At 50.8% G+C, this 115,343-nt stretch carries 102 protein-coding genes (2 of these 102 cut by a window edge); 64 read left to right on the top strand and 38 right to left on the bottom strand.

Going from position 1 to position 115,343, the window contains the following annotated elements; translation table 11 throughout:
• Window positions 1-1,428, bottom strand: the 5' portion of a protein-coding gene (hutH, locus tag MUG06_RS08310) for a histidine ammonia-lyase (protein ID WP_243078278.1). Its footprint begins 132 nt before the window's first position; the window shows 1,428 of its 1,560 coding nt (coding positions 1-1,428); it begins with the start codon at window positions 1,426-1,428; its stop codon lies beyond the left edge, outside the window.
• Between the two features lie 315 nt (window positions 1,429-1,743).
• On the opposite strand from hutH, the gene hutC reads away from it, so the two are divergent.
• Window positions 1,744-2,499 (top strand): histidine utilization repressor, encoded by a 756-nt coding sequence (gene hutC / locus MUG06_RS08305; protein WP_215847254.1) that lies wholly within the window; start codon window positions 1,744-1,746, stop codon window positions 2,497-2,499.
• Here the strand turns inward: hutC and MUG06_RS08300 are convergent.
• Together MUG06_RS08300 and MUG06_RS08295 are read right to left on the bottom strand one after the other, a co-directional pair.
• A complete protein-coding gene (locus MUG06_RS08300) occupies window positions 2,483-3,022 on the bottom strand; it encodes a HutD family protein (RefSeq protein WP_243078277.1) in 540 nt (179 codons plus the stop codon). The two genes, hutC and MUG06_RS08300, sit on opposite strands and share 17 nt — an antisense overlap.
• On the bottom strand, window positions 3,019-4,374 hold the full coding sequence (locus MUG06_RS08295; protein WP_243078276.1) for a formimidoylglutamate deiminase: 1,356 nt from the start codon (window positions 4,372-4,374) through the stop codon (window positions 3,019-3,021). Before MUG06_RS08295 ends, MUG06_RS08300 begins: the two co-directional genes overlap by 4 nt.
• Window positions 4,375-4,510: 136 nt before the next feature.
• Here MUG06_RS08295 and hutI point away from each other — a divergent pair, with 136 nt between their 5' ends.
• The gene (hutI, locus tag MUG06_RS08290) at window positions 4,511-5,674 is read left to right on the top strand and encodes an imidazolonepropionase (RefSeq protein ID WP_243078521.1); all 1,164 of its coding nucleotides are present in this window, start codon (window positions 4,511-4,513) and stop codon (window positions 5,672-5,674) included.
• On the top strand, window positions 5,671-6,495 hold the full coding sequence (gene hutG, locus MUG06_RS08285; protein WP_243078275.1) for an N-formylglutamate deformylase: 825 nt from the start codon (window positions 5,671-5,673) through the stop codon (window positions 6,493-6,495). Before hutI ends, hutG begins: the two co-directional genes overlap by 4 nt.
• Before the next feature lie 32 nt (window positions 6,496-6,527).
• On the opposite strand, the gene MUG06_RS08280 is transcribed toward hutG, so the two are convergent.
• Window positions 6,528-7,160: a flavin reductase family protein gene (locus tag MUG06_RS08280; protein ID WP_243078274.1), complete on the bottom strand. Its 633-nt coding sequence runs from the start codon at window positions 7,158-7,160 to the stop codon at window positions 6,528-6,530.
• A 185-nt stretch (window positions 7,161-7,345) separates the two neighbouring features.
• Between MUG06_RS08280 and rlmF the strand changes: the two genes are divergently transcribed.
• On the top strand, window positions 7,346-8,263 hold the full coding sequence (rlmF, locus tag MUG06_RS08275) for a 23S rRNA (adenine(1618)-N(6))-methyltransferase RlmF (RefSeq protein WP_215847249.1): 918 nt from the start codon (window positions 7,346-7,348) through the stop codon (window positions 8,261-8,263).
• Between the two features lie 81 nt (window positions 8,264-8,344).
• Here rlmF and ybiO read toward each other — a convergent pair whose 3' ends face one another.
• The 6 genes from ybiO to rhtA all read right to left on the bottom strand — a co-directional run bounded on the left by ybiO (window position 8,345) and on the right by rhtA (window position 15,015).
• Window positions 8,345-10,615 carry a mechanosensitive channel protein gene (gene ybiO / locus MUG06_RS08270; protein WP_243078273.1) on the bottom strand — a complete coding sequence of 757 codons (2,271 nt, stop codon included), beginning with the start codon at window positions 10,613-10,615 and terminating at the stop codon, window positions 8,345-8,347.
• Between the two features lie 126 nt (window positions 10,616-10,741).
• Entirely contained in the window at window positions 10,742-11,464 is a 723-nt protein-coding gene (glnQ, locus tag MUG06_RS08265) for a glutamine ABC transporter ATP-binding protein GlnQ (protein WP_215847247.1), read from the bottom strand.
• Window positions 11,461-12,120 (bottom strand): glutamine ABC transporter permease GlnP, encoded by a 660-nt coding sequence (gene glnP, locus MUG06_RS08260; protein WP_243078272.1) that lies wholly within the window; start codon window positions 12,118-12,120, stop codon window positions 11,461-11,463. Before glnP ends, glnQ begins: the two co-directional genes overlap by 4 nt.
• A gap of 76 nt (window positions 12,121-12,196) precedes the next feature.
• Window positions 12,197-12,943, bottom strand: coding sequence for a glutamine ABC transporter substrate-binding protein GlnH (gene glnH / locus MUG06_RS08255; protein WP_215848313.1), 747 nt, complete (start codon window positions 12,941-12,943; stop codon window positions 12,197-12,199).
• 329 nt (window positions 12,944-13,272) lie between these two features.
• Window positions 13,273-13,776, bottom strand: a complete 504-nt coding sequence (dps, locus tag MUG06_RS08250; protein ID WP_215847246.1) for a DNA starvation/stationary phase protection protein Dps — start codon at window positions 13,774-13,776, stop codon at window positions 13,273-13,275.
• Between the two features lie 324 nt (window positions 13,777-14,100).
• Complete coding sequence (rhtA, locus tag MUG06_RS08245; RefSeq protein ID WP_243078271.1) at window positions 14,101-15,015, bottom strand: threonine/homoserine exporter RhtA; 915 nt, start codon at window positions 15,013-15,015, stop codon at window positions 14,101-14,103.
• 54 nt (window positions 15,016-15,069) lie between these two features.
• On the opposite strand from rhtA, the gene MUG06_RS08240 reads away from it, so the two are divergent.
• Window positions 15,070-15,249: a hypothetical protein gene (locus MUG06_RS08240; protein ID WP_243078270.1), complete on the top strand. Its 180-nt coding sequence runs from the start codon at window positions 15,070-15,072 to the stop codon at window positions 15,247-15,249.
• A 134-nt stretch (window positions 15,250-15,383) separates the two neighbouring features.
• Entirely contained in the window at window positions 15,384-15,896 is a 513-nt protein-coding gene (ompX, locus tag MUG06_RS08235; protein WP_215847243.1) for an outer membrane protein OmpX, read from the top strand.
• A 304-nt stretch (window positions 15,897-16,200) separates the two neighbouring features.
• Here ompX and MUG06_RS08230 read toward each other — a convergent pair whose 3' ends face one another.
• Window positions 16,201-16,392 carry a hypothetical protein gene (locus MUG06_RS08230; protein ID WP_215847242.1) on the bottom strand — a complete coding sequence of 64 codons (192 nt, stop codon included), beginning with the start codon at window positions 16,390-16,392 and terminating at the stop codon, window positions 16,201-16,203.
• A 267-nt stretch (window positions 16,393-16,659) separates the two neighbouring features.
• Here MUG06_RS08230 and mntR point away from each other — a divergent pair, with 267 nt between their 5' ends.
• From mntR to MUG06_RS08195, 7 genes are all read left to right on the top strand, one after another.
• The gene (gene mntR / locus MUG06_RS08225) at window positions 16,660-17,118 is read left to right on the top strand and encodes a manganese-binding transcriptional regulator MntR (RefSeq protein WP_243078269.1); all 459 of its coding nucleotides are present in this window, start codon (window positions 16,660-16,662) and stop codon (window positions 17,116-17,118) included.
• 21 nt (window positions 17,119-17,139) lie between these two features.
• Window positions 17,140-18,249 carry an SLC13 family permease gene (locus MUG06_RS08220; RefSeq protein ID WP_215847240.1) on the top strand — a complete coding sequence of 370 codons (1,110 nt, stop codon included), beginning with the start codon at window positions 17,140-17,142 and terminating at the stop codon, window positions 18,247-18,249.
• A 150-nt stretch (window positions 18,250-18,399) separates the two neighbouring features.
• Window positions 18,400-19,542: an HlyD family secretion protein gene (locus MUG06_RS08215; protein ID WP_215847239.1), complete on the top strand. Its 1,143-nt coding sequence runs from the start codon at window positions 18,400-18,402 to the stop codon at window positions 19,540-19,542.
• The gene (locus MUG06_RS08210; RefSeq protein WP_215847238.1) at window positions 19,539-21,107 is read left to right on the top strand and encodes a DHA2 family efflux MFS transporter permease subunit; all 1,569 of its coding nucleotides are present in this window, start codon (window positions 19,539-19,541) and stop codon (window positions 21,105-21,107) included. The genes MUG06_RS08215 and MUG06_RS08210 overlap by 4 nt, the downstream gene beginning before the upstream one ends.
• Before the next feature lies 1 nt (window position 21,108).
• Window positions 21,109-22,641 (top strand): efflux transporter outer membrane subunit, encoded by a 1,533-nt coding sequence (locus MUG06_RS08205; RefSeq protein WP_243078268.1) that lies wholly within the window; start codon window positions 21,109-21,111, stop codon window positions 22,639-22,641.
• A 1,186-nt stretch (window positions 22,642-23,827) separates the two neighbouring features.
• Window positions 23,828-24,229 carry an H-NS family nucleoid-associated regulatory protein gene (locus MUG06_RS08200; RefSeq protein ID WP_215847236.1) on the top strand — a complete coding sequence of 134 codons (402 nt, stop codon included), beginning with the start codon at window positions 23,828-23,830 and terminating at the stop codon, window positions 24,227-24,229.
• Window positions 24,230-24,406: 177 nt separating this feature from the next.
• Complete coding sequence (locus tag MUG06_RS08195) at window positions 24,407-25,999, top strand: ABC-F family ATPase (RefSeq protein WP_215847235.1); 1,593 nt, start codon at window positions 24,407-24,409, stop codon at window positions 25,997-25,999.
• 40 nt (window positions 26,000-26,039) lie between these two features.
• On the opposite strand, the gene moeB is transcribed toward MUG06_RS08195, so the two are convergent.
• On the bottom strand, window positions 26,040-26,795 hold the full coding sequence (moeB, locus tag MUG06_RS08190; protein WP_215847234.1) for a molybdopterin-synthase adenylyltransferase MoeB: 756 nt from the start codon (window positions 26,793-26,795) through the stop codon (window positions 26,040-26,042).
• Entirely contained in the window at window positions 26,796-28,031 is a 1,236-nt protein-coding gene (gene moeA, locus MUG06_RS08185; protein WP_243078267.1) for a molybdopterin molybdotransferase MoeA, read from the bottom strand.
• A 226-nt stretch (window positions 28,032-28,257) separates the two neighbouring features.
• Between moeA and MUG06_RS08180 the strand changes: the two genes are divergently transcribed.
• The 9 genes from MUG06_RS08180 to MUG06_RS08140 all read left to right on the top strand — a co-directional run bounded on the left by MUG06_RS08180 (window position 28,258) and on the right by MUG06_RS08140 (window position 37,992).
• Window positions 28,258-29,223 carry an isoaspartyl peptidase/L-asparaginase gene (locus MUG06_RS08180; RefSeq protein ID WP_215847233.1) on the top strand — a complete coding sequence of 322 codons (966 nt, stop codon included), beginning with the start codon at window positions 28,258-28,260 and terminating at the stop codon, window positions 29,221-29,223.
• A gap of 9 nt (window positions 29,224-29,232) precedes the next feature.
• Window positions 29,233-31,089, top strand: coding sequence for a glutathione ABC transporter ATP-binding protein GsiA (gene gsiA / locus MUG06_RS08175; protein ID WP_243078266.1), 1,857 nt, complete (start codon window positions 29,233-29,235; stop codon window positions 31,087-31,089).
• Window positions 31,090-31,161: 72 nt separating this feature from the next.
• Window positions 31,162-32,697, top strand: a complete 1,536-nt coding sequence (gsiB, locus tag MUG06_RS08170) for a glutathione ABC transporter substrate-binding protein GsiB (RefSeq protein WP_215847231.1) — start codon at window positions 31,162-31,164, stop codon at window positions 32,695-32,697.
• A gap of 48 nt (window positions 32,698-32,745) precedes the next feature.
• Window positions 32,746-33,675: a glutathione ABC transporter permease GsiC gene (gsiC, locus tag MUG06_RS08165; protein ID WP_215847230.1), complete on the top strand. Its 930-nt coding sequence runs from the start codon at window positions 32,746-32,748 to the stop codon at window positions 33,673-33,675.
• Window positions 33,672-34,577 carry a glutathione ABC transporter permease GsiD gene (gene gsiD, locus MUG06_RS08160; RefSeq protein ID WP_243078265.1) on the top strand — a complete coding sequence of 302 codons (906 nt, stop codon included), beginning with the start codon at window positions 33,672-33,674 and terminating at the stop codon, window positions 34,575-34,577. Before gsiC ends, gsiD begins: the two co-directional genes overlap by 4 nt.
• Window positions 34,574-35,023 carry a DUF4385 domain-containing protein gene (locus tag MUG06_RS08155; RefSeq protein WP_215847229.1) on the top strand — a complete coding sequence of 150 codons (450 nt, stop codon included), beginning with the start codon at window positions 34,574-34,576 and terminating at the stop codon, window positions 35,021-35,023. The genes gsiD and MUG06_RS08155 overlap by 4 nt, the downstream gene beginning before the upstream one ends.
• A gap of 289 nt (window positions 35,024-35,312) precedes the next feature.
• Complete coding sequence (locus MUG06_RS08150) at window positions 35,313-35,948, top strand: carbonic anhydrase (protein ID WP_215847228.1); 636 nt, start codon at window positions 35,313-35,315, stop codon at window positions 35,946-35,948.
• 138 nt (window positions 35,949-36,086) lie between these two features.
• Window positions 36,087-36,743, top strand: coding sequence for a DUF3313 domain-containing protein (locus MUG06_RS08145; protein ID WP_215847227.1), 657 nt, complete (start codon window positions 36,087-36,089; stop codon window positions 36,741-36,743).
• Window positions 36,744-36,855: 112 nt separating this feature from the next.
• Window positions 36,856-37,992, top strand: a complete 1,137-nt coding sequence (locus MUG06_RS08140; RefSeq protein WP_243078264.1) for a PQQ-dependent sugar dehydrogenase — start codon at window positions 36,856-36,858, stop codon at window positions 37,990-37,992.
• Here the strand turns inward: MUG06_RS08140 and MUG06_RS08135 are convergent, their stop codons facing one another.
• The gene (locus tag MUG06_RS08135) at window positions 37,993-38,649 is read right to left on the bottom strand and encodes an HAD family hydrolase (protein ID WP_243078263.1); all 657 of its coding nucleotides are present in this window, start codon (window positions 38,647-38,649) and stop codon (window positions 37,993-37,995) included.
• A gap of 310 nt (window positions 38,650-38,959) precedes the next feature.
• Here MUG06_RS08135 and MUG06_RS08130 point away from each other — a divergent pair, with 310 nt between their 5' ends.
• Window positions 38,960-40,162 (top strand): serine hydrolase, encoded by a 1,203-nt coding sequence (locus MUG06_RS08130; RefSeq protein ID WP_243078262.1) that lies wholly within the window; start codon window positions 38,960-38,962, stop codon window positions 40,160-40,162.
• Window positions 40,163-40,194: 32 nt separating this feature from the next.
• Here MUG06_RS08130 and ybjG read toward each other — a convergent pair whose 3' ends face one another.
• Complete coding sequence (gene ybjG, locus MUG06_RS08125; protein WP_215847224.1) at window positions 40,195-40,800, bottom strand: undecaprenyl-diphosphate phosphatase; 606 nt, start codon at window positions 40,798-40,800, stop codon at window positions 40,195-40,197.
• Window positions 40,801-41,211: 411 nt separating this feature from the next.
• On the bottom strand, window positions 41,212-42,900 hold the full coding sequence (locus MUG06_RS08120; RefSeq protein WP_215847223.1) for an aspartate:alanine antiporter: 1,689 nt from the start codon (window positions 42,898-42,900) through the stop codon (window positions 41,212-41,214).
• A gap of 258 nt (window positions 42,901-43,158) precedes the next feature.
• On the opposite strand from MUG06_RS08120, the gene ybjM reads away from it, so the two are divergent.
• Complete coding sequence (ybjM, locus tag MUG06_RS08115; protein ID WP_243078520.1) at window positions 43,159-43,524, top strand: inner membrane protein YbjM; 366 nt, start codon at window positions 43,159-43,161, stop codon at window positions 43,522-43,524.
• Window positions 43,525-43,646: 122 nt separating this feature from the next.
• Here ybjM and MUG06_RS08110 read toward each other — a convergent pair whose 3' ends face one another.
• Entirely contained in the window at window positions 43,647-43,910 is a 264-nt protein-coding gene (locus MUG06_RS08110; RefSeq protein WP_215847222.1) for a GrxA family glutaredoxin, read from the bottom strand.
• Window positions 43,911-44,180: 270 nt separating this feature from the next.
• On the opposite strand from MUG06_RS08110, the gene MUG06_RS08105 reads away from it, so the two are divergent.
• The 9 genes from MUG06_RS08105 (at window position 44,181) to MUG06_RS08065 (ending at window position 51,760) form a co-directional block, all read left to right on the top strand.
• Window positions 44,181-44,432 carry a DUF1418 family protein gene (locus MUG06_RS08105; protein ID WP_243078261.1) on the top strand — a complete coding sequence of 84 codons (252 nt, stop codon included), beginning with the start codon at window positions 44,181-44,183 and terminating at the stop codon, window positions 44,430-44,432.
• 16 nt (window positions 44,433-44,448) lie between these two features.
• A complete protein-coding gene (nfsA, locus tag MUG06_RS08100; protein WP_243078260.1) occupies window positions 44,449-45,171 on the top strand; it encodes an oxygen-insensitive NADPH nitroreductase in 723 nt (240 codons plus the stop codon).
• A gap of 21 nt (window positions 45,172-45,192) precedes the next feature.
• On the top strand, window positions 45,193-46,095 hold the full coding sequence (rimK, locus tag MUG06_RS08095; RefSeq protein ID WP_243078519.1) for a 30S ribosomal protein S6--L-glutamate ligase: 903 nt from the start codon (window positions 45,193-45,195) through the stop codon (window positions 46,093-46,095).
• Window positions 46,096-46,182: 87 nt separating this feature from the next.
• On the top strand, window positions 46,183-46,668 hold the full coding sequence (locus MUG06_RS08090) for a YbjN domain-containing protein (RefSeq protein WP_215847221.1): 486 nt from the start codon (window positions 46,183-46,185) through the stop codon (window positions 46,666-46,668).
• Between the two features lie 369 nt (window positions 46,669-47,037).
• On the top strand, window positions 47,038-48,147 hold the full coding sequence (gene potF, locus MUG06_RS08085; protein WP_215847220.1) for a spermidine/putrescine ABC transporter substrate-binding protein PotF: 1,110 nt from the start codon (window positions 47,038-47,040) through the stop codon (window positions 48,145-48,147).
• 123 nt (window positions 48,148-48,270) lie between these two features.
• The gene (gene potG, locus MUG06_RS08080) at window positions 48,271-49,404 is read left to right on the top strand and encodes a putrescine ABC transporter ATP-binding subunit PotG (protein ID WP_243078518.1); all 1,134 of its coding nucleotides are present in this window, start codon (window positions 48,271-48,273) and stop codon (window positions 49,402-49,404) included.
• Between the two features lie 9 nt (window positions 49,405-49,413).
• Entirely contained in the window at window positions 49,414-50,376 is a 963-nt protein-coding gene (gene potH, locus MUG06_RS08075) for a putrescine ABC transporter permease PotH (RefSeq protein WP_215847219.1), read from the top strand.
• The gene (gene potI, locus MUG06_RS08070; RefSeq protein WP_215847218.1) at window positions 50,373-51,218 is read left to right on the top strand and encodes a putrescine ABC transporter permease PotI; all 846 of its coding nucleotides are present in this window, start codon (window positions 50,373-50,375) and stop codon (window positions 51,216-51,218) included. The genes potH and potI overlap by 4 nt, the downstream gene beginning before the upstream one ends.
• A gap of 74 nt (window positions 51,219-51,292) precedes the next feature.
• Complete coding sequence (locus tag MUG06_RS08065) at window positions 51,293-51,760, top strand: YbjO family protein (RefSeq protein ID WP_243078259.1); 468 nt, start codon at window positions 51,293-51,295, stop codon at window positions 51,758-51,760.
• Between the two features lie 142 nt (window positions 51,761-51,902).
• Here the strand turns inward: MUG06_RS08065 and artJ (MUG06_RS08060) are convergent, their stop codons facing one another.
• The 5 genes from artJ (MUG06_RS08060) to artP form a co-directional block, all read right to left on the bottom strand.
• On the bottom strand, window positions 51,903-52,634 hold the full coding sequence (artJ, locus tag MUG06_RS08060; RefSeq protein WP_215847216.1) for an arginine ABC transporter substrate-binding protein: 732 nt from the start codon (window positions 52,632-52,634) through the stop codon (window positions 51,903-51,905).
• A gap of 124 nt (window positions 52,635-52,758) precedes the next feature.
• Complete coding sequence (gene artM / locus MUG06_RS08055) at window positions 52,759-53,427, bottom strand: arginine ABC transporter permease ArtM (RefSeq protein WP_243078258.1); 669 nt, start codon at window positions 53,425-53,427, stop codon at window positions 52,759-52,761.
• Window positions 53,427-54,143: an arginine ABC transporter permease ArtQ gene (gene artQ, locus MUG06_RS08050; RefSeq protein WP_243078257.1), complete on the bottom strand. Its 717-nt coding sequence runs from the start codon at window positions 54,141-54,143 to the stop codon at window positions 53,427-53,429. Before artQ ends, artM begins: the two co-directional genes overlap by 1 nt.
• Window positions 54,144-54,149: 6 nt before the next feature.
• Window positions 54,150-54,881, bottom strand: coding sequence for an arginine ABC transporter substrate-binding protein (artJ, locus tag MUG06_RS08045; RefSeq protein WP_243078256.1), 732 nt, complete (start codon window positions 54,879-54,881; stop codon window positions 54,150-54,152).
• Window positions 54,882-54,896: 15 nt separating this feature from the next.
• Window positions 54,897-55,625: an arginine ABC transporter ATP-binding protein ArtP gene (artP, locus tag MUG06_RS08040; RefSeq protein ID WP_215847213.1), complete on the bottom strand. Its 729-nt coding sequence runs from the start codon at window positions 55,623-55,625 to the stop codon at window positions 54,897-54,899.
• A gap of 80 nt (window positions 55,626-55,705) precedes the next feature.
• Between artP and MUG06_RS22800 the strand changes: the two genes are divergently transcribed.
• A complete protein-coding gene (locus MUG06_RS22800; RefSeq protein ID WP_279233927.1) occupies window positions 55,706-55,837 on the top strand; it encodes a hypothetical protein in 132 nt (43 codons plus the stop codon).
• A 23-nt stretch (window positions 55,838-55,860) separates the two neighbouring features.
• Here MUG06_RS22800 and MUG06_RS08035 read toward each other — a convergent pair whose 3' ends face one another.
• Complete coding sequence (locus MUG06_RS08035; protein ID WP_215847211.1) at window positions 55,861-56,400, bottom strand: lipoprotein; 540 nt, start codon at window positions 56,398-56,400, stop codon at window positions 55,861-55,863.
• Between the two features lie 128 nt (window positions 56,401-56,528).
• Here MUG06_RS08035 and MUG06_RS08030 point away from each other — a divergent pair, with 128 nt between their 5' ends.
• Both MUG06_RS08030 and MUG06_RS08025 read left to right on the top strand, forming a co-directional pair.
• Window positions 56,529-56,849 (top strand): heavy metal-binding domain-containing protein, encoded by a 321-nt coding sequence (locus MUG06_RS08030; protein ID WP_215847210.1) that lies wholly within the window; start codon window positions 56,529-56,531, stop codon window positions 56,847-56,849.
• A complete protein-coding gene (locus MUG06_RS08025) occupies window positions 56,846-57,670 on the top strand; it encodes an N-acetylmuramoyl-L-alanine amidase (protein WP_243078255.1) in 825 nt (274 codons plus the stop codon). The genes MUG06_RS08030 and MUG06_RS08025 overlap by 4 nt, the downstream gene beginning before the upstream one ends.
• Window positions 57,671-57,677: 7 nt before the next feature.
• Here the strand turns inward: MUG06_RS08025 and ltaE are convergent, their stop codons facing one another.
• From ltaE to MUG06_RS08010, 3 genes are all read right to left on the bottom strand, one after another.
• Window positions 57,678-58,679 carry a low-specificity L-threonine aldolase gene (ltaE, locus tag MUG06_RS08020; RefSeq protein WP_243078254.1) on the bottom strand — a complete coding sequence of 334 codons (1,002 nt, stop codon included), beginning with the start codon at window positions 58,677-58,679 and terminating at the stop codon, window positions 57,678-57,680.
• A 70-nt stretch (window positions 58,680-58,749) separates the two neighbouring features.
• Window positions 58,750-60,471 (bottom strand): ubiquinone-dependent pyruvate dehydrogenase, encoded by a 1,722-nt coding sequence (gene poxB, locus MUG06_RS08015; protein ID WP_243078517.1) that lies wholly within the window; start codon window positions 60,469-60,471, stop codon window positions 58,750-58,752.
• A 124-nt stretch (window positions 60,472-60,595) separates the two neighbouring features.
• Entirely contained in the window at window positions 60,596-61,495 is a 900-nt protein-coding gene (locus MUG06_RS08010; RefSeq protein WP_215847207.1) for a lysine exporter LysO family protein, read from the bottom strand.
• A gap of 135 nt (window positions 61,496-61,630) precedes the next feature.
• Here MUG06_RS08010 and MUG06_RS08005 point away from each other — a divergent pair, with 135 nt between their 5' ends.
• Entirely contained in the window at window positions 61,631-63,280 is a 1,650-nt protein-coding gene (locus tag MUG06_RS08005) for an ATP-dependent endonuclease (protein ID WP_243078253.1), read from the top strand.
• Window positions 63,281-63,351: 71 nt separating this feature from the next.
• On the opposite strand, the gene cspD is transcribed toward MUG06_RS08005, so the two are convergent.
• Window positions 63,352-63,573, bottom strand: a complete 222-nt coding sequence (gene cspD / locus MUG06_RS08000) for a cold shock-like protein CspD (protein WP_193403324.1) — start codon at window positions 63,571-63,573, stop codon at window positions 63,352-63,354.
• A gap of 322 nt (window positions 63,574-63,895) precedes the next feature.
• Here cspD and clpS point away from each other — a divergent pair, with 322 nt between their 5' ends.
• Together clpS and clpA are read left to right on the top strand one after the other, a co-directional pair.
• On the top strand, window positions 63,896-64,216 hold the full coding sequence (gene clpS / locus MUG06_RS07995; protein WP_215847206.1) for an ATP-dependent Clp protease adapter ClpS: 321 nt from the start codon (window positions 63,896-63,898) through the stop codon (window positions 64,214-64,216).
• A gap of 55 nt (window positions 64,217-64,271) precedes the next feature.
• Window positions 64,272-66,548, top strand: a complete 2,277-nt coding sequence (clpA, locus tag MUG06_RS07990) for an ATP-dependent Clp protease ATP-binding subunit ClpA (RefSeq protein WP_215847205.1) — start codon at window positions 64,272-64,274, stop codon at window positions 66,546-66,548.
• 88 nt (window positions 66,549-66,636) lie between these two features.
• On the opposite strand, the gene infA is transcribed toward clpA, so the two are convergent.
• The 5 genes from infA to trxB form a co-directional block, all read right to left on the bottom strand.
• Window positions 66,637-66,855 carry a translation initiation factor IF-1 gene (gene infA, locus MUG06_RS07985; protein WP_002211347.1) on the bottom strand — a complete coding sequence of 73 codons (219 nt, stop codon included), beginning with the start codon at window positions 66,853-66,855 and terminating at the stop codon, window positions 66,637-66,639.
• Window positions 66,856-67,201: 346 nt separating this feature from the next.
• Entirely contained in the window at window positions 67,202-67,894 is a 693-nt protein-coding gene (gene aat / locus MUG06_RS07980; RefSeq protein ID WP_215847204.1) for a leucyl/phenylalanyl-tRNA--protein transferase, read from the bottom strand.
• 33 nt (window positions 67,895-67,927) lie between these two features.
• Entirely contained in the window at window positions 67,928-69,658 is a 1,731-nt protein-coding gene (gene cydC, locus MUG06_RS07975) for a cysteine/glutathione ABC transporter ATP-binding protein/permease CydC (RefSeq protein ID WP_243078252.1), read from the bottom strand.
• Complete coding sequence (cydD, locus tag MUG06_RS07970; protein ID WP_243078251.1) at window positions 69,658-71,427, bottom strand: cysteine/glutathione ABC transporter permease/ATP-binding protein CydD; 1,770 nt, start codon at window positions 71,425-71,427, stop codon at window positions 69,658-69,660. Before cydD ends, cydC begins: the two co-directional genes overlap by 1 nt.
• 143 nt (window positions 71,428-71,570) lie before the next feature.
• The gene (gene trxB, locus MUG06_RS07965; RefSeq protein ID WP_243078250.1) at window positions 71,571-72,539 is read right to left on the bottom strand and encodes a thioredoxin-disulfide reductase; all 969 of its coding nucleotides are present in this window, start codon (window positions 72,537-72,539) and stop codon (window positions 71,571-71,573) included.
• A gap of 522 nt (window positions 72,540-73,061) precedes the next feature.
• Here trxB and lrp point away from each other — a divergent pair.
• The 6 genes from lrp to MUG06_RS07935 all read left to right on the top strand — a co-directional run bounded on the left by lrp (window position 73,062) and on the right by MUG06_RS07935 (window position 82,140).
• Entirely contained in the window at window positions 73,062-73,556 is a 495-nt protein-coding gene (gene lrp / locus MUG06_RS07960) for a leucine-responsive transcriptional regulator Lrp (RefSeq protein WP_006118610.1), read from the top strand.
• 118 nt (window positions 73,557-73,674) lie between these two features.
• Entirely contained in the window at window positions 73,675-77,139 is a 3,465-nt protein-coding gene (locus tag MUG06_RS07955; protein ID WP_243078249.1) for a DNA translocase FtsK 4TM domain-containing protein, read from the top strand.
• Between the two features lie 183 nt (window positions 77,140-77,322).
• Entirely contained in the window at window positions 77,323-77,934 is a 612-nt protein-coding gene (gene lolA / locus MUG06_RS07950; RefSeq protein WP_243078248.1) for an outer membrane lipoprotein chaperone LolA, read from the top strand.
• Window positions 77,935-77,941: 7 nt separating this feature from the next.
• Complete coding sequence (locus MUG06_RS07945; protein ID WP_243078247.1) at window positions 77,942-79,285, top strand: replication-associated recombination protein A; 1,344 nt, start codon at window positions 77,942-77,944, stop codon at window positions 79,283-79,285.
• A gap of 93 nt (window positions 79,286-79,378) precedes the next feature.
• Complete coding sequence (gene serS / locus MUG06_RS07940; protein WP_243078246.1) at window positions 79,379-80,671, top strand: serine--tRNA ligase; 1,293 nt, start codon at window positions 79,379-79,381, stop codon at window positions 80,669-80,671.
• Window positions 80,672-80,988: 317 nt separating this feature from the next.
• Window positions 80,989-82,140 (top strand): MFS transporter, encoded by a 1,152-nt coding sequence (locus MUG06_RS07935; protein WP_215847197.1) that lies wholly within the window; start codon window positions 80,989-80,991, stop codon window positions 82,138-82,140.
• A 57-nt stretch (window positions 82,141-82,197) separates the two neighbouring features.
• On the opposite strand, the gene pflA is transcribed toward MUG06_RS07935, so the two are convergent.
• The 4 genes from pflA to ycaO form a co-directional block, all read right to left on the bottom strand.
• Window positions 82,198-82,938 (bottom strand): pyruvate formate lyase 1-activating protein, encoded by a 741-nt coding sequence (gene pflA, locus MUG06_RS07930; protein ID WP_215847196.1) that lies wholly within the window; start codon window positions 82,936-82,938, stop codon window positions 82,198-82,200.
• A gap of 165 nt (window positions 82,939-83,103) precedes the next feature.
• Window positions 83,104-85,386: a formate C-acetyltransferase gene (gene pflB, locus MUG06_RS07925; protein ID WP_243078245.1), complete on the bottom strand. Its 2,283-nt coding sequence runs from the start codon at window positions 85,384-85,386 to the stop codon at window positions 83,104-83,106.
• 72 nt (window positions 85,387-85,458) lie between these two features.
• Complete coding sequence (gene focA / locus MUG06_RS07920) at window positions 85,459-86,319, bottom strand: formate transporter FocA (RefSeq protein ID WP_215847195.1); 861 nt, start codon at window positions 86,317-86,319, stop codon at window positions 85,459-85,461.
• Between the two features lie 380 nt (window positions 86,320-86,699).
• A complete protein-coding gene (ycaO, locus tag MUG06_RS07915) occupies window positions 86,700-88,463 on the bottom strand; it encodes a 30S ribosomal protein S12 methylthiotransferase accessory factor YcaO (RefSeq protein ID WP_243078244.1) in 1,764 nt (587 codons plus the stop codon).
• A gap of 311 nt (window positions 88,464-88,774) precedes the next feature.
• Here ycaO and serC point away from each other — a divergent pair, with 311 nt between their 5' ends.
• The 12 genes from serC (at window position 88,775) to MUG06_RS07855 (ending at window position 102,780) form a co-directional block, all read left to right on the top strand.
• Window positions 88,775-89,860 (top strand): 3-phosphoserine/phosphohydroxythreonine transaminase, encoded by a 1,086-nt coding sequence (gene serC, locus MUG06_RS07910; RefSeq protein ID WP_215847193.1) that lies wholly within the window; start codon window positions 88,775-88,777, stop codon window positions 89,858-89,860.
• Window positions 89,861-89,946: 86 nt separating this feature from the next.
• The gene (gene aroA / locus MUG06_RS07905; protein ID WP_243078243.1) at window positions 89,947-91,233 is read left to right on the top strand and encodes a 3-phosphoshikimate 1-carboxyvinyltransferase; all 1,287 of its coding nucleotides are present in this window, start codon (window positions 89,947-89,949) and stop codon (window positions 91,231-91,233) included.
• A gap of 193 nt (window positions 91,234-91,426) precedes the next feature.
• Window positions 91,427-92,107 (top strand): (d)CMP kinase, encoded by a 681-nt coding sequence (gene cmk, locus MUG06_RS07900; RefSeq protein WP_215847191.1) that lies wholly within the window; start codon window positions 91,427-91,429, stop codon window positions 92,105-92,107.
• 122 nt (window positions 92,108-92,229) lie between these two features.
• On the top strand, window positions 92,230-93,903 hold the full coding sequence (gene rpsA, locus MUG06_RS07895) for a 30S ribosomal protein S1 (RefSeq protein WP_243078242.1): 1,674 nt from the start codon (window positions 92,230-92,232) through the stop codon (window positions 93,901-93,903).
• A gap of 83 nt (window positions 93,904-93,986) precedes the next feature.
• Window positions 93,987-94,271 (top strand): integration host factor subunit beta, encoded by a 285-nt coding sequence (ihfB, locus tag MUG06_RS07890; RefSeq protein WP_003849360.1) that lies wholly within the window; start codon window positions 93,987-93,989, stop codon window positions 94,269-94,271.
• Between the two features lie 204 nt (window positions 94,272-94,475).
• On the top strand, window positions 94,476-96,728 hold the full coding sequence (locus MUG06_RS07885) for a DNA internalization-related competence protein ComEC/Rec2 (protein WP_243078241.1): 2,253 nt from the start codon (window positions 94,476-94,478) through the stop codon (window positions 96,726-96,728).
• Window positions 96,729-96,762: 34 nt separating this feature from the next.
• Window positions 96,763-98,511, top strand: coding sequence for a lipid A ABC transporter ATP-binding protein/permease MsbA (msbA, locus tag MUG06_RS07880; protein ID WP_215847189.1), 1,749 nt, complete (start codon window positions 96,763-96,765; stop codon window positions 98,509-98,511).
• Window positions 98,508-99,509, top strand: a complete 1,002-nt coding sequence (gene lpxK / locus MUG06_RS07875; protein ID WP_243078240.1) for a tetraacyldisaccharide 4'-kinase — start codon at window positions 98,508-98,510, stop codon at window positions 99,507-99,509. Before msbA ends, lpxK begins: the two co-directional genes overlap by 4 nt.
• A 28-nt stretch (window positions 99,510-99,537) precedes the next feature.
• Entirely contained in the window at window positions 99,538-100,764 is a 1,227-nt protein-coding gene (locus MUG06_RS07870; protein WP_243078239.1) for a winged helix-turn-helix domain-containing protein, read from the top strand.
• A gap of 82 nt (window positions 100,765-100,846) precedes the next feature.
• The gene (locus MUG06_RS07865; RefSeq protein WP_215847186.1) at window positions 100,847-101,029 is read left to right on the top strand and encodes a Trm112 family protein; all 183 of its coding nucleotides are present in this window, start codon (window positions 100,847-100,849) and stop codon (window positions 101,027-101,029) included.
• Window positions 101,026-101,775, top strand: coding sequence for a 3-deoxy-manno-octulosonate cytidylyltransferase (gene kdsB, locus MUG06_RS07860; RefSeq protein ID WP_243078238.1), 750 nt, complete (start codon window positions 101,026-101,028; stop codon window positions 101,773-101,775). The genes MUG06_RS07865 and kdsB overlap by 4 nt, the downstream gene beginning before the upstream one ends.
• A gap of 111 nt (window positions 101,776-101,886) precedes the next feature.
• Window positions 101,887-102,780, top strand: coding sequence for a hypothetical protein (locus MUG06_RS07855; RefSeq protein ID WP_215847184.1), 894 nt, complete (start codon window positions 101,887-101,889; stop codon window positions 102,778-102,780).
• On the opposite strand, the gene elyC is transcribed toward MUG06_RS07855, so the two are convergent.
• A complete protein-coding gene (gene elyC / locus MUG06_RS07850) occupies window positions 102,760-103,545 on the bottom strand; it encodes an envelope biogenesis factor ElyC (protein ID WP_243078237.1) in 786 nt (261 codons plus the stop codon). The genes MUG06_RS07855 and elyC overlap by 21 nt on opposite strands.
• A 125-nt stretch (window positions 103,546-103,670) precedes the next feature.
• Here elyC and cmoM point away from each other — a divergent pair, with 125 nt between their 5' ends.
• The 7 genes from cmoM to MUG06_RS07815 all read left to right on the top strand — a co-directional run bounded on the left by cmoM (window position 103,671) and on the right by MUG06_RS07815 (window position 114,330).
• Complete coding sequence (cmoM, locus tag MUG06_RS07845; protein WP_215847183.1) at window positions 103,671-104,456, top strand: tRNA uridine 5-oxyacetic acid(34) methyltransferase CmoM; 786 nt, start codon at window positions 103,671-103,673, stop codon at window positions 104,454-104,456.
• Window positions 104,453-105,775, top strand: coding sequence for a chromosome partition protein MukF (gene mukF, locus MUG06_RS07840; protein ID WP_243078236.1), 1,323 nt, complete (start codon window positions 104,453-104,455; stop codon window positions 105,773-105,775). Before cmoM ends, mukF begins: the two co-directional genes overlap by 4 nt.
• On the top strand, window positions 105,756-106,481 hold the full coding sequence (mukE, locus tag MUG06_RS07835) for a chromosome partition protein MukE (RefSeq protein ID WP_215847181.1): 726 nt from the start codon (window positions 105,756-105,758) through the stop codon (window positions 106,479-106,481). The genes mukF and mukE overlap by 20 nt, the downstream gene beginning before the upstream one ends.
• A complete protein-coding gene (gene mukB, locus MUG06_RS07830) occupies window positions 106,478-110,965 on the top strand; it encodes a chromosome partition protein MukB (RefSeq protein ID WP_243078235.1) in 4,488 nt (1,495 codons plus the stop codon). Before mukE ends, mukB begins: the two co-directional genes overlap by 4 nt.
• Window positions 110,966-111,115: 150 nt before the next feature.
• Complete coding sequence (gene ldtD / locus MUG06_RS07825; protein WP_243078234.1) at window positions 111,116-112,927, top strand: L,D-transpeptidase; 1,812 nt, start codon at window positions 111,116-111,118, stop codon at window positions 112,925-112,927.
• A 186-nt stretch (window positions 112,928-113,113) separates the two neighbouring features.
• A complete protein-coding gene (locus MUG06_RS07820) occupies window positions 113,114-113,665 on the top strand; it encodes a YcbK family protein (RefSeq protein ID WP_215847179.1) in 552 nt (183 codons plus the stop codon).
• A gap of 35 nt (window positions 113,666-113,700) precedes the next feature.
• Window positions 113,701-114,330: an MBL fold metallo-hydrolase gene (locus tag MUG06_RS07815; protein WP_215847178.1), complete on the top strand. Its 630-nt coding sequence runs from the start codon at window positions 113,701-113,703 to the stop codon at window positions 114,328-114,330.
• A gap of 57 nt (window positions 114,331-114,387) precedes the next feature.
• Here MUG06_RS07815 and MUG06_RS07810 read toward each other — a convergent pair whose 3' ends face one another.
• Window positions 114,388-115,343: the 3' portion of an amino acid aminotransferase gene (locus MUG06_RS07810; protein WP_215847177.1), read on the bottom strand. It continues 235 nt past the right edge of the window; the window shows 956 of its 1,191 coding nt (coding positions 236-1,191); its start codon lies beyond the right edge, outside the window — the gene reads right to left on this strand; its stop codon occupies window positions 114,388-114,390.

Below are 115,343 nucleotides of genomic sequence, written 5' to 3'. Positions count from 1 at the left end.
CACTTGCTCGCGAATGGTGCTGATTTCCTGCTCGATTAAGGCCGAACTTTGCAGCGGACGATGGAATTCAATGCCTTGTGCTGCCGCCATCGCTTCAATGCCGACGACCGCAGCGGTGTTAAAGCACATGTCGCCCAGACGGCGTGCGGCGTAAGTCGCCATTGAAACGTGATCTTCCTGATTAGCGGAAGTTGGCAGGCTGTCAACGCTGCCCGGATGCGCCAGGGATTTGTTCTCAGATGCCAGCGCTGCCGCTGTCACCTGCGCGATCATAAAGCCCGAGTTCACACCGCCGTCGCGCACCAAAAAGGGCGGTAAGCCGGATAAACCAGTGTCGAGCAGCAGCGCCATACGGCGTTCAGAAATAGCGCCCACTTCAGCGATTGCCAGGGCGAGAATGTCAGCCGCGAAGGCCACCGGTTCAGCATGAAAGTTGCCGCCGGAAATGACGTCACCGGACTCGCTGAACACCAGCGGGTTGTCTGATGCGGCGTTGGCTTCAATTTGCAGGACGCGTGCGGCGTGGCTCAGGTTATCCAGACATGCGCCCATCACTTGGGGTACGCAGCGAATAGAATAAGGATCCTGTACGCGACCGCAGTTAGCGTGCGAACCCAGAATTTCACTGCCTTCAATCAACGACGTCACTGCGGCGGCAACCGCAATTTGACCTTGCTGACCGCGTGCCTGATGAATGCGTGCATCGTAGGGCTTCAGCGATCCCTTGATCGCTTCCAGCGACAGCGCGCCCGCCATGAGTCCCGCTGCGAACAGATTTTCTGCTTCGAATAATCCCCGCAGCGCCAATGCGGTAGAGACCTGCGTGCCGTTGAGCAGCGCCAAGCCCTCTTTGGGGCCCAGTACGATGGGGGTTAATCCCACTTTGGCCAGGCCATCAACGGCAGAAATCAGCTCACCGTTAACACGGACCTGACCTTCACCTAATAACATCAGCGACATGTGCGCCAGCGGAGCCAGATCGCCAGATGCACCAACCGAGCCTTTTTCGGGGATGCAAGGCATGATGCCCGCGTTGAACAAAGCCAGTAGCGCATCAACCAGTTCGATACGCACGCCAGAATGTCCACGCGCCAGGCTTACGATCTTGGTAGCCAAAATCAGGCGCGTTACGTTATCCGGTAGCAAATTGCCCAAGCCGACACTGTGTGATAGCACCAGATTGCGTTGCAGATCGGCCAGACGTGACGTGGGAATTTGCGTCTGTGCCAGCTTGCCAAATCCGGTATTAATGCCATAAACCACGTTGCCAGAGGCGACGATGGCGTCAACGGTTTGCTGTGCCTGCGCGATGGCGTTACGTGCCTGGTCATCAAGACTAAGCGAAACACCACCTTGATAGATTGCGCGTAACGTAGCGAGATCCACCTCGCCTGGAACCAGGCGCAAATGCTGAGAAGAGCCTGACATAACCTACTCCTGTCTATACAAGTTTGCTGGGGCTGTTAGCCGCTGTTAAGCGCATTGACCCCGCGGATTTATTCGAGTGAAGCATATGGGTTTAATCTTGTCTATCCTTGTATATACAATTAGCAAGGGCTGTGCCAAACCGATCACAAAATTCATGCTTGTTGTCATCTGTGGTTGCGCTGTTTTTACCGCAAGGGTTTGCACTGCAACGATGCGCCAGCTGCACTACCAACGTGCATCTACCTGATATGGATGTATATACATTTGCAGGTTGAGACAGTAAACTCGGGGTATTATCAGGATAAGGAACAGCAAATGGTCGAGCATACGGCGATAGCACAACTGGCTGCGGCCATGAGTGATGAACCCGCACCGATTTATCAGCGCGTTAAACAGGCAATCGTGAGTCAGATTCGTGAAGGGCACTGGAAAGCGAATCAGCGCGTGCCGTCAGAAAGCGAGTTGGTGAATGAGTTGGGCGTCAGCCGCATGACCATCAATCGCGCGCTGCGTGAGCTGACTGGCGAAGGTTTTTTAGTGCGAATGCAAGGCGTGGGCACCTTTGTCGCGGAGATGAAAGGTTACACCGCGATGCTGGAAGTGCATAACATCGCCGATGAAATCGCCCAGCGTGGGAATCTACACAGCTGTAAAATCCTCGCCATCGGTCAGAACAAAGCCGATCCCGAGCAGGCCGCCGTTTTAGGGCTAAGCACCGGGCAAACCCTTTACCATTCGCTGATTGTTCATTATGAAAATGAGCTGCCGGTTCAGCTGGAAGATCGCCTGGTCAATCCGCTCGTGGCACCGGATTACCTGACGCAGGATTACCATACCTTTACGCCTTACACCTATTTGATGCGCGTCGCGCCACTGACGGCGGGCGAACATATTGTTGAAGCGGTATTGCCGGATGCGCGTCAGCGTAAACATCTGGCGCTGGATGAGCACGAACCTTGCTTGCTGATCCGCCGCCAGACGTGGAGCGATACCAAAATCGTCACCTATGCGCGTTTACTGTATCCGGGTTCACGCTACAAGCTGCTGGGCCGATTCAAAGGACACGGCTGAGGCGGGTAAACAGCAGCTGCGCATCATCGCCTAAAGGCGTCAGCTGCAGCGTTTCATCCATCCACCAGACGCCCTGCTGGCGAGAAAGTGTTTCTCCGTTCGCCAGCTGCCATTCTCCGCATAACACCCACACCACACCGTTTTCACTGCCAGCCTGTTTTGTCACCACCGCAACTGAAGATTGCCAGACATCACGCCGCGTCATGATATTGAAATCTTCACTGGCGCCCCCTTTAAGGCTGGCTTGCAGTGCCCACTCACCAGGGAAAGCCCAGGGTTGATGGGGGATCAGGCGATGCTGCAAAGTCGATGTACTCAGCAAGACGTTATCACCGTGCAGCAGCGTGATAACCCGATCCACCCCTGGAAACAGTGAAAAATCCCCGTCCGCGGCAAGGGTGGCGATACTGGCGCGCCAGCCGAACTGCGCTTCACCAAGCGGAAAGCTGACGATCTCGCGCGTTTCGCCGCCGCCGTTGCGCCAGCGGCTAACCGGTAAATCAGCATAGGAAAAGCGCTTCATCGTAGTGCCGCCATGGCCTGTTTGAACCGCGCGGTGCAGGCTTCTTCTGCGGCATGATGACCGTCCTGGATAACGGCATTGCCCGCAACATACACATCACGAATCTGATCGCGCTGACCGGCAAACAGCCAGCGATTAAGCAGGGCGCGATCGTCAATATGGCTAAACCAGGCATCATCCTTGAGCACCAGCCAGTCGGCGCGTTGCCCCACGGCGAGTCCACCGCTGCGAATGCCGCACGCCTGCGCGCCACCTTGCGCCGCCTGTTGCCATAACAGATCGCCCACCGAAGCTTGATGAGGCGTGGTGATGCGATTGCGTCGGCGGTCACGCAGACGCTGCCCATATTCCAGCCAGCGCAACTCTTCCTGGGCGCTGAGCGAAACGTGGCTGTCGGAACCGATGCCCCAACGTCCGCCCTGCGCGATGTAATCAACGGCGGGAAAAATGCCATCACCCAGATTGGCTTCTGTTGTTGGGCACAAACCCGCTACCGCACCGCTGGCTGCGAGTCGGCGAACTTCTCGCTCATCCAGGTGTGTAGCGTGGATCAGGCACCAGCGCGCATCAACCTCAAAGCGGTTCATCAGCCAGGCCACCGGGCGCTCGCTGCTCCACGCCAGACTGTCATTGACCTCTTTTTCCTGCTCAGAGACGTGAATGTGCACCGGCAAAGCGGCGTCGCTGGTTGCCAGCACCTCGCGCATCTGCGCTTCGCTCACCGCCCGCAACGAATGAAAACAGAGACCTTGATTGTGCAGCGGCTTATTGCGCAGGTTGCTTTGCAACCAAGCCTGCTGCTGCAGATAGCGATCGGTTTGCTGAATAAAACGTTTTTGCCCGTCTGAAGGTGGCTGCGCACCAAAACCGCTGTAGCTGTAAAGCACCGGCAGCAGCGTTTGACCGATGCCAGCTGTCTCGGCTGCGTGAATCAGCTGCTGTAACATCGCATTATCAGGATAGGGCGCGCCATGCGGGTCGTGGTGCAGATAGTGGAATTCAGCGACCTGGCTGTAGCCGCCTTTCAGCATGTCGATGTAAAGCAGCGCGGCAATGTCGCCAACCTGTTCGGGCGTCAGGCGCTGCACCATGCGGTACATCAGATCGCGCCAGGTCCAGAAGCTGTCTTGAGGATCGCCAGCGACTTCTGCTAATCCCGCCATTGCACGTTGAAACGCATGTGAATGCAGGTTTGCCATCGCGGGGATCACGTGGCCATGCAGGGGCCTCGCCTCTTGTGCCTGACTGTCGGGAATGATTGATTCAATGAATCCAGCCTGATTGACTGAAATACGCACCTGCCTGCGCCAGCCTTCAGTAAGCAGCGCGCGGGAGGCAAAAAAAGTCGCCATGGTTGATCCTCAACGGATGTGGTTGTATATACATATACATACTTTGATGCGCAGTGTAAATCTCAGGAGCGATGAGGTGACAACAGCAGATGACTTATCAATAGACAGCCTGTGGCTAGGGGCCGATCTGGTGACTATGCAGGGCGGTAAGTACCAGATCATCGAAGATGGCGCACTGGCGGTAAAAGCCGGGAAGCTGCACTGGGTAGGGCCGCGTGAAACGATGCCGGCGTTTCACGCGCGTGAGCAGCATCAACTTTCGGGTGGCATCATCACGCCGGGTTTGGTGGATTGTCACACCCATTTGGTGTTTGGCGGCAATCGCAGCCAGGAGTTTGAGCAGCGATTAAATAACGTTAGCTACGCTGAGATTGCTGCGCAGGGCGGCGGTATTCTTTCTACCGTGCGTGCCACGCGCGCGGCCAGCCAGCAGGAGTTAGTGGCTTCTGCGCGCTGGCGACTGGATCGCTTACTGGCAGAAGGCGTGACTACGGTTGAAATCAAATCGGGTTATGGTCTGGATGAAGAGAGTGAGCTGCGCATGTTACGGGCGATTCGTGAGTTAAGCGAAAGCGTGCCAGCGGATGTGCTCGCGACCTGTTTAGCCGCCCACGGTTTCCCGCCAGAATTCAAACACAATCCCGACGGCTGGATTGATGTCATCTGCAATCAGCTATTGCCGCAGGTAAAAGCGAAAGGGTTGGCGGATGCGGTCGATGCTTTTTGCGAACATCTGGCTTTGTCGCCTGCGCAGGTGGCGCGTGTGTTTGATCAGGCAACAGCGTTGGGCTTGCCGGTTAAGTTACACGCAGAACAGCTTTCATCGCTAGGCGGTGCCGCATTGGCAGCGCGTTACGACGCGCTTTCTGCCGATCACCTGGAATACGCCACGGAAGATGATGTTAAGGCCATGGCGCAGCATGGAACGGTTGCGGTGTTGCTGCCGGGCGCGTTTTATCTGCTGCGTGAAACTCAGCGTCCGCCGGTTGAACTGTTCCGCCATTATGGCGTGCCGATGGCGCTGGCAAGCGATGCGAATCCTGGCACATCACCGGCATTATCCCTGCGCTTGATGTTAAACATGGGTTGCACGCTATTTGGCATGACACCGGAAGAGGCGCTGGCAGGCGTGACGATTTGGGGAGCAAAAGCGCTTGGACTGGAACAGACTCATGGCACGCTTGAAGCGGGCAAAGTCGCCAGCTTCGTTCATTGGCCATTAGCCCGTCCGGCAGAATTGGTTTACTGGTTGGGTGGTGAGCTGCCCTGTAAAGTCATCTATCGTGGAGAAGCACAATGAGCAGTGAAAAGATCAGCGAAACAAGCAGTGGATCCACCTGTTTCCACTTTACCCAAGGCAAGATCCCGCTGCTGGTTAGCATTCCGCACGCGGGTACGCTGCTTACGCCAGAGGTTGAAAACGCGTTGAGCGATGCCGCGCGCAGCTTGCCGGATACCGATTGGCACATTCCGCTGTTGTACGATTTTGTGCGCGATTTGGGTGCCAGCGTGATCATTGGCCGCTACTCACGCTTCGTCGTTGACCTTAATCGTCCGCCCGACAACCAACCGCTGTACACCACCGCAACCACGGGTTTGTTTCCCGAAACGCTGTTTGATGGCACACCGACCTTCGCGGAAGGAAAAACGCCAAGCGCTGAACAGCGCCAAAGCTATATTGATCACATCTGGCAGCCTTATCATCAGCAAATTCAACATGAGCTGGCGCGACTCAAAGCCGAATACGGTTATGCCTTGCTGTTTGATGCCCACTCGATTGCCAGCGTGATTCCTCGCCTGTTTGAAGGACGCCTGCCGGATATCAATATTGGTACCAACGACGGTGCCAGCTGTAGCCCAGCGGTGATTAACGCTATTCAGGCTGTGTGTGCTGAGCAAGATAAATACAGCTGGGTGCTGAATGGGCGCTTCAAGGGCGGCTACATTACTCGCGCCTACGCGCAACCTGATGAGAATGTGCAAGCGGTGCAGCTCGAACTGGCGCAATGCAATTACATGGATGAAACACCCCCCTTTGCCTGGCGACAGGAACGCGCCACCGCGCTACAGAAGGTGTTGAAGCCGCTGATACAGGCATTTATCGAGCAAGGAAAGGTGTAAACAAGCGCGTCGAGAAGACGCGCTGTGATGCTTTATGCCCGACGAGCATCCGGGCGCACTAAATCAAAACGCTGCGCTTCAGTGATGCTGTAATAGGCGCTCGGTCCGCCAGCGCGTAGAATCGGCTCGGCTTTGGCGGTTTGATAAATGCCATTTTCCAGCAGCGTTTCATCAATATGAATCGCCACCGCTTCACCCAAGACCAACCAGCTATCAATCGGCTGACCTTGTGCATCCTGCAACTGAATGAGCTGCGTGAGCTTGCATTCAAAATTAACCGGGCTTTCCGCCACTAAACTCGGCTTGACCTGCGAGGCGGGTAACGGCGTTAAGCCAGCAATAGCAAACTCATCCTGATCGGCGGGCACCGAAGCGGAGCTCTCGTTCATCGCTTCTGCTAACGAACGCGTTGCCAGGTTCCAGACAAATTCTTTGGTCTCAGAAATATTCTGCACACTGTCTTTCCATCCGCTGCTGGCGAAACCGATGATGGGCGGATGATAATTAAAGCAGTTGAAGAAGCTGTAAGGCGCGAGGTTGCGATGACCGCTGGCGCTGATGGAACTGATCCAACCAATTGGGCGTGGCCCAACAATCGCATTGAGAGGATCGTGCGGCAATCCGTGACCTGAGCGCGGTTGGTAAGAGTAACGTTTGTGCGTCATGAAATCTCCGATAGCGTTTTTTGTTTTATCTTAGTCTTACAGCATTGATTGAGTCGGCGAGAATTGTGTAAGCGGATTGTGCGAAGCCGCGTAGTTGTCTCAACCCGACGCTCTTCGCATATTCATTATTTATTTTCAGCGATGCACAGCGTATTGTACGCGCGCCCGAATAATTGAGAGAAAGTATGAAAAAGTCAGCCAGTTCGTCACCGTTCCATGCCCGTAATCGCCATCAAAGTGAATACGATTTTGCCGCCTTAATCGCTGCACATCCACCGCTGGCGGTGAAAGTGCGCCCTAATGGTTATGGCGTGCAGTCGGTGGATTTTGCCGATCCCGAGGCGGTGATGCTGCTGAATCAGGCCTTGATCAAGCTGTTTTACGGCATTGACTGGCAACTTGCGCCGGGTTCACTCTGCCCGCCCGTGCCGGGTCGTTCAGATTATGTGCATTATCTGGCCGATCTGCTGGCGCTGGATAATCAAGGAAAAATCCCGATGGCCGATGTGCTGGATATCGGCTGTGGTGCAAACTGCATCTATCCGCTGATTGGTCAGGCTGAATATGGCTGGCGCTTCACCGGCACTGAAATTGATGAAAGCGCATTGAAAGCCGCGAATCAAATCGTGGCTGCGAATCCTGGTTTGCAGCGCAATATTCGCCTGCGCCGTCAAAAAAACAGCGATGCTATTTTGGCGGGTGTCGTGAACAAGAACGATTTTTTCCACGCCGTGATGTGTAATCCACCGTTCCATGCCTCTGCCGCTGAAGCTGCGGCCAGTTCACAGCGTAAAGTGCGTAATTTGGGTCTGGAGAAATCCGCACCGCTGAACTTTGGTGGTCAACATAATGAGTTATGGTGCGTCGGCGGCGAAAAAGCCTTTGTCAGCAAAATGATTCAGGAAAGCGTGGCGCTGGCGCGTCAATGCATCTGGTTCACGTCGCTGATCTCCAGCAAAGATAATCTGGCTGCGCTGGAAAAACAGTTGCAGGCGCTGGATGTAGAGGTTCGCGTAGTGAACATGGCGCAGGGCCAGAAACAGAGCCGCTTCCTGGCCTGGTCATTTATGCCTGCGGCGACACGCGCGCAGCGTTTACGTTAATCCAACGTTTGTTGATGGCATCCGCCACCTGTATTCAGGTGGCGGATGTTCTGCTTGTGGCACCGACTAAAAATAGCGCGGTTATTGCGGAGACGGTAACGCCGGTAAGCTGGCAGCGCCTGCAACGTCAGGTCCGGTTTGCATCACTTCCACCGTTTGGTGCGGCGCTTTGATGCCTGCAGCATCAAAATGCTTCTTCACCTTTTCATCTAAAGCAAAACGTACCGTCCACTGCTTAAGCGGCTGAGTGGTAAACGAGACGCGCACAGTAAATGCCTGATTAGTCAGCCCGACTAAACCTGCAAAGTTTGGTTCGCCAATGACCATGCCGCGAATCTCTGGGTTTTCCAGCAGTTCATTTACTGCCGCCTGCAGCGCACGATTAGCGCGTTCCGTATCCTCATTACGATCGACATCATAGTTCGCAACAAACGAGCCGATACCGCGCACAAAGTTGGCGAAGGTGGTGATCGAAGACCAGGGAATGATGTGATAAGCGCCGGTATCCTGACGTACGCCAACAGATCGAATTGACATGCGCTCGACCGTGCCGGTAATGGCGCCTATCGTCACCAAATCGCCGGTGTTCATGCCATTCTCAAACTGAATAAAAATGCCGGTAATAATGTCCTTCACCAGCGTTTGTGAACCGAAGGAAACCGCCAACCCCAAGGCGCCTGCACCCGCCAGCAGAGGCGCAATATTGACGCCAATTTCTGACAGTAAAATCATGATGGTAATGGTGCTAATCACCACGGCTAACGCGTTGCGGAACAGTGTCAGCAGTGTACGTGTGCGGGCGCTGGGCATTGGGCGGCCATGTGAATCAGAGGCGAGACGGCTTTCAATCAAACTCGCCAGCACCGTCCAGCCGATCGCGGACAGCAGTAAAATCATCACGATGCGGATCAGGATATCCACCATTTTTTCGCCAGCACCAATGGTTAGCCAATGCCAAAGATCAAACAGGTTCCAGGCATTAAGTAGCAATAGCAAGGTAGCAAAAACCGTGAGAATGCGGGCCAGCTTTAGCATGGCGCGAACCCAGTCATTCACGCGCTTTTGCAATTCAGGGTAATTGCGGCGCAGATCGGGTGACAAAATAATGGTTTTACCTATCCAGCGCGTCAAAATACCGGAAACAAAAGCGGCAATGCCGACAATGGCCAGGCTGCGTACCGTGGCGGACATCATAAATTTCAGGCTGTCGCCGGGATTGAAAATCGAAAACAAAAACAGCGCGATAAAATACGCGCTCGCCAGCCAGTGCCAGAACAGCGCAAACGCTCGAATGAAGAAGGCAAAAAAGGCCATGCTGCGGTTGGCTAACCCAATCAACGCATTGTGAATATTGCGTTTGTTACTGAATATCAGCCACTGCGCCCAACAGGTCATGATCGCCATAATGGCAATGTTCAGTAGCGCCGCAATTTGCACGTTCACCTGATTAGACACAATCGGCACGATCACCAATAAACCGTAACCCATAATGCCGCTGAGCCAGCTTAGCCGCGTATTCCAGTAGCTGGCGCGCTCATCGTTGAGATGAAAAAAACGAAGTTCAGGAAAATGCGGGCAGAAAATCAGGCGCAACAGCGCTTTAAAAAATTCGATTAAGGCAAAGGCGTTGAGGAACAAACCCTGCTGATAAGCGATAGTGCGACTATCGCCGTGAAAGTTATCGCTGATAATTTGGCCGATAAACAACGCCAGCGCCAGTAGCAACAGGTCAATGATAAACGCGCCAATGATGGTAGCGGGAAGATGTAGCCAGTTACGGTGATCGCGGTTTTTCTGTCGTCCCCATGCTCCAAGACGTTGATAGAGTGGATAAACCAAACGACGCAGCAGCCAGTAAAGGGCAAACATCGCCAAGGCCAGGCCGGCAAAATGGTTTACCGCATTCACAAAGGTCACGGGATTAAAGGGCTTATGTGGCGCGTAGAGAATATTGTCGTGCAGCCGAATGAATTGCGTAGCGGCTTCACCGCCATATTGGCGCGTCATATCGGTGAGCCCTTGCAGCACGGTCTTTTCTTCCGGCTCCTCGGTTGGCGGTGCCAGTTCTGGTGTACCGGTATCGGTGGGTGTCGCGGCGGCATTACGCAGTTGCTCAATTAATTCCTGGCGGGACTGATCGTTATCAAGAATGTTTGCCAATGCCGCATACGCGGCTTTTTTATCACTCAGGCCAGGTTCTTGCGCATTACCTGAATCGGTTTTGGTTTGTTGTGCCGCAACAGCGGCTTGGGGCAATGAAACGGCTTGTGCTGTAGGTAGCGTAATGAAAAATAACAGACAGAGCAGAATCCAACGCCGCAAAAATGTGCGGGGTGGGCAGGCTGACAACATGGCTTTCTCCTTAGCAACATGCTTGCTTCACAAGAGAAAAAGTATAGTCAGGGATGGCGAATCAAAATTCTGAAAGAAGAAGGGCAGATAAAAAAGGGCCGCAATCTTATAAAGCGGCCCGTTTTATCAAGAGACGTGCTGCAAGAATTCGCGCAGACGATCGCTTGGCGGATTGCTGATTAATGCATCGGGATTGCCATCTTCAGCGATGCGGCCTTTGTCGATGAAAATCAGGCGTGAGGCAACTTTCTGAGCGAAGCCAACTTCATGGGTGACGATCACCATGGTCATGCCTTCTTCGGCCAAATCCTGCATCACTTTTAACACTTCGTGACGCAGTTCAGGATCGAGCGCGGAGGTTGGCTCATCAAACAGCATCATCTTAGGCTTCACCGCCAGCGCACGCGCAATCGCGACGCGTTGCTGCTGACCACCAGAAAGTTCAGAAGGGAAGTGGTGGGCGCGTTCCGCCAGACCGACTTTGCCCAAAAGTTCCTGCGCCAGTGCGCGCGCTGCCTCTTTTTTCGCACCACGGACGCGAATCGGTCCAAAAGCGACGTTATCCAACGCGCTCATCTGTGGAAACAGATGGAACTGCTGGAACACCATCCCCGCTTCCTGGCGGATCAGACGCTCATCCACTTTAGGGTCATTCACTTTTAATCCATCAACAATCAGCTCGCCGCTGGTGATCTCTTCCAACTTATTGATGCAGCGTAGCAGCGTGGATTTACCTGAACCAGAAGGGCCGATAATCACCACCACTTCACCCTGATTAATCTTCAGGTCGATGTTATGCAGCACCTGCGTTTTACCAAAATGCTTCGAGACGTCTTTAAATTCAATCACAGGATTTTCACCCTTTTTTCAATACGGCGCAGCACAAAGCTCAACACCAGCGTAATCACCAGATAAATGATCGCAACCGCGCTCCAGATTTCCAGTGCACGGAAGTTACCGGCAATAATTTCCTGACCCTGACGTGTCAGTTCCGCCACGCCGATAACGATGAACAGCGAGGTGTCTTTAATGCTGACAATCCACTGGTTGCCCAGCGGTGGCAACATGCGGCGCAGCGCCAGCGGCATAATGACATAACGCAAGGTTTCACGGCGTGACAGGCCAAGCGCCAATCCAGCTTCGCGAAAACCTTTATTAATGGATAACACCGCGCCGCGCGTGATCTCCGCGATATAGGCACCCGAGTTAATCATGATAGTGACAACCGCTGCGCTGAACGGATCAATGCGCAAGTCTGGGAAAGCCATGGGCAAGGCGAAATAGATGAACATTACCTGCACCACGATTGGCGTGCCGCGGATAATTTCAATGAACACCAGTGCGAGGTTGTTGGTGAACCAACCGCCGTAGGCGCGGGCAAAACCTGCGACCAAACCGATGATCAACCCCCCAATCAGCCCAATAACGGAGATGATTAAGGTCAGTTTGGCGCCTTCAAGCAGCGCGGGCATGGCTGGCCAGATAACGCTCCAGTCGAACTCCATGGTGAACTCCAGATATGTTGCGATGGAAAAAAGCAGGGAAATGTTCCCTGCTGAAAATTAAACCGAGCCCAGATTATTATTTAGGTTCGCTGCCGAACCATTTTTTGTACAGCTCGTTGTAAGTCCCGTTTTCTTTAATGGTCTTCAGTGCGCCGTTTACTTTTTCACGTAAATCGTCGCTGCCTTTCGGGAAGGCGATACCATATTGCTGAGCCTCAATTGAGTCGCCTACCGCTTTGAAGCGGCCTTTACCGGCGGTGTTGATGAAGTACAGAATATTTGGCGTGTCGTGCAGTACAGCGTCAGCACGGTTGGTGCCAAGCTCCATATAAGCGCTGTCAATATTTGGGAACTGGCGCAGATCTTTAGATTTGATATTCGCTTTAGCGTATTCGACCGAACCGGTTCCGCTTTTCACTGCCACGACTTTGCCGTTCAGATCGCTGATGCCTTTGATGTCGTTTTCGTTGTTACGCACCATCACTAACAAGCCGCTTTTGTAGTAACCGTCAGAAAACTCAATGGCTTTTTTACGTTCTTCGGTAATGGTAATACCCGCTAACGCCAGGTCAACGTTGCGCGTTTGCAGTGCAGGAATGATGCCGCTGAAGTCCATCGGTTTCAGGGTGTAATCCAGTTTCAGTTCTTTCGCGATAGCTGCCCACAAATCAACGTCAAAACCGACGTATTTGTCGCCTTGCTTAAATTCGAAAGGAACAAAGGCGGTGTCAGTTGCGACAACCAACTTCTTTTCAGCTGCGGTAGAAGAGAGTGAGAAGGCCAGCGCCAGCGCGGCCACAGAGACTTTAAACAGTGACTTCATCATTTTTCCTTATTACTACAAGGTTATAAAACCCGTGTTTGCGGCTTGTCATATGAAAGAATTATGCCAACTTTGCAAAATCACTAAAATCAGTGAGTTGGACAGGCTGGCTGACACGATTTTGCATCGCATTAGCGCTTTGCACTAAAATGGCGCCCTATATTGGTGCGTAAGGTTATTTTGGTGCAACAGGAAGTGTGACGTAAAAGCGGAGGCGGTAAAAATCTGAAAGGGAAAACTGTTAACGAAGTCATAAAAAGCCGGTAACAAGGCATAAAAAAAGGCGGGTTTCCCCGCCTGATTTATCATGTTGAACGTTAACTTATAACTTATTCGATATTAGCTTCGATAAACCACAGGAACTTATCGAGGTCACGTGACGCTGCGGTAAAGATATCAGCGGTATCTTCATCCTTCACTTCAGTGATGGCTTTACGTACATCGTTAGCAACCAGACCGTAGCGATCTGCCAGTGCTTTCAGATGATCCTGTACGCTATGAATATTCAGCGGATAGCTTTGCAGTGGCGTTTTATCACTCACCACCTGCGCTGTACCGAGTGCTACGCCGCCCAACTGCACAACGCGTTCTGCAATCGTGTCCTGATGATCGGTAATTGTGGTGCGGAAGCCGTCCAGCATCTCATGCACACCAATAAAGTTCGCACCGCGCATGTTCCAGTGCGCTTGCTTAGTGATCAACGACAGGTCAATGAACTCCACTACCAGCCGGTTCAGCACCTCGATGGTGGCTTTTTTATCGTTTTCAGCCACGTCATTACGGGTGTAAATGAGATCAGAAGAATTTGTTTTAACCAGTTTAGCGGTACTCATCGTTTCAGTCCTCTCTTTGATGGTTGTCCTAGTCAAGTACGGGAATAAGTATAGCAGCGCTTTGGGAGTTTGCAGTAACGGCTATGCCGATGGCTGAAATAGAGCACTTCCTGGTTATAAATAAGCATTTAGCCAAGGTAGTTAATGCAATGTTAAATTTAGCGTGAGCTAAAAATTTAATATTTACAGTTGGTTAGGTTAATGTGTCAATGTGGTATATCTGACTGTTTCAAAATAATACGGTAAAAGCCGTTCGTTAATTAAGAAGGCTTATCAAGATTAATACGCTTGTTATTTGGCCCGCGTTTTCACAGGCCAAATAATTTATTTTGGCGCTGCATTATTTAACTCAACCTCACTTAACCGGTTCTTTTTTGGCTTCATTGTGAGTGTCGAACCGGCAGAAGCTATGATGATCGCCAGCAAGGCAAGACATTGTTGTCCATTCAGGGTTTCGCCAAGAAAAAGCATGCCCGATAACGCTGCCATCGCGGGTTCCAGACTCATCAACGTACCAAAAATGCGTGCCGGTAAGCGGGTTAACGCGATCATTTCAAGAGAATAGGGGATGGCACTGGAAAGCAGAGCGACCAGCAACGCAATGGGAAGCACACTCCAGTGCCAGATGCCGCTTTCCGCAAAAGTCAGACCCAGCGGCACAAAAATAACAGAAGCAATCAACGAACCCATCGCCACGGTGGCAGGTCCGTGTTCCGCGCCCGCACGTTGCCCCGCCAAAATATAAAATGCCCAACATGCGCCTGCGCCAACAGCGCATGCTGCACCCAGCGGATCGATTGCCGTCATGTTCGCGCCGAACGGCAGCAAAAACCATAATCCAATCACGGCCAGCACGACCCAGACAAAATCCAGCAAGCGGCGTGAACCAAGCAGTGCAAGCGTTAAGGGACCGGTGAATTCCAGCGCAACCGCCACGCCAAGCGGCACGGTACGAATAGAAAGATAAAACAAGAAGTTCATAGCGCCGAGCGCCAGGCCATACATCAATAGCGGCATGCGCTGCGCACGCGTGAAATGTAGACGCCACGGCTTAAAAATTGCACAGAGAATAAGCGTCCCCAGCCCTAAACGTAACGCTGTAATCCCGGTGGCACCCACAGTGGAAAAAAGCGACTTGGCCAGCGATGCGCCGCCTTGCAGTGAAAGCATCGCGATGAGCAGTACCGCAATAGGCATTAAAACCGGTGCGAGATTTCTTAGGGGTGAGGTAGGTGACATCCTGTGGCTACATCCTGATCATTTACTTAACAAGTGCACAGTGTAATGGAATTTATGGGCAAAAGAGACGATGGCGCGTGGTTTAAATTTGGTTTAACTGCGCATGAATTGCGCAATTTCAGCGCCAATTTAGTAAAGAAACGTCAGGATTTTTTAGGATTTTACTTAAAGCGGAAATTAAAAGGCGAAAGTTTATTGCAGAAAAATGATGGTTTTTATAAGAAAAAAGAATGACATAGGATCGTGCATTAACGTCCTGTTACACCAAACTTTCTGTTAGACAATAAAATCTGGGCAGAGTTTCTCGCTATTTTTTGTTATATTTTCAGCGTTGTCAGGAGAGTAGTACTTTCACATTTGAGGTGGTTATGAAAAAAATTGCATGTCTTTCAGCACTGGCCTGTGTTCTGGCTGTATCCGCAGGTTCCGCAATGGCGCAAAGCACTGTATCTGGTGGCTATGCGCAGAGCGATTATCAGGGCGTTGCTAACAAAGCTAACGGCTTCAACCTGAAATACCGCTACGAAGACGGTTCTAACCCACTGGGTTGGATCGGTTCTTTCACTTACACCGAGAAAGATCGTACCGAAGCTGGCGTTTATAACAAAGGCCAATACTACGGCATTACCGGTGGTCCTGCTTTCCGTCTGAACGACTGGGCAAGCATCTACGGTGTTGTTGGTCTCGGCTACGGTAAGTTCGAGCAGAACACTACCGCATCACGCGACAAATCTGATTCAAGCGACGTAGGTTTCTCTTACGGCGCAGGTATGCAGTTCAACCCAATCGAAAACGTTGCACTGGACGTGGGCTACGAGCAGAGCCGCATCCGTAACGTTGACGTTGGCACCTGGATTGCTGGCGTAGGTTACAGCTTCTAAGTTCAGCTTAGACTGCCTATTCCAAAACGGCCCTTAATGGGCCGTTTTTTCGTTTCTGCACTTCCTCGTCTTTTCTCACCTTATTCATTGACCTTTCCCACCATCATTGAGTCAGGCGCGCACTTTTTCGACTCAGAAATGCACTGCGCTTTCCAGATTCGGATGAACATTTAAACGGATGATTGAACAACGCAATGTCGCAGATTAAAAGGGCACAACCTAACGAAGCGAGCGCGGTCGAAGGGGAGTTAACAAGATTGGTAGCCCTTCAGCATTAATGTGAAAGGCTTAAAAAGCGGGATGTTTAGCCGCGCCAGATCAGGTTTTGGCAGCGACGATTGTCAGTTTTTTTACCGAGCAATTTTTCGATCAACATCAGACGAAGCGTAAAAGGGGAACGCGTCAGCAGGCACAACCAGGATTTTATATCCACGGACGTTGTTTTTTCAGCCTGGAAGCATTTGCTGCAATCTAAACAGCTTTTTAGGGTGCTCATAGAATCACCTCCCAATGAATGTTGACGCAAAAGTGAGCAGAGATCGTCAATTAAGCTTAGAACAACAGCAATGATGAAAAAGGATCTTGCACGATCTTCACTGGCTGACCAGCGTTGCTGCTTACATTATCGACAAATATAGCATTGGCTATATCCTTTAGCCAATGCTAATTAGGAAAAATTTGAGCTTCTTTGCACCTGGTTTACAATGAGCGCAGCTAATCCGTAGAGCAGGTTGAATACGGATAATAATAAAGAGGAAGTTGAATGAGTCGTCGTGCTAAAAGCGTGGTTACTGCCCCGCAAGGACCACTAAAAGATATTGAAGAGCATGTCGAAGGTTTTCGGCAGGTGCGTGAAGCGCATCGCCGTGAACTTATTGATGACTACGTTGAGCTAATCTCTGATTTGATTGGTGAATTTGGCGAAGCGCGTCAGGTTGATATGGCTGCGCGCCTCGGTGTCTCACAGCCGACGGTGGCGAAAATGCTGAAGCGCCTGAGCATCGCCGGTTTGGTTGAGCAGGTTCCTTATCGCGGCGTGTTCTTAACCAGTGAAGGCGAAAAGCTGGCGGAAGAGAGTCGTGCACGCCATTACATTGTTGAAACCTTCTTGTTAGCGCTGGGCATTAGTCCAGAAACCGCGCGCCGCGACTCTGAAGGCATTGAGCATCACGTCAGTGATGAAACGCTGGCCGTTTTCCAGAAATTCTACGAAAATCGCTAACCTTTAAGGCGAATGGCCAACATGCCCACTCTTTTTCGCTCCTTTTTGCATGACCGAATTTTGCATCTGCTGTTAATCATTGGAGCGATCTTGCTGTTTCTGGCCAACTTTCGTTGGTCAGACCTGCCTGGCGCCGTAGACTGGCATACCATTATTACGCTGACAGGATTGTTGATCCTGACAAAGGGATTAGAAGTCAGCGGCTATTTTGATGTGCTAGGCGAGCGATTAATCAGCCGTTTTAAGCATGAGCGGGCATTGGCCTTGTTTATGGTGTTAGCCGCGGCGCTGCTTTCTACCTTTCTGACGAACGATGTTGCACTGTTTATTTTGGTGCCGCTAACGTTAACGCTACGAAAATTCTCTCGCTTACCCCTTTCACGTTTAATCATTTTTGAAGCGTTGGCGGTCAATGCTGGCTCGTTGCTAACGCCGGTCGGTAATCCGCAAAATATTTTGCTATGGAGCCACGGTTCTCTCAGCGTGGCGGGATTTATCGGGCAGATGTTTCCCTTGGCGGCCTGGCTGCTGCTGAGCCTGGTTGCATTGACCTGGTGGAGCTTTTCAACGCGAGAAATACAAAAACATCAAAATAATGAAACGCATCAATGGCGGAAGCCGCTGTTTGCGGTGAGCGTCTTGCTGTATGTGCTGTTTATTGCCGCGTTGGAATGGCATCTCACTGGCTGGGCACTCCTGTTGATTGTGCTGTGCTTTTTAATCATGGCGCGCCCGGTATTGCTCAATATCGACTGGAGCTTGCTGGCAGTTTTTATCGCCATGTTTGTTGATGTCTATTTACTCACGCGCTTGCCCGTTTTACAGGCGCATTTCGATGCGATTACGCATCTTGGCGACGGCGCGCTTTACTTGCTGGCTATCGCGTTATCACAAGTTATTAGCAACGTACCGGCGACTATTCTGCTGCTGCAAAAAGTGCCTTCTTCAGAGGTACTCGCATGGGCAGTAAATATCGGTGGCTTCGGTCTGCTGCCTGGTTCTCTTGCCAATTTGATTGCCTTGCGCATGGCAAAAGATCGCCGCGTTTGGTGGCGCTTTCATCTCTTTTCCCTGCCATTGCTCGCCTGGGCAATGTTGAGCGGCTGGCTGCTGCTGCGCCTGATTTCCTGACATCATTTCGTCCTGCTAATGAATTAATTGGCAGGACGTGCGTCTTTCATCAAGTTATGTAAAGTTGCACTGGAATTTGTCAGTTTCCCATCTAAGGTTAATTTGACCTTTTATGCCCGGGAATTAGGGCCTTAGCCAGTGATGGGAACTATGAGCGAGAAAGATCAACGCGAGCCACGCCAGGAAGACGCTGATAACGCGGCGGATAAAAACAGTCAGTCACAAGAAAACCAGAATAACGATGAACCCGAACGTAAACGCCCCGGTAAAAAACCGCTGATTATTTTAGCGATTATCGTTGTGGTGATGCTGATTGTCGGCTTCTATTTCTGGTTTAGTACCCGCAATGAAGAGACCACTGACGATGCCTTTACCGAAGGTGATGCGGTCACTATTGCGCCCAAAGCCTCAGGTTATGTCGTCAAACTGCTGGTTAAAGATAACCAGCGGGTGAAAAAGGGTGATTTGCTGGTTGAGATTGATCCCAGTGATACCAGTGCGCAGCGCGATCAGGCTAAAGCCCAGCTTGGCTTAGCGCAGGCGCAATTACATCAGGCGCAGGCGCAACTGGCGCTGTCTCGCGTTCAATATCCGGCGCAGCGCGATCAGGCGTTAGCCGATCAAGCCAAAGCGCAGGCAAATATGATGAATGCCCAAGCCGATTATCGTCGTCAGCGCGGTGTTGATCCGCGTGCGACCAGCCAACGCAATATTGATACAGCGAATGCGCAACTGCGTTCCGCGCAGGCACAACTGCAAAGTGCCAAAGCACAAGTTGAAGTGGCCTCTCAGGTTGCTTTGCAAATTCGTCAGCAGGAAACCAATGTCGAAGCGCGTCAGCAGCAGGTTGAACAGGCTAAAGCGCAACTCAACACGGCAGAGTTAAACCTTTCATACACTCAGGTTCGTGCACCTTACGACGGATTCGTGACGAAACGTAATGTTCAGGTCGGTACGCTGGTGCAGGCTGGCAGCTCACTTTTCTCGCTGGTGTCAGCCGATATCTGGATTACGGCCAACTTTAAAGAGTCGCAACTTGAGCGCATGAACCCAGGCGATAAAGTGGCGATTACTGTCGATGCCTGGCCAGACATGAAACTGGAAGGGCATGTGGACAGTATTCAAATGGGATCCGGTTCGCGTTTCTCGACCTTCCCGTCGGAAAATGCCACCGGCAACTACGTAAAAATTGTTCAACGCGTGCCGGTGAAAATCGTTATTGACCACGGTTTAGATCCCAATCATCCGCTGCCGCTGGGTCTGTCGGTTGAACCGAAGGTGACGGTGGAATGAGCCCAACGCAGAGCTGGAAACCCGCCAGTAATCCGTGGCTAGTTGCCATCACGGTTACGCTGGCGGTGTTTATGGAGATCCTTGACACCACGATCGTCAACGTAGCGTTGCCGCACATCGCGGGTTCGCTCTCTTCCAGCTACGATGAGTCAACCTGGGTGTTGACCTCGTATCTGGTGGCAAACGGCATCGTGCTGCCCATCTCTGCCTTTTTCAGTCGCCTGTTTGGCCGCAAGCAGTTCTTCTTGATCTGCATTGTGATGTTCACCATCTGCTCATTCCTGTGCGGTATCGCCACCGAACTGTGGCAAATCATTCTGTTCCGCGTATTACAGGGGTTTTTCGGCGGAGGCTTGCAGCCGGTGCAGCAATCGGTGCTACTTGACTACTTCAAGCCGGAAGATCGCGGCAAAGCCTTTGGTCTCTCCTCTATCGCCATCATTGTTGCGCCAGTGATCGGGCCAACGCTTGGTGGCTGGATTACGGATAACTACAGCTGGCGCTGGGTATTTTTCATCAACATTCCGGTAGGAATTTTAACCGTAATGGCGATCTATCAACTGCTGGAAGATCCGCCGTGGGAACGCAAGTGGGCTAAAGGTCGCCTGAAGATCGACTACATTGGCATATCACTGATTACCCTCGGGCTTGGCTGTTTACAGGTGATGCTGGATCGCGGTGAAGATGAAGACTGGTTTTCTTCAAACTTCATTGTGTTGTTTGCCATTTTGGCGGTTATCGGCATTGTTGGCGCGGTTTACTGGCTGATGTATGCGCGTAAACCGGTGGTCGACATCCTGGTGATGAAGGATCGTAACTTTTGGGTGGCGGGTTTATTGATGGCGGGTATGGCGATGATCCTGTACGGCAGTTCGGTGGTATTACCGCAGCTGGCACAACAGGATTTGGGTTATACCGCAACCTGGTCTGGCTTGGTGTTATCGCCGGGCGCCGTGTTGATCGTGATGACCATTCCGCTGGTGCTTAAGCTGATGCCGATCGTGCAGACGCGCTATATCATCGCCTTTGGTTTTAGCTGTCTTGCCGTGGCGTTTTTCTATTCGGCAACCTTAACGCCGAATGTCGATTTTACCACGCTGGTGTTGATGCGTAGTGCTCAGTCAATTGGCCTGGGTTTCTTGTTTGTTCCTTTGACCACCATCGCTTTTGTCACCATTCCGCAACGACTGAATGCCGATGCCTCCGCGCTGTTCACCATGTTTCGCAATGTGGCAGGATCGATTGGGATCTCACTTTCTACCGCGGCTATCACCGAGCGTGAACAGGTGCGGTCGGCGCACATGGTGCACAACATGACACCGCTCAATGAGCCGTTCAATCTTACCGTGCAGCACTGGGCACAGGCGATCCGTGACTTTACGTCGGCTGTTGGCGATCCGATCACCTTAGCCACCGGGCAGCTTTATCAAGAGATGATTGCCCAGTCGCGCATCCTCGCTTATATCGACGTCTTTTCAGGTTTGAGCATCGTCGCCCTGATATTGATTCCATTTTGTTGGCTGCTGTCGCCGATTAAAAGCGAAGGCAGTGCAGGAGCACACTGACATGAAGTTTATGTTTTCTCGCGGCCTCAAACCGTTGAGCTTATTAACACTGGCAATGTGGCTGGCAGGTTGCGCCGTTGGGCCCGATTATCAGGCACCGAAACCGCAAATGCCGGGCGGTTACAACTCGCTGGAATCACAAGAAGCCTCTAAACCGCGATCGTCAGCGGTCAACGCTCGTTGGTGGCGCAGCTTCAACGATCCGCAACTCGACAGCCTGATTGCGCGTGCCATTGAAGGCAACCTGACGCTGCAACAGGCAGTGCTGCGCATTGCGGGCGCTCGACAACAGCTGGCGCAAGCGCAGGGCGGTTTGTTTCCCAGCCTGAACGGTTCAGCCAAAATGACGCGTCAGCAGCTAGGACTCGAGGGCCTGTTGAAGTCAAATGGCGCTTACGATCAGCTTGATAGTGATGTTACCAGCCAGCTGAATAGTCTGACGCAGCCGGTTAATCTCTATCAAGGCAGTTTTGATGCCAGCTGGGAGCTTGATTTATGGGGCAGGGTACGACGTCAGGTTGAGGCAGCGAACGCACAGACGCAGGCAGCGATTGAGCAGCGTAATGATGCGTTAGTGTCGTTAGAAGCTGAAGTGGCGCGTGCCTGGCTGCAACTGCGCGGCGCGCAATCGACGGTGCAGACGCTCCAGCAGCAGATCGATGTTGCCCAGCAAACCGTAGAGTTGACGCAAAGTCAGCAACGTAACGGCTTAGCACCTGTGACCGATGTGGAAAATGCGCACGCTCAGCTCAGTACACTGCAGGCGCAGCTGCCGCAATATCAGGCTCAGGCGCGTCAAGCGATGAACGGCTTAGCCGTGTTATTGGGTAAAACGCCGGGCGCGTTGGATGCAGAACTCAATACGCCAAAAGCGCTGCCAACGCTGCCGCAAATTGTTTCAGTCGGCATTCCATCCACACTGGCTCGTCGTCGACCAGATATACGTCAGGCTGAAGCCACGCTACACGCGCAGACGGCCAATATTGGCGTCTCGGTAGCCCAACTCTTTCCGAGCCTGTCATTAACCGGTCAGCTGGGTGTACGTAACACTGATGTTAGCTATTTAGATAACTGGAGCAGCCACTTCTACAGCTACGGGCCCTCGCTGTCGATTCCGATTTTCCAGGGCGGTCAGTTGGTTTCCAGTGTGAAATTGGCGCGCGCGCAGCAAGCCAGCGCAGCACTCGATTATCGCCAAACGGTACTGACCGCATTGCAAGATGTGGAGAACGCGCTGGTAAGTTACCGCGCCGACCAGCAGCGTGTCACCGCGCTGGATGAAACCACGGGTGCGCTGCAACGTGCGTTTGACCTTGCCAGCGACAGTTATCGCCAAGGTCTGTCGACATTCCTTGACGTACTGGATGCACAGCGCCAACTGGCGCAAGCGCAGGAGCAGGCGACGCAAGCGAGGATGCAAAGCGGATTAGACTTAGTCGCCTTGTATAAAGCCTTGGGGGGGGGTTGGGAAACGTATCAGAACGTTACGTTGCCGCAATATGATGTGTTTGGCCCCGCAACCCAGGTAAATTAATCACCCTTCACCTCTCACTCTTATTGATTTTGGATACGCGGCTGTGATGAAAACACGTTTCATCACAGCCCGCTGACCTGTCGGCCACATGCGAGATCGGGTTTCATCCCGAACACATGATTGGCATGGTCATCGCGGCCATTCAGGCGTTTACCGGCGTTAAAATCCGAATTTATTACACGCCAGTGTTGTTAAAAGTGGCGGATATGAGCGATAGGGTATTCTTATTTAACACCCTTACCACGGCGCTATTTCTGTTTTAATGGCGTTAGTCAGTATTTAGCTTTTGGAAAAAACAGCTCGCTGTACCCCAACAAAGATGGGGAAATGGGATGGCATGGCTTGCTTATTATTTATCAACAACGCTGGCTATTTAATGCCGGAGCAGCGAATGGCTAGCCGGATGTTTTGTGCAGTGAAAGGGGATTATTGCGTATGCTTATGTCTCATCGCTTTCATCAAGGCGTGCTTTCACCGGTGAGATGATTGCTGTTTTAGAAATTCTTCCTACGCGCCTGGGTTATGGATGGCGCAGTATTTGCCATAGGGACAGCGAATTTCATTAATTCACTGATGTTTCCTGTTTTACTGGCGAGCGCAGGGCTGTCTGATCTCTTTTTTATCTGTATCGCGAGCGCGTATAGCAGACCATTTTTGTGATTTTGTGTCTTCCTGAAACGCATAACCGACGCCTGGAACAGAGGAAAGATTATTTGCATGATGGGTTATCATCCGATGAAGAATCACAAGCATTAACCTCTGTAATTAAAAAACGCCAACGTGAAGAATTCGTAAGGGTTATAAAAATTTGATTTATTAAGCCGCTTTTTTAAAGCAGTGGCTTGTAGAACCTTCTGATTGAGATCGTGGTTTAGTCCCCGTTAAAAGCCGCGCGCCAACGTCTGCGGGAATAATCCTGTTACCTTTTTATGATTTTGTTTAAAAGCAATCAGGAAGAATTTATGAAATGCTCGCGTCTGAAATCGATTCCAGAGTTTGAGGTTAACGCCACGAGACTGTTAATTCTACGTTAATAAAGCCCATAAAATGAGGTGATAAAAAAAGCGTAGCGATTTAAATTAGCGCTCAGAATAATCTGTAGCGTAAAATTAATTTATTTTTTTATTTGAATTAGGTAATCTTAACGCTACAGTTTTAATTACCCCCCTCAATCAAGGACATTGTGATGAGTGACGCATTTAAAGTTCTGAACAACATTCGCACATTACGTGCCCAGGCTCGTGAACTGCCGCTGACTGACCTGGAAGAAATTCTCGAGAAATTAACCGTTGTTGTGACCGAACGTCGCGAAGAAGCAGAAGCGGAAGAGACTCAAAATCGCGAAAAAGAAGAAAAGCTCTCTAAATATCGCGAAATGCTGTTGGCAGACGGCATTGACCCAAATGAATTATTAGGCGCTCTGGAGCCAGGTAAAAAACGTTCTAAGCGTGCTCCGCGTCCAGCAAAATATTCTTATACCGATGAAAACGGTGAAACCAAATCATGGACCGGCCAAGGCCGTACACCAGCAGCGATTAAAAAAGCATTGGATTCAGGCAAGAGCCTGGACAGTTTCCTGATCGATTAATCGACACGATCCTTGTATGCGGGAGCCGAGGGCCAATATTGGCGCCTCGGCTTTTTTATTTACACCTGTTTATCAACTACTCTGCTTAGCCCGCACGCCTTGCGCTGGCGTGCGCTACATCACATCTGGCATAATAGCCGCCGTTTTTTCATCCACTTCTTCACAAAGGTCAATGCCGTGTTAGTTAGCAGCAATATCACCATGCAGTTTGGCAGCAAGCCACTGTTCGAGAACATCTCCGTTAAATTTGGCGGCGGTAATCGTTACGGTTTAATCGGTGCGAACGGCAGCGGTAAATCCACCTTCATGAAGATTCTGGGTGGCGATCTGGTGCCAAGCGGCGGAAATGTTTCTTACGATCCGAATGAACGTATCGGTAAGTTACGCCAGGATCAGTTCGCCTTTGAACAATATAGTGTGCTCGATACCGTTATCATGGGTCACCATGAATTATGGGAAGTTAAAGAAGAACGCGATCGTATATATGCTTTGCCAGAAATGAGCGAAGAAGATGGCTATAAAGTTGCAGACCTTGAAGTGCTTTACGGTGAAATGGATGGTTACAGTGCGGAATCACGTGCCGGAGAGTTATTACTCGGTGTAGGTATTCCAGTTGAGCAGCATTATGGTCCGATGAGCGAAATTGCACCGGGCTTTAAATTACGCGTGTTGTTGGCGCAGGCGCTGTTCTCTAATCCTGATATTTTGTTGCTGGACGAACCGACCAACAACCTGGATATCGACACCATCCGCTGGCTGGAGCAGGTTCTTAACGAACGCGACAGCACCATGATTATCATTTCGCATGACCGTCACTTTTTGAATATGGTCTGTACGCATATGGCGGATTTAGACTACGGCGAACTCCGTGTTTATTCGGGCAACTATGACGAATATATGACCGCAGCCACTCAGGCCCGCGAACGTCTGTTATCGGATAATGCCAAGAAAAAAGCACAAATTGCCGATCTGCAATCATTTGTTAGCCGCTTTAGCGCCAACGCCTCTAAATCGCGCCAGGCAACTTCACGGGCGAAACAGATGGATAAAATTAAGCTGGATGAAGTAAAAGCCTCCAGCCGACAGAACCCGTTTATTCGTTTTGAACAAGATAAAAAATTGTTCCGTAATGCGCTCGAAGTTGAAGCGATTACCAAAGGTTTTGATAACGGTCCGCTGTTTAAAAATTTAAACCTGATGCTTGAAGTCGGCGAGAAATTAGCGGTGCTGGGTGCCAACGGTATCGGTAAATCGACTTTACTGAAAACGCTGGTGGGCGAATTGACGCCGGAAAGCGGCAACGTTAAATGGTCAGAAAATGCGCGCATCGGTTATTACGCTCAGGATCATGCCGAAGATTTTGCAAATGATCTCACCGTGTTTGACTGGATGAGCCAGTGGAAACAGCAAGGTGATGACGAGCAAGTCATTCGTGGCATTTTGGGCCGCCTGCTGTTTTCTCAGGATGATATTAAGAAGCCAGCTAAAGTGCTTTCCGGTGGTGAAAAGGGACGCATGCTGTTCGGTAAGTTAATGTTGGAAAAACCGAACATCCTGATTATGGATGAACCCACCAACCACCTTGATATGGAATCCATTGAATCGCTGAATATGGCGTTGGAAATGTATGAGGGGACGTTGATTTTCGTTTCACATGACCGTGAATTCGTCAGCTCGCTGGCAACTCGCGTCATGGAAATGAAAGAAGATCGCATCGTGGACTTCACCGGTAACTACGAAGATTACCTGCGCAGTCAGGGCATCGTCTAAAAAAACGGGGTAGCGCTGGCTACCCCGTTTTTTTTCTTCGCTATTTGTCGCCACACACCTCGCAGTGCGCATCCTGCGCCACCTTCATGCTGCGGAATTCTGCACTCATGGCATCGTACATTAATAAGCGAGATGTTGCGGGCGTGCCGTAGTGTGTCAGCAGTTTAATCGCTTCCATTGCTTGCATAGCTCCAATCACACCCACCAGCGGGGCCATGACGCCAGCTTCTACGCAGCTTAATGTCTGCTCGCCAAAAAGGCGGCTAATGCAGCGATAGCAGGGCGTATTCGGCTGCCAGGTAAACACGCTGATTTGGCCTTCCATACGAATCGCTGCACCGGAAACCAGCGGCACGCGCTGCTGACGGCATAAGCGGTTTAGCTGCTCGCGCACCTGAACGTTATCGGTGCAGTCCAGCACCACATGATGCGTGGCGATCAACGTGCGCATCGCTTCATCCTCTAGCCGCGTGCTCACGGTATTCACCTGGCAATGTGGATTAATCATCGCCAGACTTTGCGCAGCAGATTCCACTTTGGCGTAACCAATATCTGCATCATGGTGCAATATTTGCCGTTGCAGGTTTGAGAGCGACACCGTGTCGAAATCAAGCAACGTCAGGCTTCCTACGCCCGCTGCGGCTAAATAGGGCGCAGCGGCACAGCCTAATCCCCCTAAACCTACCACCAACGCACGGCTGGCTTTGAGTTGCTCTTGTCCGTCAAAATCGAAACCACGCAACACAATTTGTCGGTTATAGCGCAGCATTTCTTCGTCGCTTAATTCGGGCAGCATTTACCCCTCCAGCAGCGCGTTGAACGGTTCAATTTCAACCCATTCACCCGCTTCAACATTCTCACGCTCTCGCTCCAGAACAATAAAGCAGTTGGCCTGTGCGAAGGAGCTAAAAACATGTGAACCTTGTGGCCCGGTGGAATGCACTTCTAATTCGCCCTGATCGTTACGACGGTAGAAGCCGCGCTGGAAATCGAGGCGGCCCGGCGTTTTTTTCAGGCGTGTTGCCGCACGGACTTTTTGACGCGGCGGCAGCGCTGATTTTTTCTGGCCCGTTAGCGTGGCGAGCAGCGGCACAACCAGCTGATAAAATGTTACCGCAGCGGAGACCGGATTGCCTGGCAATCCACAAAACCAGCTGTTAGCCAGGCGACCAAAAGCAAACGGTTTGCCGGGTTTGATGGCCAGCTTCCAGAAAGTAATAGCGCCTAACTCTTCCAGCATGGTTTTGGTGAAATCAGCTTCACCGACAGAAACACCGCCGGTGCTGATCACCACATCGGCCTGACGATCGGCTTCTTCAAAGGCAGCACGCAGCGCGTTGGGATCATCTTTAATAATGCCGAGATCGATAACTTCACAGCCCAACTTTTTCAGCATTAAAGAGACGGTAAATCGATTGGTGTCGTAGATTTGGCCTGCTGCCAAGGGTTGGCCTACTGGCTGCAATTCATCACCGGTTGAAAAAACCGCAACGCGAAGTTTACGCAACACGCTGACCTCTGCAATGCCCAGCGAGGCCAGCAGCGGTAATTCTGCAGCACCCAACCTGACGCCTGCCGCAAGCACGCCTGTGCCTGCACGAATGTCATCACCAATCAGGCGAATGTTCTGACCCGCGTTCACCGGCGCGTTAAAAATAATCGCGTCGTCGCGCTGTTCGGTCTCTTCCTGCATCACCACCGCTTCACAGCCTGCGGGAACCGGCGCGCCGGTCATGATGCGGATGACGCTGCCTGCGGGCCAACTGCCTGTAAAGGGCGCACCGGCAAACGCTTTTCCGGCGACAGGCAGCGGAATACCTCTGTTGATATCAGCGAGGCGCACGGCGTAACCATCCATCGCGGCGTTATCAAAAGGCGGCACATCAATAGGGGAGGTCACGGCGCGAGCGGTAATACGTCCTGCGGCTTCGGTCAGTGGCACACTGAGTGAATCGGTAATGGGCGTCAGCTGCGCCAGCATTTTTTCCTGAGCTTCCTCAAGGGAGATCAATCCTGCGGTAAAGCTTTCCATTGGGTATCAACCTGGGTTATCGCATTTGCTGCTTATTATGGTGGCATTTGCGCAAGGAGTCACATCTGCTGCAACGGTATAAGCCACAATAAAAGGTTATGACTGTTGAGACAGTTTCCGCTTTACAACCCTTAGCAGGCTTTCTATAGTCAAAAACGACTAAAAATGGCTGAAAACCATTCTAAATCAGTGTTTTTCCATCTGATGCAACGACAGGGTAAGCGTTATGGTAACAGCAGTTATCGCCATTCACGGTGGTGCAGGCGCGATTACGCGTGCCGCGATGAGCGCAGAAAAAGAACAACTATATCGTCAGGCATTAACCGATATCGTTACGCGTGGACAACAGATGTTAGAGCAGGGCGCCAGCGCATTGGATACGGTGACGGAAGCGGTACGTCTGCTGGAAGAGTGTCCGCTTTTCAATGCGGGCAAAGGCGCGGTTTTTACCCATCAAGGCACGCATGAACTCGACGCCAGTGTAATGGATGGCCGCACGCTGGAAGCCGGTGCAGTCGCGGGCGTCACGCGCATTCGAAATCCTGTACTGGCTGCACGCGCAGTGCTGGAAGCGAGCCCGCACGTGCTGTTTATCGGTGAAGGCGCCGAGCAGTTTGCCGCATCACAAGGCATCGAGCAGGTTGAACCTGATTATTTCTCCACACCTGAGCGCTGGGAACAGCTGCAACGTGCGCTAAACAGCGATCAGATGGTGCTTGATCATGATGGTGAAGCACAACGTCACAGTGATGATCCGCTCGACCCCGATCGCAAATTTGGTACGGTTGGCGCGGTGGCACTGGATCTCGAAGGGAATCTTGCTGCTGCGACATCCACCGGCGGCATGACTAATAAACAAGCCGGACGCGTGGGTGATTCCCCGCTGCCAGGTGCCGGTTGCTACGCTGACAACGACAGCGTGGCGGTTTCTTGCACCGGCACAGGCGAAGTCTTTATCCGTACGCTGGCCGCCTACGATGTTGCCGCGCAAATGCGCTACGGTGGACGTAGCCTGCAGCAGGCTACTGTGAGTGTTATTCACGATAAAGTACTGGAAATGGGCGGAAGCGGCGGTCTTATCGCTATCGATCATGCAGGGAATGTCGCGCTGCCGTTTAACAGTGAAGGCATGTATCGCGGATTTGCGCGGGTAGGTGAAGCCGCTGAGGTGGCGATCTACCGCGAAAGCTAAGGAGCATGCATGACTGAGCGGAAAACGATGCCGCCAATGGCGCCGGATCAGGTGTTAGCGGTGCGCGATTTAAATGTGCGCTTTCGTCACGAAGGCAAGGTAACGGAAGCTGTGCGTCACCTTTCACTTGATCTTCATCGCGGTGAAACCTTGGCTTTAGTGGGGGAATCGGGTTCGGGTAAATCAGTCACTTCGCTGGCCTTAATGCGTTTAATTGAGCAGACCGGCGGAGAAGTCAGCGGCGAAATTCAGCTGCGGCGTCGCAACGGCGACGTGCTGAATATTACGCACGCCTCATCCCGCCAGATGCGACGCGTACGTGGCGCCGATATGGCGATGATTTTTCAGGAGCCGATGACGTCGCTTAATCCGGTGTTTTCGGTCGGCGAACAGATAGCCGAATCGATCCGCTTACATCAGGGCAAAACGCACAGCCAGGCGCTGGCTGAAGCGCGCCATATGCTGGATTTAGTGCGTATTCCTGACGCGCAAAACGTGTTAACCCGTTTTCCCCATCAACTCTCCGGCGGCATGCGTCAGCGTGTGATGATCGCCATGGCGCTGTCGTGTAAACCCGCGTTGCTGATTGCGGATGAACCCACTACCGCGCTTGATGTCACTATTCAGGCGCAAATCCTGCAACTGATCCGTGTGCTACAAAAAGAGATGCAGATGGGTGTCATTTTCATCACGCATGACATGGGCGTGGTGGCTGAAATGGCCGATCGCGTACAGGTGATGTATCGCGGTGATGTGGTAGAAAATGCGCCGGTCGAGCAGCTATTTAGCGCGCCGCAGCAGCCTTACACACAAGCATTACTGGCGGCGGTGCCCAAACTCGGCTCAATGAGCGGACTCAGCTTACCGGCTAAATTTCCGCTGCTGCACAGTGAAAGCAGTGAAGAAGCGCCGCAAGATACGGTTCGCCGCGCCGAACCCCCTATTTTGCAGGTGCGTGATTTAGTGACCCGGTTTGATATTCGTGGCGGCTTATTAAATCGGGTGAAAAGTCGAGTACATGCCGTGGAGAAAGTCAGTTTTGATCTCTTTGCCGGCGAAACGTTGGCGCTGGTGGGCGAATCGGGCTGTGGTAAATCCACCACCGGACGCTCATTGCTGCGCCTGGTCGCCAGCCAGGGCGGCACTATTACCTTTAATGGTCAACGCATTGATGATTTATCCGGTCAGGCGCTGGCGCATTTACGCCGCGATATCCAATTCATTTTTCAGGATCCTTACGCCTCGCTCGACCCGCGCCTGACGGTGGGTTTTTCCATTATGGAGCCGTTGCTGGTGCATAACGTCATGCCGCGCCGCGAAGCGGAGCAGCGCGTCGCCTGGCTGCTGGAAAAGGTGGGTTTGCTGCCGGAACATGCGCAGCGCTATCCGCATGAATTTTCTGGTGGCCAACGCCAGCGTATTTGTATTGCTCGTGCGCTGGCGCTTAATCCAAAAGTGGTGATTGCTGATGAATCGGTATCGGCACTCGACGTATCAATTCAAGCGCAAATCATCAATCTCATGCTCGATCTACAGCGCGAATTTGGCATCGCCTTCTTGTTTATTTCCCACGATATGGCGGTGGTGGAACGCATCAGTCATCGCGTGGCGGTGATGTATCTTGGCCAAATTGTTGAGATGGGCCCGCGTCAGGCGGTGTTTGAACAGCCGCAGCATCCTTATACCAAAAAGCTAATGGCGGCGGTGCCTGTCGCCGATCCGGCGCATCGTCGTCGCGAGCGAGCATTGATGGTAGATGAAATTCCTAGCCCAATCCGTTCATTGGGTGATGAACCAGAAGTGGCTCCGCTGATGGAAGTGGCACCGGGCCATTTTGTTGCCCGTCATGTTATCAGCGTGGCCTGAGTACCATGATCAAAGAATGATGAAAGCACGCCGCTTCGGCGGCTAACCAGACAGGGATTACAGGAGAGTAAGATGCACATTACGATGCGTAAAGGGTTACTGGCTGCGGGCGTGTTGAGTAGCGTAATGACGCTGCCTGCCTGGGCGGCACAAGATGCGGTGATTGCTGTTGCATCCAATTTCACCACCATGGATCCGTACGATGCCAACGACACATTGTCGCAGGCGGTAGCGAAATCGTTCTATCAAGGTCTGTTTGGCTTTGATAAAGAGATGAAGCTCAATAACGTGCTGGCTGAAAGTTATCAAGCCAGCGCTGATGGTTTGACTTATACCATCAAGCTGCGCTCTGGCATCAAATTCCAGGATGGCACAGACTTCAACGCCGAAGCCGTTAAGGTGAACCTCGATCGCGCCAGCAATCCTGATAATCACCTGAAACGCTATAACCTGTTTAAATATATCGCGACCACCGAAGTGGTGGATCCCACCACGGTTAAAGTCACTCTCAAGCAACCGTTCTCAGCCTTTATCAACAATCTTGCTCACCCGGCGGCGGCAATGATTTCGCCGACGGCGTTGAAAAAATATGGCAAGGAGATCGGTTTTCATCCAGTAGGCACCGGCCCGTTTGAGTTCGTGACCTGGAATCAGACCGACTTTGTGAAGGTGAAGAAGTGGGACGGATACTGGAAAAAGGGCTATCCGAAACTCGACAGCATTACCTGGCGTCCGGTCGTAGATAACAATACCCGCGCGGCGATGCTGCAAACGGGCGAAGCCAACTTCGCTTTCCCGGTGCCCTATGAGCAGGCCAAACTGCTGGAGAAAAACGCCAAGCTGGATGTCGTCACCACGCCATCGATTATGCAGCGTTACATCAGTCTCAACGTCACGCAGAAACCGTTTGATAACCCGAAAGTACGTGAAGCGCTGGAATATGCCATTAATCGCGACGCGCTGGCAAAAGTTGCGTTTGCCGGTTATGCCACGCCAGCCACCGGTATCGTGCCGCCAAGCATCGATTTTGCCCAAAAATATCCCGCCATTCAGTACAATCCGGCGAAAGCCCGTGAACTGCTGAAGGAAGCGGGTTATCCCAACGGCTTTGAAACGACGTTGTGGTCTTCTCATAACCACAGCACTGCGCAGAAAGTATTACAGTTTACTCAGCAGCAGCTGGCGCAGGTCGGCGTGAAAGTAAAAGTCACGGCAATGGATGCGGGCCAGCGTGCCGCTGAAGTTGAAAGCAAAGGCCAGAAAGAGAGCGGTGTGCGCATGTTCTACACTGGCTGGTCCGCCTCAACGGGTGAAGCGGACTGGGCGTTGACGCCGTTGTTCGCTACTGCTGCCTGGCCGCCAGCCATTTTTAATACCGCGTTTTACAGTAATCCGCAGGTCGATAAAGATCTGGCTGATGCGCTGAAAACCACCGATCGCGAGCAAAAAGCCAAATTCTATAAAGACGCGCAGGATAGCATTTGGAATGACCATCCGTGGATCCCGCTGGTGGTTGAGCAGCTGGTGTCAGCGAACAGCAAAAACCTCACCGGTTTTTACGTTATGCCTGACACCTCATTCAATTTTGATGAGGCCAGCCTGAAGTAACGGAGCAGGCCAGCCTTGTTGGCTGGCCGCTATTGCGCAGGATGTTGCATGTTTAATTATTTTCTAAAACGCTTATTGGGCCTGATTCCCACGCTGCTGATTGTTGCGGTGCTGGTTTTCCTGTTTGTTCATCTGCTGCCGGGCGATCCGGCACGCTTGATTGCTGGCCCCGAAGCGGATGCCTCGGTGGTGGCGCTGGTACGTCAGGAGCTGGGATTGGATCTCCCGCTGCCTCAGCAGTTTTGGCATTTTATTCTCAACGCTCTGCAGGGTGATTTCGGTCAATCTATGGTGTCGAAACGACCGGTAGCCGATGAGATCGCTTCACGTTTTATGCCGACCCTGTGGTTAACGCTGGCCAGCATGATTTGGGCGGTGATTTTCGGCATGACTATCGGCATTGTTTCAGCGGTATGGCGTAACCGCTGGCCCGATCGCATTGGTATGACGCTGGCGGTTTCCGGCATCTCGTTTCCCGCCTTTGCGCTTGGCATGTTGCTGATGCAGGTCTTCTCGGTTGAGCTTGGCTGGTTGCCAACCGTGGGAGCCGACAGCTGGCAGCACTATATTTTGCCATCAATCACCTTAGGGGCTGCGGTAGCGGCGGTGATGGCGCGCTTTACCCGCGCCTCCTTTGTTGAAGTGATGCAGGAAGATTACATGCGTACCGCTCGCGCCAAAGGGGTACGTGAATCGCTGGTGGTGGTGAAACACGGCCTACGTAACGCCATGATCCCGGTGGTTACTATGATGGGGCTGCAGTTTGGCTTTCTACTCGGCGGGTCGATTGTGGTGGAAGTGGTGTTCAACTGGCCGGGATTGGGCCGCTTGCTGGTGGATTCAGTGGCAATGCGCGATTACCCGGTGATTCAGGCCGAAGTCTTGCTGTTCTCGCTGGAATTCATATTGATCAATCTGTTTGTTGACATGCTCTACGCGGTCATCAATCCAGCCATTCGCTTTAAGGAATCGCGATGAAAAACTGGCGACGCGAAGCGGCACTGAAAACCATGCCGCTGATGACGGAAAATCGGGTACGTACGCCGTGGGGGGAATTCTGGCGACGCTTTAAGCGCCAACCGGTCGCGTTATTGGCGGGGCTGTTCGTCGTGATATTAATCGTGCTGGCGTTTATCGCCCCTTACATCGCCCCCTTTGATGCTGAAAACTATTTTGACTACGACCGGCTGAATGAAGGGCCATCGTTAATGCACTGGTTTGGCGTGGATTCATTGGGCCGGGATATCTTCAGCCGCGTGCTGGTGGGCACACGCATCTCACTGATTGCGGGTTTCTTCTCTGTGGCGATAGGTGCCCTGATTGGCACGCTGTTTGGCCTGCTGGCAGGTTATTACGAAGGCTGGTGGGATCGTATTACCATGCGCGTCTGCGACGTGTTGTTTGCCTTTCCCGGTATTTTGCTGGCGATTGCGGTAGTCGCGATCATGGGCAGCGGCATGAGCAACGTGATCGTTGCGGTCGCCATTTTTAGTATCCCGGCCTTTGCCCGTTTGGTGCGTGGCAATACGCTGGTGCTCAAACATCAAACCTATATTGAGTCGGCACGCAGTATTGGCGCGTCTGACTGGACGATCTTGATGCGTCACGTGCTGCCGGGTACGGTATCACCGATTGTGGTCTACTTTACCATGCGCATCGGGACCTCCATTATCACCGCCGCCAGCCTCTCGTTCCTGGGTTTGGGCGCGCAGCCACCGACACCAGAATGGGGTGCCATGCTCAATGAGGCGCGAGCCGATATGGTGATTGCGCCGCACGTTGCCCTCTTTCCGAGTCTTGCGATCTTCCTCACCGTTTTAGCCTTTAATTTACTGGGTGACGGGCTGCGTGATGCACTCGATCCTAAACTAAAGACATGAAACCTTTCGATTACGATCAAGACTTCAGCACCATCGACTTTCGCAAACACCCGGAGCTCTACCAGGTGGGACGCGGTGAGCAGGGCGTGCTGATGGTCCAGCCCTATAAAGGCGAAATTTTACCGCACTGGCGTTTTCGTACCGTGCCGATTGCTGAAGAGTCAGCAGCAAAAATTATGCAGCTGTTCGAGGCGTATCGTGCGCAAGATGATTTTGTTGGCATGGATATGGCGCGCAAGTTTATTCAAATGGGGTACACCCGCGCTCGCCGCTACAGCAATCATCAAGGTGGACGCAAATATGATGCAGAAGGCAAAGAGTTGCCGCGCGGCGTCAATGAAGAAAAAGCCGCAGCGGCAGCGGTCTTCAAAACGTATTGGGATCGTCTTCGGGGTGACGAGGATTATCTAACGCGCAAAAAAGCACACCAACAAAAATATGGCTAATGCACTCAACGCGTTAATAAATCTGACTTTCATTCTCCGCCGAGTAGAGGTTCTACTGCGAGCGTGAAGGCTTGCACTGTTTCCAGTAAATCGCTGGCGGGAAGGTAACGAATGAAAATGCCGTCCGGTTTGCAAGGTTACGTAAAAAACGCAAAGGTTGTGTTTAGATTGGACGTTTGCTTAAATTCGCGGTTGATATTTGCCTGTTACGCTTAATAATAAACAGGCAAATCAACACTGAAGGCGCGTTTCCTTCAGGTGACGAAGTGGATAATGAGAGAGCTAAATAATGAAAGAGATCGTTAATGGATTTCTGAGTTTCCAACAGAATGTGTTTCCTGAAAGGAAGGATCTTTTCAAAAGCCTGGCGTCGAATCAAAATCCGAAAGCGCTGTTTATTTCCTGTTCTGATAGCCGACTGGTGCCGGAACTGGTGACTCAGCAAGAACCAGGACAGCTGTTCGTTATCCGTAATGCGGGCAATATCGTGCCGTCATTCGGTCCTGAACCGGGCGGTGTCTCAGCGACTATCGAATATGCTGTCGTGGCGCTCGGCGTAACCGACATCATTATTTGTGGTCACTCTAACTGCGGCGCCATGAATGCCATCGCATCCTGTCAGTGCATGGATACGATGCCCGCGGTTAAACACTGGCTGCAATATGCCGATGCGGCAAAAGCGGTAGTGGAAGAGCGTCAATATGATACGCCAGAGAAAAAGCTGAACGAAATGGTGAAAGAGAACGTTATTGCTCAGCTCAATAACATGAAAACCCATCCTTCCGTTGCGGTAGCGTTGCGTAAAGGCGCACTGCGTCTGCACGGTTGGGTTTACGATATTGAAAGCGGATTAATCATTGCGCTGACTGAAGGTGGAAAGCAGTTTATTTCGCTGGCCGATAATCCAGAGACCTGTTTCGAATAATTTTTTCAATCCGCCGCGTTTGTGGCGGATTTTCTGCTATTGAGTTCGCATAACCCCTCAAAAATTCGACATTTTACAGCAAGGCGCATTTGGCTTAACTATTCTCTTGTAAGCCTTCCTTACAAAAGAGAATTCGCTATGCGTAAATCTTCGGTTGCTGCTTTACTCGCGGTTTCATCATTGCTTCTTGCCGGTTGTACGTCTCACGTTGCTGATAAAGAGCAATATTCTGGATTCTTGGGTGATTACAGCCAGTTAAAACCGGCTGAATCTGTCAGCGGTGAGCAAACGCTGCGCTGGATTTCACCCGATTACCAAAAAGGTAATTTTAAAAATGCCCATTACACGCCGGTAATTTACTATCCAGCGGCGCATCCCTCTCAGCGTATTAGCCAGCAAACACTGGATGAAATTCGTAACTACACCGATATTCAGCTAAAAGGGGCTATCGCCACCCATTGGCCGCTGGTTGCGAGCAAAAGTTCGCAAACTTTAATGGTACGTGCGGCGATTACCGCAGTGAATGCCGAGAACAAAGGCATGCAGTTCTATGAAGTGGTACCGGTTGCGGCCGTTGTTGCCAGCACCATGGCGGCCACCGGTCATCGCACGCAAAACAGTATGCTGTTCCTCGAACTTGAAGCGACCGATGCAACCGGTAAGCCGATGATTCGGGTTGTGCGTAAAGCCTTTGGTAAAACCGTCAATAACAGCACGACGGCCATTACCTTTGCCGATCTCAAACCGGGTATCGACAAAATGATCCGCGACGCGGTAAGTTTCACTACGCCGTAATCGCCCATGGCGGCAGATGCCTGTCGCCATCCTTAATCTTTTGTAAATCCTCAACATCATCCTGCCTGGGCTGTCTACGCTTAACAGCATCGTATCCAGCCAGGAGAATTTCATGGTTCGTTTCCCTGTCGCGTTGGCTCTCAGCGGCGCGTTACTCTGTTCCTTTTCTTCCTTAGCGGCGGACTTGCACGTGCAGGTTCTGCAAGAAAAACTCGATCACCCTTGGTCATTGGCATTTCTGCCCGATAACCAAACCCTGTTGATCACCGAACGTTCCGGCCAGTTGCGTAGCTGGCAACCCGGTAGCGGTCTATCCGAGCCGATTCAGGGTGTGCCGAAAGTCTGGGCGCAGCGTCAAAGCGGTTTGCTGGACGTGGTGCTGGCACCCGATTTCGCACAAAGCCGACGCGTCTGGTTGAGTTATACCGAAGCCAACAGCAGCGGCAAGGCGGGTGCGGTGGTCGGATATGGCACGCTGAGCGAGGATAATCGTCAACTCAGCGATTTCCGTGAAGTGATTCGCCAGACACCCATGCTCTCTCGCGGCAATAACATCGGCACGCGGCTGGCGTTTGATCGTCAGGGTTTTCTCTGGATAGCGTTTGGCGATAATTTTGCCAGCAGCACCGCGCAGGATCTCGACAAGCTGCAAGGGAAATTACTGCGCCTGAACGGCGATGGTAGCGTACCGAAAGATAATCCCTTTATTGACCGTGACGGTGCGCGACCAGAAATTTGGGCCTACGGTCTGCGTAATCCACAAGGACTGGCGCTCAATCCATGGACTCAGGAAATGTGGGAGAGCGAGCATGGCCCGCGCGGCGGCGATGAAGTAAATATTCCTGAGAAGGGAAAAAATTATGGCTGGCCGCTGGCCACTTATGGCGTTGACTACAGTGGTTCGAAAGTGCCGGAATCAAAAGGAACACATGCCGATGGCACGGAGCAGCCGGTGTTTCACTGGAAGGTTTCGCCTGCGCTCAGCGGGATGGCATTTTATAACAGTGCCCGTTTCCCGCAGTGGAAAAACTCGCTGTTTATCGGCTCACTGAAAGAGAAAAATCTGATTCGCCTGCGGGTTAACGGCGAGAAAGTCGTCGAGGAGCAGAGATTGTTAGAGGATCGCAATGAGCGCATTCGCGATGTGCGTCAGGGACCGGATGGCTATCTTTATGTGCTTACTGATGAAGCCAACGGCAAACTGCTCAAGGTGGGATTAGCGCAGGACGCCACGGCGTCCCGCGGATAATTACCTTGCCCAGTGACAGACTTCCCAGCCCCGGCTCATTGCCTCCTGATGCAGCAATGCGTCGGGGTTAATCACATGCGCATGATCGGCCTGTGCCAGCAACGGCAGGTCATTCATGGAGTCGCTGTAAGCCCAGGTTCGCTCAAACGCTTCGCCTTCCTGTAACGCCTTCCAGTCCGTTAGACGTGTCACTTTGCCATCTTTGTAGGTCATGGTGCCGTAGGTTTGGCCGCTGTAGCGGTCGTCTACAACTTCCACTCCAATTGCCAACGCGCCATAAGCACCCAAACGCTCGGCGATGGGGATGACTAAGTGTTCGCCGCTGGCCGAGATAATCATCACTTTATCGCCGCGCTGTTGATGCCATTCTATGCGTTCACGCGCTGCTGGAAACACACGTGGCATGATATCGCGATGAATAAAGCGACGCACCCAACCTTCGACTGTTAAGGTGGCCATACCCGCCAGCGGTGCCAGCGTTTTGTTCATGTATTCTTCGATAGAAAGCGTGCCGGCGTAATATTGCGTCATCAACTGCTGCTCTTCGGCAATAAGGTCACTGGATGCGAATCCTTGCGAGACCAGCCAACGCAGCCACAGGCTGGTGCTGTCTTCGCAAATAAGCGTTTCATCGAGATCAAACAGGGCTAGGTCCATGGCATTCTCCTCAGGCTGACTCAAGTCAGGTTAGCTGAATTTTGTGACGGTCTTAACTGTTCTGAGAAAAATCGGAATTTCACGCAGTTTTTAAGAGAGAACGTTTATGAGAGGAAAGCGTGTTAGACAAAGAGTTTGCAAAAGAGTCAGCGGAAGAAGAGGCGCATGGCGTGAATGCCAGGATTACTCTACTAAACTCTAAAAAACTTTACGGTTCATCGGTTTTTTTCGCGGACGCCAACGGTTAGCGTTCTAACTGAAGGTTTTTGCCTTAAAACCCCGATTTAACAAGGACAATTCGGTCACGCTCATGACAAACACTCGCTTCGCTTCCCGTTTGCGGCTTTTTGCTGCAACCTCATTACTCATTGTTGCGCCGATCAGCGTTTTTGCTGAACAGGCGCCGAATGCCCCTCAAATCGATGCGAAAGCCTGGATTTTAATCGACTACGCCAGCGGCAAAGTATTAACAGAATCTAATGCCGATCAACGACTCGATCCTGCCAGCCTGACAAAAATGATGACCAGCTATGTGGTCGGCCAGGCCATTAAAGCGGGCAAGATTAAACCCGACGATCTGGTTACTGTGGGTCAGGATGCGTGGGCAACGGGTAATCCGAAGCTCAAAGGCTCATCATTGATGTTTCTTAAACCGGGCGACCGTATTCCGGTACATGAGCTGAATAAAGGCATTGTGATTCAATCGGGTAATGATGCCTGTATTGCGCTGGCTGATTATGTCGCCGGCAGTCAGGATTCGTTTATTGGCTTGATGAACAACTATGTCAAAGCCTTTGGGCTGCAAAATACGCATTTCATGACGGTGCACGGTTTAGATGCGGAAGGGCAATATAGCACCGCGCGCGACATGGCGCTGATTGGTCAGGCGTTGATTCGTGATGTGCCTGAAGAGTATGCGCTAAATAAAGAGAAAGAATTTACCTTTAATAATATTCGCCAGATGAACCGAAATCGCCTGCTGTGGAGTACCAACCTAAAAGTCGATGGCATTAAAACGGGCCACACTTCAGGCGCAGGGAATAATTTGGTGGCCTCTGCAACCGAAGGCGACATGCGATTGATTTCCGTGGTGCTGGGTACTGCTACCGACGCTATGCGTTTCCGCGAGAGTGAGAAGTTGCTGACCTGGGGTTTCCGTTTTTATGAAACGGTAACGCCGATCAAAGCTGATGCGCCTTTCGCCCAGCAGCGCGTCTGGTTTGGCGAGCGCAATCAAGTGAACCTTGGGGTAGAAAAAGATGCCGCGCTGACCATTCCGAAGGGGCAGATGAAAAATCTCAAGGCCAGCTACACGCTAAGTTCGCCTCAGTTAGAAGCGCCACTGAAGAAAAATCAGGTTGTCGGCACCATTAATTTCCAGCTGGATGGCAAAACTATTGAGCAGCGTCCACTGGTGGTCATGCAGGATGTGCCAGAAGGCGGTTTTTTCAGTCGTATTATCGATTTTGTGATGATGAAGTTTAACGGCTGGTTCGGGAAGTGGTTTTCGTGAAGAGAGGGGACGCCGCAATGCGTCCCCTTTTTTTAACCTTGCGTCCAGCCTTTACGAATCGGCAACGCGAAAAGGGTGCGGTAAAGCGGATTGATCACATTCAGCATGCGGTTGCCGTAAATTTGCCAGGCAAGATGCGACGCCAGACAACCCAGCATCCCTACCAAAAACCCGCCTAACATATCCATTGGCCAGTGCACGCCCAAATAAACGCGCGACCAGGCGATAGCGCTGCCAACCAGCATTAAAATTACACCCGACCACAAACGATGCCAGAAGATAAAAGCCAGCGCGAAGGTGAAGATGGTGGTGCCGTGATCGCTGGGATAAGAGTCGTCAGCCGTGTGATGCAGGAACTGATGCCCTAAGCCAATGGCAAAGGGGCGAGGATGCGGCAGCAGCTGGCCAACGCACCAGGAGATCGCTAACGCGTAAATCAAGGCCATTCCGGTTTTCAACACCAGCACACGCTGAGATTTAACCTGCTCGTGTGGCCCCCACAACCACAGCGCTACAATCAGCAGCGGCACAATGGCAATCAAGTCTTTGGCAATAAATGTCGCCAGTTGCAACATCCAGGCGGGCGAAGCGGGTGTAGCGTTAATCAACATAAACAGCGAGCGGTTTAACTCTTCCATTATTGGCGGGCTTCCTCTTTGAAAAGTGCGCGAGCACATTCAGCAATCTCTGTTTTGGATAGGCAACATCGTTAAACAGGCAAAATTGGCTCAGTTTGATGTGACCGCGTTGCTGAGCAGCAGCGCACTAAATGCTAATAAAATAAAGAGGCTATCCTGGAATTATTCGATGCATTCGTCCATAGCAGGGTTCTTAATCTTCATGCAGGTTGCAAAACGGTTTAGGTTTAATGACATTTACATGAAGGCTGTATCTCATGGGCAGGCGCTTTGACCGGGGATTTCAGGCATAAAAAAACCCGCTAGCTAAATCACTAACGGGCTCCACAATTTGGGGATTTCAAAGAAAAGCAGTGGCACTTATTAAGACTGCACCCCCATTAAAAAGTTCTGGACTCCACTAAAAAATTTTTATAAGGGCAATATCGGCCAAATAATCACAATCAGCGTACCTGCTAGCGTCAGAAGGACGTTGGCTATTGCGTAGGTACCTGCGTAGCCGAGTGCTGGAATGTTGCTGCGTGCGGTATCGCTGATAATCTCCATGGCGGGCGCGCAGGTTCGTGCGCCCATAATGGCCCCAAACAGCAGGGCGCGGTTCATTCGCAGTACGTAGGCGCCAAACAGGTAGCAAATCACCACCGGAATCAGGCTGACCAGCAATCCACACAGCAGCATTAAGGCACCGTCGCTGCTCAGGCCATGATTAATGCCGCTGCCCGCACTCAATCCAACACCTGCCATGAACACCATCAAACCAAATTCTTTCACCATGGTCAGCGCGCCCTGCGGGATATAGCCAAACGTGGGATGGTTAGCACGCAGAAAGCCCAGCATGATACCTGCAAACAGCAAACCGGCAGCGTTACCAATGCCAAAACTAAAATTGCTGAACTGGAAAGTGATCAGGCCAATCATCAGCCCAACAATAAAGAAAGCGCAGAACGCCAGAAGATCGGTCATTTGACTATGAATGGCGATAAAGCCAATGCGATCGGCCACGCTTTTCACGCGACGCGCTTCACCGCTGACCTGTAACACATCCCCTTTGTTGAGAATGATGTTGTCATCGATCGGCATTTCAATCTGACTGCGAATTACGCGGTTAAGGAAGCAGCCGTGATCGGTCAGGTTGAGTTTGCTCAGGCGCTTATTCACGGCGTTATGGTTCTTTACCACGATCTCTTCAGTGACGATGCGCATATCCAGCAAGTCGCGATCAAAAACCTCTTTGCCGTTGCGAAAGCTAGGATCAAGACGGGCGTGAGCATCGGGATAACCCACCAACGAAATATCATCGCCCAGTTGCAGAACCGCATCCCCATCAGGGCTGGCGATAATGCCATTACGGCGAATACGTTCGATGTAACAACCGGTCTGACGATAGATGCCTAATTCACGCAGGTTCTTACCGCCGCTCCACGCCACCAGTTCCGGGCCGACGCGATAGGCACGGATCACCGGCAAAAAGACTTTGCGCTGGCTGTCGGCATCTAAACCACGTTCACGGGCGATTTGTTGCGCGCAGGTTGATAAATCTTGATGCTGTAGACGGGGCAGGTAGCGGGCACCAAAAATCAAACTGACTAAACCAATCAGATAGGTGATGGCATAACCCAGGCTAAGGTGATCCTGCATCAATGCCAGCTGTTTGCTGTCGCTGATGCTTTGCCGCAAGGTATCGCCTGCGCCGACCAACACGGGCGTTGAGGTCATGGAGCCCGCCAACATGCCCGCGGTTAAACCGATATCCCAGCCAAACAACTTGCCTAAACCCAACGCTAAAACCAGCGCGCTGACCACCATGACGATAGCCAGCATGAAATAGTTTTTTCCGTCGCGGAAAAAAATCGAGAAAAAATTAGGCCCTGCTTCAACGCCAACACAAAAAATAAATAACATAAAGCCCAGGCTCAAGGCGTCCGTATTTATCGCGAAGTGTTGTTGCCCTAATAACAGGGAAATCACTAATACGCCGATAGAATTTCCTAGTTGAACGGAGCCTAGACGCAATTTACCCAGACAAAGTCCGAGGGCCAATACAACAAATAATAACAAAACGTCATTTCCGCTTAACAATTCTGCGACGTTAATATTCACTGTTTAACTTCTTGTTTACGTGTAACTTATTGATGAGTGGCTTGTTTTTGGTTATCTTGAGCAAGCCGTAACATCCTGCATTGAAAAATGCAGCTGCAGGATAGGGTGATGCGGCGGCTATTCTAATCAGAAAAATCTTTCTCAGCTATGCGCTGAAATCATTCAGACGAACAGCGGACTGTTTCTTTTTATTTCCACCTGAGCGCAGCAGGTAGGGCGTTGAATTTTGTCATGTTAAATGTTGATGAGTGGGGTGATATGCCGCAGCGTTCTTATCTCTGGACTATCCGTCTTCTGGGCGTGGTGATTTATAGTCTGGTGTTCATTTTTGCGCACGATTTTTGGCAGACCGGTAAAGCGGCTGTCCGCGGTCAGCCGGAATTACTGCTTTTCATTCTTCCCGGTGTCTTTATGGCTTTAGTGCAGACGAACAGCCCGCTGAAAAGTACCTTGTTAATGGCTTTGTGGGGATCGTTGTTAGCCGCATTGATGCTCAACAGCGCGTTATTTCCCTCCACAAATTGGCTTTTTCTGACTGCATGGAGCCTGAGTGCCATTTTTTGGGCCGGTTGTGGCGCGTTGCTGGTGCGATTATTGCGGATAATGTTAACGCTTAGAAGTTAAGGTGGGCGTAGAGATGAAACCGTTCAGAGCGTTGTGATGCAGCGGCGTGATCAATTTTTGCGGATATTAGCGAAGCAGTTTATCGTTTGGACTAAACCGCTTCGTGAGATCTTCATACATCTTTAAGCAACAAAGCCCAGGTTTTCTTTAGTCCACGCCGCAAACTCGGTGTAGCCACCAATGTGCTGTTCGTCGAGGAAAATCTGTGGCACGGTGTTTACGGGTTTGCCTGCGCTGGCTTCCAGATCCGCTTTCGTAATCCCTTCCGCCTGAATATCAACGTATTGAAAGCTAAAATCGTCGCGATCGGCCGCTAATTTGTCAGCCAGTTCTTTGGCACGTACACAAAAAGAACAACCCGGGCGACCAAAAATTACAGCAATCATTGAAAACTCCTTGCAGACTATGTTGTGTGATCTGCATCACGCAACAGGTAAAAGAATGACAATCATCATGCCCGCTCGTACCGCTTAAAGAAAGCAGGATTTACCTGTTAGTCTGATGCCCGCCGTCTATACCCGTCTTGATCTAAAATGCAGGCGCGTCAGCGTTGTGTACGGGTCTTAACTTCTTTTCAAAAGATGTCGGGTATGGGCAGGCGCTGACTTGTTAACCATAATTACCGTTCCATTCAGGTGTGATGCAGGAGCGGAGTAATGCGAAATGTAGCGAGATTACCGAAACCCATTCTGGTAATGGAGGCGATAGGTGGCCTGCTGATTATTGCCGCACTGCTGGTGATCAATCAGTGGCTGCCTGCGTCAACATCGGTCGACAGCAAAACGCTGGCGACCGGGCTGTTGTTATTTGGCGTCATTTTGATGCTGCCTGCCGCCTGGCTATTAATGTGGCGCACCGCAAAAGCGATGGCGCCGCAGTTGTTTAATCGCACCGACAAAAAAAGATAATGTTGCTGGAGAGTTTATGACACCGACCATTGATTTATTGTGTAGCCACCGTTCCATTCGCGCGTTTACCGATCAAGCCATCAGCGAAGCGCAACGTGAGGCAATTATTCACGCAGCGCAATCGGCGTCCACATCCAGCTTTTTGCAGTGTTCTTCTATTGTGCGCATCACCGACAAAGGCCTGCGCGATCAGCTGGTCACTTTATCTGGCGGACAGCCTTGGGTGGCGGATGCGGCTGAGTTTTGGATCTTCTGTGCCGATTTCAATCGTCATCTGCAGATCTGCCCGGATGCGCAGCTTGGTCGCGCTGAGCAACTGCTGTTAGGTTGTGTTGATACAGCATTGATGGCACAGAACGCCATGATTGCAGCAGAGTCAATGGATCTGGGTGGCGTGTTTATTGGTGGTATTCGCAATAGCATTGCGCAGGTTACTGAATTACTTGAGCTGCCAAAATATGTGCTGCCGCTGTTTGGTTTCTGCATGGGTTATCCTGAATCCGCACCAAATGTGAAGCCGCGTATGCCACAGGCGATGTTAGTGCATGAAAATCGCTATCAATCGGTGGATCCAGCGGTGCTTGCCGATTACGATAATCAGATTACTGAATATTATCAGCGGCGCGACAGTAACCAGCGTAGCGAAACCTGGAGCCAGCTGATTCAGCGCCTGATCATTAAAGAAACGCGCCCATTTATGCTGGATTATCTGCATCAGCAGGGTTGGGCGACACGCTAATCTGACCCAAGGAATGTGATGATGAAAATGGCCATCCTGTCTTGTGATGGATCGCTTTATTCATGCCGCCGTTTACGTGAAGTTGCCGAGCAGCGTGGCCATTTTATTCACATCATTGATCCGCTTTCTTGCTACATGAACATCAATCCCGCGTCGCCTGCAGTACATTATTGTGGCGAACCGCTGGAACACGTTGACGCCGTTATTCCTCGCATCGGTACCTCCATCACATTTTATGGCACGGCTGTGTTGCGCCAGTTTGAGATGTGCGGCAGTTATCCGCTCAATGAATCCGCAGCGATTACCCGCGCGCGTGACAAATTACGCTCCTTGCAGTTGCTGGCACGGGCAGGCATTAATATGCCAGTAACTGGTTTTGCCTCCTCGCCTGACGATACGCAAGATCTTATCGCGATGGTGGGCGGCGCGCCGCTGGTGGTAAAGCTGGTGGAAGGGAGTCAGGGAATTGGTGTGGTGCTGGCAGAAACGCGGCAGGCTGCGGAAAGCGTTATTGACGCCTTTCGCGGCCTGAATGCGCATATTCTGGTGCAAGAGTTTATCAAGGAAGCGCAAGGGCGTGACATTCGTTGTCTCGTCATTGGCAACAAGGTGGTCGCGGCCATTGAGCGTCAGGCGAAAGAGGGCGATTTCAGATCAAACCTGCATCGCGGCGGTAAAGCGCATCCGGTTAACATCACCGATCAAGAGCGTGAAATTGCTGTTAAAGCCGCGTCAACACTGGGATTAGACATTGCAGGCGTTGACATTTTACGCGCACATCGCGGCCCGTTAGTGATGGAAGTTAACGCCTCGCCAGGGTTAGAAGGTATTGAAGCCTCCACCGGGCTGAATATTGCCGGTATGATGATTGACTGGATTGAGCAACACGCTCTACCCGGCCAACGTCCTAAAACCGCTGGCTAACCCGCGCTTTTCAGCGGTTTTCATAGCGTCAATGGCAATTTTTCCGTAAGCTTAGTCGCCTGTTTATTCACCCCAAGGGATTTTACGATGGATTCTCTTGTCGTTCCGGATATCGACCTGTTGCGTCGCTGGCTGGATCAGCAAAATATCACCTGGTTCGAATGTGATGCCTGTCAGGCACTTCATCTGCCGCACATGCAGAACTTTGAAGGGGTGTTTGACGCCAAAATCGATCTGGTCGACAACGTCATTCTGTTTTCTGCGCTGGCGGAAGTGAAGCCGACGGCATTAATTCCTTTGGTTGGCGACCTGTCGCAAATCAATGCCAGTTCACTCACGGTTAAAGCCTTTATCGACATTCAGGATGATAATTTGCCGAAGCTGATTGTGTGTCAGTCGATGACCACCACAGCGGGTCTAACCTTTGGCCAGTTTTCACATTTCATGAAGCAGAGTGAAGAGCAAATTTCCATGGTCATTCTGGAAGCGTTTGCCAACAATTTGTTGATGATGAGTGAAGATGAAGAAGAGGAGCGCCCGGCGACCTTGCTAGGCCACTCAATGCTGCATTAATCCTTCCAGATTTAACTGCTGCATAATGCAGCAGTTTTTCTTTATGCCCCACCACGTTTTATTCTGCATTTTGCCCTTTAATGCCAGATATTTGTCGTTCTTTATGCCATCAAAGCCGAACCTCATAGTTTAAAGATGAATAAAATATCGCAATTAGGCGTTTTTTACGCTGAGGTCTGGTTAACCCTCATCAGGGCGGCTATTCTTGCGGGGCTACGTCAGCCTTGTAAATGCAGCGCAGGTATAGGTTTTTACTATTAAACTCCCGCTGAATAATGATTCATTGTGTCACTAATTTTACGCACAGAACGCAACGTTCGGATCAGGTATTTGTAGCGTTGTGATGACCCGCTCAGGAGGAAGTAAAACATGTCCAACCAACGTCAAAAATGGTTGTCAGGTGTGGTTGCTGGCGTGCTGATGGCAGCTTCTGCCAGCACAATGGCGGAAGATAAAACGCTGCACGTATATAACTGGTCCGATTATATCTCACCAGATACCGTTCCGAATTTCGAAAAACAGACCGGCACTAAAGTGGTCTATGACGTGTTTGACTCCAACGAAGTGCTGGAAGGCAAGTTAATGGCCGGCAGCACCGGTTATGACGTGGTAGTGCCATCCTCCAGCTTCCTGGCGCGTCAGCTGCAATCTGGCGTGTTTCAGCCGTTAGACAAAAGTAAATTGCCTAACTACAAAAATCTCGATCCGGCGCTGATGGAAAAAGTCGCGCAGCACGATCCGGGCAATAAATACGCCATTCCTTATCTGTGGGGCACCACCGGTATTGGTTATAACGTTGATAAAGTTAAAGCGGCGTTGGGTGCGGATGCGCCCGTTAACAGCTGGGATTTGGTCTTAAAACCTGAGAACCTGGAAAAATTGAAAGGCTGCGGGGTTTCCTTCCTCGATGCGCCAGAAGAGATTTTCGCCACCGTGCTGAACTATCTCAGTAAAGATCCGAACAGCTCAGATGCGAAGGATTACTCAGGTGCAGCCACCGATCTGCTGCTGAAATTGCGTCCGAATATTCGCTATTTCCACTCTTCGCAGTACATCAACGATTTGGCTAACGGCAATATCTGCGTGGCCATTGGTTGGTCAGGCGATATTTTGCAGGCGAAAGATCGCGCCGATGCCGCGAAAAACGGCGTACATCTGGCTTACAGCGTACCCAAAGAGGGCGCGCTGGCGTTCTTTGACATGATGGCGATTCCGAAAGACGCGAAAAATCTGGATGCCGCTTATCAGTTCCTGAACTACATGATGGATCCGAAAGTGATCGCTGATGTCTCTAACAAGATGTCCTACGCTAACGGTAACAAGGCATCGCTGCCGCTGATTAACGCTGACGTGCGTAATAATCCAGGTATCTTCCCAACGCCTGAAGCCATGTCAAAACTGTTCGTGCTGAAAGTACAAGATCCAAAACTGGATCGTGTGCGTACGCGTGCATGGACTAAAGTAAAAAGTGGTAAGTAATTCGTTCTAAACGAATAGGCTTATAACGAAACAGCAACAGAGGTGCAGTGATGGCCTCTGTTGTGCCATTTTTAGCGGCTGGCTTTGCCGTGCAGTTCCGCGTGGCCCCGGAGATTAATGTTAGTGAACGACGCCATTCCTCGTCCTCAAAATAAAACCGCAAAGGCGTTAACGCCGCTGCTAGAAATCCGCAACCTGACCAAATCGTTTGATGGTCAGCACGCTGTTGATGATGTCAGCCTGACGATTTACAAAGGTGAAATTTTTGCGCTGCTGGGTGCATCCGGCTGCGGTAAATCGACGCTGCTGCGCATGCTGGCGGGCTTTGAGCCGCCAACCAGCGGCCAGATCGTATTGGATGGACAAGATTTGTCTCACGTTGCGCCATATCAGCGCCCAATTAACATGATGTTCCAGTCCTACGCCCTGTTTCCACATATGACTGTGGAACAGAACATCGCTTTTGGCCTGAAGCAGGACAAGTTGCCAAAGGGTGAGATCAGCAGCCGGGTTGAAGAGATGCTGACGTTAGTGCACATGCAAGAGTTCGCCAAACGTAAACCGCATCAGCTTTCGGGCGGCCAGCGTCAGCGTGTGGCGCTGGCACGTAGTCTGGCAAAGCGTCCAAAGCTGTTATTGCTGGATGAGCCGATGGGTGCGTTGGATAAAAAGTTGCGTGACCGCATGCAGTTAGAAGTGGTCGATATTCTTGAGCGTGTCGGCGCGACCTGCGTGATGGTGACGCACGATCAGGAAGAGGCGATGACCATGGCGGGTCGTATTGCCATCATGAACCGCGGCAAATTTGTGCAGATTGGCGAGCCGGAAGAGATTTATGAACACCCCACCAGCCGCTACAGCGCCGAATTTATCGGCTCAGTCAATGTCTTTGAGGGTCTGCTGCGCGAGCGTCGTGAGGATGGCCTAATAATAGACAGCCCCGGCTTGCTGCATCCACTGAAAGTGGACTCAGACGTCTCAGTGACAGACAACGTGCCGGTACACGTCGCGCTGCGTCCAGAAAAAGTGATGCTTTGTGAAGAAGTTCCTGCAGATGGCTGTAACTTTGCGGTGGGTGAAGTGGTGCATATTGCCTATTTAGGCGACTTGTCGATTTTTCATGTGCGCCTGCGTAGCGGGCAAATGATCAGTGCACAATTGCAAAATGCACACCGCTTTCGCAAAGGGTTGCCGACATGGGGCGACGAAGTTCGTCTCTACTGGGAAAGCGACAGCTGCGTGGTGTTGACGGTTTAAGGAGGCGCAATGAGCCAGATTTTTCAACGCAGCAAAGCGCCCGCCAAATTGGTTGGTACGCCGCTGCAGCGCTGGGTAACGCGCATCAAAATGCAACATGGCCGCAAGCTGGTCATTGCATTGCCTTATATTTGGCTGGTGCTGTTTTTCCTGCTGCCTTTCCTGATCGTGCTGAAAATCAGCTTCGCGGATATCGCTCGCGCCATTCCGCCGTATACCGATTTAATCAGCTGGGCCGACGATCAGTTCAGCCTGATTCTCAATTTTGCCAACTATCTGCAACTTACTGATGATCCACTGTATATCGACGCCTATTTGCAATCTTTGAAAGTGGCGGCGATCTCCACGGTGATCTGTCTGTTGATTGGTTATCCGCTGGCGTGGGCGGTGGCGCACAGTAAGCCCTCAATGCGCACCATTTTGCTGCTGCTGGTGATTCTGCCGTCGTGGACCTCATTTCTGGTGCGTGTTTATGCCTGGATGGGGCTCCTTAACAACAACGGTATTTTGAACCGCTTCTTGCTGTGGCTGGGCGTGATCGACCATCCGCTGGTGATCCTTTACACCAACACTGCGGTTTATATCGGCATTGTTTACTGCTATTTGCCGTTTATGGTGCTGCCTATCTATACCGCATTAACCCGCATCGATTATTCACTGGTGGAAGCGTCGTTGGATTTGGGTGCGCGTCCGCTGAAAACTTTCTTCAAGGTGATTGTGCCGCTAACCAAAGGTGGGATTATTGCCGGTTCGATGTTGGTATTTATTCCGGCGGTTGGAGAATACGTGATTCCTGAACTGCTTGGCGGGCCTGACAGCATCATGATTGGTCGTATCTTGTGGCAAGAGTTCTTTAATAACCGCGATTGGCCAGTCGCATCTGCGTTGGCGGTGATTATTCTGCTGATACTGATTCTGCCTATCATCTGGTTCCACAAGCATCAAAATCGTGAAATGGGAGAGAAGGGATGAATAATCTGCCAACGATCCGCTCGCCCTGGCGCACCGCCATTTTGGCGTGCTGTTTCCTGTTTCTTTATGCGCCGATGCTGCTGTTGGTGATTTATTCATTCAACAGCTCGCAGCTGGTCACGGTGTGGGAAGGTTTTTCGTTTCACTGGTACAGCGTGCTGTTTCAGGATGATGCGATGATTGATGCGGTGCTGCTGAGTTTAAGCATCGCAGGATTATCGGCCAGCATGGCGGTGGTATTGGGCACGCTGGCGGCAGTGATCATTGTGCGCTTCGGTCATTTCCGCGGTCACAACGGTTTTGCTTTTATGCTGACAGCGCCACTGGTTATGCCGGATGTGATTACCGGGTTATCGCTGCTGTTGCTGTTTGTCGCGATTGGCAATGCCATCGGCTGGCCGAGTGAGCGCGGCATGTTAACTATCTGGCTGGCGCACGTCACGTTTTGTACCGCCTATGTGGCGGTGGTGATCAATTCGCGCCTGCGTGAACTGGATCGCTCCATTGAAGAAGCGGCGATGGACTTGGGCGCAACGCCGCTGAAAGTGTTCTTCGTGATTACCGTGCCGATGATTGCACCCGCGCTGGTGACGGGCTGGTTGCTGGCGTTTACGCTATCGCTTGATGATCTGGTGATTTCCAGTTTTGTCACCGGGCCAGGCGCGACCACGCTACCCATGGCAATTTTCGCCACCGTGCGCCGTGGCGTGAACCCGGAAATTAATGCACTGGCCTCGCTGATCCTGTTCATTGTCGGTTTGGTCGGTTTTATTGCCTGGCGCTTCATGGCGCATACAGAAAAACAACGTTTAAGCGATATTCAGAAAGCTAAACGTGGCTGAAACTCGTAAGCTTTGCCACTATAAGAATGGGCTGGTTTTCCAGCCCATTTTCAATGGCGTACGGAGCACGGAACATGTCGGAAACCCTCAAACACCGCCCGGTTTTACCAGAAGCACCCGTGGCGGTATCGGTCGCAGGGATTGCTATTATCGTTACGCGTTGCCTTAGCGTATTGATGCTAGCTAACGAACTGGGTTACGCCGAAATCGTTAATTTTGTTCATCGCAGCGCCCAAGCCTGGGATTCCACATTTATCTTTATTGCCAGCCAACTGATTTTTCTGTTTGAGCTACGTTGCGCGTTTACGTTGATGCGGGGCAGCAATCGCGGACGTTGGGGATATGTCGGGACACAGGTGATTGTGTTGTTTTATATGCTGATGGCTTCAATGGGATGGATCTACCCAGAAATATTCAGTATTAGCGGTGAGAGTAATGCGCAGATTATCCACCATACGCTGTTGCAGAAGCTACCGGACGTTGTGGTGCTGATGCTGCTTTTCCTGCCTGTCAGCAGCCGCGTCTTTTTCCATAAGCGTTGAACGCACGCCTGCCGCAACTCTGCTTTGTCAGGTTTTAGCGGTTGCCGAGCGATTGATGAACGAGGGTGGGCCAGCGTAGCAATCATCTGAACTGAGGACAGTGCAGAACCGGTCAGACAATGACCTTGCTGGCCCATAATACTTATTCGGGGAACCACTTCTGATTGAGCTGCTGCCAGCTGCCATTAGCTTTCATTTCAGCCAGTGCGCTATTCAACTTCTCGCGTAACTCTTCGTTACCTTTGCGTACTGCGATACCTAAACCGGTGCCAAAGTAATCGGTATCGGTGACATGTTCACCCACGGTAGCGAGATCGTTATTGGTTTTTAACCACTGATTAACCACTGCGCTGTCGCCAAATACGCCATCCAGACGACCGTTTTTCATATCCAAAATTGCGTTCTGGTAGCTGTCATAGGCCACCATCACGACTTCAGGATGTTTATCCTGCAAGAATTTCTGATGCGTGGTGCCGTTCTCTACGCCAATGCGCTTGCCTTTCAGCTGGCTGAAATCGTTGAATTTACCTTTGCGAGCAATAACGATGGCGGAGTTAGCGTAATAAGGCTGCGTGAAATCAACCTGTTTACTGCGATCGGGCGTGATGTCCATGCCGGAGATCACCGCATCGTAACGACGGAATTTCAACGACGGAATCAAGCTGTCAAAAGCGTTATTGGTAAACGTACAGTCTGCTTTCATCTGCTGGCATAACGCTTTAGCCAAATCGATATCGAAGCCGACAAGCTGATTTTCACGATCCAGAGATTCAAAAGGGGGATAGGTTGCCGAAGAGGCAAAACGGATTTTCTCCGCAGCGTGGGCATTCATTGCCAGGGTTGCCAGTGCAGCGGCAACAATCCATTTTTTCATGATACGGCTCCTGTAAAACGTCATTAGCACAGCGTTTGGACGCGTTACAAGATGCCACTAAATGAATCTTTATGCAATATCTGTGAGTAAATAAGTGAAAAAGGCGAGAATTCTCGCCTAAATATCAGTTTCGGCGCTCAAATGCCAGCGCGCGCTTTTCGATCAGACGCATCATCAAAGTGAGTAAACCGTTGATGCACAGATAAACCAGACCCGCCGCCGCGAACACGGTGACATCGTAGGTGCGTCCGTACAGCAATTGTCCGTGTCCCATCACTTCCATCAGCGTAATGGTATAAGCCAGGGAGGTGCCTTTAAACACCAGCACCACTTCATTGGAATAGGATGAGAGGGCGCGTTTAAAGGCGTAAGGCAGCAAGATGCGTAGCGTATCTTTGCGGTTCATCCCAAGCGCAGCACAGGATTGCCATTGACCAGCAGGGATGGCACGCACAGCACCATAAAAAAGCTGCGTGGTATAAGCCGCACTGTTTAGTGACAGTGCCAACATGGCACACAGCCACGGTTGTGACAGCAGATGCCACAACCAGGGAATCTGTTGAATGCTCGGGAACTGGCCGGGACCGTAATAGATCAAGAATATTTGTACGAGCAGCGGCGTGCCGGTAAACAGCGTAATAAAACATTTTACCAGCGGTGTCAGCAGCGGCATTTTAAGTGACAGCACCACGGTGAACAGCAATGACAGCACCAGCGCCACGATCAGCGAGGCCACAGTCAGTGTCAGGCTGGTATGCAGCCCTTTCATTAATTCGGGTAGATACTCAAGCATCAGCTGTTTCCCCGCTCAAAACGGGTGGTGCGTAATTCAATGCGGCGTAATACCGCCTGGCTGAACAACGTAATAACCAGATAAATAGCCGCCGCCACTAAAAACCAGGTAAACGGCTCTTGAGTGCGGGTCGCAATGCTTTTGGTTTGCAGCATCAGGTCATTTACGCTAATCAACGATACCAGTGCCGTATCTTTCAGCAATACCAGCCATTGGTTGCCTAAGCCTGGCAAGGCGTGCCGCCACATCTGCGGCATAATCAGACGAAAAAATATGGCTGATTTCTTCATGCCCAGCGCCTGACCTGACTCCCATTGTCCCACCGGCACCGCTTTTAATGCGCCGCGCAGGGTTTGGGATGCATAAGCGGCATAAAGCATCGCCAAGGCAATCACGCCACACAGGAAGGGGCTGACGTCGAAGTTTTCGATCTGCATCTGTATCGGCAACTGGAACAGGCCGAAATTGAGGGTAAAGCCGTCAGATAAGATCAGCAGCAGCTGCGAGGCGCCGAAATAAATAAACAGCACCACCAGAATTTCCGGCAGGCCGCGGATCAACGTGACTAAACCTGTACCGAGCCATGCCAGCGGTTTCCAGCGCACCGATTCCCAGCCAGCAAAAATCATCGCCAGCACCAGGCCAGCGATGAGAGCACAAACGGCAAGGCCGACGGTCATACCGGCAGCGCTTGCGAGTGGAATCATTTCATTCATTGAAAATTACTGTTGGAACCATTTGCTGTAGATGGTTTTGTAAGTGCCGTCTGCTTTGACTTTATCCAACGCGGCGTTGAATTTAGTCTGCAGCTCGCTGTTACCCATGCGTACTGCGATACCCAAACCGGTACCGAAATAGGCTTTGTCCGTGACTTTTTCACCGACAGGTGCCAGCGCAGTGTTCTGCTTCAGCCATTCGTTTACCACTGCGGTATCACCAAAGACGGCATCGATACGGCCATTTTTCAGGTCAAGAATCGCGTTCTGGTAGCTGTCGTAAGGTACGGTGGTAATTTCACTGTGTTTTTCGGTCAAATATTTCTGGTGCGTGGTGCCATTCTGAACCCCAACACGTTTGCCTTTCAGTGCTGTCACATCAGCCACTTTGCCTTTCTGCGCAACAAACAGCGCAGAGTTATCGTAATAAGGCTTGCTGAACAGAACCTGCTTTTCACGCTCTGGCGTGATATCCATGCCGGCCATAACAGCATCAAAACGACGGAATTTCAGGCTTGGGATTAAACTGTCAAAGGCCTGATTGGTGAAAGTACAGGTTGCGTCGATCTCTTTACACAGTGCGTTAGCCAGATCGACATCGAAGCCCTGAATTTTGTTGTCTGAGTCAACAAACTCAAACGGAGGATAAGAGGCTTCAGTGGCGAAGCGAATCGTTTGAGCGGCTGATGCGCTCAGGCTCAATCCAGCAAGCAGTGCAGCAAGTACAACTTTTTTCATTTTTAGCATCCTGACTTAGTGCGAAAGGTAGTTGGCAAACGCTTCGGTTTGCGGCTGTGTAAATCGGCTGGCGTCGCCCTGTTCCACAATATGACCGTTCTCCATGTAAACCACGCGGCTGGCAGTTTTACGTGCCACTTCCACTTCATGGGTAACGATTACTTGGGTAATTTGGGTCTGCGCCAGCTCGCGAATAATGCTGACAATCTGGGCGGTGATTTCGGGATCGAGCGCGGCAGTAGGCTCATCGAATAGCAATACCTGAGGTTCCATCATCAACGCACGCGCAATGGCGACGCGCTGTTGCTGACCGCCGGAAAGATGCAGCGGGAAGCGATCGCTATAAGGCGTTAAGCGCAGGCGATCCAACAGCTTGTCGGCGCGTGCTTTTGCATCCGCTTTGCTTAAACCCAAGACGCGGCAGGGCGCTTCAATCAGGTTTTGCAACACAGTGAGGTGCGGCCAAAGATTATATTGCTGAAAAACCATGCCGACATTTTGGCGAAGTTCGCGAATTGCCGCGTCAGAGGGCTTTTTGCTGAAATCGAACTGGTTTCCGGCGATCTGCAAATGGCCAGAGCGCGGATGCTCCAGCAAATTCAGTACGCGCAGCAGAGAACTTTTGCCTGCGCCGCTCGGACCGAGCAGCACCAGCGTTTCGCCCTGCGGGCATTCCAGGTTGATGTCAAACAGCGCCTGATGAGCACCGTAGAAGCAGTTAATTGCGTTTAGTTGAATACTCATGCGCCAAATATGAATAGCTATTAGTGTCGTGGATTTTAACGTCCTCAGAATAGTTATGCAATTGAGGTGGGTTAAAATTTATGAAACAGCAGCAAAACCCTAAAAGCGTAGCACAATATCGCGCCTTTCCCCTTCACGTTTGGCTGGGTTGCGTGTTTATCCTTGAACTGAAACTAAAAGCGCACCACATTGCTGCAGTACGCTTTTTTTAACTAAATACCTGAAAAATAATGTATTACTTCTTCTCGTATTCCAGCGTCTGACCCAGCGTGCCGCTACCCGGATGTGACCAGTTGGCCGCATAACGTATGTCGTCAACGACCCAGCAGGTGCCTTCACGGATCATCAATACTTCATCCTGCCATTGTTTACCGTCACGGCTCAGATCAACACGCAAAGGAATATTATGCGCATCGCTGTTAGGAATAGTGGAGGCGTCCGCTACGCTGGCTACCGTTGGACCTTGCGCCAGGCTGGAGAAGAGATCGCCGTTGCGCCATGCGCCATTTTTGGTGTTGCCGTTGGCGGCAAGTAACGTTTGATAAAGGTGATCGCTTAGATAAGGACGATATTTTGCCAGCGTGCTGCTGTCAGGCAAACCCTGCGTAGGCTGGGCAACGCGCAGGTCATAAAACTGCTGGGCAACGCTATCAGGACCGCCCTCAGCGCAGGATGCTGTACGTGGGCCATTATCCTTGATGACCGGCTCAACCGTGGTACAGGCGCTAAGCAGCACTGCCGCAGGTATCAACAGCGCAAAGGCTTTGTTTCTCATCTCGATTTCCTTATTGTTCTCTGGCAAAGCGCCATTTTTAGCATAGAGTATAGCCGTACTTTTTAGTCGAAAGAGCCTTAGTCCGCTTTGTTAAGGTTTTAGTCTGGTTTTCAGAGAAGGAGAACACGATGAAATTGTCTACCACGCCTACGCTAGAAGGGCACCGCATTACCGAATATTGTGGCGTTGTAACGGGTGAAGCGATTTTGGGCGCTAATATTTTCCGTGACTTTTTTGCCGGTATTCGCGACATCGTCGGCGGTCGCTCGGGCGCCTATGAGAAAGAGTTACGTAAGGCGCGAGAAATCGCGTTCAAAGAACTGCAAGAACAGGCAAAAGCATTAGGCGCTAATGCAGTAGTGGGGATTGATATCGATTACGAAACCGTCGGCAAAGACAGCAGCATGTTGATGGTGAGTGTAAGCGGCACGGCGGTCATCGTTAGTTGAAAAAATGGATACTAATACTGGCAGCGATCCTATTGTCTGGCTGCCAGTCTGGCGTGGAATCACGTAAGGGTTACTGGGCCGATTTACGCCATCCGGCTCAAGGTGCGCGCCCGCGTATCAAGGTGATTGTGATTCACTACACCGCCGAAGACTTCTCATCTTCACTCGCTACTTTGACCGATAATCAGGTCAGTGCGCATTACCTTATCCCGCGCCAGCCGCCACAACGCGAGGGCAAAGGCATTATCTGGCAGTTAGTTCCCGAGCGTGATTTAGCCTGGCATGCTGGCCCCAGCTTTTGGCGTGGTGCTACGCGCATCAACGATACGTCAGTGGGTATCGAACTGGTGAACAGTGGTTATCGACGCACGCTAACCGGGCGCGAATGGCAAGCTTTTACCCCGGCGCAAATCGCATCGCTAAGCGCACTAGTGAAAGACGTGGCGCAGCGTTACGGCATCGCGCCTGAGAATATAGTCGGACACAGCGATATCGCTTCGCAGCGCAAACAGGATCCGGGCCCCCGTTTCCCTTGGCAGCAACTGGCGCAGCAAGGTATTGGCGCGTGGCCAGATGCCGATCGTGTGCAGGTTTATTTAGCCGGAAAAGCCGCGCAGACGCCGGTGCCAACGGCACAGGTGATGGAATTGCTGCAGCGCTACGGTTACGCGGTGACGCCAGAGATGACGCTACTTCAGCAGCAAAATCTGATCGCCGCCTTTCAGATGCACTTTCGGCCAACTGATTATCGCGGACTACCGGATGCAGAAACCGCAGCGATTGCCGCCGCGCTACTGGAAAAATATGGCGCGGCGGAATAGCACGCTGTTACTGCTGTAAAAAGGCTTTCCAGTGCGTGACAACCTGTTCCAGCGCTGCACGGTCAACATCAATATGCGTCACCAAACGTGTTGCTGGGCCGACGCTAATCAGCACATCACGCGCCTTCATCCACGCCTTGAGCGGTTCAACCTGTTCCGCAGGTACACGGACAAACAGCATATTGGTTTGCTGATCAACGACCTCAACGCCAATTTCATGCAGCTGTTGTCCCAGCCATGCGGCGTTGTCGTGATCCTCTTGTAAACGCGTCACGTTATGTTGCAGCGCATACAAACCGGCAGCCGCCAGAATACCGGCCTGGCGCATGCCGCCACCGGTCATTTTGCGCCAGCGGCGTGCACGCTCAATGTAGGCTTCATCGCCACATAACAGCGATCCCACTGGCGTACCCAACCCTTTAGAAAGGCAAATGGTCAGGCTATCGCAATAGCGTGCGATGGCTTCCAGCGTGACCTTTTGAGCAACAACAGCGTTGAAAATACGTGCGCCATCAATATGCAGCGCCAGTTGGTGTTGGCGGGTAAAGGCAAAAGCTTCAGCCAGATAAGCCAGCGGCAGCACTTTACCATGATGGGTATTTTCCAGACTGAGCAGGCGAGTACGTGCGAAATGAATGTCATCAGGCTTGATTGCAGCAGCAATAGACGCCAACGGCAATGTACCATCATCGGCGGCTAAAATCGGCTGCGGCTGAATACTGCCAAGTACTGCAGCGCCGCCCGCTTCATATTTGTAGTTATGCGCTTGCTGGCCCACGATATATTCATCGCCGCGCTCGCAATGGCTGAGCAACGCGACCAAATTTGCTTGGGTACCGGTTGGAAAGAACAGCGCGGCAGTTTTGCCGCTCAAGTGCGCAGCTTCAGCTTCCAGTGCATTAACCGTAGGATCATCGCGATAGACGTCATCGCCGGTCTCTGCCGTCATCATCGCTTGCAACATCGCGGCACTAGGCCGGGTAACGGTATCACTGCGTAAATCGATCACGTTGCGCTCCTGAACTTTCCTGATTAATAAAAAAAGCGGGCATGGCGCCCGCTTGCGAAGTTCTATGGTTTTACCGCAACCAGTTGGTTTTCGCCAGTTCAACCACTTCATCGCCGCGACCATTCAGAATGGCCCGCAGCATGTAAAGACTGAAACCCTTGGCCTGCTCCATTTTGATTTGTGGCGGCATCGCCAACTCCTCTTTGGCGGTGATAACGTCAATCAGCACTGGGCCATCATGGGAAAACGCCTGTTCCAGCGCGCCATTCAGATCAGACGCTTTTTCTACGCGGATACCTTTAATGCCACAGGCTTGCGCAATAGCGGCGAAGTCAGGATTGTCTAGCTCTGTGCCATCGGTTAAATAACCGCCAGCCTTCATCTCCATCGCGACAAAACCCAGCACGCTGTTGTTGAAAATCACCAGTTTTACCGGCAACTTCAACTGCGCCACCGTAATGAAATCCCCCATCAACATACTGAAACCGCCGTCACCACACAGCGCGACCACCTGACGATCGCGATCGATGGCCTGCGCGCCCAAGGCCTGCGGCATGGCGTTTGCCATTGATCCGTGGTTGAACGAGCCCAGTAAACGACGCTTCCCGTTCATCTTCAAATAACGCGCAGCCCAGACGGTGGGTGTACCCACGTCGCAAGTGAAAATAGCGTCATCGTTGGCGTAGTGGCTAATCTGCTGAGCAAGATATTGCGGATGAATGGCCTGCTTGTCGTTGGCATTGGCGAGATCGTCGAGATCTTTGCGTGCCTCAACATAATGTTTCAATGCGCTGTCGAGATGCTGACGATCGGTTTTATCCATCAGCTGCGGCAATATCGTCTGCAGGGTGGTTTTCACATCGCCGATGTAGGCTTGATCCACGCGACAGTGCGCGCCAAGGCTACCGGGATTGATATCCAGTTGGATAATTTTGGCTTTTTCCGGGTAGAAAGCGCGATAGGGAAATTGCGTTCCGAGCAGCACCAGCGTGTCGGCATTCATCATCGCGTGGAAACCTGATGAGAATCCGATAAGCCCGGTCATGCCGACATCGTAAGGATTGTCATATTCAATGTGTTCTTTGCCGCGCAGCGCATGAACGATAGGCGCTTTTAGCGTCGCGGCCAGCTCAACCACTTCTTTATGCGCACCTGCAACGCCACTCCCGCAAAGCAAAGTAATATTACTGGCTTCGTTTAGGGTTTGAACCAGACGCGCTAACTCTGCAGCTTGCGGTTGGATGTGTGGAAGCTGTGGCGGATACCACGCCGCGCTCGCCGTTTCTGGCGCTAACTTCAGCGCAACATCGCCAGGGATGACCACCACTGACACGCCGCGATTCAGGATCGCTTTACGCATCGCGATGCCTAAGACTTGAGGTAATTGCTCTGGATTAGAAACCAACTCGCAGTAATGGCTGCATTCGCGAAACAGCTCTTGTGGGTGCGTTTCCTGAAAATAGCCGCTACCGATCTCGCTGGAAGGAATATGTGCGGCAATGGCTAATACCGGAACATGGTTACGATGACAATCAAACAAGCCGTTAATCAGATGCAAATTGCCGGGACCACAAGAACCCGCGCAGACTGCCAGCTCACCGGTCACGTGCGCTTCTGCGCCTGCGGCAAACGCAGCAACTTCTTCATGGCGGGTTGGCATCCATTCAATGGTTCCCATGCGATTTAAGCTGTCACTCAGACCGTTAAGCGAATCACCGGTCACGCCCCAAATGCGTTTGACGCCTGCATTCTCAAGGGTTTTTGCGAGCAGCGCCGCAATGGTTTGTTTCATCATCTTCTCCTTTTGGTGATTGGCCATCCTGGCGATGGCACAACCGAAAGCGCAAAAAAAGAAGCTTAGACGAGGTTATCGAAACGCAGCCGTGAAAAAATGCGCTGCGTTTCGGCTCAGGGCGTTAAGCGGAGAACAGGGCGATGAGAATAGGGGCCAGCAGGCTCATGACAAAACCATGCACTATCGCGGCGGGAACAATTTCCATGCCGCCTGCGCGTTGCAACACCGGCAGGGTGAAATCCATTGAGGTAGCGCCACATAAACCCAATGCACTGGAACGATGACGGGCAATTAAGGCCGGGATCAACATAATAGCAATCAGTTCGCGTAACAGGTCATTGAAGAACGCTGCGCTGCCAATGACCGGACCAAACGCTTCGGTCATTAAAATACCGGACAGCGAATACCAGCCAAATCCGCTGGCCATTGCCAAACCGGTTTTTAACGGTAAACCCAACAGCAGCGCCGCAATCATACCGCCAATCAACGCACTCACTAACACGACGCTGGCGACAATCATGCCGCGGCGATTCAGGATAATTTGGCGCAGCGTCATGCCGCTGCCACGCAACTGTATTCCCACTAAAAACAGCAAGAAAATTAATGCGTATTCACTGGCTGCAGAGGCGTGATGAAGAAAGTTCCACTGTGTCAGGCCTAATAAAAATCCCACGATGACTACGCCGCACAGCTTGAGTGATTCCAGCGCCATATGCAGCCGCGACGGCAATTTTTCCTGTTTGTGAGCGTGTTGCCACGGCAAGCGTTTTTCCAGCCAGAGCAATGCCAGTAGATTGCATAACATGATGCAAACTGCGGCGACTGCGGCGGTGTGAAATACCGTGAGCAGATTACGGCTAAGGTTATCAAGAAACGCCAAACTGATGCCCATGAAGAACAAGATGACATACACCATCCAGCTCAGTAAGCGATTAACTGCACGTAGAATTGCGGTTTTATGCAGAGGTAATAGCCAGCCCACGACCAGTGGAACAAGAATAATCAGAAGTCCGGAATACATAATTATTTAAGCCATCCGTGCGAAAGTGGCGACACGCTAGCGAAAAAGGCGCTAAGAGTAAACCCTGTAGAGAGAGTGGCTTGACCGGTTTGCGTTCGCCAACCATGCTTCGGTTAATAAGAGGATGAGCCACGTATGATTCTGCAACATATCGATATTCGCGGTTTTCGCGGCATCAGTCAGCTTTCCTTGCCGCTGACACCCACCAACCTGTTAATCGGTGAAAACGCCTGGGGCAAATCGAGTCTACTGGACGCACTTACACTGTTATTGTCACCGCAAACGGAAGATTATCAATTTACGCCTGCTGATTTTTACTTTACGCCAGGCGACGTTAACGATCAGCGAAGACGTCTGCAGATTGTGTTCCATTTCCGTGATGACCACAGCGATCAAGACGCGCTGCTTACGCCGTTCTGGCAACGGGACGCACAAGGGCAACGTTGGCTCTTTTACAGTACGCGGGCGAAGTTGCGTGATGGCCATGTCAGCACAACACGGCGCTTTGTCGATCAGCAGGGCAACGTGTTACCTGAAGAAGGGACGGGAGCGGCTATTCATCATCTGCTGCACAGGTATCCGGTGCTGCGATTGCGTGATGCGCGTTTTAGTCGTCGCAGGCGAGATAGCGAAAGCAATAACGATACGCGCACCTCAACCTTGAACCAGTTAGCGATGGAGCTTGATACGCTCACGCGAGATCTGGTGACGCAGCCGCAAACGTTGAGCGACGAGGTGCTGCGTCAAGGTTTGCAAACCATGCAACAACTGATGGAGCACTATTTTTTGGTGCAGCATCCCAAAGATGCCAGTGAAGCGCGCCGCATTGATCCGCAAGCGCGTGATGGCATGCAAGGATGGCGCTCGCTGGATAGGCTGAATAAACTGATATCGGGAACGGATTCGCGCAGTCGCCAGCTGATTTTACTGCGTATGTTTACGCTGCTGATACAGGCGCAGGGCAGTGAGCCGCTGGCTATTGGCGCACGACCGCTGTTGTTGATAGAAGATCCCGAAACGCGACTTCATCCGATTATGTTGTCAGTGGCGTGGAATTTACTGGTGTTGCTGCCGCTGCAAAAAATCACGACCACCAATTCAGCTGAGCTGCTTTCACAGGTGCCGATTGAGAATGTGTGTCGGCTGGTACGAGAGCCGTCGCGGGTCGCTGCGTGGCGTATCGGCCCGGAAGGATTGAGTGCGGAGGATAGCCGGCGCATTGGGTTTCATATTCGCGTTAATCGTCCGTCTGCACTGTTTGCCCGCTGCTGGTTGCTGGTGGAAGGCGAAACTGAAGTGTGGATTATCAATGAGCTGGCGCAGCAATGCGGTCATCACTTTGCCGCAGAAGGGGTAAAAGTGATTGAGTTTGCTCAGTCAGGATTAAAGCCTTTACTCAAATTTGCCCGCCGCATGGGCATTGCCTGGCATGTGTTAACCGATGGTGATGATGCCGGCAATAAATATGCAGCTACAACGCGCAGCCAATTGCAGGAGGGGGACGAGGAATCACATCATCTTACCCAGCTTCCCGCGCTGGATATGGAAAATTTCCTTTATAAACAAGGGTTCGATGAAGTTTACCATCAGATGGCGCACCTGCCGTTAAACGCGCCCATGAATGCAAGGCGTATTATTACCCAAGCTCTTCATCATGCGTCGAAACCGGAACTGGCAATTGCCGTGGCGATGGCGGCGGCCGAGCGCGGCCCCGAGGCTATTCCAACGCTGATGCGCCAAATGTTTTCACGGGTGATTTGGCTGGCGCAGGGTAAAGCAGATTAGAAAGGTAACAAAAAAATGCCAGCGGCATGGGCTGGCATTTTTTTAGGGAATGTTCAGAATGGGGATAAACGTCAGGCTACAGCCTGCGCTTCTACTGGCACGATAAGACTGGCATGATTGCCTTTCGGACCTTGATGGACGTCAAACTGAACTTGTTGGCCGGCTTTAAGTGTTCTGTAACCATCCATCTTAATCGTTGAGTAGTGCGCGAAGATGTCTTCGCCGCCCCCGATTGGACAGATAAAGCCGAAGCCTTTGGCGTTATTGAACCATTTAACTGTACCCGTCTCCATGCTTTTACTTCCCTCGCAAGACATTTTATTAAGTAGGTGAGGTCATTTAAGCTGTGAGTCGAGTTTGATTAAAACTCAATCAGCTTGTGTCCGTAGAATGTAGAGAAACGGGCACTGGCGTCAAGCAAAGCGCCGGACTGCGCAGGGAGAAAATCACTAAAATTTGAGGTAGTTAACGCTATTGCGAATTTTGTGATACAGGTCGCGGAGGCTTTTTTCGGCTAAATTTCCATCATCGGCTGATAGCTTGACAAGCGTGTTAAACTCTAAATATGAACTGCAATGGGTTTATGAATGATGTGCGGAATCTCAACGGATCATTATGGCAAACAATAACGACTGGCTTAATTTTGAACATCTGGCCGAAGACAAAGTACGCGAAGGGTTAAAGCCGCCTTCAATGTATAAAGTCATTCTGAATAATGACGATTATACACCTATGGAATTTGTTATTGACGTAGTGCAAAAGTTCTTTTCTTATGATGTTGAACGTGCAACGCAGCTGATGTTGAAAGTTCACTACCACGGTAAAGCGATCTGTGGTGTATTTACTGCAGAAGTCGCCGAAACCAAAGCGGCCCAGGTGAACAATTATGCGCGGGAAAATCATCATCCTTTGCTGTGTACGCTGGAAAAAGCCTGATCCCGTCTCCATATAGGAAACAGGTCGTCAGAGCGATAATTGGGGGAGGTGCCTAATGCTCAATCAAGAACTGGAACTCAGTTTAAATATGGCTTTCGCCAGAGCGCGTGAGCACCGTCATGAATTTATGACCGTCGAGCATCTGTTACTGGCGCTGCTCAGTAACCCGTCGGCCAGAGAGGCACTGGAAGCCTGTACGGTGGATATTGTGGCTCTCCGGCAGGAGCTCGAAGCCTTCATCGAACAAACCACACCTGTGCTGCCTGCCAGTGAAGAGGAGCGTGATACGCAACCTACGCTCAGCTTCCAGCGTGTGTTACAGCGTGCGGTTTTCCATGTCCAGTCATCAGGCCGAAGCGAAGTCTCCGGTGCTAATGTGCTGGTTGCCATTTTTAGTGAGCAGGAGTCGCAAGCGGCTTACCTGCTGCGCAAACACGAAGTCAGCCGCCTTGATGTGGTGAACTTCATTTCTCACGGTACGCGTAAAGACGAACCCGGCCATGCGCCGAATGCAGAAAATCCGGTTAACGAAGAGCAAGCAGGCGGGGAGGATCGTATGGAAAACTTCACCACCAATCTCAATCAGCTTGCTCGCGTCGGCGGAATCGATCCGCTGATTGGTCGGGACAAGGAGCTTGAGCGTACCGTTCAGGTTTTATGCCGCCGTCGTAAAAATAACCCGCTGCTGGTGGGAGAATCGGGTGTCGGTAAAACCGCTATTGCTGAAGGTCTCGCCTGGCGTATTGTTCAGGGCGACGTGCCGGAAGTGATGAAAGATTGCACCATTTACTCTTTAGATATTGGTTCACTGCTGGCAGGCACTAAGTATCGTGGCGACTTCGAGAAGCGTTTCAAAGCGTTGTTGAAACAGCTTGAGCAGGACAACAGCAGTATTCTGTTCATCGATGAAATCCACACCATTATTGGTGCGGGCGCGGCGTCAGGTGGCCAGGTTGATGCTGCTAACCTCATCAAACCGCTGCTTTCCAGCGGCAAGATTCGCGTTATGGGTTCAACGACTTATCAGGAATTCAGTAACATCTTCGAGAAGGATCGTGCTTTAGCACGTCGCTTCCAGAAAATTGATATCACTGAACCGTCGCTGGATGAAACCGTTCAGATCCTGAATGGCCTGAAACCGAAATACGAAGCGCATCACGATGTGCGTTATACCGCGAAAGCGGTGCGTGCAGCGGTAGAGCTGGCGGTGAAATATATCAACGATCGTCATTTGCCGGATAAAGCGATTGACGTTATCGACGAAGCGGGCGCTCGCGCTCGACTGATGCCAGCCAGCAAGCGCAAGAAAACGGTCAATGTGGCTGATATAGAGTCTGTGGTGGCGCGTATTGCGCGTATCCCAGAGAAAAGCGTTTCAGCAAGCGATCGCGATACGCTTAAAAATCTGGGTGACCGCCTGAAAATGCTGGTATTTGGTCAGGACAATGCGATTGAAGCCCTGACTGAAGCGATCAAAATGAGCCGGGCGGGTTTGGGCCAGGATCGTAAACCGGTTGGTTCGTTCTTGTTTGCGGGTCCAACGGGCGTGGGTAAAACCGAAGTCACGGTTCAACTGGCAAAAGCGTTGGGCATTGAGCTGCTGCGTTTCGATATGTCCGAGTATATGGAGCGTCATACCGTCAGCCGTTTGATTGGTGCGCCTCCGGGCTACGTTGGTTTTGATCAAGGTGGTTTGCTGACCGATGCGGTAATCAAACATCCTCATGCCGTTGTGCTGCTGGATGAGATTGAGAAAGCGCACCCGGATGTCTTTAACCTGCTGTTACAGGTCATGGATAACGGCATGCTAACGGACAACAACGGGCGTAAAGCGGACTTCCGCAATGTCGTGCTGGTGATGACGACAAACGCCGGTGTGCGTGAAACGGAACGTAAATCTATCGGCCTGATTCATCAAGACAACAGCACCGATGCAATGGAAGAGATCAAAAAGATCTTTACGCCAGAGTTTCGTAACCGCCTCGACAACATCATTTGGTTCCGTCACTTGTCTCCAGAGGTGATTCATCAGGTGGTCGACAAGTTCATTGTCGAACTGCAAGCGCAGTTGGATGCGAAAGGTGTGTCGCTGGAAGTCAGTGATGAAGCGCGCGATTGGCTGGCTGAGAAAGGCTATGACAAAGCGATGGGTGCACGTCCGATGGCGCGTACCGTTCAGGAAAGCCTGAAGAAACCGTTGGCTAACGAACTGCTGTTTGGTTCGCTGGTGGATGGTGGATCGGTATCAGTTGGACTGGATAAAGAAAAAGGCCAGCTAACCTATCATTTCCTGAGTGCGGAAAAACGTAAAACAGAGGGCACTGTGCATTAATCACGGATGTCAGATAGAGAAAAGGCCGGATGAGAATCCGGCCTTTTTTTTGCTTGCTGATATTATTCAGCAGCGCGATGAGAGCAGCTTAGCGACTACGGAAGACAATGCGGCCTTTGCTCAGGTCGTACGGGGTCAACTCGACAGTCACTTTGTCGCCCGTCAGGATGCGGATGTAGTTTTTGCGCATTTTACCGGAGATATGAGCGGTAACCACGTGTCCGTTCTCAAGTTCTACGCGGAACATGGTGTTAGGTAACGTATCCAGTACGGTACCTTGCATTTCAATATTGTCTTCTTTGGCCATCGAATCCTCTGGGTGTACTACCTTTCAGTTGAACCGGCAAGATAATGCCCAATTCAACGATTTATGTAAAGAACCGTCGACGATTTTGCCAACGCTTCGCCGTGCTTCGCGTTATAACGCGAGCATCTCGGTTAAATTCGGGTGTTTTATGTGACGTCTGCGGGGGAGTTAGCGGGCTAAGAATCTGTATCAACCGGTTACACGCGCACGATTGAACAGTTCCGAGAGTGCGTTGAGATTCCCAGCCTGGCAATTCCGGCTTACTACTATGAAGCGCGGACGACATACCAAACTCGATTATTATATCACTTTTACCGCTTTATGTGTGCAAAACATCTGTGTAGGTTTAAAAAAGGGTTTGCGTACGCCAGCAGCCTTCGCTGACCGGTTGCCACGCAAGGCTTTGCACATATTGCAGATAATCTACACGGGGGATTTCCCTCGCACCTAAAGACGCAGTATGCGGGTTAAGTACCTGACAATCCACCAAACGCCCCTGGTGTTTTACGAAGTGTTGGCAAAATACCCAGAGTGCGGTTTTCGAGGCATTCTCCTGACGACTAAACATCGACTCGCCACAGAATATTTGGCCTAACGCTAAACCATACATGCCGCCGACTAAACGTTGCCCATTCCAGACTTCAATCGAATGCGCATGACCGAGTTCATATAATCGCAACCAGGCGCGTTTAACTTCGAAAGTAATCCAGGTGCCTTCCTCACGTCCAGTAGCGCAGCCTTCAAGAACGTCGGCGAAAGACTCGTTCATGGTCACGCGATAAGGTGACTGCTTGTGGAAACGCTTCATGCTGCGACTGAGATGAAAATACTCAGGCAGTAGCACGGCACGAGGATCGGGCGACCACCATAAAATAGGATCGCCGGGCGAAAACCAGGGAAAAATTCCACGTTGATACGCATTCAGTAAACGAGCAGGGGAGAGATCGCCACCCATTGCCAGCAAGCCGTTCGGTTCGCGCAAGGCCATTTCAGGCGGTGGGAAATGCAATGACTCCCTTGAAAGTTGTACCAGTCTCATGACGTTATTTTACCTGTCAGCTATTCGCTAGAACTATAGCGCAAAGCGTTGCTGGAAACGCCAATAGCGACCCGTTTTTGAGATTAATTCCTTATGGCTGCCTTGCTCAATAATTGCACCATTTTCCATTACGCAGATGCGATCCATAAGATGTAAGCCACTCAGGCGGTGGGTAACGATGATCACCGTTTTCCCCTGAGTGACCTGATTCAGCAACGTCAAAATTTGTTGCTCCGTGCTGGCATCTAAACCTTCAGTGGGTTCATCGAGCAACCAAAGATCGCCATCATGCAGAAGTGCACGTGCAATGGCTAAACGCCGCAGTTCGCCACCTGAAAGCGGGCGTCCGCCTTCACCAAGCCAGGCATTTAAGCCCTCATCGTTCTCAAGTAAACATTGCAGTTCGACCTGAATCAGCACTGCTTTGAGCTTCTCATCAGTTGCGGTTGGAGAAGCAATAAGCAAATTATCGCGCAGCGTTTGACTAAATAAATGGACTCGCTGCGTCACCATGCTAATACGCTGACGTAGTTGCGCTTCATCCCACGCCTGAAGCGCAACATCATTGAGCGCTATGGTGCCGTGCTGACTTTCCCAGGCGCGCGTCAATAAGGCTAACAACGTTGATTTACCGCAACCGGTTGGTCCGAGCAAAGCGATATGCTCACCAGCCCGGATATTCAGGGAGAAATCGCTGAGCACGGCGTCGGGTCGATCAGGATAAGAGAAATAAAGATTTTCGATAATGACTTCAAGGCTACCTGTTCTGACATCAGCAACCGAAGGGAAAATTATCGTAGGCTCTCGACCAATGATGTCATTTACGCGTTGCGCAGCCGTAATGACCTGGGATAATGGCAGAAACGCACCGGCAACCGGTGCCAGCGCTTCAAAAGCGGCTAGCGCGCAAAACACCACTAACGCAATGAGGGAGCCCGGTAACTGCTGTGCTTCAATTGTCGTTGCGCTGACCCAAAGCAGAAGAGTTACGGTAAAACCGCTAATCAGCAGCAGTAGGCTTTGTGCTAAAGCGTGTAGGCGCTGCTGTTGACGCTGTGCTTGCTGCCACTGCTGTTCTTGATCATTAAGCTGTTTCCGCCAAGAGGAAGCTGCGCCATAGAGCGTGAGTTCCGCCTGTCCGCTCAGCCAATGCATGAACTGCATGCGCCAATAAACACGCCCTTGCGCGATTGCCCGGCCTGCTGGTGCACCAAGATGATAAAACAGCGGCGGAAAAAGCAGCAGCGTTGCTAACATGATGCCCCCCAAAATTAATGCTAATTGCAGGTCAATCAGGCTGAGTGCTGGCGTGACCAGCATAATGACCACAAAAGCACCCGCTAGCGGGGAAATAACACGCAAATAAAGGTGATCGAGCGTATCTACATCGCCAACAAAACGATTTAACAGGTCAGATTGACGAAAATCAGCAAGTTGACCGGGTGATAAGGCAATCAGGCGGCTAAAGGTGAACACACGCAGATGTTGCAATACGCGGAAAGTGGCATCGTGACTCATAAGGCGTTCAAAATAACGGGCAGCGGTACGTATGATGGCAGCACCGCGAACACCCGCCGCGGGTAGCATGTAGTTGAAGCTGTAGAGTCCCGCAAAACCCGCAACTGAGGACGCCGCCAGAAACCAACCAGAAAGAGTAAGAAGGCCAATGCTGGCCAGCAAAGTAATCATGGCTAACACCATGCCTAAGGCTAAGCGATAAGGATGGCGCAACCAGAGACGGAGGAAAGGATGAAATGCAGACATCAGGAAATCTCCTGCTGACGGTGCTTCATCATCTGTTTAAACGCACCGGATTGTTCACTTAGCTGATGCCAGTTTCCTTGCTGTATTAGCTGTCCGTTTTGCATCACCCAAATTGCATCCCATTCCTTAAGATTATCGAGTTGGTGAGTAATCATTAGCGTAGTTTGCTGCCTGGCAGCTTGGTTGAGCGCCTGCATGACCAGTGATTCACTAAGGGCATCAAGACTGGCGGCGGGTTCATCCAGTAATAACAAGCGTGCTGGTTTATACAATGCGCGTGCAACAGCGATGCGCTGTGCCTGACCAACCGATAAACCTGTACCGCCATCGCCCAGAATTGTCTTCAGACCCTGAGGCAGCCGCGGTAGAAATTCGTTTATTCCGCAGGTTTTTAATAACTCGGTAAAACGGCTTTCACTATAAGACTCATTCATCAAAATATTGTCGCGAATTGTCGAGGCCGGCAGATGGGGGTTTTGTCCGACCCAAGCCAAATGTTGGTGCCAGTTATCACGAATAATATCGCGTAACTCCATCCCATTAACGCGGAGAGAGCCTTGATAAGGTAAAAAGCCCAGTAATGCATTCATTAATGCGCTCTTGCCTGCGCCACTTTGCCCAACCAGCGCCACGCGTTGATTAGCTGGCAGATGGAAAGTTAACGGGCCACACAGCGTTTTTCCGTTTGGCGCGCAAATCAGCAGGTTTTCAGCCCTGACTTCAATCGAATCATTTGACGCGAAAGGGGTTTCACCTTGATTGGCAACGTTGTCCGGAGTTTCGTGCATGAATTTTTCAAGCGCATCAGCGCCGCCAACTGCTTGCGCTTTGGCGTGATAAAAGGTGCCGAGATCACGCAGCGGTTGAAAAAATTCAGGGGCCAATATCAGCACTAAAAAACCGGTAAAAAGCGTAACGCCATGGCCATAATCGCCAAAATGCAGTTCGCCTAAATAGGAAAAGCCAAAGTAAACCGCGACCACCGCGATAGCCAATGAAGCAAAAAACTCCAGCACGGCAGAAGAGAGAAAAGCAAGGCGCAGCACTTCCATAGTGCGCTGGCGAAAATCTGTGGTTGAGGCCGCAATAGCCTCTTTTTCCGCTTCGCCCCGATGAAAAAGGCGCAGCGTTTCGCGCCCACGCAGGCGATCAAGAAAGTCACCGCTCAGTCGTGCAAGCGCGCTGAAATTACGACGATTAGCATCAGCAGCTCCCATGCCGACCAAGGCCATGAACAGCGGAATCAAAGGCGCGGTGACAAACAGAATTAAGCCGGCGGTCCAGTTTAGAGGAAAGAGGGTGAACAGAATGCAAAAGGGAATAAGTACGGCAAGCGTCATTTGAGGAAGATAGCGTGCATAGTAATCCTGCATATCTTCAATTTGCTCCAGTAATAACGTTGCCCAACTGCCAGCCGGTTTCCCCTGAATCCAGGCGGGACCGAGTACAGCCAGACGATCAATGATCTGCTTTCGAAGGGCCTGACGAATGGCCTGGCCAGCACGAAACCCAGCGTGTTCCCGAGCATAATTTAATGCCGCGCGCAGGACAAAGCACAGCAGTAACAGCATGAAATGGGTCAGCAGCGTATCGCGTGATTGTTGTTCAATAATCAGCGCTTGCAGCAATGAGGCCATTAGCCAGGCTTGAGCAATAATAACCAGCGCGCTGGCAAAACCCAGCAGCGTGGTCAGTCGCAACCATCGTCCAGCGTGACTGCGTTGCTGGCGAAGCCAGCGGGTAAGATGCTGTTGCCGCGATTTGTTCATGCGATACCGTGGAGAATGCCAAAGGCGAATGCAGAATCAGGACGTTTCCTGCTTCTATAGGCGCATGAATCTAGCATGGCGACAATAAAAAAGGCGACTGAAAAACAGTCGCCTTTATTGATTACGATCAGGAAATGAATAACTTATCGATCGTTTTTAACCAAACCGTCGAGATAACGTTCTGCATCCAACGCAGCCATACAACCGGTACCCGCTGAAGTAATTGCCTGACGATAGATATGATCCATGACATCACCTGCGGCAAATACGCCCGGAATGCTGGTTTGGGTCGCGTTACCGTGCAGACCAGACTGGACTTTGATGTAACCATTTTCCAGATCCAGCTGCCCATCAAAGATGGCGGTGTTCGGGCTGTGACCAATGGCCACAAACAGACCTGCGACTTCCAGCGCTTCAGTTTCTTGCTCGTTAAGCGTGGAGCGCAATGTTAAACCGGTAACGCCCATCTGATCGCCCACCACTTCTTCCAGCGTGCGGTGAGTATGCAGAACAATATTCCCGCTACTCACTTTTTCCATCAGTCGATCAATCAGAATCTTCTCTGCACGGAAGCTGTCACGACGATGAATCAGGTGCACTTCTGAAGCGATATTGGCGAGATAAAGCGCTTCTTCCACGGCGGTATTACCGCCGCCAATAACCGCGACTTTCTGCTGGCGGTAGAAGAAACCATCACAGGTTGCGCAGGCTGAAACGCCTTTGCCTTTAAACGCTTCTTCCGACGGCAGACCAAGGTAACGTGCAGAGGCGCCAGTGGCGATGATCAGCGCATCAGCGGTGTATTTAGCGCTGTCACCGGTCAAACGGAAAGGACGATTCTGTAAATCGACAGTGTGAATGTGGTCAAAAATGATTTCAGTATTAAATTTCTCAGCATGCTCATGCATGCGTTCCATCAGAGATGGACCTGTCAGATCGTGCGGGTCACCTGGCCAGTTTTCAACTTCTGTCGTGGTGGTTAACTGACCGCCTTTTTCAAGCCCAGTAATTAAAACCGGATTCAGGTTGGCGCGTGCAGCGTAAACGGCTGCGGTATAACCCGCTGGACCGGAGCCCAGAATGAGTAACTTACTGTGTTTTGCCGTACTCATGCTTTCCTCAGTTTCATTCGGCTGACATAGCCTGCGATTGTAGGGAATATCCTGATGGAATGACAAGGCTTGCACGATTTTGTTAACGATAGCTGCAAATGGCGTAGACGATGATGATAGTTTCCGCCTCTCCTTTGCGCCAAAAGGGGGCAAAAATCGGCTTTTTGTGGTGCAGCTGTTCAAAAATACTCATTTAAAAACAGTTACCCAGAGGACTGTCTGGCATCTTGTACTGGATTTGGACATTTTACTTTGACAATCGCCTGCGCATTTGCGAAAACAGTGTCAGAAGCGAAGAATGTTAATCGGATCAAAACAGGGTTTAATGCCTCGTTTTGCGCGCAACACCGAATAAAAGCAGCCTGACATTGGTAATGACGCATGATGTGGACAGACAACATGCGTCATGCGGATGAGTGCCTTAACGCACAGGCTCTACAACTTCACTTCAAAAATGCCCCGAACAATGAGCGTTTTCAGGGCGTGGCAGGTAAAGGGAAGGAATTAAGAGAGACAATAATAATGGTAGACAATAAGAAACGCCCCGGGAAAGACCTCGACAGAATCGACAGAAATATTCTGAATGAACTGCAGAAAGATGGTCGTATTTCAAACGTGGAACTTTCCAAACGCGTAGGATTATCGCCTACGCCGTGTCTTGAGCGTGTGCGCCGCCTTGAGCGTCAAGGTTTTATCTTGGGCTACACCGCACAATTAAACCCGCATTATCTGGATGCATCACTGCTGGTGTTCGTTGAGATTACTCTGAATCGTGGCGCGCCAGATGTGTTTGAGCAATTTAACGCCGCTGTACAAAAACTTGAGGAAACTCAAGAGTGTCACCTCGTTTCGGGTGATTTCGACTACCTGCTTAAAACGCGTGTACCTGACATGTCTGCCTATCGCAAACTGTTGGGCGAAACCTTGTTGCGTCTGCCAGGCGTTAACGACACGCGTACTTATGTGGTGATGGAAGAGGTCAAACAGAGCAATCGTCTGGTGATCAAAACTCGCTGATGCGGGGCAGGTGCAAAACCTGTGGGATTTCGGTACACTCCTGTGAATTCATACAGGACCAGCGTCGGGAGTGCCCGACGCTGTTGCTTCATACTTTACAGGCACCTGGAGAGTTCTCTTGAGCCAGGAATACACAGAAGATAAAGACGTTTCGTTACAATCGCTGAGCAGTGGACGCCGTCTACTCGAAGCGTTGCTCATCCTGGTGGCGCTTTTTGCCATTTATTTGATGGTTTCATTGGTCAGTTTTAATCCTTCCGATCCAAGCTGGTCGCAAACGGCCTGGCATGAACCCATTCACAACATTGGCGGCAGCGTTGGCGCCTGGCTTGCTGACACCTTACTTTTCATTTTTGGTGTGATGGCTTACGCCATTCCGCCGGTCATTCTGGGGCTGTGTTGGATCGCTTTTCGTCAGCGTGACAATCAAGACTACTTCGACTATTTCGCGGTTGGCCTGCGTTTGATTGGTGTTTTGGCGCTGGTAGTCACCACCTGCGGCATGGCTGCTTTGAATGCTGATGATATTTGGTATTTCGCTTCCGGCGGTGTGATCGGCAGCCTGGTCAGTAATGCCATGGCGCCTTGGTTAAATCCTGCGAGTGGAACGTTAGCATTGCTGTGTGTCTGGGCAGCGGGTGTCACGCTCTACACCGGTTGGTCATGGCTGACCATTGCGGAGCGCATTGGGGGTGTGGTCATGGGTGTATTAACCTTTGCCAGCAACCGATCGCGCCACGATGAGCCATGGCAAGAAGACGAAGAGTATGAGGCTGAACACGCATCGACCTCCCGTTCACGTGCTATTCAGCATGATGACGATGAAGAGGATATTTTGCTGGCGGCGCCACGTAATGTGGCTGCTGAAAGCGTGCCCGCTGAAGAAGCTGTCTCAGCTGAAGATGTTCTCTTGTCAAACCAGGATCCCTTGTTAGCGAAAGCGGCTGCAGCAACCAGCGCAGCTGTTGCTACAACTGTGGAAGCAGCGCACGTCGAATTAGCGCCATTACCTGCCGTTGCGCCAGTTTCTTCGGTTGCTGTGCCATCAACAGTTGCACCTGCCGTAGCAGCACAGGTTCCTGCACCGATAAACAATGGTCAACCTCAGGTTCAGACTGCACCAGAAGCGTCGCCGCCGCTTTATCGGTTTGAAATTCCAGAAGATAAACCTGCTCAAGCACCGCCGTTTACCGCCTTTGAAGATAACGAGCCGAAGATGGGCAACTGGCGTGAAAGCGCATCTTCAATGCCAGAAACGCCTTCTGCAGTAACGCGAGTAGCAGCGACAGCCGCTGCATCCGTTGCAACAAGAACAACCCCTACATTTGACCTTGCGTCAGAAGTGAATCCTAACCCGCAGGTCAAACAAGGGATCGGGCCTTCGTTGCCGCGTCCTAATCCGGTTAAGTTGCCGACGCGTCGTGAATTAGCCTCTTACGGCATCAAATTACCCTCACAACGCATGGCGGAAGAAAAAGCCAAAGCAGAAGAGTCGAGCACGGTTCAGTCAGCCGTATCTTCTGAACAAAATGCCATCTGGGCACCAGAAGACGAAGACGCATTGCAGCAGGCAGAACTGCGTGAAGCGTTCCAGTCTGGGCAACAGCAACGCTATGGCGAAAGCTGGCAGCAAGATGAAGAGGATGAAGAAGCGTTACAGCAAGCTTCGCTCGCCCGTCAGTTTGCTGAACAACAGCAGCAGCGTAATGTGCCTGAGCGTGAAGCGCCTGCGGCACCCGTATTTAATCTGGATACGGCTTCCGCCTTTGATTTTTCTCCAATGAAAGATCTCATCGATGATGGCCCAACCGAGCCTCTGTTCACTATTGCTGCTACGCCAGAGCCAGAAGAACCTGCGGTTTCGCATGAGCCGTGGCAGCAAGTGGCAGAAGTTTCCGCGCCCCAGGCACCCGCACAGGTTCCGGTGCCAGAAGCGCCTTCAACTTTTGCTGCGCCAGTTCAGCCTCCGGTTCCGGCTGCACATTCTTCTTATGCTGCGCCAGTGCCAACGCCAGCGGTCGAAGAAGCGAAACCTTCAGTGCATGACAGCCTGATCCATCCCTTCCTGATGCGTCATGAACACCCGTTGGAGAAACCGTCCACGCCACTCCCAACGCTCGATCTGCTGACGGCTCCGCCAGAAGAGGAAGAGCCGGTGGATATGTTTATGCTGGAGCAAACGGCGCGGCTGGTGGAGTCTCGCTTGGGCGATTACCGCGTAAAAGCGGAAGTGGTTGGTATTTCGCCTGGCCCAGTCATTACGCGTTTCGAACTGGATCTGGCACCTGGTGTAAAAGCGGCGCGAATCTCAAATCTTTCACGAGACCTGGCTCGCTCGCTTTCTGCAGTGGCGGTGCGTGTAGTTGAAGTGATTCCGGGCAAGCCTTATGTCGGATTGGAGTTACCCAATAAACATCGCCAGACGGTTTATCTCCGTGAAGTGCTGGATTGCGCAAAATTCCGCGATAATCCTTCTCCGCTGGCGATCGTGTTAGGTAAAGATATTGCAGGGCAACCGGTGGTCGCGGATCTGGCTAAGATGCCGCACTTGCTGGTAGCGGGTACAACCGGTTCTGGTAAGTCTGTGGGCGTTAACGCCATGATTATCAGTATGCTTTATAAAGCGACGCCTGAAGAGGTGCGCTTCATCATGATTGACCCGAAAATGCTGGAGTTGTCCGTCTATGAAGGCATTCCGCATCTGTTAACCGAAGTGGTTACAGACATGAAGGACGCCGCTAATGCGCTGCGCTGGAGTGTGGGCGAGATGGAGCGCCGTTATAAGCTGATGTCTGCTTTGGGTGTGCGTAATCTGGCGGGTTACAACGAGAAAGTTGAGCAAGCTGAAGCCATGGGCCGTCCAATACCCGATCCATTCTGGAAGCCGGGCGATAGCATGGATATGACACCGCCGGTGTTGGAAAAACTGCCTTACATTGTGGTTCTGGTGGATGAATTTGCCGATTTGATGATGGCCGTCGGTAAAAAAGTGGAAGAGCTTATTGCCCGCCTGGCGCAAAAAGCCCGTGCCGCAGGTATCCATCTGGTGCTGGCAACGCAACGTCCTTCCGTTGACGTGATTACCGGCTTGATTAAGGCGAACATTCCAACCCGTATCGCCTTTACGGTATCGAGCAAAATTGATTCACGTACCATTCTTGATCAGGCCGGTGCTGAGTCACTGTTGGGGATGGGTGACATGCTTTATATGCCGCCTAACTCTTCAATGCCGGTGCGTGTTCATGGCGCATTTGTTCGCGACCAGGAAGTGCATGCCGTTGTTCAGGACTGGAAAGCGCGCGGTCGCCCACAATACATCGAAAGCATCACCGCTGGCGAAGAGAATGAAAGTGGTGGCGGCGGAATGGACAGCGACGAAGAGCTCGATCCGCTGTTTGATCAGGCAGTCGCCTTTGTGGTGGATAAACGTCGTGCGTCAATTTCAGGTGTTCAACGTCAGTTCCGCATTGGTTATAACCGTGCGGCGCGCATTATTGAGCAGATGGAAGCGCAAAGCATTGTTTCTCCTCCGGCACACAACGGCAATCGCGAAGTGTTAGCGCCGCCGCCGCACGAAATGTAGTTCGGATAAAAACACGCATGGAAACAGCAGCAATGAGCCAGTTTAGACTGGCTCATTGTTTATCAGCAGATCATCCCCATATCAGACTATGCTTTCGGTTTTTTCTCCTGTCTAAAAAGCAGGATTGCAGCCAGGCTTAATGCAGTTATCAATGGGAAACGAGAAGATAAGGAATTGAAGCAGATGAAATTACGTGTAATTGCTTTTGGCCTGATGGCCTCTTTCGCTTCTGCCAGCGTGTTGGCTGATGCTTCAAGTGACCTGCAACAGCGTCTTAATAAAGTCAGCAGCTTTCATGCCAGCTTTACGCAAAAAGTTACAGACGGCACCGGTGCAAATGTTCAGGACGGTGAAGGTGAATTGTGGGTGAAACGTCCCAGCCTGTTTAACTGGCACATGACCGCCCCGGATGAAAGCGTCATCATTTCTGATGGTAAGTCGCTGTGGTTCTATAATCCATTTGTTGAACAAGCCACGGTTAGCTTGTTGAAAGATGCAACCAGCAACACACCTTTCATGCTGATTGCGCGTAACCAATCCAGCGACTGGCAGCAATACAACATCAAACAGCAAGGTGATGAGTTTGCGTTGACGCCGAAAAACAGCGACGGCAACTTAAAGCAGTTCACTATTACTGTGACTCCGGCTGGCACCATTAACCAGTTCAGCGCTATTGAGCAAGATGGTCAACGCAGTAACTACCAGCTGAAGAGCCAAAAAAACGGTGCGATAAGCCCGGACAAATTTACGTTCACACCGCCTAAAGGCGTAACGGTGGACGATCAACGTCAGTGAGGTTGCGGTGAGTACTCTGTCTCTGGATTTTTCCACCGAAGATTTTAAACCTCTGGCCGCACGTATGCGGCCAGAAACATTGAAACAGTACATTGGTCAGCAACATCTGCTGGCAGCGGGTAAACCGTTGCCACGCGCTATCGAAGCCGGTCATCTGCACTCAATGATTCTTTGGGGGCCACCGGGCACAGGTAAAACCACGTTAGCAGAAATTATTGCGCATTATGGTAATGCCGACGTTGAACGTATTTCAGCCGTGACGTCGGGCGTTAAAGAGATTCGTGAGGCGATTGAGCGAGCACGTCAAAGTAAGCAAGTTGGACGGCGTACTATCCTGTTTGTCGATGAGGTGCATCGTTTTAACAAAAGCCAGCAAGACGCTTTTTTGCCGCACATTGAAGATGGCACCATTACCTTTATTGGCGCTACCACTGAAAACCCGTCGTTTGAACTGAATTCGGCGCTGTTATCACGCGCACGCGTATATCTTCTTAAATCTTTATCCAGTGATGATATTGAACAGGTTCTGAATCAAGCCATGCAGGATAAAGAGCGGGGTTATGGCAACAGTGACATTGTATTGCCTAATAATACTCGCCGCATGATTGCTGAACTGGTGAATGGCGACGCCCGGCGCGCCTTAAATACGCTTGAAATGATGGCGGATATGGCGGAAGCCAATGCATCTGGTCTGCGAGAACTCACGCCGCAGTTACTCAATGAAGTGTCAGGTGAACGTGCAGCGCGTTTCGATAATAAAGGCGATCGCTTTTACGATCTGATTTCAGCGCTGCATAAATCAATTCGCGGTTCTGCCCCGGATGCAGCGTTGTATTGGTACGCTCGCATTATTACTGCAGGCGGCGACCCGCTTTATATCGCACGTCGACTGCTGGCAATCGCTTCTGAAGATGTGGGGAATGCTGATCCGCGTGGCATGCAGGTCGCCATCGCTGCCTGGGATTGCTTTACTCGCGTCGGTCCAGCAGAAGGGGAACGTGCCATTGCTCAGGCGATTGTTTATCTGGCGTGTGCGCCAAAAAGCAACGCTGTTTATACAGCTTTTAAAGCTGCGATGCGCGATGCGCGTGATAACCCGGATTATGATGTGCCTGAGCATTTGCGCAATGCGCCGACCAAATTGATGAAAGAAATGGGGCTCGGCAAAGAGTACCGTTACGCGCACGATGAAGTGAATGCGTATGCTGCCGGTGAAGTCTACTTTCCACCTGAAATGGCCCAAACGCACTATTACCGTCCAACTTCGCGTGGCCTTGAAGGTAAAATTGGCGAAAAGCTCGCCTGGCTTGCTGAGCAGGATCAAAATAGCCCGACAAAACGCTACCGCTAAAACAGACGTTGCGGTAATGTGGGCAAGGATTTCAACGTGTTCCAGCTGGAGCACGTCCCTTCATTCAATCAACTTTAATTACACAGGATAAGCATGCTCGATCCCAATCTGCTGCGTAATGAGCCAGACGCAGTCGCAGAAAAACTGGCACGCCGAGGATTTAAACTGGATGTGGATACGCTGCGCTCCCTTGAAGAGCGTCGTAAAGTGCTGCAGGTCGAAACTGAAAATCTGCAAGCCGAGCGTAATTCTCGATCCAAATCTATCGGTCAGGCCAAATCCCGTGGGGAAGATATCGAGCCGCTGCGTCTGGAAGTCAATGTGCTGGGTGAACGTCTGGATGCTGCAAAAGCAGAGCTGGATGAGCTGCAAAACCAAATTCGTGATTTCGCGCTGGCGCTACCTAATCTGCCTGCAGATGAAGTTCCGCTGGGCAAAGATGAAACTGAAAATCAGGAAGTCAGCCGCTGGGGCGAGCCGCGCCAGTTTGATTTTCAGGTAAAAGATCATGTTGAGCTCGGTGAAGCAGCAAAAGGTCTGGATTTTGCTGCAGCGGTTAAACTTACCGGTTCACGTTTTGTCGTGATGCAAGGTCAAATCGCTCGACTGCACCGTGCACTTAGCCAGTTCATGCTTGATCTTCATAGCGAGCAGCATGGTTATCTTGAAACTTACGTGCCTTATCTCGTCAACCATGAGACGTTATATGGCACCGGTCAGTTACCAAAATTTGGCGAAGATCTGTTTCACACTAAGCCGCTGGAAGAAGAATCAGACAGCAGTAATTATGCTCTGATTCCTACCGCTGAAGTGCCATTAACCAACCTGGTTCGCGACGAAATTCTTGAAGAAGAAACGTTGCCAATCAAACTGGCAGCCCATACACCTTGTTTCCGTTCGGAAGCGGGTTCTTATGGTCGCGATACGCGTGGTTTGATTCGTATGCATCAGTTCGACAAAGTTGAAATGGTGCAGGTTGTGGCGCCTGAAACTTCCATGGATGCGCTTGAAGAGTTGGTAGGCCACGCTGAGAAAGTTCTGCAGTTGCTGAATCTCCCTTATCGTAAAGTGTTGTTGTGTACTGGCGACATGGGCTTTGGTTCAACCAAAACTTATGACCTCGAAGTATGGTTGCCTGCGCAAGATACCTATCGTGAGATCTCTTCCTGCTCGAACATGGGTGATTTCCAGGCACGTCGCATGCAAGCTCGCTGCCGTAGCAAGCAAGAGAAAAAGCCGCGTCTGGTTCATACCCTGAACGGTTCTGGACTGGCGGTAGGCCGTACATTAGTTGCGGTCCTGGAAAACTATCAACAGGCTGATGGTCGCATTGCGGTACCCGATGTATTGCGCCCCTATATGAAAGGGATTGAATTCATCGGCTGATAAATTTCAGATAAACAGAACCCGGTTTTTGCCGGGTTTTTTTATGCCTTTAGAACGTCAATTAAGTTAGTTAGCAGCGGGAACTTATCACAAATAAACGTTATCGACGCTTTATTCATTGTAAAGCTTAATAATCTCATTATTCATAGAGATAGAAAAATTCTATAGCATCATTAACCGCGCTGTAACCTACTGAAGATTAGTAAATTAAATTGTTAAGCAGCAAAATGTGCTGCACCTTTTTTTTGCCGTTGACTTTAAAAAAGGCAATGGCAAACTGCGCGCAATTTCCTTCATTTCTTTTGGTTTTATCCACTATGTCTACCTGGTCACGTCCTGTGATGTTGCTGCTTTGCGGCTTGCTGTTAATGACGGTTTCAATAGCAGTACTTAACACGCTCGTCCCATTGTGGCTTACGCATGACTTGCTGGCTACATGGCAAGTAGGCATGGTCAGTTCCTCCTATTACACCGGTAATTTAGCGGGCACGCTTTTAGCGGGATGGTTAATCAAAAAGCACGGTTTTAATCGGAGCTACTATTTCGCCACGCTGTTATTTGCGGTGGCCACAGTGTGTCTTGTGCTGCTTGATGGTTTTTGGGCCTGGACTTCGTTGCGTTTTATTGCTGGCGTCGGCTGCGCATTAATGTGGGTCGTAGTAGAGAGCGCATTACTGTGCAGCGGTACGGTACGTAACCGTGGTCAACTTCTTGCTGCTTATATGATTGTTTACTATCTCGGTACGGTCGCTGGGCAGTTGCTGGTGAGTAAAGTTTCGACTGAAGTTCTGAGTGTTATCCCTTGGGTTACAGCGCTGGTTATTTGCGCCGTATTACCCTTGATTTTCACGCGTGTTTCTTCAGAAAGCGAATCAGCTGAAGCGGCGCCAGGTCGTATCTGGCCGATGTTGCGTCGTCGCAATTCTCGCCTGGGTATCAACGGCTGCATTATTTCTGGCATCTTATTAGGTTCACTATATGGCCTGATGCCGCTGTATCTCTCACATCAAGGCATGAGCGATGCGAACGTCGGATACTGGATGGCATTGCTGGTAAGCGCAGGTATTGTGGGACAGTGGCCAGTAGGCAAACTTGCCGATCGCTTTGGTCGCATGTTAGTCCTGCGGGTTCAGGTCTTTGTGGTCATTCTCGGTGCGATTGCTATGTTAGCAAATGCTGCAATGGCACCTGCGCTGTTCGTACTGGGACTGGCGGGTTTTACGCTTTATCCGGTCGCGATGTCATGGGCATGCGAAACCGTTGCCCATCATGAGCTTGTTGCAATGAACCAAGCGTTACTGATGAGTTATACGGCGGGCAGTCTCGCGGGTCCGAGCATGACAGCTATGCTGATGCAAAATTACTCTGACCGTTTGCTGTTTGTTATGATAGCGGCGGTTGCGCTGGTTTACTTAGTGATGCTGCTGCGCAAAGCCGATCAGCAGGCAACACCCGTGGCACATGCCTAAAATCGGGTCATAGACATGAAAAAGGGAGCGAATCGCTCCCTTTTTTGTGCGTGTCAGTTAGTACATGACGTTGTGACCGTAGCTCGCAAGAATGTTTTTTACGCGTTCCATAGTCTCTTTTGACGGGGGTTTTACACCGTCAAGTTTGTACTCTTCACCCATGGCAATCCATTTGTGTTTGCCCAGTTCGTGGTAGGGAAGCAGTTCGATTTTCTCAACATTCTGCATATCCTTAGTAAACTCGCCAAGGCGATGAACAGAATCATCATCATCGGAATACCCAGGAACCACGACAAAACGTATCCACGTTCGCTTGTCTTTCTTCTGCAAATAGCGAGCAAAGTCGAGCGTACGGTGGTTAGAAACACCCACCAGGTTCTGGTGTATATCATCATTCATTTGCTTCAGATCGAGCATCACCAGATCGGTTGCATCTAACAATTCATCTATAACCGGATCATAACGACGCACAAACCCATTGGTGTCAAGGCAGGTATGAATGCCTTCAGCCTGACAGGCCCGAAACCAATCACGGACAAATTCTGCCTGTAGAATCGCTTCGCCGCCCGATGCGGTGACTCCGCCTCCCGATGCGTTCATGAAATGGCGGTACGATAAAACATCCGCCATCAATTCTTCCACTGTGATCTCTTTACCACCATGGGTGTCCCAGGTATCACGGTTGTGGCAATAAAGGCAGCGCATCAAGCAGCCTTGAAAGAAAGTGATGAAGCGGATGCCGGGACCATCAACGGTACCGCACGATTCGAATGAGTGGATACGACCGGTGATTGACATTGCGATGTATTCTCCAGGTAGGCCTGCTGAAGCAGGCAGCACAATCTTTGTCGCGCTTAAAACATTAAATCAATTTTGGTTGCTTCCTGTTAAGAGAGCAACCAAAGCAGACTTTGTATAAAAGGCTCCAAAAGGAGCCTTTTTAACGATTTTAAAGCTGAATTTTTAAAGTGACTGCGTGAAGGTACGCGTAATCACGTCTTGCTGCTGCTCTTTTGTCAGCGAGTTAAAGCGAACCGCATAACCCGAAACACGAATGGTGAGCTGCGGATATTTTTCTGGATGCTCCATAGCGTCTAACAACATTTCACGGTTCATCACATTCACATTAAGATGTTGGCCGCCTTCAATGTCAGCTTCATGATGGAAGTAACCATCCATCAAACCTGCCAGGTTAGCTTTACGTACGTTATCGTCTTTACCCAGCGCATTTGGCACAATAGAGAAGGTGTAAGAAATACCATCTTTAGCGTAGGCAAAGGGGAGTTTCGCTACGGAAGTCAAAGAAGCAACAGCGCCTTTCTGATCGCGTCCATGCATTGGGTTAGCACCCGGTCCGAATGGCGCGCCAGCACGACGACCATCTGGTGTGTTACCGGTTTTCTTACCGTAAACCACGTTTGACGTAATAGTCAGAACTGATTGAGTTGGCACCGCATTACGATAAGTTGACAGCTTCTGGATTTTTTTCATGAAGCGTTCTACTAAATCACAGGCCAAATCATCCACACGTGAGTCATTGTTACCAAACTGCGGATATTCACCTTCAATGTCGAAATCGATCGCCAAACCGTCTTCATCGCGAACTGGTTTCACTTTGGCATATTTAATCGCGGACAATGAGTCTGCTGCTACTGACAAGCCTGCGATACCACAAGCCATGGTGCGGTAAACGTCACGATCATGCAGCGCCATCAACGATGCTTCATAGCTGTACTTATCATGCATGTAATGGATAATGTTCAGTGAAGTAACATACTGTTTGGCCAGCCAATCCATGAAGTGATCAAGACGCTCCATGACGGTGTCGAAATCCAACACATCATCGGTAATTTTGTCGCCTTTCGGGCCTACCTGCATTTTCAGTTTTTCATCAACGCCGCCATTGATTGCATAAAGCAGCGTTTTTGCCAGATTGGCGCGTGCGCCAAAGAACTGCATTTGCTTGCCAACAATCATCGGGCTTACACAACAGGCGATGGCGTAGTCATCATTGTCGAAATCTGCGCGCATCAAATCATCATTTTCATACTGCAAAGATGACGTATCGATGGAAACTTTAGCTGCGTATTTTTTAAAGTTGATGGGTAATTTTTCTGACCACAAGATGGTCATATTCGGTTCTGGTGAAGGTCCCATGGTGTAAAGCGTATTCAGGAAGCGAAAAGTACTTTTGCTGACCAGCGTACGTCCATCTACACCCATACCGGCGAGGGATTCGGTTGCCCAGATAGGATCACCCGAGAAAAGCTCATCATATTCTGGTGTACGAAGGAAACGCACCATACGCAGTTTCATCACCAAATGGTCAATCAGTTCTTGAGCCTGCTCTTCGTTTAACTTGCCAGCTTGCAGATCGCGTTCGATATAGACATCAAGGAATGTCGAAACGCGGCCAAAAGACATGGCTGCACCATTCTGTGATTTAACAGCGGCCAAATAGCCATAATAGGTCCACTGAACAGCTTCGATTGCATTGGTTGCCGGACCCGAGATGTCGTGGCCATATTTAGCCGCCATCTCTTTGATCTGACCTAATGCGCGATGTTGATCTGAAATCTCTTCACGCAAACGAATGGTTGCTTCGAGGTTGACGCCATTTTCAAGGTCATTTTGCAGAGAGGCAAATTGCGAGAATTTATCAGCCATCAAATAATCAATGCCATACAGCGCTACGCGTCGATAATCACCGATAATGCGGCCGCGACCATAAGCATCCGGTAAGCCTGTCAAAATACCTGATTTACGGCAGCGCATAATGTCCGGCGTATAAACATCGAACACGCCTTGGTTATGCGTTTTTCGATATTCGGTAAAGACTTTTTTCAGGCCGGCATCAAGTTCACGGCCATATACTTTGCATGACCCTTCGACCATTTTGATGCCGCCAAAAGGGATGATGGCGCGTTTTAGTGGTGCTTCAGTCTGCAAGCCGACAATTTTTTCTAAAGACTTATTGATATAGCCTGCATCGTGAGAAGTAATAGTAGAAGCAAGATCGGTGTCGAAATCTACCGGCGCATGGGTGCGGTTTTCAATTTTGATGCCTTCCAGCACGCTATCCCACAGCTGAGTGGTTGCTTGTGTTGCGCCGGAAAGAAATGATTCATCACCATCATAAGGCGTGTAGTTTTTTTGAATAAAATCACGTACGTCGACGCGATTTTGCCATTCGCCCTCAGCGAATCCTTCCCAGGCCGAAGCCAGTTTTGCATTAAGTTCGGTCATGATATACCTGCCTTATCTAAGAAGACTTTCACATTCAAGCATAAGGAAATACCTTGTGCCGTCCGGATACTGTTAATGCACCGAGTCACCGTCACGTAAATAGATGACCCAGTAAGTCAACCCGACCAGCAGACCACCACCAATGATATTGCCAAGGGTGACTGGAATCAGATTGTCGAAAATGAAGTTATTGACGGAAAGCGCTTGAAATTGCGATGCGCTGGCGCCGGTTGCCTGCCAAAACTCTGGACCAGCAAAATCGCGAATGACGATGGCGAAAGGAATCAGAAACATGTTTGCAATGCTGTGCTCAAAGCCACTGGCGACAAACATGGCAACCGGTAGAATCATCACCACTATTTTATCTGTTAGTGTTCGACCGGAATAACTCATCCAAACTGCCAGGCAGACTAATAAGTTAGCAAGGATCCCTAAACAAACGGCTTCGATAAAAGTGTGATGCATTTTATGGTCGGCTGTTTGTAAAACATTCATACCCCATGCGCCGTTGGCGGCCATGTGTTGACTTGCAAACCACATCAATGCGACGAAAAACAGAGCACCAACCAAATTACCGATATAAACGTTGATCCAGTTACGCGCTAGCTGCCCCCAGCTTATACGTCCGCTTGCTTTAGCAACGACAATTAATACTGTTGAGGTAAAGAGGTCAGCTCCGCCGACTACGACGAGAATCAAACCGAGTGAAAAACAGATACCACCAATCAGTTTCGCGACGCCATACGACATGCCGGCACTGCCTGTTGTAGCAGTAATATAAAAGACGAAAGCAATTGAAATAAAAACGCCAGCGGTTATGGCTAAGAAGAAAGTCGTAAAAGGATGTTTGGTTGCTTTATAAACCCCGGCTTCTTCAGCAACTTTTGCCGTTGCGGCTGGTAGCAATAAATTAAAAGGGTTGTCAGCTTTCACACTAACTCTCTCCAAAAGATGTCTGTGAAAATAGTAACAAAGGAGTATAGGTTAGAAATTGATATGGATCATGTTTGCCGAGGCGATGGGATTTGGAAGGTAATAAATGACTGTTTATTTCATTCAATCTATTGAAAACAAAGATAAAAAATATTTTTAAAATATAAAATATTTTTTTAAATTATTTTAATGGTGCTTTTTATACGACAAGAATGTTTTTGAATTGATAGTAAGGTGTTAAATGAAAGAGTGCTTTTTCAATAGGATGGTTTTATTTTTCACACCGAATTCTTGAGGCGATTTGAAAAAAAAGGCACTTCAAAATATCAGTGCCTAAATTTCGTTTTTAGCGTTTTTTATAAATCACAAAACAGCAGTGATTATTTATTTTGCCAATAAAGACGCTTGGCATTTTGCAACTTTTCGTAGGCAGCAAGTAATGACTGATGTGCCGGAAAAGCTTTCAAGTCATTATCAACGGGTTGCAGTCCATTAAACGGTGCTTCGCCACTGATCGCTGCCGAGGCAGCTTCAACCGCTTTTGCGCCATACATACGAGTGAAGGCATGATGATACTGAAGCGGATCACGCTCATCTTCCATTGCCAGCAGTAAGAGAGTTTGCAAGCAGCGATAGTAGTTTGCACGCTCTGGCGTGAAGATTGAGCTGTTAAACTCCATCGTCCATTCAGTCCAGATCAGTGCCTGATCTAAATCACCGCCCGCCAATGCTAACATCGCCTTAAGTTCCCCGATGCGCAGCGTATACCAACCATTATCTTTTCCGGTTGCCAAACCCAGTAGCTCGCGGACGCGAGTAAAATCGTCAAAGCCTTCTTCATCCAGTTGGGCGATCAAATCCAAATATTCCTCTGGATTCCAGTTGCTTTCTGGCAAAGCCAATAACGTTTCACGAATGCCAGCACCCATGCTGTTATTGGCCAGCAACAAATCTTCTGCTGGATAAATATCAGACATGCCAGGCACAATAATGCGGCAAGCATAAACACTTAAATGTTCATAGTCGGCAATATAGACTTCCTGATTTTCGCTGCGGAAAATTGCCATTAACGTGTCGAACTCTTGCTCGGTCGTGCCGTTAAATTTCCAGTCAACGAAAGGATAGTCTGCTGTTTCTTTGAACATATCCCATGAAATTAAACCACTTGAATCAATAAAGTGCGTTTCTAAGTTGGCATGTTCTGCCACTTCTTCATCATCGAATGTTGGAGGCGTAAAGACATCTAAATCTTTCAGGCTACGGCCTTGCAATAACTCGGTTACGGTACGCTCAAGCGCAACACCAAAATCTGGGTGAGCACCGAAAGAGGCAAAACAAGTCCCATTTTCCGGGTTGAACAAGACGACACAGATGACCGGATATTTACCGCCCAGCGAGGCATCATAAGCAAAAATTGGAAAACCTTCGTCTTCAAGGCGAGCGATAGCTTCAATCACGCCTGGGTAACGCTGCATAACTTCATCTGGAATGGCGGGCAGGCTGATCGCCTCGGCTATGATGCGATTTTTAATGTAACGTTCAAAGACTTCTGACAAACCCTGAACGCGAGCTTCATTCGCAGTATTACCAGCAGACATCCCGTTTGAAACGTAGAGATTGCCGATAATGTTCATCGGGATATAGACGGTTTCTTGATCGGACTGGCGAGTAAATGGCAGGGCGCAGATACCGCGCTCGCTGTTGCCTGACTGCAAATCGATGAGTTCAGAACCAACCAGCGCATTGTCGGGATCGTAGAAAGCACGAAGGCGATTATCAAGAATGCCTTCAGGGAGAGTATTGTCTACAGGTAACGGGAACCATTTCTCATTGGGATAATGGACAAAATCGCCATTCGCGATGGAATGTCCTAACCAGAAGTCAGCAAAAAAGTAGTTGGTTGAGAGGCGCTCAAAATATTCACCTAAAGCGGAAGCCAAAGCCGCTTTTTTGCTGGCACCTTTACCATTGGTAAAGCAAAGGGGGCAATCACGGTCACGAATATGTACAGACCAGACATGCGGGACAGGATTTAGCCAAGAGGCTTCTTCAATATTAAAGCCAAGGTCCTGCAGTTTCTGCTGGAAGCGAGTGATGGAATCTTCCAATGCGGCATCTTTGCCTGGGATAAAAGTTTGCGTCATGGTGCCGCTCTCTCTGTTTTAGGTGTGCGTAAAGCGCGCAATGATACGGACTTTACTGCTTGTTCGCTATTAAGGCGTCATAAATTTCTCCTGGCTATTCTTCACACTTCCCTTTGTTAACCCACCCGTAAAATCATGTCACTCGAGCAGCCTCATAATATTTCGTTGTGCTTTGTATAACTAACATAACCTCCCGAGCGGCAAATTCAGAAAATGTGATGGCTGCCCGATTTGTGATTGCAGCCACCGAGAGGCAGTGATAAAACCGATACGTTATTCATAACCGTTCGATATGACAGTGGTGAGGGGAAATGACGCAAGTTTATAATTTTAGCTCCGGCCCAGCGATGCTGCCGGCAGAAGTGCTCCGTCGTGCAGAACAAGAACTGACAAACTGGCATGGCTTGGGTACTTCCGTAATGGAGATAAGTCATCGCAGTAAAGAGTTTATGCAGGTAGCAGAAGAAGCCGAACAGGACTTCCGTGATCTGCTGAAAATACCCGCTAACTACAAAGTTTTATTCTGCCACGGCGGTGCACGTGCACAATTCGCTGCTATACCCGGCAATCTCTTAGGAAATGCATCCAGCGCTGATTATGTTGACGGCGGCTACTGGGCGCATAGCGCAATTAAAGAAGCCGAAAAATATTGTTCACCACGTACGCTTGATGTGAAAACCACACTCGATGGCAAACGTGCCATTTTGCCGATGAGCGAGTGGGATCTGAGTGACGATGCGGCTTATGTGCATTTTTGCCCTAACGAAACCATTGATGGTATTGCTATTGATGAGCAACCCGATTTTGGTAATAAAATCGTCGTCGCCGATTTTTCTTCGACCATCTTGTCTCGTCCTATCGATGTTAATCGCTATGGTGTGATTTACGCTGGTGCCCAAAAAAATGTCGGGCCTGCGGGTTTGACCTTGGTCATCGTGCGTGAAGACTTGTTAGGCAAAGCGCACCCTTACGTTCCGTCAATTCTTGATTACCAGGTTTTAGCGGAAAATGGTTCAATGTTTAATACACCGCCAACCTTTGCCTGGTATCTTTCAGGTCTGGTCTTTAAATGGCTAAAAGAGAAGGGCGGCGTAGGTGAGATAGATAAGATCAATCAAGCTAAAGCTGACTTGCTGTATGGCCTGATCGACAAGAGTGATTTTTATCGCAATGATGTCGCGACTAAAAACCGTTCACGCATGAATATTCCATTCCAGTTAGCTGATGCATCGTTGGATAAAGTCTTTCTGGATGAGTCATTGAAAGTTGGCTTGCATGCTCTGAAAGGCCATCGTGTTGTAGGCGGCATGCGAGCCTCCATTTACAATGCAATGCCTTTAGAGGGTGTCAAAGCCTTAACCGATTTCATGATTGATTTTGAACGTCGCCACGGCTGATTATCAATGACATGCCAGCCTGAATGTTGGCACCAGACCCCGTCGTCAGGCGGGGTTTTCGTATTTTTTTGAGGATTTCGTTTCACATGCAGGACTCCCTGACTTTACAACCCATTGCACGCGTTGACGGTACCGTTAACTTGCCTGGCTCTAAAAGCGTGTCGAACCGTGCATTGTTACTGGCTGCACTGGCAAAAGGCACCACCCGACTGACTAATTTGCTCGACAGCGATGATATCAAGCACATGCTGAATGCGCTTAAAGCGCTGGGTGTGAGTTATTCTCTTTCTGATGATCGTACTGTTTGTGAAGTCACGGGAAACGCAGGGCCGCTACTCTCGTCTGAACCACTGGAGTTATTTTTAGGGAACGCGGGTACAGCAATGCGTCCGCTTGCGGCCGCACTCTGCCTGGGCCAGCAAGATGTTGTATTGACGGGTGAGCCTCGTATGAAAGAGCGCCCAATTGGACACCTGGTTGATGCTTTACGTCAGGGCGGAGCAAAAATCGACTACCTTGAAAACAATGATTATCCTCCAATTCATCTGCAAGGTGGGTTTACGGGTGGTGAAGTCAGTGTCGATGGAAGTGTATCCAGCCAGTTTTTGACCGCATTGCTAATGACGGCACCCCTGGCCGAGCAGGATACTTCTATCAATATTAAAGGCGAGCTGGTTTCTAAGCCTTATATTGATATCACTTTGCATCTGATGCGCAGCTTTGGGGTTGATGTTGAAAACCAAGGTTACCAGCGTTTCATCATTAAAGGTCAACAACAGTACCAGTCGCCAGGCGACTATCTGGTTGAAGGCGATGCCTCGTCGGCTTCTTATTTCCTGGCTGCGGCAGCCATTAAAGGTGGCACGGTGCGCGTTACAGGCATTGGCCGTAACAGTGTGCAGGGCGATATTCATTTTGCAGATGTGCTGGAAAAAATGGGCGCGCACGTTGAATGGGGCGATGACTACATTGCCTGCACCGCTGGAAAATTGCAGGCTATTGATATGGATATGAACCATATTCCTGATGCGGCAATGACTATTGCTACTGCAGCATTATTTGCAGAGGGTACAACCCAGCTGCGTAATATTTACAACTGGCGTGTAAAAGAAACCGACCGTTTGGCCGCAATGGCGATTGAATTACGCAAAGTGGGAGCTGAAGTTGAAGAGGGCCATGATTACATCCGTATCACGCCGCCAACCTCATTAACACATGCTGAGATTGGTACATATAACGATCACCGCATGGCAATGTGTTTTTCACTGGTGGCGCTCTCCGATACACCAGTAACCATCCTCGATCCAGGTTGTACGGCTAAAACGTTCCCTGATTATTTCGAACAGTTGGCTAAGATTAGTCATAACGCCTGATAGTCATAATCCGACGTTCCATGCGTCGGATTCCTTCTTTTAAATGGCAGTGCCTCGCCAGAAATCCTCTGATTTACCTGTAATTTCTAACGCCGTCTACGCTAAGGGGTAACTAAGCTGGCTCAGGCCGCGTATAATGCTTGCCATTATTAGGGCTCAAAAGCCAAAAGACGCGCGGTAACAGGAGAGAATAATGACGGCGACTGCCCCGGTTATAACTATTGATGGACCAAGCGGTGCGGGAAAAGGCACCCTGTGCAAAGCGATGGCTGAATCCTTGCAATGGCATCTGCTTGACTCGGGCGCGATTTATCGTGTTCTGGCGCTGGCTGCATTACACCATCAAGTTGATATTGAATCAGAAGAAGCGCTGGTTCCGATTGCCGCTCACCTTGATGTGCGCTTTGTATCGCAAAGTGGGGAAATGCAGGTCATCCTTGAAGGAGAAGAGGTAACCGGTGAAATCCGTACTCAGGAAGTGAGTAATACCGCTTCGCGTGTTGCAGCTTTTCCACGTGTTCGTGAGGCTCTGCTGCGACGTCAGCGCGGTTTTCGCGAAGCGCCAGGATTGATTGCCGACGGACGTGACATGGGAACCGTTGTTTTCCCAGATGCACCGGTAAAAATCTTCCTGGATGCAAGTTCGGAAGAACGTGCTCACCGCCGTATGCTACAGTTGCAGGAGAAGGGCTTTAATGTTAACTTTGATCGCCTTTTAGCCGAGATAAAAGAGCGCGATGATCGTGATCGCAACCGTGCAATTGCGCCTTTAGTTCCTGCGCAAGATGCTTTGGTTCTGGACTCAACGCAAATGTCTATCGAGCAAGTTATCGATAAAGCATTGAAATATGCTCGTGAAAAATTGGGCATTTAATATCTCGGTGTGACAGAATTTAATAACCCTGTACCAAGGACCCGGTGCTGGGCATGTGAAACAACCCCATCCGACATGAAGTCAGATGGACGTTAAATTGAAGAATCCTGAAGATTATCAATATGACTGAATCTTTTGCTCAACTATTTGAAGAATCCCTTAAAGAAATCGAAACCCGCCCGGGTTCCATCGTTCGTGGCGTTGTTGTCTCAATTGACAAAGACGTAGTTCTGGTTGATGCGGGCCTGAAATCTGAATCTGCAATTCCTGCAGAGCAGTTCAAGAACGCAGCCGGCGAACTGGAAATCCAGGTTGGCGACGAAGTTGACGTTGCTCTGGACGCAGTAGAAGACGGCTTCGGTGAAACCCTGCTGTCCCGTGAGAAAGCTAAACGTCACGAAGCTTGGATCACGCTGGAAAAAGCTTACGAAGAAGCAGAAACTGTTACCGGTGTTATCAACGGCAAAGTCAAGGGCGGCTTCACTGTTGAGCTGAACGGTATTCGTGCGTTCCTGCCAGGTTCACTGGTTGACGTACGTCCAGTTCGCGACACTCTGCACCTGGAAGGCAAAGAGCTTGAATTCAAAGTAATCAAGCTTGATCAGAAGCGTAACAACGTCGTGGTTTCACGTCGTGCTGTTATCGAATCTGAGAACAGTGCTGAGCGCGATCAGCTGCTGGAAAACCTGCAGGAAGGCATGGAAGTTAAAGGTATCGTTAAGAACCTTACTGACTACGGTGCATTCGTTGATCTGGGTGGCGTTGACGGCCTGCTGCATATCACTGATATGGCGTGGAAACGCGTTAAGCATCCAAGCGAAATCGTGAACGTGGGCGACGAAATCACTGTTAAAGTGCTGAAGTTCGACCGCGAGCGTACTCGTGTGTCTCTGGGCCTGAAACAGCTGGGCGAAGATCCATGGGTTGCTATCGCTAAGCGCTATCCAGAAGGCACCAAGCTGACTGGTCGTGTTACCAACCTGACTGATTACGGCTGCTTCGTTGAAATCGAAGAAGGCGTTGAAGGTCTGGTACACGTTTCAGAAATGGACTGGACCAACAAAAACATCCATCCGTCTAAAGTTGTAAACGTAGGCGATGTGGTTGAAGTTATGGTTCTGGACATCGATGAAGAGCGTCGTCGTATTTCCCTGGGTCTGAAGCAGTGCAAATCTAACCCATGGCAGCAGTTCGCAGAGACCCACAACAAAGGCGATCGCGTTGAAGGTAAAATCAAGTCAATCACTGACTTTGGTATCTTCATCGGCCTGGACGGCGGCATCGACGGTCTGGTTCACCTGTCTGACATCTCCTGGAACGCGACTGGCGAAGAAGCCGTTCGTGAGTACAAAAAAGGCGACGAAATCGCTGCTGTTGTACTGCAGGTTGATGCAGAGCGCGAGCGTATCTCACTGGGCGTTAAACAGCTGGCAGAAGATCCGTTCAACAACTACATCACTTTGAATAAGAAAGGTGTAATCGTCACCGGTAAAGTGACTGCAGTTGATGCTAAAGGTGCTACAGTTGAATTAGCAGACGGCGTTGAAGGTTACCTGCGCGCTTCTGAAGCTTCGCTTGACCGCGTTGAAGACGCAACTCTGGTTCTGAATGTTGGCGACGATGTTGAAGCTAAATTCACCGGTGTTGATCGTAAAAACCGCGTAGTTAGCCTGTCTGTTCGTGCGAAAGACCAGGCTGACGAGAAAGAAGCTATCAATACTGTTAACACCAAACAGGAAGAAAGCAACTTCTCTAGCGCTATGGCTGAAGCGTTCAAAGCGGCGAAAGGCGAGTAATCGTCTTAACGCACCGGGCGGGAAACCGCCCGGTTTCGGTAAAAGGCTGTCATACATTCCAATAGGGATTAACCGGAGGTTAAATGACCAAGTCAGAACTCATTGAAAGACTGGCGGGCCAGCATACTCATATACCGGCGAAAGTCGTTGAGGATGCGGTAAAAGAAATGCTTGAGCACATGGCCACAACGTTGGCACAGGGCGAACGCATTGAAATCCGGGGATTCGGCAGCTTTTCATTGCATTATCGCGCACCGCGCACGGGCCGTAACCCTAAAACGGGTGACAAAGTGGATCTGGAAGGTAAGTATGTTCCCCACTTCAAGCCAGGCAAAGAATTGCGTGATCGTGCAAATATCTACGGTTAAGCCGATACCGAATCGCATAAACGACATCTTTGGATGTCGTTTTTTTTTGCTTTAAATTCTTTTTGCGAGCCAACGTCTAAATCAACGTTCTGCAAGATGCAAAGCATCACTCTTCCTACATAACAGCGTCCAAAGTCTTAAATCCCACCTTTTAAATACGTCATAGCTTGTCAAACTGCTGAAATCTTTTAGATGGATTGCATTATGTTGACATGGACTGCATTAGCTCGAATAACGATTATCGCCGCTCTCCCTTTACTGGTGCTGCCTCAACTGCCAGCACCGGGAATTTTGCTCGCTTTATTCTGTGCTGCGGTTGTTTTACTGCAGTTCCGTATACAACCAATACATATAGCGGGCATTGCGCTCTTGTTACTGGTGTGGATGCTTCACGATGCTCGCCTGATCGTTGATGATATTGAAAAGCTGACTATCAAGCCTCAACAGTTCTATGTCCTTGTTGATGAGGTTCGTCAGGAAAATAAACAAATTAAAGTCAGGCTTTTAAAAGAGGGAGATCACTTTATTTTCCCCCCACGTTTTGCCTGGCTATCATTTGATAGTGATAGCCAAAATTATTGCCCCGGACAGCGCTGGAGCATGCAACTTCGGCTGCGTGCAGTGCATGCACGGTTAAATGAAGGAGAGTTTGATAACCAGCGTTTTGCATTGGCTAATCACACCCCACTGCAGGGGCGAATCATAAAACAAGATGCGGAATCATCCGCATGTAGTTGGCGCTGGCAATTCATTAAACATCATGAGGCGCAAATCGGGTTTCTTTCGCAACAGGCCACGCTTAAGGCTCTGGCTTTTGGCATCCGCAATGACCTCAGCAAAACGACTCGTCAGCTGTTGCGTGACACCGGAACTGCACATCTCATGGCCATTTCAGGTATGCATATAGCGTTAGCGGGTGGAGTGGGGTGGCTGTTAGCGCGAGGTATACAATTTCTTTTACCGGCACACCGCATCGGTTACCTGTTTCCTCTTATCGCCAGTTGGATTTTAGCTGCAACTTACACTTGGTTATCAGGCGGGCACGCGCCTGCTCAGCGAGCCTTGTTAGCATTAACGATTTGGATAGCCACTCGTATTGCGGGTGCTCAACTAAACGGCTGGCAAATATGGACGTTATGCATTGGCTTGCTATTAATTACGGATCCATTAACTGTTCTTTCAGAAAGTTTTTGGCTTTCAGCTTTAGCGGTGGGCATGCTGTTAATTTGGTATCACTGGTTTCCTTTACCGATTCGTTTTCATCAGCGACGTTGGTTATTGCTGCAATTATTGCATTTACAGATTGGCATGATGATTTTAATGGCACCGCTGCAAGTCACTCTTTTTAATGGCATCAGCGTAACGGCATTGGTTGCCAACTTGATTGCAGTGCCGATTATCTCGTTCATTACCGTTCCGTTAATATTGCTTGCCATGATGCTGCCGTTTTCCTCAGCCTCGGCACTCATCTGGTGGTGTGCTGACTCAACATTGCGTGGACTTGTCTATGTTTTGACGCTTCTTCCTACCGGCTGGTGGCCGTTACATAACGCTTCATTGCTCGCACTTCTTGTTTGGGGTGGGTTAATTATCTGGCGGGCACAAATCTTTTTTAGTGCACCACTTAGCTGCTGTGCTATCGCCATTGCAATGCTATTAAGCCGTCAGGAGAAAATTGAACAGGGCTGGCGAATAGATATGTTAGATGTGGGGCATGGTTTAAGTATCGTAATCAGTCAGGGCAGAGAAGCCATTTTGTATGATACCGGCCCACGCTGGAAAACAGATGATGCAGGAGGACGCGTTGTCATTCCCTGGCTTGAGCGTAAGCAATTGCAGTTGCAGCAGATCATTCTCAGCCATAAACATCTCGATCACAGCGGCGGACTTGAATCCATAAAACAGCGCTGGCCGCAGATTCAAGTGAGAAGCGCATTAAATAATGTTGAACATTTATCGTGCATTCGCGGAACTCAGTGGCAATGGAAACAGCTGCATTTTCAAGTCTTGTGGCCGATAAACGCGTCTGCATCTGGAAATAATAACGACTCATGCGTGATCAGCGTAGATGATGGGAAGGTTCGACTGTTGCTCACAGGCGATATAGAAGCGATAGCAGAGCGCCAACTGGTTGCGTTAGAAAAGCATAATTTAAACGTCGATATCGTGCAGGTTCCGCATCATGGTAGCCGAACATCCTCATCATCATTGTTCTTGCGAAGCCTGAATGGCCATGCTGCGCTGGCTTCCGTAGCACGTTATAACGCCTGGCGCATGCCTGCAAAATCGGTACTGGAAAATTACCAAAAAACGGGCTTTAACTGGTTTGACACAGGTCAGTCAGGTCAAATAAGTCTCTTCATTAATAACGGTGAAATGCGTGTTGCGACGCTAAGGGAACAATTAATGCCCCGTTGGTATCATCAGTGGTTTGGCGTAAAACGCGAATCCAGGTAGAATGGCCGGCTATTTCCAACAACGTGAATAAATAATGCATCAAGATAAAGATCTCTCAACCTGGCAGACATTTCGTCGACTCTGGCCGATGATCGCGCCGCATAAAGCGGGTTTATTTGTGGCTGCGATAGCCCTGATACTCAATGCCGCAGGCGACACCCTGATGCTTTCACTGTTGAAGCCTTTACTGGATGATGGCTTTGGCAAAGCAGACAGATCAGTGATGCTGTGGATGCCGTTAGCAGTAATTGGCTTGATGCTGATACGAGGCGTAACCAGCTATATCTCTAGCTATTGCATTTCTTGGGTCTCGGGAAATGTAGTAATGAGAATGCGCCGTCGATTGTTTAGCCACATGATGGGAATGCCGGTCGCCTTCTTTGATCAGCAATCGACCGGGACACTACTGTCGCGTATTACCTACGATTCTGAACAGGTCGCCTCTTCTTCTTCAAGTGCGTTAGTCACTGTAGTGCGTGAAGGTGCATCAATCATCGGCCTGTTTATCATGATGTTCTATTACAGCTGGCAGCTGTCATTGATTCTGATTGTGCTGGCTCCGGTTGTTTCGTTTGCTATTAGACTGGTCTCTAAGCGCTTTCGTAACATCAGTAAGAACATGCAAAACACGATGGGGCAGGTGACAACCAGCGCGGAACAGATGCTTAAAGGCCATAAAGAAGTGTTGATCTTTGGCGGTCAGGATGTGGAATCTGAGCGCTTTGGCAAAGTCAGTAATCGCATGCGTCAGCAGGGCATGAAGCTGGTTTCAGCCTCATCCATCTCTGATCCGGTGATTCAGCTGATCGCTTCACTCGCATTAGCATTTGTGCTCTATGCGGCGAGCTTTCCAAGCGTAATGGATACATTAACGGCCGGTACGATAACCGTCGTGTTTTCATCAATGATCGCCTTGATGCGCCCACTGAAATCCCTGACCAACGTTAACGCCCAGTTCCAGCGCGGCATGGCTGCTTGCCAAACGCTGTTCTCAATTCTCGACAGTGAGCAGGAAAACGACAACGGCTCGCGTGAAATCACTCGCGCTAAAGGCGACATTGAGTTCCGCGAGGTGACCTTCACTTACCCAGGGCGTGATACACCTGCGCTGCGTAACATCAACCTCTCGTTACCTGCAGGTAAAACGGTTGCGCTGGTTGGACGTTCCGGTTCAGGTAAGTCAACCATGGCAAGCTTGCTGACACGCTTTTATGACATTCAACAGGGTGAGATTTTGTTGGATGGACATGATTTACGTGAATACACGCTGCGTTCGCTGCGTAACCAGGTTGCGCTGGTATCTCAAAATGTACATCTGTTTAACGACACGATTGCGAATAATATCGCTTATGCGCGTAGTGAACAGTACAGCCGTGAAGAGATTGAGAAAGCGGCAACAATGGCGCATGCAATGGACTTCATCAACAAGATGGATAACGGTCTGGATACGATCATTGGCGAGAATGGTGTGCTGCTATCAGGTGGTCAGCGTCAACGTATTGCCATTGCGCGTGCATTGCTGCGTGACTGTCCGATATTGATTCTGGATGAAGCGACGTCAGCGCTTGATACCGAATCAGAGCGCGCTATTCAAGCTGCGTTGGACGAACTGCAGAAAAACCGTACCTCATTGGTTATCGCGCATCGCCTTTCTACCATTGAAAAAGCCGATGAAATTGTAGTGGTTGAAGATGGGCAGATCGTAGAGCGTGGAACCCACGCAACGCTGCTGGCAGAGAAAGGGGCTTATGCTCAACTTCACAAAATGCAGTTTGGCCAATGATTGAACGTATCTGGAGTGGACGATCGCCGCTGTGGTTGCTGTTATGGCCACTAAGCCTGCTCTACGGGGCGATCTCTACTTTGATTCGTTACAGCTACCAGCGAGGCTGGCGTAAAAGTTGGCGAGCGCCGGTTCCGGTGGTGGTGGTGGGGAATCTCACCGCGGGTGGAAACGGTAAAACGCCTGTGGTGATCTGGTTGGTACAAGCATTACAACAGCGTGGCTTACAGGTCGGCGTAGTTTCACGCGGATACGGCGGTAAAGCTGATCATTACCCGCTGCGGGTGAATGCTCACACCTCCACCGAACAAGCGGGTGATGAACCGGTTCTTATTGCCCAGCGCACCGGGGCACTCGTCGCGGTGGCCCCGAAGCGACGTTTAGCTATTGAAGCATTGCTTGAAGGTGGCGACATTGACGTTGTTGTGACTGATGACGGATTACAACACTACGCGTTGCAACGTGATAAAGAGATCGTAGTAGTAGATGGCGTACGTCGTTTCGGTAACGGTTGGTGGCTACCCGCAGGCCCGATGCGTGAGCGAGCTTCACGCCTCAAAGAAGTAGATGCCATTATCGTCAATGGTGGTGAAGCACAGCCGGGTGAAATGACGATGTTTTTACAGCCCGGTCAGGCGACTAATTTACTCACTGGCGAGCAGCTGTCCATCCAACAGCTTGAAAATGTTGTGGCAATGGCCGGAATTGGCCATCCACCCCGTTTTTTCACTACGCTCAAGCAGCAGGGTTTGACGCCACTAGCGGAAATTGCCTTTGCCGATCATCATGCTTACAGCAAAGAAGAATTATCACGTTTGCTTTTAGCGGGTCAGAACCTGCTTATGACAGAAAAAGACGCGGTGAAATGTCGGGCTTTTGCGCAACCAAACTGGTGGTATTTACCGGTTGATGCTGATTTGCGGGGTGAAGGTGTTGAGCCTTTGCTGAATGATATTGAACAACTTTGCCGTAAACCTTCGCCTGATCCGCATCATTAATTACAGGTGATGTCGGATAAGGAAGAGGATGAACGTTACACATTCACTTTCGTTACAACAGGCTCGAAATCTTCATCTTGCTGCGCAGGGAATGCTGCGCACACCTTCTCACCGCGCACGCTTTCAAGATCTTATTGATTGCGTCTCGCGTATGTCACTGCTGCAAATCGATACCATTAATGTCGTGGCGCGAAGTCCCTATCTGGTGCTATTCAGCCGCCTTGGTCATTATCCCTCGTCATGGTTAGAGCAGGCGCTGAAGCAGGGCGAATTGTTTGAATACTGGGCGCATGAAGCGTGCTTTATTCCTCGCGCGGATTACAAACTGCTGCGTCATCGCATGTTGTCACCCGAGAAACTGGGTTGGAAATATAACGCAACCTGGATGAGCGAACATCAGCAAGAGATTACCGATCTGCTTGAACACATCAGGCTAAATGGCCCTGTAAGGGCTGCGGATTTTGCGAGTGGCGACAATCATAAACCAGGCTGGTGGGCATGGAAGCCGCATAAACGGCATCTGGAAAATCTCTTTAGCGCAGGGGAATTGATGGTAGCAGAAAGGCGAAATTTCCAACGCGTTTATGATTTACGCAGCCGCGTAATGCCTGAGTGGCAAGATGAATTACATAGCATTGATGAAACTGAGGCGATCAGCCTCATGCTACTCAATAGCGCTCGCAGTCTGGGAATTTTTCGCGCCGCCTGGTTGCCTGATTATTACCGCCTAAAGCGTGTTGCGCTTAAACCCTTTTTAACGCAGATGCAGGCTAATGGTGACATTGTGGCCGTCAACGTGGCGGGGCTCGGTGAAATGTGGCTGCATCGTGATTCTCTTTCGCTGCTTGATTCCCCTCTTTCCGCCAGTCACAGCGCACTGTTATCACCTTTTGATCCCGTGGTATGGGATCGTAAGCGTGTGCTAGAACTGTTCGATTTTGATTACCGCATCGAGTGTTATACGCCTGAAGCGAAACGTAAATATGGCTATTTCGTATTGCCTTTCTTGCATCGAGGCCAGATTAAAGCACGGTTGGATGCACGCATGATGCGTAAATCCAACCAGCTCGTGATTAAAAACCTATGGCTGGAAGATAATACACGTCTGACCCCCTCATTTATTCAGGATTTTCAGCGTGCCATTACGCGGTTTGCAGCCTGGCAAGATGCAGAACAGGTTATTATTGAACAGGCTCCAAAAGCGTTGCTTTCTGCATGGAGTTCGTCGTGGAGCGTCAACAGCAAGGGTGCGTAACCTCATCTGGTTTCCGTACAGTCGCGATGCTTTCGCTATGGTATGCTTGAAGCCTAAGAATTCGGTCCTTGAAGGAGGATATATGGATCACCGTTTACTCGAAATCGTTGCCTGCCCAGTTTGTAATGGCAAGCTGTATTACAACAATGCTCAACAAGAACTGATCTGCAAACCGGATGCGCTGGCATTCCCGGTGCGCGATGGCATTCCGGTTTTGCTTGAAAATGAAGCCCGTACATTGTCGATTGAAGAGATTCATCCATGAGTTTTATTGCCATCATTCCTGCGCGCTATGCTTCTACGCGTTTGCCTGGAAAACCGTTGGTCGATATTCATGGCAAACCAATGGTGGTGCATGTCATGGAGCGTGCACGTGAATCCGGTGCCAGCCGGGTCATTGTCGCAACCGATCATCCCGACGTGGCAAAAGCGGTTGAAGCTGCTGGCGGCGAAGTCTGCATGACGCGCGCCGATCATCAATCGGGCACAGAACGTTTGGCTGAAGTGATCGAAAAATATCAGTTTGCTGATAATGAGATCATTGTAAACGTGCAGGGCGACGAGCCGATGATCCCTGCGGATATCGTTCGTCAGGTCGCAACCAACCTGGCAAAAGCTGATGCAGGTATGGCCACGCTAGCTGTGCCGATCACCGATGCTGAAGAAGCATTCAATCCCAATGCCGTAAAAGTGGTAATGGATGCACAGGGCTATGCACTCTATTTTTCGCGTGCAACCATTCCCTGGGATCGTGAGCGCTATGCGGCGTCTCGCGACATTATTGGTGACACACTGCTGCGTCATATTGGCATTTATGCCTATCGCGCTGGATTTATCCGTCGCTATATTGCCTGGGCGCCGTGTCCGCTAGAGCAAATCGAACTGCTCGAGCAACTTCGCGTGTTGTGGTACGGCGAAAAAATCCATGTCGCTGTGGCTAAAACCATTCCGAGCGTGGGTGTCGATACCCCAGAAGATTTAGTGCGCGTGCGTTTAGCCATGCAAGCTTAAAAAGGCCGGGGAACACTTCCCCGGCTTATGTCAAAAAGTTGATCCACTTCTAAACTTCTTATGATCAAGCCCTCCAGGATAGTGTGATATTTCATCTCAGGAGGATGACGTATGGAACACCTGAAAGCTGAATTAACGCTGGTGCTGGGTGAAAAAATCAGTCGTCTGGAAACCATCAGTGAACAGCCTCCAACCCGGCTTTATGCCTTGTACGATCATGATGGCAAGCCGATGCCGCTGATAGCGAAATATTATCGCCATCAAGGGCGTGCCGCGCTCGAAGCCAAAAAGCTGGCATTACTAGGCCATGAAGGATTAATTGCCGTGCCTGCAGTTTATGGCGTGGTCATTAGCCAGCAAAAGCCAGTGCACGAAATGTTACTGTTGGCGCGACTCAATGGCGTGTCGGCAGAAGCGCCCACCCGCGACGCTGCGCGATGGCAGGAATTTTGCGAACAGGTGGTTGAAGGCTTGTTGGCCTGGCATCGCATCGACAGTCATGGTTTAGTCGGCACGGTTGACAGCACCCAAGAGAATAGTTGGCCTGCATGGTTTAAACAACGGGTTGAAGTTCTATGGGCAACAATGAGCTATTTGCGGCCGCCTTACTTCACGCTTGAAGATCGCCAAATTTTATTTCGCTGTCGCGAGCGATTAGCCCATTTGTTGCGGGACTTCGATGATCCCTGTGTAATGCTTCATGGCAATGTGCGATTACAAAGCATGATAAAAAATGCGCGCAGTGATCAGCTCATCGCGATGACGCAGCCGGGAAATATTCTCTGGGCACCGCGTGAATATGAGCTGATCCATTTAGGCGAGTCAGCTGCAGAAACGGCGCTGCTGCATGATTACTTACAGCGCGCACCGGTTTCAGAAGGATTTGTCTGGCGGCGTTGGGTCTATCAATTATGGGATTGCATCGATACTTTGATCCATAGCGGCGAATTTGATCGCCCGCGTTTTGACCATGCGCGTCAGCAGCTACTTCCCTGGCTCGGTTAGCGGTAAATCATCAGCCTTTACGCGTTGCCAGGCTTGCCCCAACGTTTCGTAAACAGCGCGTTCGCTGTGGCCCAACCAAAGCGGCGAAGGTATGGCGCGCTCCCACCAGTTTAAGGGTGAGGTAATGGCCATCTGATTAGCCGGTGCTGCAATCGGATTCAATCCAGCAGCCTGAAAAAATTGCATCGCTCTGGGCAGATGATTAGCAGAACTGATTAGCAGGAAAGGGTGCTGACCAACTTGCCTTTTCACCGCCAGCGCTTCCTCTTCGGTATCTTTAGGTTGATCGAGAATTTTAATCTGCTCAGGCGGTACGCCCAGGCTTTCAGCCACTGAGGCTGCCACCCACGCATTGCTTCTGGGGTTCTGTCCCCCCGCTGCGCCAGTGAATATCATCGTGGAATCAGGATTGCGCCGCCATTGCCGCACGCCTTCCGTTACTCTTGGCAAACTATTGCCCACTAAATTTGAACTGGGCGCCCAATTCGGATTGAAGGTATAACCGCCACCCAGCACCACGATATAATCCACCTTTTCTGCACCGTTCCAGGTTGCGTAACGATTTTCCAGAGGGAAAAGCAGGCGATCGGCAACAGGTTGTAGGCTCAATAACAGTAAAACAAGCCAGCTGACTGAGATCACTATTTTGCCGCTTTTCTGCCATCGGCTGCACCAAAGCAGTAAAATACCCAAAGCCATTAGCAATAGCAGAAACGGCAGGGGAAGTAACAGACCGCCCACCGCTTTTTTCAGGCTAAAAAGCATCTAAAAACTCTCCTGTTGTCCGAAAAAACAGCAGCTGGAAGAGAAGAACAGGATGAAAGGTTCATTCTTCTGGTGCCTGTGACAAAATAGCACAAGTCTCACCGCAGCATACCGGAGCCAGCGCCATGCAGGATCGCAACTTTGACGATCTCGCGGAAAAATTTTCGCAAAATATTTACGGCACCACCAAAGGACTAATACGTCAGGCGATCTTGTGGGATGAGCTTGAAACCATTATTCCCAGCCTGTCAGCTGAACCGTTAAAGATTCTGGATGCAGGGGGCGGTGTTGGACAAATCTCCAGTGGCCTGGCAGCGCGAGGGCATCAGATTTTATTGTGCGATCTCTCAGCTGAGATGCTTCGCCGTGCGCAGGAAAATGCTGAAGCGCTGGGTGTGAGCCAGAACATGCAATTCAAACAAATTAGCGCCCAGCAGGTGGGCGAACATTTGGATACGCCAGTGGATCTGGTATTGTTTCACGCTGTGCTTGAATGGGTCGCTGAGCCTGAGAAAGTTCTTAAAGCCTTGTTCGATGTTTTGCGACCTGGCGGGGTGCTTTCGCTGATGTTTTATAACCTGCATGGCTTAACGCTACGCACCTTAACACTCGGCAATTTTGGCTATCTGCGAACCAATTTAACCAAACGTAAAAAGCGTACGTTGTCACCCGATTTTCCGCGCAATCCTGATGACGTTTACCGTTGGCTTGAAGCGTGTGGATTTGTTATCGAGCAACGTGCGGGCATTCGGGTTTTCAGTGACTACATGAAGCCGCCTAAAGGCGAGCCGAAAAGCGACGAAGAGATCATTGAGATGGAGCGGCGCTATTGCCGTCAGGAACCCTTTTTGAGCTTAGGGCGCTACATTCACGTAACCGTGCGCAAACCCGGGCAGAAGGACGAATTATGAGTGAATTTTCCCAGACGGTACCTGAATTGGTATCCTGGGCGCGTAAGAATGATTTTTCGCTTGCGCTGCCAGTAGAACGTCTGGCCTTTTTGCTGGCCATCGCCACCCTTAACGGTGAGCGGATGGATGGCGAAATGAGTGAAGGCGATTTGATAGATGCCTTTCGTCATGTCAGTAAAGCTTTCGAACAAACCCACGAAACCGTGCTGGTACGCGCAAATAACGCTATCAATGACATGGTGCGCCAGCGCTTACTCAACCGATTCACCAGCGAACTGACGGAAGGCAATGCAATTTATCGCCTGACGCCGTTGGCAATCGGCATCACCGATTATTACATCCGCCAGCGTGAGTTCTCCACGTTGCGTTTATCTATGCAGCTGTCGATTGTCGCGAATGAGCTGAAGCGCGCTGCTGATGCCGCCGAAGAAAATGGCGATGAATTTCACTGGCACCGTAACGTATTCGCGCCGCTGAAATACTCTGTCGCTGAGATTTTCGACAGCATCGACATGACTCAACGTCTGATGGATGAGCAGCAGCAGGCAGTGAAACATGACATCGCCGATTTGCTGAATAAAGACTGGCGAGCGGCGATATCCAGCTGTGAAATGTTGCTGTCGGAAACCTCCGGGACGCTACGTGAGCTGCAAGATACGTTGGAAGCCGCTGGCGATAAGCTGCAAGAAAACCTGTTGCGCATTCAAGATGCCACGCTCGACAGCCCGGATTTAGGCTTCGTCGACAAGCTGGTGTTTGATCTGCAAAGCAAACTCGACCGTATTACCAGTTGGGGCCAGCAGGCAATTGACCTGTGGATTGGTTACGACCGCCACGTACATAAATTTATTCGTACTGCCATCGACATGGATAAAAACCGCGTCTTTGCACAACGCTTGCGCTTGTCAGTCCAAAATTACTTCGATGCGCCATGGGCGCTCACTTACGCCAACGCTGAGCGGCTGTATGACATGCGTGACGAAGAGCTGACGCTGCGTAATGAAGAGGTGATGGGTGAACTGCCCGCCGAACTTGAGTACGAAGAGTTCAATGAAATTCGCGAGCAGCTGGCAGCGATGATTGAAGAAGCGCTGCAAGAGTATAAGTCTCAGCAAAAACCGCTCAACCTCGCCACAGTGATGCGCGATTACCTGGCGCAATATCCACGGGCTCGACATTTCGATCTCGCGCGTATTGTGGTGGACCAGGCCGTGCGTCTCGGCGTAGCAGAAGCTGATTTAGCCGGCTTGCCCGTGGAATGGCAGGCCATTAATGATTACGGAGCCAAGGTGCAGGCACATGTCATCGACAAATATTGAACAAGTGATGCCAGTTAAACTGGCCCAGGCACTGGCAAATCCGCTTTTCCCTGCGTTAGACAGCCAGTTACGCGCGGGACGACATATAGGTATTGAAGAGCTGGATAACCACGCTTTTCTGATGGATTACCAGGAATATATTGAAGAATTTTACGCTCGCTACAACGTTGAGCTGATCCGTGCGCCAGAGGGGTTTTTCTACCTGCGCCCGCGTTCAACAACGTTAATCCCGCGTTCTGTATTGTCTGAGCTGGATATGATGGTAGGCAAAATCCTTTGCTATCTCTATCTCAGCCCAGAACGTTTGGCCAATGAAGGTATCTTCACCCAGCAGGAGCTTTACGATGAGCTGCTGTCGCTGGCTGATGAAAATAAACTGTTGAAACTGGTTAATCAGCGTTCAACCGGTTCGGATCTGGATCGCGCCAAACTGCAGGAGAAAACGCGCGCCTCGCTGAGTCGCCTGCGTCGTCTGGGTATGGTGTGGTTCTTTGGCAATGACAGCAGCAAATTTCGCATTACTGAATCAGTATTTCGCTTTGGTGCCGACGTGCGCAGCGGTGATGATGCCCGCGAAGCGCAGTTACGCTTGATTCGTGACGGTGAAGCAATGCTGTTCGAAAATGCAACCGCGCCAGTTGAAGCCGATGAGCCTGAAGAGAATGACAGCGAAGCGAGTGATAACGCGGAGGAACAGCAAGCATGATTGAACGCGGAAAATTTCGTTCGCTAACGCTGATTAACTGGAACGGCTTCTTTGCACGTACCTTTGATCTGGATGAGTTGGTCACCACGCTGTCAGGCGGAAACGGGGCTGGCAAATCCACCACCATGGCAGCGTTTGTGACTGCGTTGATCCCCGATCTGACGCTGCTGCACTTCCGTAACACCACGGAAGCGGGCGCAACCTCGGGTTCACGCGACAAAGGCTTGCACGGTAAATTGCGTGCCGGCGTCTGCTACTCAATGCTGGACGTGGTGAACTCACGCCATCAACGTGTGGTGGTGGGGGTTCGTTTGCAGCAGGTCGCGGGCCGCGACAAAAAAGTCGATATCAAACCGTTCAGCATTCACGGTTTGCCAACTGACACCAATCCCACCGACATGCTGACGGAAGTATTGAACAGCCGTCAGGCGCGCGTGCTGCCGCTCAATGAAGTAAAAGAACGTGTTGAAGCGCAAGAAGGTGTGCAGTTCCGTCAGTACAACTCTGTTATCGATTATCACGCCATGCTGTTTGATCTGGGCGTGGTGCCGCGTCGTTTGCGCTCGGCCAGCGATCGCAGCAAGTTTTATCGCCTGATTGAAGCCTCGCTGTATGGCGGGATTTCCAGCGCCATTACCCGATCGCTGCGTGATTATCTGTTGCCGGAAAACAGCGGCGTGCGTAAAGCGTTCCAGGATATGGAAGCTGCGCTGCGCGAAAACCGCATGACGCTGGAAGCGATTCGCGTAACGCAATCCGATCGCGATCTGTTTAAGCATCTGATCTCCGAAGCGACAAACTACGTTTCCGCTGACTATATGCGTCACGCTAACGAGCGCCGCATCCATTTGGATAGCGCCTTGTTGCTGCGTAATGACCTGTTTAGCAGCCGAAAGCAGCTGGCGTCAGAGCAATATCGCCACATTGAAATGGCGCGCGAATTGTCGGAGCACAGCGGTGCGGAAAATGATCTTGAAGTGGATTATCAGGCAGCCAGCGATCACCTGAATTTAGTGCAAACCGCGATGCGCCAGCAGGAAAAAATCGAGCGCTACGACGGTGACATTGAAGACCTCACGCTTCGCCTGGAAGAGCAGACTGAAGTGGTGGCTGAAGCGCGCGAAATTCAGGAAGAGAATGAGGCCCGTGCCGAAGCCGCTGAGCTGGAAGTGGATGAACTAAAAAGCCAGCTGGCTGATTTCCAGCAAGCACTTGATGTGCAGCAAACGCGTGCGATTCAGTATCAGCAAGCTTTGCAGGCGCTGGAGCGTGCCCGCGCGCTGTGTCAGTTACCTGATTTAACCATCGACAATGCCGCTGAATGGCAGGAAAGTTTCCAGGCCAAAGAAGAAGAGGCCACCGAGCGTCTGCTGCGCCTTGAGCAGAAGCTGAGCGTAGCAGAAGCCGCGCACAGCCAGTTTGAGCAGGCGTTGGCTTTGGTTACCAGTATTGCCGGCGATGTCAGCCGTCAGGATGCTTGGCAAACCGGACGTGAATTATTGCGCGATGCCAATAATCAGCGCCATCACGCCGATCAACTCTCTTCGCTGCGCCTGCGGTTGAATGAGCTGGAGCAGCGTCTGCGCGAGCAGCATGATGCAGAACGTTTGTTAGCCGAGTTCTGCAAGCGTCAAGGTCAGCACTATGACGCGGATGCTCTGGAAGGTTTGCAGCGCGAACTGGAAGCGCAAATTGAGCATCTGAACAGCAGCGTGGCGGATGCCGGTGAACAGCGCATGAAAATGCGTCAGGAGCTGGAGCAGCTACGCGAGCGCATTACTGCGCTGACTACGCGTGCGCCACACTGGCTGGCGGCGCAAGAAATTCTGACTCAGCTGAGTGAACAAACCGGGCAGGAATTGGCGAGTAGCCAACACGTTACCGAATACATGCAGCAACTGCTGGAGCGCGAACGCGAAACCACGGTTGCCCGCGATGAAGTGGCAGCGCGTAAGCGTGACGTTGAGCAGCAAATTGAACGCCTTAGTCAGCCTGGTGGCGCAGATGATGCGCGCTTAAACCAGCTGGCAGAACGTTTTGGCGGCGTGTTGTTATCGGAAATCTATGATGACGTTACGCTTGACGATGCGCCTTACTTCTCAGCCTTGTACGGTCCTTCGCGACACGCCATTGTGGTGCCGGATCTGTCACTGGTGCGCGAGCAGCTGGATGGTCTCGAAGAGTGTCCAGAAGATCTTTATCTGATCGAGGGCGATCCGCAGTCATTTGATGACAGCGTATTCAGTGTTGATGAGTTACAAAACGCGGTGGTGGTGAAGGTCGCTGAGCGTCAATGGCGCTATTCACGCTTCCCGAAAGTGCCGCTGTTTGGTCGTGCCGCACGTGAAAATCAGTTGGAACTGCTGCATGCCGAGCGCGATCGTCTGGCTGAGAGTTACGCCACGCTGTCATTTGATGTGCAGAAAACGCAGCGTCTGCATCAGTCGTTCAGCCGTTTTATCGGCAGTCATTTGGCTGTGGCGTTTGATGATGATCCAGAAGCGCAGATTCGCCAGCTTGGCGGACGTCGCGGTGAATTAGAACGCGCGCTGAATCAACATGAAAGCAACAATCAGCAGCAGCGTCAGCAGTACGAACAGGCGAAAGAGGGTGTCGCGCAGCTGAACCGTTTGCTGCCGCGCGTTAACCTGCTGCTCGATGAGACGCTGGCCGATCGCTGTGAAGAGATCCGTGAGCAGGTCGAAGAAGCGCAAGATGCCGCACGCTTCCTGCATCAACACGGCGCGAAGTTGGCGAAGCTCGAACCGCTGATTACTGTTTTGCAAAGCGATCCTGAGCAACATGAACAGCTGCAGGCTGATTATCAGCAGGCGCAACAGCAGCAACGCAATGCACGTCAGCAAGCCTTCGCGCTGACTGAAGTGGTGCAGCGCCGGGCGCATTTCAGCTATGAAGATTCTGCTGGCATGTTGAACGGAAACAACGATCTCAGCGATAAATTGCGTCAACGCCTTGAGCAGGCTGAAGGTGAGCGCAGCCGCACGCGTGAACGTCTGCGCGAGCATCAGGCGCAGCTGACACAATATTCACAGGTGCTGGCTTCGTTGAAAAGCGCCTATGACGCCAAGCGCGATATGCTGAAAGAGTTGCAGCAGGAGATGCAGGATATTGGCGTACACGCTGATAGCCGCGCTGAAGAGCGCGCCCGCATTCGCCGTGATGAGCTTTATACCGCGCTAAGCCACAACCGTGCGCGTCGTAATCAGCTGGAAAAACAGCTGACCTTCTGTGAAGCAGAGATGGAAGCGCTGCGTAAGAAGCTGCGCCACCTCGAACGCGATTATCATCAGAAACGTGACCAGGTTGTCAGCGCCAAAGCGGGTTGGTGTTTAGTGCTGCGTTTGGTGAAAGACAATGGCGTTGAACGTCGTCTGCACCGTCGTGAATTGGCCTATTTAAGCGGTGATGAGCTGCGTTCCATGTCGGATAAGGCATTGGGTGCGCTGCGTCTGGCCGTTGCGGATAATGAACACCTGCGTGATGTGTTGCGCTTGTCTGAAGATCCAAAGCGACCAGAGCGTAAAATTCAGTTCTTCATCGCCGTCTATCAGCATCTGCGTGAACGTATTCGACAGGATATTATTCGTACCGACGATCCGGTTGAAGCCATTGAGCAGATGGAAATTGAACTGAACCGTCTGACTGAAGAGCTAACGGCGCGTGAACAAACGCTGGCAATCAGCTCACGCAGCGTGGCGAATATCATTCGCAAAACCATTCAGCGTGAGCAAAACCGTATTCGCCAACTGAATCAGGGTTTGCAGACGGTGAGTTTTGGTCAGGTTCGCAGCGTGCGACTGAACGTCAACGTGCGTGAAACCCATGCGATGCTGCTCGACACGCTGTCGGAAGAACATGAACAGCATCAAGACCTGTTTAACAGTAATCGTCTGACCTTCTCTGAAGCCTTGGCGAAGCTCTATCAACGTCTGAATCCTCAGATTGATATGGGCCAGCGGACGCCGCAAACCATCGGTGAAGAGCTGCTGGATTACCGTAACTATCTTGAGATGGAAGTGGAAGTCAATCGGGGTTCCGACGGTTGGTTGCGCGCAGAAAGTGGCGCGCTGTCAACGGGTGAAGCAATCGGTACGGGGATGTCAATTCTGGTGATGGTGGTACAGAGCTGGGAAGAGGAGTCGCGCCGTCTGCGTGGCAAAGACATCTCGCCTTGTCGCTTGTTGTTCCTTGACGAAGCAGCACGTCTGGATGCGCGCTCAATTGCCACGCTGTTTGAACTGTGCGAACGTCTGGAAATGCAGCTGGTTATTGCAGCGCCAGAGAACATCAGCCCGGAAAAAGGCACAACCTATAAACTGGTCCGTAAGGTATTTAACAATATCGAGCACGTTCACGTTGTGGGTTTGCGCGGCTTTGCAGCCGATCCAGCGCCGACGCGGTCTGAAAGCGAGGCTGGTTCCAGTCCCCATTTCGCAATAGAAAAATCGCAGGTGGAATCGTAGTCAAAAACTGCGCCATTGGTTAATCTGGTGACGGCATTTGTCGATTGAGGCAAATGCCGTTTTTTATTCTTATACTCATAAATATAAGTGGCAGCCCAATCGCAGTAATCTCAAGGAACGCTGCGCAGTAGATTAATCAAGGGGGCAGGGATGTTGCTGGTCAATAAGTTGAAACACCGTCGCGTTATTTCATTGTTAGCACTGGCGCTAACCGTTATTCCTGTTGGCGTATCGCAAGCCGCTATCATTAGTGCGTTACCTGGAACGACACAAGGAACGCTGTCGGTCAGTGAAAGTCAGCAACAAATTCAGCAGGCTTTCTCAGGTGCCGATCGACCTTTTTACCAGGCTTCACTGGCTACAATTTATGCGTCGCGTCAGATGCAACCGATTTGGCAAGACCGGGATGCAGTACAGAAATTTCAGCAGCAGCTGGCCGAAGTTGCGCTTTCTGGTGTGCAGCCGCAATTTACTCGCTGGGTTGATCGTCTAACCGATCCGAATATCAAAGGCTTTGCCCGCGATGTGGTGCTGTCTGATGCAATGCTCGGCTATTTGCAATTTGTCTCGAATGTTCCTACTCAAGGCGAAACCTGGCTTTACAGCAACGTGCCCTACAAATTGGCTCAGCCCTCAGTGGCGGTCGTGAATCATTGGTTAAATGCAGTGAATGCCGGGGCAAATGATGCTTTCATCAGCTCCTTAACGCCGCAGCATCCTCAATATGTACCCATGCATACGGCATTAAAAAACCTGCTTAGCGATAAACTTCCCTGGCCGCAGCTGAAAAATAGCCAAACGCTACGGCCAGGCCAGGTCAGCGACGATGTACCGGCTTTACGTGAAATCTTACAGCGCAGCGGCATGATGACGGCGCAAATCGCGACGCCAGCACCCACCGATGATGCTGTGCCGACGGCTGTCGAACCGGTGAGCCAAAGTGAACAGCCAATAGCAGTGAGCCCTTCGGCAACCAGCGTTAACGATCTGCCGGCGCAGCCACCACAAGCACTGGGCAATGTACAAAATATGAGCGCAGAGGTCAGCGCAGAAAATATTTATGACAACACGCTGGTGGCTGCCGTTAAGCGTTTCCAGCAGTGGCAAGGTCTGGCGGATGATGGCGCGATTGGTCCACGTACCCGCGAATGGCTAAATGTCTCACCGCAAATGCGTGCCGCATTGCTGGCATTGAATATTCAGCGCCTTCGCTTGCTGCCGGATGATATGCACAACGGCATCATGGTGAACATCGCAAACTACTCGCTGATCTATTACAACAACGGCAACAAGATCCTTTCATCGCGGGTTATCGTTGGTCGTCCCGATCGCAAAACACCGCTGATGCGCAGCGCGTTGAACAATGTGGTGCTTAATCCTCCCTGGAATGTGCCCACCACGCTGGTACGTCAGGATATCATTCCGAAGGTGAAGCAAGATCCTACCTACCTTTACAAGCATGGTTACACGTTGTTATCAGGATGGAGTGCAGATGCGCAGGTCATGGATCCCAGCATGATTGACTGGAGTATGGTGTCGGCTTCCTCTTTCCCTTATCGCTTACGCCAGGCACCTGGCGCAACCAATTCTCTGGGCCGCTATAAATTCAATATGCCAAGCTCAGACGCGATCTATCTGCATGACACGCCGAACCACAACTTATTTCAGCGTGATATTCGTGCACTGAGTTCTGGATGTGTGCGCGTCAATAAAGCCTCTGAACTGGCGGGTTTGCTGCTACAAGATGCGGGTTGGAACGACAGTCGCATCTCAAGTACGCTTAAAGAAGGGGACACGCGCTATGTCCCTATTCGTCACCGCATTCCGGTTAATCTTTACTACCTGACTGCATGGGTGGCGGATGATGGCAAACCACAATATCGAACAGATATTTACAATTATGATGATACTGCGCGCTCAGGCAGTCAGGTATTGCTGCGAGCAGAACAGCTTTTGCTCTAGTGGTTGATTTTTCTTCACTCTTCAAGGCTTATAAAAAGTAAGCCATGTCTTGAAAAGGCGGTCCTGGGCGGGATCGCCGCACAAACTCCCTTGTCACGGGTTGACGATCCTTTGAGAGAAAGTTAAGGTTCGGCCTTGTGCGCTTTTTGCACATTTCTAAGCTTTCACTCTCAGGTAACACGTTACATGTCTAATATTGATTCTTTTCGTCGTAAATTACTGCTTTGCGGAAGCGCAGCCGCAGGTCTGGCATTGTTGCCGACATCCGCAAGGGCCTCACTTTCAACTTCTCGTCCACGTGTATTGACGCTCAACAATCTGCACACTGGCGAAACGTTGAAAACTGAGTTTTTCAACGGGAAAAGTTACGACAAGGATGAGTTATCGCGCTTGAACCATTTCTTTCGCGATTTCCGCGCTAACAAAGTAAAAAGCATTGATCCCCATCTGTTTGATCAAATTTTCCGTCTGCAAGCATTGCTGGAAACGCGTAAACCGGTTCAGCTGATTTCCGGCTATCGTTCTTTATCAACGAACAATATGTTGCGCGAAAGCGGGCCGGGTGTAGCCAAGCATAGCTATCACACCAAAGGCCAGGCGATGGATTTCCATATTGAAGGCATTGCGCTAAGCAATGTACGCAAAGCGGCATTAACAATGCGCGCTGGTGGTGTAGGATATTACCCACGCAGCAACTTTGTGCACATTGATACCGGGCCGGTCAGGCACTGGTCGTAAACCGGCAACGCTGCGTGTGTCGGTCATGGAGCGTTATGAAATACCACATTATTCCTGTTACTGCGTTTGCACAGAACTGCTCTGTTATCTGGTGTGAAACCACGCGCGAAGCGGCGCTGGTCGATCCGGGTGGCGATGCATCTACCCTCAAGCAAACGCTTGAACAGCTTAATTTAAAGCCTGCGCAGATCTTGTTAACGCATGGGCATCTGGATCACGTAGGCGCGGCGGCTGAACTGGCAGCGTTTTACTCAGCTCCGATTATTGGACCACAAAAACTGGATGCATTCCTGTTAGCGTCGTTACCGCTGCAAAGCCGTATGTTCGGTCTGGACGATTGTGCTGCCTTTACGCCCGATCGATGGCTGGAAGAGGGCGACAGCGTGCAGGTAGGTCTAGTGACGCTGGATATATTACATTGCCCCGGCCATACGCCGGGACACATCGTCTTTTTTGATCGTGTTGGACGATTACTGATCTCAGGGGATGTGATCTTTAATGGTGGCGTGGGTCGCACTGATTTCCCGCAGGGAAATCATCAGCATCTGATCGAGGCAATTAAAACAAAATTGCTGCCATTAGGCGATGATGTTGAATTTGTGCCAGGGCATGGCGCGACGTCAACGTTGGGAAGAGAACGTCTGAGCAATCCTTTCCTGCAATAACGTTTCTGCAATAAAAAATGGGCCATTTGGCCCATTTTTTTATGACGCTAATTCTGCTTAAAGTACAGCAACAATCGCTTCACACAACGCTGACATATTATCTGGTGTCATGCCTGCTACGTTCACTCGGCCTGAATTCACGGCATAAACCCCGAACTCTTCGCGCAGGCGAATAACCTGGTCTTTAGTCAGTCCGCTGAAAGAAAACATGCCGTTCTGCTTGATGATAAAGCTAAAGTCGCGCTGAGCACCTTTCTCCGCCAGGGTATTTACAAACAAATGGCGCATACGTTGAATACGTTGACGCATATCTGAAAGCTCTTGTTCCCAGATAGTACGTAAAGCATCGTTATCAAGAATGGTCGCTACAACAGCAGCACCGTGTGCGGGTGGATTCGAATAGTTGGCGCGAATGGTATATTTAACCTGGCTGAATGTAGTATCAGCCACGGCAGCGTCGGCTGCTACCAGCGTAATTGCCCCTACGCGCTCATTGTATAATCCGAAGTTTTTCGAATAGGAGCTAGCAACAATCAGCTCCTGATGCGAAGCCGCAAAAATGCGCAAACCTTCAGCATCTTCATCCAGGCCACGCGCGAACCCCTGATAGGCAAAATCGAACAGCGGCAGCCAGCCGTTAGCGTGTGAAAGCTGTGCCAGCTGCTGCCATTGTTCTGCAGTAGGATCGATACCGGTTGGGTTGTGACAGCAGCCGTGAAACAGGACTACGTCACCCGCTTTGGCTTCTTTAAGGGATGCCAGCATACCGTCGAAATCCAACTGGTGGTTTTCAGCATCGTAATAGTGGTATTCACACACTTCCAGGCCTGCAGCATTGAACACATTTTTATGGTTCGGCCAGCTTGGATTGCTAACCCAAATACGTTTCACCGCGGTTTGGGTTGAAAGGAAATCTGCGGCTACACGCAGTGCGCCTGTACCGCCAGGCGTTTGTGCAGTACGCGCGCGGCCTGAGGTGATCAATGCATTCTCTTTGCCAAACAGCAATTCCT

The organism is Pantoea sp. MQR6, assembly GCF_022761075.1.
Lineage (GTDB): Bacteria > Pseudomonadota > Gammaproteobacteria > Enterobacterales > Enterobacteriaceae > Pantoea > Pantoea phytostimulans.
Note: the sequence above shows the minus strand (reverse complement) of the source record. Positions and strands in the feature narration are given on the sequence as shown.

Bases quoted from the DNA above. Each gene is read 5' to 3' on its own strand.
- hutC (WP_215847254.1), top strand. From the start codon at position 1,744: ATGGTCGAGCATACGGCGATAGCACAACTGGCTGCGGCCATGAGTGAT.
- MUG06_RS08300 (WP_243078277.1), bottom strand. From the start codon at position 3,022: ATGAAGCGCTTTTCCTATGCTGATTTACCGGTTAGCCGCTGGCGCAAC.
- MUG06_RS08295 (WP_243078276.1), bottom strand. From the start codon at position 4,374: ATGGCGACTTTTTTTGCCTCCCGCGCGCTGCTTACTGAAGGCTGGCGC.
- hutI (WP_243078521.1), top strand. From the start codon at position 4,511: ATGCAGGGCGGTAAGTACCAGATCATCGAAGATGGCGCACTGGCGGTA.
- hutG (WP_243078275.1), top strand. From the start codon at position 5,671: ATGAGCAGTGAAAAGATCAGCGAAACAAGCAGTGGATCCACCTGTTTC.
- MUG06_RS08280 (WP_243078274.1), bottom strand. From the start codon at position 7,160: ATGACGCACAAACGTTACTCTTACCAACCGCGCTCAGGTCACGGATTG.
- rlmF (WP_215847249.1), top strand. From the start codon at position 7,346: ATGAAAAAGTCAGCCAGTTCGTCACCGTTCCATGCCCGTAATCGCCAT.
- ybiO (WP_243078273.1), bottom strand. From the start codon at position 10,615: ATGTTGTCAGCCTGCCCACCCCGCACATTTTTGCGGCGTTGGATTCTG.
- glnP (WP_243078272.1), bottom strand. From the start codon at position 12,120: ATGGAGTTCGACTGGAGCGTTATCTGGCCAGCCATGCCCGCGCTGCTT.
- glnH (WP_215848313.1), bottom strand. From the start codon at position 12,943: ATGAAGTCACTGTTTAAAGTCTCTGTGGCCGCGCTGGCGCTGGCCTTC.
- dps (WP_215847246.1), bottom strand. From the start codon at position 13,776: ATGAGTACCGCTAAACTGGTTAAAACAAATTCTTCTGATCTCATTTAC.
- rhtA (WP_243078271.1), bottom strand. From the start codon at position 15,015: ATGTCACCTACCTCACCCCTAAGAAATCTCGCACCGGTTTTAATGCCT.
- MUG06_RS08240 (WP_243078270.1), top strand. From the start codon at position 15,070: ATGGGCAAAAGAGACGATGGCGCGTGGTTTAAATTTGGTTTAACTGCG.
- ompX (WP_215847243.1), top strand. From the start codon at position 15,384: ATGAAAAAAATTGCATGTCTTTCAGCACTGGCCTGTGTTCTGGCTGTA.
- MUG06_RS08230 (WP_215847242.1), bottom strand. From the start codon at position 16,392: ATGAGCACCCTAAAAAGCTGTTTAGATTGCAGCAAATGCTTCCAGGCT.
- mntR (WP_243078269.1), top strand. From the start codon at position 16,660: ATGAGTCGTCGTGCTAAAAGCGTGGTTACTGCCCCGCAAGGACCACTA.
- MUG06_RS08220 (WP_215847240.1), top strand. From the start codon at position 17,140: ATGCCCACTCTTTTTCGCTCCTTTTTGCATGACCGAATTTTGCATCTG.
- MUG06_RS08215 (WP_215847239.1), top strand. From the start codon at position 18,400: ATGAGCGAGAAAGATCAACGCGAGCCACGCCAGGAAGACGCTGATAAC.
- MUG06_RS08210 (WP_215847238.1), top strand. From the start codon at position 19,539: ATGAGCCCAACGCAGAGCTGGAAACCCGCCAGTAATCCGTGGCTAGTT.
- MUG06_RS08205 (WP_243078268.1), top strand. From the start codon at position 21,109: ATGAAGTTTATGTTTTCTCGCGGCCTCAAACCGTTGAGCTTATTAACA.
- MUG06_RS08200 (WP_215847236.1), top strand. From the start codon at position 23,828: ATGAGTGACGCATTTAAAGTTCTGAACAACATTCGCACATTACGTGCC.
- moeB (WP_215847234.1), bottom strand. From the start codon at position 26,795: ATGCTGCCCGAATTAAGCGACGAAGAAATGCTGCGCTATAACCGACAA.
- moeA (WP_243078267.1), bottom strand. From the start codon at position 28,031: ATGGAAAGCTTTACCGCAGGATTGATCTCCCTTGAGGAAGCTCAGGAA.
- MUG06_RS08180 (WP_215847233.1), top strand. From the start codon at position 28,258: ATGGTAACAGCAGTTATCGCCATTCACGGTGGTGCAGGCGCGATTACG.
- gsiA (WP_243078266.1), top strand. From the start codon at position 29,233: ATGACTGAGCGGAAAACGATGCCGCCAATGGCGCCGGATCAGGTGTTA.
- gsiB (WP_215847231.1), top strand. From the start codon at position 31,162: ATGCACATTACGATGCGTAAAGGGTTACTGGCTGCGGGCGTGTTGAGT.
- gsiC (WP_215847230.1), top strand. From the start codon at position 32,746: ATGTTTAATTATTTTCTAAAACGCTTATTGGGCCTGATTCCCACGCTG.
- gsiD (WP_243078265.1), top strand. From the start codon at position 33,672: ATGAAAAACTGGCGACGCGAAGCGGCACTGAAAACCATGCCGCTGATG.
- MUG06_RS08155 (WP_215847229.1), top strand. From the start codon at position 34,574: ATGAAACCTTTCGATTACGATCAAGACTTCAGCACCATCGACTTTCGC.
- MUG06_RS08150 (WP_215847228.1), top strand. From the start codon at position 35,313: ATGAAAGAGATCGTTAATGGATTTCTGAGTTTCCAACAGAATGTGTTT.
- MUG06_RS08145 (WP_215847227.1), top strand. From the start codon at position 36,087: ATGCGTAAATCTTCGGTTGCTGCTTTACTCGCGGTTTCATCATTGCTT.
- MUG06_RS08140 (WP_243078264.1), top strand. From the start codon at position 36,856: ATGGTTCGTTTCCCTGTCGCGTTGGCTCTCAGCGGCGCGTTACTCTGT.
- MUG06_RS08135 (WP_243078263.1), bottom strand. From the start codon at position 38,649: ATGGACCTAGCCCTGTTTGATCTCGATGAAACGCTTATTTGCGAAGAC.
- MUG06_RS08130 (WP_243078262.1), top strand. From the start codon at position 38,960: ATGACAAACACTCGCTTCGCTTCCCGTTTGCGGCTTTTTGCTGCAACC.
- ybjG (WP_215847224.1), bottom strand. From the start codon at position 40,800: ATGGAAGAGTTAAACCGCTCGCTGTTTATGTTGATTAACGCTACACCC.
- ybjM (WP_243078520.1), top strand. From the start codon at position 43,159: ATGCCGCAGCGTTCTTATCTCTGGACTATCCGTCTTCTGGGCGTGGTG.
- MUG06_RS08110 (WP_215847222.1), bottom strand. From the start codon at position 43,910: ATGATTGCTGTAATTTTTGGTCGCCCGGGTTGTTCTTTTTGTGTACGT.
- MUG06_RS08105 (WP_243078261.1), top strand. From the start codon at position 44,181: ATGCGAAATGTAGCGAGATTACCGAAACCCATTCTGGTAATGGAGGCG.
- nfsA (WP_243078260.1), top strand. From the start codon at position 44,449: ATGACACCGACCATTGATTTATTGTGTAGCCACCGTTCCATTCGCGCG.
- rimK (WP_243078519.1), top strand. From the start codon at position 45,193: ATGAAAATGGCCATCCTGTCTTGTGATGGATCGCTTTATTCATGCCGC.
- MUG06_RS08090 (WP_215847221.1), top strand. From the start codon at position 46,183: ATGGATTCTCTTGTCGTTCCGGATATCGACCTGTTGCGTCGCTGGCTG.
- potF (WP_215847220.1), top strand. From the start codon at position 47,038: ATGTCCAACCAACGTCAAAAATGGTTGTCAGGTGTGGTTGCTGGCGTG.
- potH (WP_215847219.1), top strand. From the start codon at position 49,414: ATGAGCCAGATTTTTCAACGCAGCAAAGCGCCCGCCAAATTGGTTGGT.
- potI (WP_215847218.1), top strand. From the start codon at position 50,373: ATGAATAATCTGCCAACGATCCGCTCGCCCTGGCGCACCGCCATTTTG.
- MUG06_RS08065 (WP_243078259.1), top strand. From the start codon at position 51,293: ATGTCGGAAACCCTCAAACACCGCCCGGTTTTACCAGAAGCACCCGTG.
- artJ (WP_215847216.1), bottom strand. From the start codon at position 52,634: ATGAAAAAATGGATTGTTGCCGCTGCACTGGCAACCCTGGCAATGAAT.
- artM (WP_243078258.1), bottom strand. From the start codon at position 53,427: ATGCTTGAGTATCTACCCGAATTAATGAAAGGGCTGCATACCAGCCTG.
- artQ (WP_243078257.1), bottom strand. From the start codon at position 54,143: ATGAATGAAATGATTCCACTCGCAAGCGCTGCCGGTATGACCGTCGGC.
- artJ (WP_243078256.1), bottom strand. From the start codon at position 54,881: ATGAAAAAAGTTGTACTTGCTGCACTGCTTGCTGGATTGAGCCTGAGC.
- artP (WP_215847213.1), bottom strand. From the start codon at position 55,625: ATGAGTATTCAACTAAACGCAATTAACTGCTTCTACGGTGCTCATCAG.
- MUG06_RS22800 (WP_279233927.1), top strand. From the start codon at position 55,706: ATGAAACAGCAGCAAAACCCTAAAAGCGTAGCACAATATCGCGCCTTT.
- MUG06_RS08035 (WP_215847211.1), bottom strand. From the start codon at position 56,400: ATGAGAAACAAAGCCTTTGCGCTGTTGATACCTGCGGCAGTGCTGCTT.
- MUG06_RS08030 (WP_215847210.1), top strand. From the start codon at position 56,529: ATGAAATTGTCTACCACGCCTACGCTAGAAGGGCACCGCATTACCGAA.
- poxB (WP_243078517.1), bottom strand. From the start codon at position 60,471: ATGAAACAAACCATTGCGGCGCTGCTCGCAAAAACCCTTGAGAATGCA.
- MUG06_RS08010 (WP_215847207.1), bottom strand. From the start codon at position 61,495: ATGTATTCCGGACTTCTGATTATTCTTGTTCCACTGGTCGTGGGCTGG.
- MUG06_RS08005 (WP_243078253.1), top strand. From the start codon at position 61,631: ATGATTCTGCAACATATCGATATTCGCGGTTTTCGCGGCATCAGTCAG.
- cspD (WP_193403324.1), bottom strand. From the start codon at position 63,573: ATGGAGACGGGTACAGTTAAATGGTTCAATAACGCCAAAGGCTTCGGC.
- clpS (WP_215847206.1), top strand. From the start codon at position 63,896: ATGGCAAACAATAACGACTGGCTTAATTTTGAACATCTGGCCGAAGAC.
- clpA (WP_215847205.1), top strand. From the start codon at position 64,272: ATGCTCAATCAAGAACTGGAACTCAGTTTAAATATGGCTTTCGCCAGA.
- infA (WP_002211347.1), bottom strand. From the start codon at position 66,855: ATGGCCAAAGAAGACAATATTGAAATGCAAGGTACCGTACTGGATACG.
- aat (WP_215847204.1), bottom strand. From the start codon at position 67,894: ATGAGACTGGTACAACTTTCAAGGGAGTCATTGCATTTCCCACCGCCT.
- cydC (WP_243078252.1), bottom strand. From the start codon at position 69,658: ATGTCTGCATTTCATCCTTTCCTCCGTCTCTGGTTGCGCCATCCTTAT.
- cydD (WP_243078251.1), bottom strand. From the start codon at position 71,427: ATGAACAAATCGCGGCAACAGCATCTTACCCGCTGGCTTCGCCAGCAA.
- trxB (WP_243078250.1), bottom strand. From the start codon at position 72,539: ATGAGTACGGCAAAACACAGTAAGTTACTCATTCTGGGCTCCGGTCCA.
- lrp (WP_006118610.1), top strand. From the start codon at position 73,062: ATGGTAGACAATAAGAAACGCCCCGGGAAAGACCTCGACAGAATCGAC.
- lolA (WP_243078248.1), top strand. From the start codon at position 77,323: ATGAAATTACGTGTAATTGCTTTTGGCCTGATGGCCTCTTTCGCTTCT.
- serS (WP_243078246.1), top strand. From the start codon at position 79,379: ATGCTCGATCCCAATCTGCTGCGTAATGAGCCAGACGCAGTCGCAGAA.
- MUG06_RS07935 (WP_215847197.1), top strand. From the start codon at position 80,989: ATGTCTACCTGGTCACGTCCTGTGATGTTGCTGCTTTGCGGCTTGCTG.
- pflA (WP_215847196.1), bottom strand. From the start codon at position 82,938: ATGTCAATCACCGGTCGTATCCACTCATTCGAATCGTGCGGTACCGTT.
- pflB (WP_243078245.1), bottom strand. From the start codon at position 85,386: ATGACCGAACTTAATGCAAAACTGGCTTCGGCCTGGGAAGGATTCGCT.
- ycaO (WP_243078244.1), bottom strand. From the start codon at position 88,463: ATGACGCAAACTTTTATCCCAGGCAAAGATGCCGCATTGGAAGATTCC.
- serC (WP_215847193.1), top strand. From the start codon at position 88,775: ATGACGCAAGTTTATAATTTTAGCTCCGGCCCAGCGATGCTGCCGGCA.
- aroA (WP_243078243.1), top strand. From the start codon at position 89,947: ATGCAGGACTCCCTGACTTTACAACCCATTGCACGCGTTGACGGTACC.
- cmk (WP_215847191.1), top strand. From the start codon at position 91,427: ATGACGGCGACTGCCCCGGTTATAACTATTGATGGACCAAGCGGTGCG.
- rpsA (WP_243078242.1), top strand. From the start codon at position 92,230: ATGACTGAATCTTTTGCTCAACTATTTGAAGAATCCCTTAAAGAAATC.
- ihfB (WP_003849360.1), top strand. From the start codon at position 93,987: ATGACCAAGTCAGAACTCATTGAAAGACTGGCGGGCCAGCATACTCAT.
- MUG06_RS07885 (WP_243078241.1), top strand. From the start codon at position 94,476: ATGTTGACATGGACTGCATTAGCTCGAATAACGATTATCGCCGCTCTC.
- msbA (WP_215847189.1), top strand. From the start codon at position 96,763: ATGCATCAAGATAAAGATCTCTCAACCTGGCAGACATTTCGTCGACTC.
- lpxK (WP_243078240.1), top strand. From the start codon at position 98,508: ATGATTGAACGTATCTGGAGTGGACGATCGCCGCTGTGGTTGCTGTTA.
- MUG06_RS07870 (WP_243078239.1), top strand. From the start codon at position 99,538: ATGAACGTTACACATTCACTTTCGTTACAACAGGCTCGAAATCTTCAT.
- MUG06_RS07865 (WP_215847186.1), top strand. From the start codon at position 100,847: ATGGATCACCGTTTACTCGAAATCGTTGCCTGCCCAGTTTGTAATGGC.
- kdsB (WP_243078238.1), top strand. From the start codon at position 101,026: ATGAGTTTTATTGCCATCATTCCTGCGCGCTATGCTTCTACGCGTTTG.
- MUG06_RS07855 (WP_215847184.1), top strand. From the start codon at position 101,887: ATGGAACACCTGAAAGCTGAATTAACGCTGGTGCTGGGTGAAAAAATC.
- elyC (WP_243078237.1), bottom strand. From the start codon at position 103,545: ATGCTTTTTAGCCTGAAAAAAGCGGTGGGCGGTCTGTTACTTCCCCTG.
- cmoM (WP_215847183.1), top strand. From the start codon at position 103,671: ATGCAGGATCGCAACTTTGACGATCTCGCGGAAAAATTTTCGCAAAAT.
- mukF (WP_243078236.1), top strand. From the start codon at position 104,453: ATGAGTGAATTTTCCCAGACGGTACCTGAATTGGTATCCTGGGCGCGT.
- mukE (WP_215847181.1), top strand. From the start codon at position 105,756: ATGTCATCGACAAATATTGAACAAGTGATGCCAGTTAAACTGGCCCAG.
- mukB (WP_243078235.1), top strand. From the start codon at position 106,478: ATGATTGAACGCGGAAAATTTCGTTCGCTAACGCTGATTAACTGGAAC.
- ldtD (WP_243078234.1), top strand. From the start codon at position 111,116: ATGTTGCTGGTCAATAAGTTGAAACACCGTCGCGTTATTTCATTGTTA.
- MUG06_RS07820 (WP_215847179.1), top strand. From the start codon at position 113,114: ATGTCTAATATTGATTCTTTTCGTCGTAAATTACTGCTTTGCGGAAGC.
- MUG06_RS07815 (WP_215847178.1), top strand. From the start codon at position 113,701: ATGAAATACCACATTATTCCTGTTACTGCGTTTGCACAGAACTGCTCT.